100 protein-coding genes (2 of these 100 running past the window's edge) are annotated in these 115,343 nt (G+C 66.7%); 37 read left to right on the top strand and 63 right to left on the bottom strand.

Features of this window, described 5'->3' with window-relative positions; translation table 11 throughout:
- The 9 genes from flgJ to flgB form a co-directional block, all read right to left on the bottom strand.
- A protein-coding gene (gene flgJ / locus QEP15_RS10295; RefSeq protein ID WP_142055718.1) for a flagellar assembly peptidoglycan hydrolase FlgJ crosses the window boundary here: on the bottom strand, window positions 1-724 show its 5' portion. Its footprint begins 254 nt before the window's first position; 724 of the gene's 978 nt are visible here — the first part of the coding sequence; it begins with the start codon at window positions 722-724; the stop codon falls past the left edge of the window.
- A gap of 5 nt (window positions 725-729) precedes the next feature.
- Window positions 730-1,866 carry a flagellar basal body P-ring protein FlgI gene (locus tag QEP15_RS10290; protein ID WP_056316626.1) on the bottom strand — a complete coding sequence of 379 codons (1,137 nt, stop codon included), beginning with the start codon at window positions 1,864-1,866 and terminating at the stop codon, window positions 730-732.
- 3 nt (window positions 1,867-1,869) lie between these two features.
- On the bottom strand, window positions 1,870-2,559 hold the full coding sequence (locus QEP15_RS10285) for a flagellar basal body L-ring protein FlgH (protein WP_056316623.1): 690 nt from the start codon (window positions 2,557-2,559) through the stop codon (window positions 1,870-1,872).
- A complete protein-coding gene (flgG, locus tag QEP15_RS10280; protein WP_056316620.1) occupies window positions 2,559-3,344 on the bottom strand; it encodes a flagellar basal-body rod protein FlgG in 786 nt (261 codons plus the stop codon). The genes QEP15_RS10285 and flgG overlap by 1 nt, the downstream gene beginning before the upstream one ends.
- A gap of 52 nt (window positions 3,345-3,396) precedes the next feature.
- The gene (locus tag QEP15_RS10275) at window positions 3,397-4,161 is read right to left on the bottom strand and encodes a flagellar basal body rod protein FlgF (RefSeq protein WP_056316617.1); all 765 of its coding nucleotides are present in this window, start codon (window positions 4,159-4,161) and stop codon (window positions 3,397-3,399) included.
- 47 nt (window positions 4,162-4,208) lie between these two features.
- Window positions 4,209-5,675 carry a flagellar hook-basal body complex protein gene (locus QEP15_RS10270; protein WP_280148750.1) on the bottom strand — a complete coding sequence of 489 codons (1,467 nt, stop codon included), beginning with the start codon at window positions 5,673-5,675 and terminating at the stop codon, window positions 4,209-4,211.
- 69 nt (window positions 5,676-5,744) lie between these two features.
- Window positions 5,745-6,443 (bottom strand): flagellar hook capping FlgD N-terminal domain-containing protein, encoded by a 699-nt coding sequence (locus QEP15_RS10265; protein WP_056316612.1) that lies wholly within the window; start codon window positions 6,441-6,443, stop codon window positions 5,745-5,747.
- 20 nt (window positions 6,444-6,463) lie between these two features.
- A complete protein-coding gene (gene flgC, locus QEP15_RS10260; protein ID WP_056316609.1) occupies window positions 6,464-6,883 on the bottom strand; it encodes a flagellar basal body rod protein FlgC in 420 nt (139 codons plus the stop codon).
- Between the two features lie 22 nt (window positions 6,884-6,905).
- Entirely contained in the window at window positions 6,906-7,313 is a 408-nt protein-coding gene (gene flgB / locus QEP15_RS10255) for a flagellar basal body rod protein FlgB (protein ID WP_056316606.1), read from the bottom strand.
- 178 nt (window positions 7,314-7,491) lie between these two features.
- Here flgB and flgA point away from each other — a divergent pair, with 178 nt between their 5' ends.
- The 3 genes from flgA to QEP15_RS10240 all read left to right on the top strand — a co-directional run bounded on the left by flgA (window position 7,492) and on the right by QEP15_RS10240 (window position 9,131).
- Entirely contained in the window at window positions 7,492-8,205 is a 714-nt protein-coding gene (gene flgA / locus QEP15_RS10250; protein WP_056318671.1) for a flagellar basal body P-ring formation chaperone FlgA, read from the top strand.
- Between the two features lie 127 nt (window positions 8,206-8,332).
- Window positions 8,333-8,626 carry a flagellar biosynthesis anti-sigma factor FlgM gene (gene flgM / locus QEP15_RS10245; protein WP_056316603.1) on the top strand — a complete coding sequence of 98 codons (294 nt, stop codon included), beginning with the start codon at window positions 8,333-8,335 and terminating at the stop codon, window positions 8,624-8,626.
- 31 nt (window positions 8,627-8,657) lie between these two features.
- The gene (locus QEP15_RS10240) at window positions 8,658-9,131 is read left to right on the top strand and encodes a flagella synthesis protein FlgN (protein ID WP_152384172.1); all 474 of its coding nucleotides are present in this window, start codon (window positions 8,658-8,660) and stop codon (window positions 9,129-9,131) included.
- Between the two features lie 81 nt (window positions 9,132-9,212).
- Here QEP15_RS10240 and flhF read toward each other — a convergent pair whose 3' ends face one another.
- The 16 genes from flhF to flhD form a co-directional block, all read right to left on the bottom strand.
- On the bottom strand, window positions 9,213-12,287 hold the full coding sequence (gene flhF / locus QEP15_RS10235) for a flagellar biosynthesis GTPase FlhF (RefSeq protein WP_152384171.1): 3,075 nt from the start codon (window positions 12,285-12,287) through the stop codon (window positions 9,213-9,215).
- Window positions 12,284-14,404: a flagellar biosynthesis protein FlhA gene (flhA, locus tag QEP15_RS10230; RefSeq protein ID WP_175212083.1), complete on the bottom strand. Its 2,121-nt coding sequence runs from the start codon at window positions 14,402-14,404 to the stop codon at window positions 12,284-12,286. The genes flhF and flhA overlap by 4 nt, the downstream gene beginning before the upstream one ends.
- A 3-nt stretch (window positions 14,405-14,407) precedes the next feature.
- Entirely contained in the window at window positions 14,408-15,562 is a 1,155-nt protein-coding gene (gene flhB, locus QEP15_RS10225) for a flagellar biosynthesis protein FlhB (protein ID WP_056316590.1), read from the bottom strand.
- Between the two features lie 161 nt (window positions 15,563-15,723).
- Window positions 15,724-17,274 carry a methyl-accepting chemotaxis protein gene (locus QEP15_RS10220; protein ID WP_425285981.1) on the bottom strand — a complete coding sequence of 517 codons (1,551 nt, stop codon included), beginning with the start codon at window positions 17,272-17,274 and terminating at the stop codon, window positions 15,724-15,726.
- 237 nt (window positions 17,275-17,511) lie between these two features.
- Window positions 17,512-18,144 (bottom strand): protein phosphatase CheZ, encoded by a 633-nt coding sequence (cheZ, locus tag QEP15_RS10215; protein ID WP_056316587.1) that lies wholly within the window; start codon window positions 18,142-18,144, stop codon window positions 17,512-17,514.
- Window positions 18,145-18,152: 8 nt separating this feature from the next.
- Window positions 18,153-18,542, bottom strand: a complete 390-nt coding sequence (gene cheY, locus QEP15_RS10210; protein WP_056316584.1) for a chemotaxis response regulator CheY — start codon at window positions 18,540-18,542, stop codon at window positions 18,153-18,155.
- Window positions 18,543-18,593: 51 nt separating this feature from the next.
- Window positions 18,594-19,652: a protein-glutamate methylesterase/protein-glutamine glutaminase gene (locus QEP15_RS10205; RefSeq protein ID WP_056316581.1), complete on the bottom strand. Its 1,059-nt coding sequence runs from the start codon at window positions 19,650-19,652 to the stop codon at window positions 18,594-18,596.
- A 22-nt stretch (window positions 19,653-19,674) separates the two neighbouring features.
- On the bottom strand, window positions 19,675-20,529 hold the full coding sequence (locus QEP15_RS10200) for a CheR family methyltransferase (RefSeq protein WP_056316578.1): 855 nt from the start codon (window positions 20,527-20,529) through the stop codon (window positions 19,675-19,677).
- An 8-nt stretch (window positions 20,530-20,537) separates the two neighbouring features.
- Window positions 20,538-22,241, bottom strand: coding sequence for a methyl-accepting chemotaxis protein (locus QEP15_RS10195; protein ID WP_280148749.1), 1,704 nt, complete (start codon window positions 22,239-22,241; stop codon window positions 20,538-20,540).
- A 93-nt stretch (window positions 22,242-22,334) separates the two neighbouring features.
- Complete coding sequence (cheW, locus tag QEP15_RS10190) at window positions 22,335-22,835, bottom strand: chemotaxis protein CheW (RefSeq protein ID WP_056316575.1); 501 nt, start codon at window positions 22,833-22,835, stop codon at window positions 22,335-22,337.
- Window positions 22,836-22,851: 16 nt separating this feature from the next.
- Window positions 22,852-25,014: a chemotaxis protein CheA gene (gene cheA / locus QEP15_RS10185; RefSeq protein WP_280148748.1), complete on the bottom strand. Its 2,163-nt coding sequence runs from the start codon at window positions 25,012-25,014 to the stop codon at window positions 22,852-22,854.
- Between the two features lie 28 nt (window positions 25,015-25,042).
- A complete protein-coding gene (locus tag QEP15_RS10180; RefSeq protein ID WP_056316568.1) occupies window positions 25,043-25,423 on the bottom strand; it encodes a response regulator in 381 nt (126 codons plus the stop codon).
- Window positions 25,420-26,415: a flagellar motor protein MotB gene (gene motB, locus QEP15_RS10175; protein WP_217617918.1), complete on the bottom strand. Its 996-nt coding sequence runs from the start codon at window positions 26,413-26,415 to the stop codon at window positions 25,420-25,422. The genes QEP15_RS10180 and motB overlap by 4 nt, the downstream gene beginning before the upstream one ends.
- Window positions 26,416-26,426: 11 nt before the next feature.
- A complete protein-coding gene (gene motA / locus QEP15_RS10170; protein WP_062840907.1) occupies window positions 26,427-27,296 on the bottom strand; it encodes a flagellar motor stator protein MotA in 870 nt (289 codons plus the stop codon).
- 116 nt (window positions 27,297-27,412) lie between these two features.
- Window positions 27,413-27,991 carry a flagellar transcriptional regulator FlhC gene (gene flhC, locus QEP15_RS10165; protein ID WP_056316560.1) on the bottom strand — a complete coding sequence of 193 codons (579 nt, stop codon included), beginning with the start codon at window positions 27,989-27,991 and terminating at the stop codon, window positions 27,413-27,415.
- A gap of 32 nt (window positions 27,992-28,023) precedes the next feature.
- A complete protein-coding gene (gene flhD / locus QEP15_RS10160; protein ID WP_006219025.1) occupies window positions 28,024-28,347 on the bottom strand; it encodes a flagellar transcriptional regulator FlhD in 324 nt (107 codons plus the stop codon).
- Between the two features lie 426 nt (window positions 28,348-28,773).
- On the opposite strand from flhD, the gene QEP15_RS10155 reads away from it, so the two are divergent.
- The 13 genes from QEP15_RS10155 to QEP15_RS10095 all read left to right on the top strand — a co-directional run bounded on the left by QEP15_RS10155 (window position 28,774) and on the right by QEP15_RS10095 (window position 44,076).
- The gene (locus QEP15_RS10155; protein WP_056316558.1) at window positions 28,774-29,529 is read left to right on the top strand and encodes an RNA polymerase sigma factor FliA; all 756 of its coding nucleotides are present in this window, start codon (window positions 28,774-28,776) and stop codon (window positions 29,527-29,529) included.
- A 181-nt stretch (window positions 29,530-29,710) separates the two neighbouring features.
- Window positions 29,711-31,312, top strand: coding sequence for a methyltransferase regulatory domain-containing protein (locus QEP15_RS10150; RefSeq protein WP_280148747.1), 1,602 nt, complete (start codon window positions 29,711-29,713; stop codon window positions 31,310-31,312).
- A gap of 227 nt (window positions 31,313-31,539) precedes the next feature.
- Complete coding sequence (locus tag QEP15_RS10145) at window positions 31,540-33,228, top strand: flagellin N-terminal helical domain-containing protein (protein WP_280148746.1); 1,689 nt, start codon at window positions 31,540-31,542, stop codon at window positions 33,226-33,228.
- Window positions 33,229-33,485: 257 nt separating this feature from the next.
- Complete coding sequence (locus tag QEP15_RS10140) at window positions 33,486-36,914, top strand: O-linked N-acetylglucosamine transferase family protein (RefSeq protein WP_217617916.1); 3,429 nt, start codon at window positions 33,486-33,488, stop codon at window positions 36,912-36,914.
- Window positions 36,911-37,681: a glucose-1-phosphate cytidylyltransferase gene (gene rfbF / locus QEP15_RS10135; protein ID WP_063953479.1), complete on the top strand. Its 771-nt coding sequence runs from the start codon at window positions 36,911-36,913 to the stop codon at window positions 37,679-37,681. Before QEP15_RS10140 ends, rfbF begins: the two co-directional genes overlap by 4 nt.
- Complete coding sequence (gene rfbG, locus QEP15_RS10130) at window positions 37,666-38,736, top strand: CDP-glucose 4,6-dehydratase (protein WP_279990170.1); 1,071 nt, start codon at window positions 37,666-37,668, stop codon at window positions 38,734-38,736. The genes rfbF and rfbG overlap by 16 nt, the downstream gene beginning before the upstream one ends.
- The gene (locus QEP15_RS10125) at window positions 38,733-39,290 is read left to right on the top strand and encodes a dTDP-4-dehydrorhamnose 3,5-epimerase family protein (RefSeq protein WP_152384164.1); all 558 of its coding nucleotides are present in this window, start codon (window positions 38,733-38,735) and stop codon (window positions 39,288-39,290) included. Before rfbG ends, QEP15_RS10125 begins: the two co-directional genes overlap by 4 nt.
- Entirely contained in the window at window positions 39,287-40,531 is a 1,245-nt protein-coding gene (locus QEP15_RS10120) for a class I SAM-dependent methyltransferase (RefSeq protein WP_152384163.1), read from the top strand. Before QEP15_RS10125 ends, QEP15_RS10120 begins: the two co-directional genes overlap by 4 nt.
- A complete protein-coding gene (locus QEP15_RS10115) occupies window positions 40,528-41,349 on the top strand; it encodes an NAD-dependent epimerase/dehydratase family protein (RefSeq protein ID WP_152384162.1) in 822 nt (273 codons plus the stop codon). Before QEP15_RS10120 ends, QEP15_RS10115 begins: the two co-directional genes overlap by 4 nt.
- Window positions 41,350-42,105: a cephalosporin hydroxylase family protein gene (locus QEP15_RS10110; protein WP_152384161.1), complete on the top strand. Its 756-nt coding sequence runs from the start codon at window positions 41,350-41,352 to the stop codon at window positions 42,103-42,105.
- 20 nt (window positions 42,106-42,125) lie between these two features.
- Entirely contained in the window at window positions 42,126-42,626 is a 501-nt protein-coding gene (locus tag QEP15_RS10105; protein WP_062840896.1) for an acyltransferase, read from the top strand.
- A 127-nt stretch (window positions 42,627-42,753) separates the two neighbouring features.
- A complete protein-coding gene (locus QEP15_RS10100; RefSeq protein ID WP_217617913.1) occupies window positions 42,754-43,683 on the top strand; it encodes a hypothetical protein in 930 nt (309 codons plus the stop codon).
- Between the two features lie 198 nt (window positions 43,684-43,881).
- Entirely contained in the window at window positions 43,882-44,076 is a 195-nt protein-coding gene (locus tag QEP15_RS10095; RefSeq protein ID WP_056316520.1) for a putative motility protein, read from the top strand.
- 163 nt (window positions 44,077-44,239) lie between these two features.
- Here the strand turns inward: QEP15_RS10095 and QEP15_RS10090 are convergent, their stop codons facing one another.
- Window positions 44,240-44,743: a MarR family winged helix-turn-helix transcriptional regulator gene (locus QEP15_RS10090; protein WP_152384159.1), complete on the bottom strand. Its 504-nt coding sequence runs from the start codon at window positions 44,741-44,743 to the stop codon at window positions 44,240-44,242.
- A 109-nt stretch (window positions 44,744-44,852) separates the two neighbouring features.
- Between QEP15_RS10090 and QEP15_RS10085 the strand changes: the two genes are divergently transcribed.
- Window positions 44,853-46,043: an MFS transporter gene (locus QEP15_RS10085; protein ID WP_280148745.1), complete on the top strand. Its 1,191-nt coding sequence runs from the start codon at window positions 44,853-44,855 to the stop codon at window positions 46,041-46,043.
- Between the two features lie 111 nt (window positions 46,044-46,154).
- On the opposite strand, the gene lpdA is transcribed toward QEP15_RS10085, so the two are convergent.
- The 3 genes from lpdA to aceE are packed head-to-tail and all read right to left on the bottom strand — an operon-like array spanning window position 46,155 to window position 52,376.
- Window positions 46,155-47,960, bottom strand: a complete 1,806-nt coding sequence (gene lpdA, locus QEP15_RS10080) for a dihydrolipoyl dehydrogenase (RefSeq protein ID WP_280148744.1) — start codon at window positions 47,958-47,960, stop codon at window positions 46,155-46,157.
- A gap of 12 nt (window positions 47,961-47,972) precedes the next feature.
- The gene (aceF, locus tag QEP15_RS10075; protein WP_280148743.1) at window positions 47,973-49,655 is read right to left on the bottom strand and encodes a dihydrolipoyllysine-residue acetyltransferase; all 1,683 of its coding nucleotides are present in this window, start codon (window positions 49,653-49,655) and stop codon (window positions 47,973-47,975) included.
- A 12-nt stretch (window positions 49,656-49,667) separates the two neighbouring features.
- On the bottom strand, window positions 49,668-52,376 hold the full coding sequence (gene aceE / locus QEP15_RS10070) for a pyruvate dehydrogenase (acetyl-transferring), homodimeric type (protein ID WP_056316508.1): 2,709 nt from the start codon (window positions 52,374-52,376) through the stop codon (window positions 49,668-49,670).
- A 352-nt stretch (window positions 52,377-52,728) separates the two neighbouring features.
- Between aceE and QEP15_RS10065 the strand changes: the two genes are divergently transcribed.
- The 6 genes from QEP15_RS10065 to QEP15_RS10040 all read left to right on the top strand — a co-directional run bounded on the left by QEP15_RS10065 (window position 52,729) and on the right by QEP15_RS10040 (window position 59,453).
- Window positions 52,729-54,483, top strand: a complete 1,755-nt coding sequence (locus QEP15_RS10065) for a PAS domain-containing sensor histidine kinase (protein ID WP_056316505.1) — start codon at window positions 52,729-52,731, stop codon at window positions 54,481-54,483.
- The gene (locus tag QEP15_RS10060) at window positions 54,480-55,106 is read left to right on the top strand and encodes a response regulator transcription factor (protein WP_006219003.1); all 627 of its coding nucleotides are present in this window, start codon (window positions 54,480-54,482) and stop codon (window positions 55,104-55,106) included. Before QEP15_RS10065 ends, QEP15_RS10060 begins: the two co-directional genes overlap by 4 nt.
- On the top strand, window positions 55,103-55,954 hold the full coding sequence (gene folD, locus QEP15_RS10055) for a bifunctional methylenetetrahydrofolate dehydrogenase/methenyltetrahydrofolate cyclohydrolase FolD (protein ID WP_056316504.1): 852 nt from the start codon (window positions 55,103-55,105) through the stop codon (window positions 55,952-55,954). Before QEP15_RS10060 ends, folD begins: the two co-directional genes overlap by 4 nt.
- A gap of 219 nt (window positions 55,955-56,173) precedes the next feature.
- A complete protein-coding gene (locus QEP15_RS10050; RefSeq protein WP_217617909.1) occupies window positions 56,174-58,240 on the top strand; it encodes a M3 family metallopeptidase in 2,067 nt (688 codons plus the stop codon).
- A gap of 233 nt (window positions 58,241-58,473) precedes the next feature.
- Window positions 58,474-59,088 carry an SCO family protein gene (locus tag QEP15_RS10045; RefSeq protein ID WP_056316499.1) on the top strand — a complete coding sequence of 205 codons (615 nt, stop codon included), beginning with the start codon at window positions 58,474-58,476 and terminating at the stop codon, window positions 59,086-59,088.
- A 113-nt stretch (window positions 59,089-59,201) separates the two neighbouring features.
- A complete protein-coding gene (locus tag QEP15_RS10040; RefSeq protein WP_056316497.1) occupies window positions 59,202-59,453 on the top strand; it encodes a GlsB/YeaQ/YmgE family stress response membrane protein in 252 nt (83 codons plus the stop codon).
- Between the two features lie 87 nt (window positions 59,454-59,540).
- Here QEP15_RS10040 and adeC read toward each other — a convergent pair whose 3' ends face one another.
- From adeC to QEP15_RS10025, 3 genes are read right to left on the bottom strand one after another with little or no spacing between them, the layout of a single operon-like run.
- The gene (gene adeC, locus QEP15_RS10035) at window positions 59,541-61,019 is read right to left on the bottom strand and encodes an AdeC/AdeK/OprM family multidrug efflux complex outer membrane factor (RefSeq protein WP_280148742.1); all 1,479 of its coding nucleotides are present in this window, start codon (window positions 61,017-61,019) and stop codon (window positions 59,541-59,543) included.
- On the bottom strand, window positions 61,019-64,198 hold the full coding sequence (locus QEP15_RS10030) for an efflux RND transporter permease subunit (RefSeq protein ID WP_152384155.1): 3,180 nt from the start codon (window positions 64,196-64,198) through the stop codon (window positions 61,019-61,021). Before QEP15_RS10030 ends, adeC begins: the two co-directional genes overlap by 1 nt.
- A 14-nt stretch (window positions 64,199-64,212) precedes the next feature.
- On the bottom strand, window positions 64,213-65,415 hold the full coding sequence (locus tag QEP15_RS10025) for an efflux RND transporter periplasmic adaptor subunit (protein ID WP_062840886.1): 1,203 nt from the start codon (window positions 65,413-65,415) through the stop codon (window positions 64,213-64,215).
- Between the two features lie 332 nt (window positions 65,416-65,747).
- Here QEP15_RS10025 and QEP15_RS10020 point away from each other — a divergent pair, with 332 nt between their 5' ends.
- Window positions 65,748-66,659 (top strand): LysR family transcriptional regulator, encoded by a 912-nt coding sequence (locus QEP15_RS10020; RefSeq protein ID WP_152385477.1) that lies wholly within the window; start codon window positions 65,748-65,750, stop codon window positions 66,657-66,659.
- Window positions 66,660-66,734: 75 nt separating this feature from the next.
- Here the strand turns inward: QEP15_RS10020 and QEP15_RS10015 are convergent, their stop codons facing one another.
- A complete protein-coding gene (locus tag QEP15_RS10015; RefSeq protein WP_062840884.1) occupies window positions 66,735-67,466 on the bottom strand; it encodes a pseudouridine synthase in 732 nt (243 codons plus the stop codon).
- Window positions 67,467-67,559: 93 nt separating this feature from the next.
- Here QEP15_RS10015 and QEP15_RS10010 point away from each other — a divergent pair, with 93 nt between their 5' ends.
- Window positions 67,560-68,180 carry a chorismate--pyruvate lyase family protein gene (locus QEP15_RS10010; protein ID WP_280148741.1) on the top strand — a complete coding sequence of 207 codons (621 nt, stop codon included), beginning with the start codon at window positions 67,560-67,562 and terminating at the stop codon, window positions 68,178-68,180.
- Between the two features lie 114 nt (window positions 68,181-68,294).
- Here QEP15_RS10010 and QEP15_RS10005 read toward each other — a convergent pair whose 3' ends face one another.
- The 18 genes from QEP15_RS10005 to QEP15_RS09920 form a co-directional block, all read right to left on the bottom strand.
- Entirely contained in the window at window positions 68,295-69,158 is an 864-nt protein-coding gene (locus QEP15_RS10005; RefSeq protein WP_279990191.1) for an isocitrate lyase/PEP mutase family protein, read from the bottom strand.
- 9 nt (window positions 69,159-69,167) lie between these two features.
- Complete coding sequence (locus tag QEP15_RS10000) at window positions 69,168-70,565, bottom strand: FAD-dependent oxidoreductase (RefSeq protein ID WP_280148740.1); 1,398 nt, start codon at window positions 70,563-70,565, stop codon at window positions 69,168-69,170.
- Window positions 70,562-71,170 (bottom strand): cysteine hydrolase family protein, encoded by a 609-nt coding sequence (locus QEP15_RS09995; protein WP_152384151.1) that lies wholly within the window; start codon window positions 71,168-71,170, stop codon window positions 70,562-70,564. Before QEP15_RS09995 ends, QEP15_RS10000 begins: the two co-directional genes overlap by 4 nt.
- A gap of 9 nt (window positions 71,171-71,179) precedes the next feature.
- Entirely contained in the window at window positions 71,180-73,228 is a 2,049-nt protein-coding gene (locus QEP15_RS09990) for a hydantoinase/oxoprolinase family protein (protein WP_152384150.1), read from the bottom strand.
- Entirely contained in the window at window positions 73,225-74,895 is a 1,671-nt protein-coding gene (locus QEP15_RS09985; protein ID WP_152384149.1) for a hydantoinase B/oxoprolinase family protein, read from the bottom strand. Before QEP15_RS09985 ends, QEP15_RS09990 begins: the two co-directional genes overlap by 4 nt.
- Before the next feature lie 10 nt (window positions 74,896-74,905).
- Entirely contained in the window at window positions 74,906-75,406 is a 501-nt protein-coding gene (locus QEP15_RS09980; protein ID WP_152384148.1) for a LeuD/DmdB family oxidoreductase small subunit, read from the bottom strand.
- On the bottom strand, window positions 75,403-76,671 hold the full coding sequence (locus QEP15_RS09975; RefSeq protein WP_062840876.1) for a 3-isopropylmalate dehydratase large subunit: 1,269 nt from the start codon (window positions 76,669-76,671) through the stop codon (window positions 75,403-75,405). Before QEP15_RS09975 ends, QEP15_RS09980 begins: the two co-directional genes overlap by 4 nt.
- Before the next feature lie 2 nt (window positions 76,672-76,673).
- Entirely contained in the window at window positions 76,674-77,384 is a 711-nt protein-coding gene (locus QEP15_RS09970) for an ABC transporter ATP-binding protein (protein ID WP_152384147.1), read from the bottom strand.
- A complete protein-coding gene (locus tag QEP15_RS09965; protein WP_062840874.1) occupies window positions 77,381-78,136 on the bottom strand; it encodes an ABC transporter ATP-binding protein in 756 nt (251 codons plus the stop codon). The genes QEP15_RS09970 and QEP15_RS09965 overlap by 4 nt, the downstream gene beginning before the upstream one ends.
- The gene (locus QEP15_RS09960; RefSeq protein ID WP_056316460.1) at window positions 78,129-79,100 is read right to left on the bottom strand and encodes a branched-chain amino acid ABC transporter permease; all 972 of its coding nucleotides are present in this window, start codon (window positions 79,098-79,100) and stop codon (window positions 78,129-78,131) included. Before QEP15_RS09960 ends, QEP15_RS09965 begins: the two co-directional genes overlap by 8 nt.
- A gap of 2 nt (window positions 79,101-79,102) precedes the next feature.
- Window positions 79,103-79,975 (bottom strand): branched-chain amino acid ABC transporter permease, encoded by an 873-nt coding sequence (locus QEP15_RS09955; protein WP_056316458.1) that lies wholly within the window; start codon window positions 79,973-79,975, stop codon window positions 79,103-79,105.
- Between the two features lie 8 nt (window positions 79,976-79,983).
- Window positions 79,984-81,189, bottom strand: coding sequence for an ABC transporter substrate-binding protein (locus QEP15_RS09950; RefSeq protein WP_152384146.1), 1,206 nt, complete (start codon window positions 81,187-81,189; stop codon window positions 79,984-79,986).
- 19 nt (window positions 81,190-81,208) lie between these two features.
- Window positions 81,209-82,006: a GntR family transcriptional regulator gene (locus QEP15_RS09945; RefSeq protein WP_152384145.1), complete on the bottom strand. Its 798-nt coding sequence runs from the start codon at window positions 82,004-82,006 to the stop codon at window positions 81,209-81,211.
- A gap of 62 nt (window positions 82,007-82,068) precedes the next feature.
- Window positions 82,069-83,757, bottom strand: a complete 1,689-nt coding sequence (locus QEP15_RS09940) for a sensor domain-containing diguanylate cyclase (RefSeq protein WP_152384144.1) — start codon at window positions 83,755-83,757, stop codon at window positions 82,069-82,071.
- A 170-nt stretch (window positions 83,758-83,927) separates the two neighbouring features.
- Window positions 83,928-85,433, bottom strand: coding sequence for a DHA2 family efflux MFS transporter permease subunit (locus QEP15_RS09935; RefSeq protein ID WP_254636784.1), 1,506 nt, complete (start codon window positions 85,431-85,433; stop codon window positions 83,928-83,930).
- A gap of 17 nt (window positions 85,434-85,450) precedes the next feature.
- Window positions 85,451-86,143 carry an SDR family oxidoreductase gene (locus QEP15_RS09930; protein ID WP_056318659.1) on the bottom strand — a complete coding sequence of 231 codons (693 nt, stop codon included), beginning with the start codon at window positions 86,141-86,143 and terminating at the stop codon, window positions 85,451-85,453.
- Between the two features lie 119 nt (window positions 86,144-86,262).
- Complete coding sequence (locus QEP15_RS09925; RefSeq protein ID WP_056316442.1) at window positions 86,263-86,856, bottom strand: TetR/AcrR family transcriptional regulator; 594 nt, start codon at window positions 86,854-86,856, stop codon at window positions 86,263-86,265.
- Between the two features lie 75 nt (window positions 86,857-86,931).
- Window positions 86,932-87,468, bottom strand: coding sequence for a YaeQ family protein (locus tag QEP15_RS09920; RefSeq protein ID WP_063952521.1), 537 nt, complete (start codon window positions 87,466-87,468; stop codon window positions 86,932-86,934).
- A 271-nt stretch (window positions 87,469-87,739) separates the two neighbouring features.
- Here QEP15_RS09920 and QEP15_RS09915 point away from each other — a divergent pair, with 271 nt between their 5' ends.
- Window positions 87,740-88,516, top strand: a complete 777-nt coding sequence (locus QEP15_RS09915; RefSeq protein WP_152384143.1) for a LysE family translocator — start codon at window positions 87,740-87,742, stop codon at window positions 88,514-88,516.
- 616 nt (window positions 88,517-89,132) lie between these two features.
- Here the strand turns inward: QEP15_RS09915 and QEP15_RS09910 are convergent.
- The 5 genes from QEP15_RS09910 to ggt form a co-directional block, all read right to left on the bottom strand.
- Window positions 89,133-91,001, bottom strand: a complete 1,869-nt coding sequence (locus QEP15_RS09910; RefSeq protein ID WP_152385475.1) for a dipeptide ABC transporter ATP-binding protein — start codon at window positions 90,999-91,001, stop codon at window positions 89,133-89,135.
- Between the two features lie 14 nt (window positions 91,002-91,015).
- Entirely contained in the window at window positions 91,016-91,894 is an 879-nt protein-coding gene (locus QEP15_RS09905; RefSeq protein ID WP_056316437.1) for an ABC transporter permease, read from the bottom strand.
- Complete coding sequence (locus QEP15_RS09900) at window positions 91,891-92,835, bottom strand: ABC transporter permease (protein WP_253854005.1); 945 nt, start codon at window positions 92,833-92,835, stop codon at window positions 91,891-91,893. Before QEP15_RS09900 ends, QEP15_RS09905 begins: the two co-directional genes overlap by 4 nt.
- 129 nt (window positions 92,836-92,964) lie before the next feature.
- Complete coding sequence (locus tag QEP15_RS09895) at window positions 92,965-94,476, bottom strand: ABC transporter substrate-binding protein (protein WP_062840869.1); 1,512 nt, start codon at window positions 94,474-94,476, stop codon at window positions 92,965-92,967.
- A gap of 47 nt (window positions 94,477-94,523) precedes the next feature.
- Window positions 94,524-96,152, bottom strand: a complete 1,629-nt coding sequence (ggt, locus tag QEP15_RS09890; RefSeq protein ID WP_280148739.1) for a gamma-glutamyltransferase — start codon at window positions 96,150-96,152, stop codon at window positions 94,524-94,526.
- A 92-nt stretch (window positions 96,153-96,244) separates the two neighbouring features.
- Between ggt and QEP15_RS09885 the strand changes: the two genes are divergently transcribed.
- Window positions 96,245-97,147: a LysR family transcriptional regulator gene (locus QEP15_RS09885; RefSeq protein ID WP_280148738.1), complete on the top strand. Its 903-nt coding sequence runs from the start codon at window positions 96,245-96,247 to the stop codon at window positions 97,145-97,147.
- A gap of 3 nt (window positions 97,148-97,150) precedes the next feature.
- Here QEP15_RS09885 and QEP15_RS09880 read toward each other — a convergent pair whose 3' ends face one another.
- The 3 genes from QEP15_RS09880 to QEP15_RS09870 are packed head-to-tail and all read right to left on the bottom strand — an operon-like array spanning window position 97,151 to window position 101,595.
- The gene (locus QEP15_RS09880; protein ID WP_280148737.1) at window positions 97,151-99,322 is read right to left on the bottom strand and encodes a phosphocholine-specific phospholipase C; all 2,172 of its coding nucleotides are present in this window, start codon (window positions 99,320-99,322) and stop codon (window positions 97,151-97,153) included.
- A gap of 35 nt (window positions 99,323-99,357) precedes the next feature.
- Window positions 99,358-99,555 (bottom strand): hypothetical protein, encoded by a 198-nt coding sequence (locus tag QEP15_RS09875; protein ID WP_174245375.1) that lies wholly within the window; start codon window positions 99,553-99,555, stop codon window positions 99,358-99,360.
- 21 nt (window positions 99,556-99,576) lie between these two features.
- Window positions 99,577-101,595: an alkaline phosphatase family protein gene (locus QEP15_RS09870; protein ID WP_280148736.1), complete on the bottom strand. Its 2,019-nt coding sequence runs from the start codon at window positions 101,593-101,595 to the stop codon at window positions 99,577-99,579.
- Window positions 101,596-102,439: 844 nt separating this feature from the next.
- Between QEP15_RS09870 and QEP15_RS09865 the strand changes: the two genes are divergently transcribed.
- The 9 genes from QEP15_RS09865 to gspN all read left to right on the top strand — a co-directional run bounded on the left by QEP15_RS09865 (window position 102,440) and on the right by gspN (window position 108,207).
- Entirely contained in the window at window positions 102,440-102,883 is a 444-nt protein-coding gene (locus QEP15_RS09865) for a general secretion pathway protein GspC (protein ID WP_280148735.1), read from the top strand.
- Between the two features lie 89 nt (window positions 102,884-102,972).
- Entirely contained in the window at window positions 102,973-103,401 is a 429-nt protein-coding gene (gspG, locus tag QEP15_RS09860) for a type II secretion system major pseudopilin GspG (RefSeq protein ID WP_056316420.1), read from the top strand.
- On the top strand, window positions 103,373-103,861 hold the full coding sequence (gspH, locus tag QEP15_RS09855) for a type II secretion system minor pseudopilin GspH (RefSeq protein ID WP_280148734.1): 489 nt from the start codon (window positions 103,373-103,375) through the stop codon (window positions 103,859-103,861). Before gspG ends, gspH begins: the two co-directional genes overlap by 29 nt.
- Window positions 103,848-104,282 carry a type II secretion system minor pseudopilin GspI gene (gene gspI, locus QEP15_RS09850; RefSeq protein WP_280148733.1) on the top strand — a complete coding sequence of 145 codons (435 nt, stop codon included), beginning with the start codon at window positions 103,848-103,850 and terminating at the stop codon, window positions 104,280-104,282. Before gspH ends, gspI begins: the two co-directional genes overlap by 14 nt.
- Entirely contained in the window at window positions 104,279-104,890 is a 612-nt protein-coding gene (locus tag QEP15_RS09845) for a prepilin-type N-terminal cleavage/methylation domain-containing protein (RefSeq protein ID WP_280148732.1), read from the top strand. Before gspI ends, QEP15_RS09845 begins: the two co-directional genes overlap by 4 nt.
- The gene (gene gspK / locus QEP15_RS09840) at window positions 104,887-105,873 is read left to right on the top strand and encodes a type II secretion system minor pseudopilin GspK (protein WP_280148731.1); all 987 of its coding nucleotides are present in this window, start codon (window positions 104,887-104,889) and stop codon (window positions 105,871-105,873) included. The genes QEP15_RS09845 and gspK overlap by 4 nt, the downstream gene beginning before the upstream one ends.
- A complete protein-coding gene (gene gspL, locus QEP15_RS09835) occupies window positions 105,870-106,862 on the top strand; it encodes a type II secretion system protein GspL (protein ID WP_280148730.1) in 993 nt (330 codons plus the stop codon). The genes gspK and gspL overlap by 4 nt, the downstream gene beginning before the upstream one ends.
- On the top strand, window positions 106,859-107,443 hold the full coding sequence (gspM, locus tag QEP15_RS09830; protein WP_280148729.1) for a type II secretion system protein GspM: 585 nt from the start codon (window positions 106,859-106,861) through the stop codon (window positions 107,441-107,443). The genes gspL and gspM overlap by 4 nt, the downstream gene beginning before the upstream one ends.
- Window positions 107,443-108,207: a type II secretion system protein N gene (gene gspN, locus QEP15_RS09825; RefSeq protein WP_280148728.1), complete on the top strand. Its 765-nt coding sequence runs from the start codon at window positions 107,443-107,445 to the stop codon at window positions 108,205-108,207. The genes gspM and gspN overlap by 1 nt, the downstream gene beginning before the upstream one ends.
- A gap of 21 nt (window positions 108,208-108,228) precedes the next feature.
- Here the strand turns inward: gspN and gspE are convergent, their stop codons facing one another.
- Together gspE and gspD are read right to left on the bottom strand one after the other, a co-directional pair.
- Window positions 108,229-109,656: a type II secretion system ATPase GspE gene (gspE, locus tag QEP15_RS09820; RefSeq protein WP_062840860.1), complete on the bottom strand. Its 1,428-nt coding sequence runs from the start codon at window positions 109,654-109,656 to the stop codon at window positions 108,229-108,231.
- Window positions 109,653-112,034 carry a type II secretion system secretin GspD gene (gene gspD / locus QEP15_RS09815; RefSeq protein ID WP_280148901.1) on the bottom strand — a complete coding sequence of 794 codons (2,382 nt, stop codon included), beginning with the start codon at window positions 112,032-112,034 and terminating at the stop codon, window positions 109,653-109,655. The genes gspE and gspD overlap by 4 nt, the downstream gene beginning before the upstream one ends.
- 176 nt (window positions 112,035-112,210) lie before the next feature.
- Between gspD and gspF the strand changes: the two genes are divergently transcribed.
- Window positions 112,211-113,416, top strand: coding sequence for a type II secretion system inner membrane protein GspF (gspF, locus tag QEP15_RS09810; RefSeq protein ID WP_152384132.1), 1,206 nt, complete (start codon window positions 112,211-112,213; stop codon window positions 113,414-113,416).
- 39 nt (window positions 113,417-113,455) lie between these two features.
- Here gspF and QEP15_RS09805 read toward each other — a convergent pair whose 3' ends face one another.
- Both QEP15_RS09805 and QEP15_RS09800 read right to left on the bottom strand, forming a co-directional pair.
- Complete coding sequence (locus tag QEP15_RS09805; RefSeq protein ID WP_006386376.1) at window positions 113,456-113,794, bottom strand: P-II family nitrogen regulator; 339 nt, start codon at window positions 113,792-113,794, stop codon at window positions 113,456-113,458.
- 181 nt (window positions 113,795-113,975) lie between these two features.
- A protein-coding gene (locus tag QEP15_RS09800) for an NAD(+) synthase (protein ID WP_280148727.1) crosses the window boundary here: on the bottom strand, window positions 113,976-115,343 show its 3' portion. The gene runs 699 nt beyond the window's last position; the window shows 1,368 of its 2,067 coding nt (coding positions 700-2,067); the start codon falls outside the window, past its right edge; the stop codon is at window positions 113,976-113,978.

The following is a 115,343-nucleotide window of genomic DNA, read 5'->3' as shown; positions in this document are numbered from 1 at the left end:
TGCGGGCGACGCCGTCTTCGTATTCGGTGGTCAGCACATTGACGACCTTGCCCTTCCAGCTGGGACCGGCCTTGATGCCGAACAGGTTGAAGCTGGTGCTGCCGTCGGCGTGCTTGATCTCTCGCTTGCCCCAGCCGGATTCCAGGGCCGCCTGGCCCATGATGAGGCGGGCCGGCACGCCGCTTTGCTGCGACGCCAGATTGGCCGCGCGCGACATCTTGGACACAAAATCGACCACGTGCCCGGGCGCGCCTTCCGCCGCGGCCAGCGCGCGGTCGGCGGGCCGGTTGTTGCGCATCACGTTCAGCAACGCGGACACTTCACGCGATCCGCCTGTCTGGAAGTCCAGATCGCCGCCCTGCCCGATGCGCTTGATCGCTTCGTCGGACATCTCGCCGGGCGTGCCCTGCTGCATCTGCGCCAGGATGGCCTGCGACAGGCCGATGCCGGGCGAGGCCAGGTGCAGCGCCAGCTGCTCATCCGCCATGGATTGCAGCATCTGCGTCTGCTGGGAGTCGAACAGCCCCTCTTTCGGCGTGGCCTCGCGCATGCGCTTGACCATCATCTGCAGGAACAGCGCCTCGAACTGCTTGGCGACCTGTTTTTGCTGCTCGGTGCCGGCAGGGTCTTTCTTGACGTCGCGCTTCAGGTCCGACAGGCGGCCCATGTCGAAGACCGAGTCCTGCCGGGTGCTGGCGCCTGCCGCGTCGTTGGTGTAAGCCATGTCCGTCAGATGATTTCAAGTTCGGCGCGCAGCGCGCCCGCGCTCTTCATCGCCTGCAGGATGGCCAGCAGGTCCTGCGGCGTGGCGCCCAGGGCGTTCAGGCCCTTGACCACGTCGGCCAGGTTGGCGCTGGTGCTGACGCGCTGCAGCGAACCGTTGTCCTGGCGCACTTCGATCTGCGTATTGGGCACCACCACCGTCTGGCCTTGCGTGAACGGCGTGTCCGGCTGAACCACTTCGTTCTGGCGGTTGATGATGACCGACAGGTTGCCGTGCGCGACGGCGGCCTCTTCGATCATGACCGTGCGGTTCATGACGACCGATCCCGTGCGGGCGTTGATGATGACTTTGGCGACCGTGGGCGCGCGGGTGACCTGCAGGTCTTCCATCTGCGACAGGAAGCGGGCTTGCGAGCCCTGCTCCATGGGCGTGCGCACCTGAATCACGCGGCCGTCCAGCGCGGTGGCCGTGCCCTGCCCGAACCTGCGGTTCAGGGCGGTGGCCACGTTCTGCGCCGTGCCGAAGTCGGTGTTGTTCAGTTCGACATGCACGTAGCCGTCGCGCGTGAACGTGGTGGGCACGCCGCGCTCGACGATGGCGCCCGCGCTGATGCGGCCGCCGTTCAGCTGGTTGATCTGCACGCTGGAGCCGCCCGCGGAGGCGCCCGCGCCGCCGACCAGGATGTTGCCCTGGGCAATGGCGTAGACCTGGCTGTCCGCGCCCTTGAGCGGCGTCATCAGCAGCGTGCCGCCACGCAGGCTCTTGGCGTTGCCCATCGAGGACACCACCACGTCCAGCGTCTGGCCGGGCCGCGCAAACGCCGGCAAGGTGGTCGTGACCATGACGGCCGCCACGTTCTTTAACTGCATGTTGCTGCCGGCGGGCACCGTGATGCCCAGCTGCGACAGCATGTTCGTCAGGCTCTGCTGCGTGAACGGCGTCTGGCGCACCTGATCGCCGCTGCCGTCCAGACCCACGACCAGGCCGTAGCCGATCAGCTGGTTGCCGCGCACGCCCTGGATGCTTGCCAGATCCTTGAGCCGTTCGGCGTGCGCCGCGCCGGCGCCCGCGGCCAGGCCGACGGCCACGCACACCCGCGCCAACAGGGACAGCAAGGTGGATATCGGAGTCGGTTGTTTCATGATTTAGAACGGCGAGGCGATCAGGAAGAAGCGTTGCAGCCAGCCCATGGTCTGAACTTCGTCCATGACGCCCTTGCTGCGGTATTCGATGCGCGCATCGGCCACTTGCGTGGACGACACGGTGTTCGTGCCCGTGATGGAGCGCGGATCGACCACGCCGGCAAAGCGCACGTATTCGCTGCCGCGGTTGATGGCGATCTGCTTTTCGCCGGCAACCTGCAGGTTGCCGTTGGACATCACGCCCACCACCGTGGTGGTGATGGTGCCGGTGAAGGCGTTGTTGGCGCTGCTGTCGCCCTTGCCCTGCGACACGTTGCCGCCGTTGGCTTCCGTGTTCAGGTTGGCGTTCGCCCAGCTGTCCATGAAGGACGGCGCGGCGGCGATGCCCAGGGTGGCCGAGCCGGTGCGGTTGGTGTTCGTCGCCACGTTCTTGGACGCATTGGTGCGCTCGTTCAAGACGATGGTGACGATGTCGCCCACATTGCGCGGCCGGCGGTCTTCGAACAACGGGTAATTGCCGTATGTCGTGGGCTGGTAGATCGAGCCCGTGGGCTGCGCCATCGGCATCGGCGGCGGCGGCGGCGCCGCCGTCGTCGGCCCGGTCACGATGGGCTCGGGCGGGATGATGGCGCAGCCAGCCGCTAGCAGAGCCAGCGCAGACGCAAATACCAGGCGCAGGACAGACATGGGCATCACAGTTGGGTCAGGCGGGCCAGCATTTCGTCCGACGTCTTGACGGCCTTGCTGTTCATTTCGTAGGCGCGTTGAGTCGTGATCATGTTGACCAGTTCCTCGGCGACGTTGACGTTGGAGGTCTCGACATACTTTTGCATGATCGAACCCGCGCCGTCCACACCGGGCTGAAGCAGGTTCGCCGGGCCCGACGAGTCGGTTTCCAGGTACAGGTTTTCGCCAATGCTTTGCAGGCCGGTCGGGTTGATGAAGGTGGCGATCTGCAACTGGCCGATCTGCACGTTCACGCCGGCCGCGCCGGGTTGCGTCACCGACACCATGCCGTCGTTGCCGATGGTGATGGACAGCGCGTTGTCCGGCACGTTGATCGGCGGCTGGATGACGTAGCCGCTGACGGTCACGAGCTGGCCGTTCTGGTCGCGCTGCAGGGCGCCGTCACGGGTGTAGGCCTGCGTGCCGTCGGGCAGTTCCACCGGCAGGAAGCCGCGGCCGTTGATGGCCACGTCCATTTCGCTGCCCGTGTTGTTCAGGTTGCCGGTCGAGTGGATGCGCTCGGTCGCGGCCACGCGTGCACCGGTGCCCAGCTGCAGGCCGGACGGCAGTTGCGTGGCGTCGCCCACCTGGGCGCCGGGCTGGCGCAGCGTCTGGTACATCAGGTCCTGGAACACGGCACGGCCGCGCTTGAACCCATTGGTGGAGACGTTGGCCAAGTTGTTGGAAATCACGTCCATGGAGGTCTGCTGACCTTCCAGGCCCGTCTTGGCGATCCACAGCGAACGCATCATGATGAGAAACTCCGGTGCCGCGGCTTGGCCGCGAACAAAATGTTTATTTAAATCAGGCGCTTACGGACAGAATGCCGTTGGCGCGTTCCGCATTGCGGTCCGACTGCTGAATCACCTGCATCTGCTGCTCGAAGCGGCGGGCGTTTTCGATCATGCCCACCATCGACGCCATCGGATTGGTGTTGCTGCCTTCCAGCACGCCCGACAACAGGCGCAGGCCGGGATCGGCAGGCAGCGGCGGCGCGGGCTGGCCATTGACCGGCGCCATGCGGAAGACACCGTCGTCGCCGTGCACCAGCTGCTTGTTGTCCGGATTGACGAGCTTGAGCCGGCCCAGGTTCAGGATGTTGTTCGGCGCGTCGCCGGCGCCCAGCGCCGTGATCGTGCCGTCGGACGTGATGGTCAGCGCGGCCTGGTCGGGCACGTCGATGGGACCGCCCTGGTCCGACAGGACCGGCTGGCCCAGCGACGTCTGCAACAGGCCGTTGATGCCCACCTGCAGGCTGCCGGCGCGCGTATAGGCTTCGCCCTGCGGGGTCTGCACCGCGATCCAGCCGGCTTCGCTGGACAGCGCCACGTCCAGGTCGCGGCCCGTGGTCTGCATGGTGCCCATCTGAAAGCTGTTGCCGGGCGTGGACGCCACCGTCGAAACACGCGTAGGCAGGCTCACCCCGTCCGTCACCGGAACCGAGCGGTACAGCGCGATCTGCTCGCGAAAGCCCGTCGTGTTCACGTTGGCCATATTGTTGGAGAGCGCGGCCTGATGCTCCGTGATCCGCGCTGCGCCATTCATGGCGGTGTAGATGATTCGATCCATTGCCTATTCCGTGGGTGTCGTCGGTGTCGTCACTTGCCCAGCGGGCATTACTTCAGGTTCATCAGGACTTGCATGATTTCGTCCTGGGTCTTGATGGTCTGCGAATTGGCCTGGTAGGTGCGCTGGGCGATGATCATGTTGACCAGCTCGCGGCTCATGTCCACGTTGGACGCTTCCGTTGCCTGGCCCACCACCGTCGACATGCTGTTGGTGCCGGGCTGGCCCAGGATCGGCTGGCCGGAGGCCGCCGTTTCCTTCCAGGCGTTGTTGCCCACGGGCTGCAGACCCTGCAGGTTCGAGAAGTCGGCCAGAACCAGCGTGCCGACGACCTGGGTTTCGCCGTTGGTGTAGCTGGCAACCAGGCTGCCGTCGCTGCTGATGTTGATGCCGCTGAATTCGCCGGACGTGTAGCCGTCGGGCTTGGCGACCAGCTTGTAGTTGCTGCCGTATTGCGTCGTGCCGGTGTAGTTGACCGCGATGTTCAGCGGATCGGCCGGGGTGGCGGTGCCGCCAGGCTGGGCGAACGTCAGGTTCACGATCGGCGCGCTGGTCAGTGTGCCGGCGTTGTTGAACGTGAATTGCTGGGGGTTGCCCCACACGCCGCCGGCTTCCGTCGTGGGCGCCATGGCCTGGCCGTCCATCGTGTAGTACACGTCGTACACGCTGGTGCCGGCCGTGGCTTCACGCTTGACGAAGTACTGCATGACCTGGTGCGAGTTGCCCAGGGAGTCGAACACCGTCATGGGCGAGGCGTTCGTGTAGGTGCTGGAGATCTTGGGATCGAACGGCTTGCCGATTTCCGTGACGGCGGCGGTGTAGTCCACGAAGCCGGGGATGTCTTCCAGCGCGCCAGCGGTAACCTGACCCGTGCCGTCGATCGTGACGGTGTTCGGCGCCGTGCCGTACGTGGCGGCCGGCGGGTTGCCCGGGGTCCACGTCAGGGCGCCGCCGGCGGCCTTGGTGAACGTGTAGGCGGTGCCGCCCAGCGTGACCGAGCCGGGAACGGCCGGCGACGTCACGGTGTCGACCTGGTAGATGACCTTGGCGTTGGCGTCCAGGTTGGCCACGGTGGTGGCGGTGCTGGTGGCCTGCGGTGCCACGTTGGCGGTCGGCAGTTGCAGTTCGACCGGGTTCGCGCCGATCGCGCCCGCGGGGTAGCCGGTCAGGCGGTAGCCTTGGGCGTTCACGATGAAGTTGTTCTTGTCGACGAGAAACTCGCCGTTGCGCGTGTACATGACAGAGCCGCTCTGGTCGGTCACGCGGAACATGCCCTTGGCGCCATCGATGGCGATGTCGTATTCGCCGCCGCCGCCCGTCACCGCGCCAACCGTGAAGCGCTGGTTGATGGCCGCGACCTTGACGCCCAGGCCCACGCGCGAGCTGGCGTAGACGTCAGCGAACGATGCGGTCGCCGACTTGAAGCCGACGGTGCCCGAGTTGGCGATGTTGTTGCCGATGACGTCCAGGTTCTGCGCAGCGGCGTTCAAGCCGCTCAATCCTTGTCCGAAGCCCATGTTTACTCTCGCTAATCTTTAGTGGAAAAGCCGCCGCCCGTGCGCCGGCACCGATTCATATTCGCCCGTTCAGGCGCCGATCACCTTGCGCACGTCCAGCATGCTGGTCTGGCCGTCCAGGCCAAGATCCAGGCGCAGGCCGTTGGTGGAGTAGGCCACGCTCTTGACGTTGCCGTAGCTCAGCACTTCCGTATTCACCTTCGCGCCTTCCGCGTCGGTGGCCAGCACGGACACGTTGTAGGCGCCCGCTTCCAGCGCCACCCCGGCGTCGTTCTTGCCGTCCCATTCCAGCGTGTACACGCCGGTCTTCTGTTCGCCCAGCTCGATGGTGCGAACCACCGCGCCGTTCGAATCGGAAATGCGAACCTGCACCTTGGCGGCGTCGCCCTGCAGGTCCAGGCCGTAGGGCGTGACCACGCGGTCCGCCGGGTTGGCGCTGTCCACGCCGACCTTGACCTTCGTGCCCGGGATCAGGACGCCCTTGCCGATCATCGACACGGCGTTCATCGACTGGGACACGTCGATCTGGCCGCTGATGGCCAGCATGGTGTTCTTCAGGTTGGTGATGCCTTCCACCGTGGAGATCTGCGCCAGTTGCGACGTCAGCTCCGCGTTCTGCATCGGGTTCAGCGGATCCTGGTTCTTGAGCTGCGTGACCAGCAGCTTCAGGAACTGGTCCTGCAGGCCCTGCGCGGTGCTCGCGCTGTTGGCGCCGGTTTGCGCCAGGCCCATGGCCGTGGTGCTCGTGGTTTGATCGACGGTGGTCATGGATACACTCTGGCTGGAAATTAGGACTGGCCGATGGTGAGCGTCTTCTGCATCAACGCCTTGGCGGTGTTGAGCACTTCGACGTTGGCCTGGTAGGACCGCGATGCCGCGATCATGTTGACCGTTTCGGCCACCGGATCGACGTTGGGCATGCTGACGTAGCCCTGGGCGTCGGCCAGGGGATGCTTCGGGTCGTAGACCTGTTTGAGGGGCGACTGGTCCTGGACCACACCGGCCACGCGCACGCCGCCGATCTCCTGGCCCAGCGCCTGACCCGCGGCGGGGTTGACCTGGAACACGACCTGGCGCGCACGGTACGGCTGGCCGTCCGGGCCCACCACGCTGTCGGCGTTGGCCATGTTGCTGGCCGCCACGTTCATGCGCTGCGACTGCGCGCTCAGCGCCGAGCCGGCGATATCGAAAATGCTCAACAAGGACATTGCCTGTTGCTCCCTTTAAAGATCAATCCTGAATGGCGGTCTGCAGCCCGCGGATGCGGTTGGAGATGAGCTGCATCGTGCTCTGGTAATGCAGCGTGTTGTCGGCGAACTGCACGCGCTCGATGTCCATGTCCACCGTGTTGCCGTCCATGCTGGGCTGGTACGGCAGGCGGTACAGCAGATCCGTCGGGCCCTGCGACACGGCCTTGGCCGGAATGTGGCGGGCGGAGGTCAGCTTGAGCGACGTGTCGGGCAGGCGCATCGTGCCTTCGATGGCGGCTTGCATCGCCGCCTTGAAGTCGATGTCGCGCGCCTTGTAGTTGGGCGTGTCGGCGTTGGCGATGTTCGAGGAAAGCACTTCCTGGCGCTGCGCGCGCAGTGCCAGAGCCTGCTGGTAGAACCGGAAATCTTCGTTGAGCCTGTCGAGCATCGTGGCGCCTTGAATACGTTGCAAATCAGATAAAGCGAGGGACACCGGACACACCGTTATCCCATTGGATGACGGCATGATAGGGGCCGGACTGGTAACACAATCAGCCAAATAACCCGTCATTTCTCATCCAATTCACGTATTGCCGAAAGCCGCCCACTTCTACAATTCATCCATCATGAAAATCTCTGCACGACTCCTTCACGCGCGCGCAGGCCTGGCTGTCCTGCTTCTGGCCTCGGCGGGCGCCGCCCAGGCCCAGGCGGCGGCCACCCAGGCGCCGGAAGCGATCGTCATGGCGGCCCAGACCTATCTGCAGGAGCAGCTGGCCTCCCTGCCCGGCCAGGCGTCCATTGCCATTGATCCGCCGCGCACCGACCGGCTGGCGCCCTGCGACACCTTGTCCCCGTTTCTGCCTTCCGGCATGAAGCTGCGCTCGCGCATGACCGTCGGCGTGCGCTGCAATGCGGCCAAGGGCTGGACCGCCTATGTGCAGGCGACCGTCAGCGTGGCCGGCCACTATTACGTGGCCTCGCGCCTGATTGCCGCCGGCCAGGCCCTGACCCCGGCAGACCTGGACGCCCGCGACGGCGATCTGGTCGCCCTGCCCCCCGGCGCCATCACCGACCCGCAGGCGGTGGCCGGCATGACCGCCGCGTTCCGCATCAACGCCGGCCAGCCCATCCGCAGCTCCTCGCTGCGCAACGCCCAGTCGGTGCAGCGCGGCACCAACGTGCGCATCAACGCGCGAGGCAAGGGATTCACGGTCAGCAGCGAGGGCGAAGCCCTGGAAAACGCCCCGCCCGGCGCGGTGGTCCAGGTCAAGACGGCGGGCGGTCAAGTGGTCAGCGGTATCGTCCGAAACGCCACCCTGGTGGAAATACAGCTCTAGATAATGTTACAAATCGCGTTGCGGCGGGTGTGTATATACCCTAAAGTTCCTTCGCCCCTTGTCGTTACAGAGACATAAGTAGGCGGATCCGTCGCAAACCGACCCAGGACGCCCTGCGGAGAAAACCTTGAAAATCAATTCGACCACCAACCGGCCCCTGGCGGCCGACGCCGTCGGTGCACGCGCCGAGTCCGCGGTCAGCCAGGCCTATGGCGCCGGCAGCGCCACCGGCTCGAGCAGCTCGCAAGTCGCGCTGAGTTCGGCGTCGCGCAAGATGCTGGCCCTGCAAGACGGCTCGAACGACATCAACGTCGAGCGCGTCGCCGCCATCCGCGCCGCGATCGCATCCGGGCAGCTCAAGATCGACACCGGCCGCATCGCCGACAGCCTGATCGCCAGCGCCCGCGACCTTCTGAAATAGCCTGCCCTTTCTTTATATAGAGCCGTCTGTCATGAGCCTCGTCGATTCCCTGCAATCCTGCATGAAGCAGGAAGACACCCTGATCTCCGAGTTCTCCTCGATCCTCGAGGAAGAAACCGAGGTCCTGGTCAGCCAGGGCAGCGTCGAGGCGCTGAACCAGATCACCGAACGCAAGCGCGGCATCGCGCAGCAATTGGTCGACCTGAGCCAGACCCGCGACAACCTGCTCACGGAAATCGGCCTGCCCACCGGCCACGTCGGCACCGAACAGGCCGCGGCGCAGTATCCGCAGCTCTCCGGCGTCTGGCAGGCGCTCCTGTCCAAGTCGGCCTCCGCCAGCGAAATCAACATGCGCAATGGCGCCCTGATCGACGTGCACCTGCGCTATACCCAGCAGTCGCTGGACGCCCTGCGCAACGTCGGCGTCGGCAGCGCCTCGACCTACGACGCGCAAGGCCGCGGCGCCCGCAGCGCGCCGGGCCGCCGGCCGATCGTGGCGGGCTGAACGCTCCAGCCTCCCAATAGAAAACGGCGTGCCTGGCACGCCGTTTTTTTGTTTGCGGCCGCCCGGTCGCCGGGCGCGGCTTCACGCCCCGCCCGTCATCTCCAGCAGCGCAAACATCTTCAGCAGCGCCACCGGCAGCATCTTGCCGGACAGCTTGCGTTCGGTGCCCACGATGCCCGACAGCGGGCCGCGCACGACGTCGGCCGCTGGCGAATGGGCCAGTTGCCAGCAGGCGGCGCCCAGCTGGCCGGCCATCAGCGACTGGCGCGCCAGCGTGTGGGCGCCGTCGACCGCGGGCAGCGCTTGCCACGCATTGGCCATGTAGCGGAACGCGGCCTTGGCCTCGTCTTGCAGGACCAGCCAGCGCGCGATCGTCGCGGCGTCGGCCTGCGAGGCCGGCAGGTTGGTGGCGCCGAACAACTGGCCAGCGACCTCGCCGGTCACGGTGTCGATCAGCCGCGCGCAGATGAGGCGCACGCTGGCGCCCTGCCCCTTGCCCGGCAGCACGACTTCGGTGCCCGATGCCCACAGCGCGAGCGGCACGGTCTTGCCGCCCGCCGCGAGGCGCAGGCCCGGCATGTCGCCGGGCTGGCCCACGGGCAGATAGCCCACGCTCTTGCCGACAGCATTCAGGTTGGTCGGGCACTCGTCCTGGATCACCCGCAGGCCGCCCGGGCAACGAGCCACCCACGACACGCCCTGCTCGGAGAATGGTTGCCACAGCGCAACCGTGCCCGCTTCCAGCATGTGAACCAGCGGCACGGACTGCAGGCGCTCGCCCAGCCACGTCACGCGCGATTGCAGGGCCAGCGCCGGATCCGGCTGGGCCGGCGCGGCAGGCGCAAACGAACTCAGCATGCCGTGCGGCAGCACCAGTTGCTGCGCGGGGGCGGCAAGCGCGGCGCCACGATCGCTCATCAGCAGTGCGCCGAGCAGCGCGCCGCCGGGCAAGGCGTCGCCCTTCATGGCGGTCTTGCCGTGCATCACAAGCAGGTTGCGGGTGCAGGCGGCGGAGAATTCCCGGCGCGCCATCGACAGCGGCTCGTCGCCCAGCGCGGCCAGGCTGGAACCCGCGCCGTCGCTGACGTATTCACGCCAGGCGGTGCGCGCCTGCAGGCACGCCGGGTCGTTGTCCAGCCACGAAATCGTATCGTCCAGGCTTTGCGCCGCGGCAATCGACCCCGCCCCCGCCTGCTGCGGCAGGATCGCCGAGGCCAGCAGTTGGCGGCGGCGCGCCGGATCCACGGCGTCCGGTTCGCGCGACGACGACACCAGCGACGCCAGATCGGCCTCGCTCGGGGTGTACAGCGCACGGGCGCGCTCCACCATCGAGAACGCGCGGTCGATCAGCACGTCTGCGCGCGCCAGCTCCATGTGCTCGGGCACTTTCTGGCCGACGGACATGTAATGGATCGGCAAGCGGTGGCGGATGGCGGTGTCCAGCGCCGCGCCCAAGCGCGTGGCTTCGTCCAGCTTGGTGATGATGCAGCCGGCGACGTCCTCGCCGACGCCATTGCGGTAGGCGTGCGCGACCTCGTCGAGCGTGTCGCCCTGGCTGGCGGCATTGAGCACCAGCAGCCGGCGCACCGGCTTGCCCGCGTTGCACAGCATCGACGCCTGCTCGGCCACCAGGCGGTCGCGCTGGCTGATGCCGGTCGTGTCGATCAGGACGATCTTGCGGTTGCCCAGCTCGGCCAGGATGCGGCGCAACTCGCCGGCATCGCGCACCGAATGCGCGGGCACGCCCATCAGGCGGCCGTAGATCTGCAATTGTTCCAGCGCGCCGATCCGGAACAGGTCGGTCGTCAGCATGGCGACCTGCTCGCGACCCTCGCGGGCCACGCAGCGCGCGGCCAGCTTGGCCAGCGTCGTGGTCTTGCCCACGCCGGTGGGGCCGACCAGCGCGTACACGCCACCGGCCAGAAATTCGTCTTCGGAACGCACCACCGGCAGGTGCGTCACCAGCTCATTGCGCGCCCAGCTCTGCGCCGCCTCGGCGGAGAGACCTTGCGGCAGGCGTTCGACCAGCGTGCGGACCAATTTGGTGCTGAACCCCGCATCCAGCAGGCTGCGGAATAGCGCGGCGGCGGCCGGCTCCCGGCCCGGACCCTGACGTCCGCCCCACAGCAGGCCGTCCATGCGGGTTTCGAGCGCTCCGCGCAACGCGCTGATGGCATCCTGCAGACCGGCGGCGGTATCGGCAGCCAGCGGCGCGGGCGGCAAACCCTGCGGCGGGCGGACCGGCGCGTCCGGCATGCGGCCCATGGAAGGTGCGGCGGACAAGGAGGCCGGTGGCGCGGCGGACAGGGGCGACGCGGCCGGCGGCATGGCGGGCGGCTGCGCAGGTGTGACGGGCGCCGCGGCGTAACCGCGCGGCGCCTGGTAAGCGGTCGCGGGCGCGGCGGCCATTGCGGCAGCCGCCGGCGCGACAGACGCGGCCATGCGCTCGGGCATGGCGTGTTCCGGCGTCATGCGAGCGGCCGGCGCGGGCACGGGGGCTGCGGCGGCCGAAGGACGGATCGGCGCAAGCGGCGGCAACTCGACGCGGATGGGCGCGGCCGGCTCAGGTGCGGCCGGCTGAGGCGTGGCCGGCTGAGGTGCGACGTGCTGCGGCGCGACCTGCTGAGGCGCGGCGTGCTGAGACCCGACCGGCTGAGACCCGACCGGCACGGCGGCGGCGGGCGCAGCCGTTGCCGAACCCGGTATCGCAGAAGCCGGCGCGAAGTCCATCGGCGATGCCAACGTTTCCGACGCAGGCTGCGCGGACGCCGCATAAGCGGACTGGTAGGCGGCAATGGACCGCGCCGGCGCCGCGTAGCTGGCCGGTGACATGGCCGGCGACATGGCTGGCGGCATCCCCGGCGGCATGGCCGGCATGTTGGCCGGCGCCCCTTGCGGCCGCTCCATCCCGGCAGGCGCGCCGAACGACGGTGCCGCGGCTGGGCGCTGCGGCGCGGGCTGCGCATGAGCCGGCGCCTCGCGCGGCGGCGTCTGCGGTGGCGGCGCATCGTCGAACGCGCCATCAACGGTGGCCAGCACCTCGATGCCGCCCTCGACGCTGCGGTTCGACACGATCAACGCGTCCGGCCCGAGGGCCTCGCGCACCTGGCGCATCACGTCACGGGTGTTTGCCCCGTAAAAGCGGCTGATCTTCATTGCCCATTGCTCCCGCCGATCAGCGCCGTCACGCGGACGATGCGCTCATCGGGAATTTCCGTATTCGACAAGACGCCCAACTGCGGCAGATGATGGCGCAGGAAGCGCGACAGCGGCGCGCGCAACACCGGCGACACCAGCAGCACCGGCGCATTGCCCTGCGATTCCTGCCGTTCGACCGCCGCCTGCGCCTCGCGCAGCAGCGTGTCGGCCAGACCCGGCTCCAGGCCGCCGCTGGTCGTCATGGCCTGCGACAGCACGCGTTCCAGCTTCACATCCAGCCCGATCACGCGCAGCTCGCCCTCGCCCGGGAACCACTGCTGCGTGATGGCGCGGCCCAGCGCGCGGCGCGTCAGCGCGATCAATTCGTTGATGTCGGGCTGACCACCCGAACCGGCGGCCAGCGCCGCCAGACGCGGACCGTGCTCGGACAGCGTGTCGATGATGGTGCGCATGTCGCGGATCGGCACTTCTTCGGACAGCAGGCCCTGCAGCACCTTCTGCAGCGCGGTCAGCGACAGCGTCTTGGGCACCAAGTCCTCGACCAGCTTGGGCGCGTCGCGGCCGATGCGATCCAGCAGCTGCTGCACTTCCTGGCGGCCCAGCAGGTTCGACCCGTGGCGGTGCATCAGGTGATTCAGGTGGGTGGCCACGACCGTGCCCGCATCCACCACCGTATAGCCGGCCACCTGGGCCTGGTCGCGCAGCGAACTGTCGATCCACAGCGCCGGCAGGCCGAACGCCGGATCGGTCGTCGGCGTGCCCTTGATCTGCATGGTCACGCCGCCCGGGTCGATGGCCAGCCACTGGCCGGGCATCGCCACGCCGTTGCCCACTTCCACGCCCGACAGCAGGATGCGGTAATCGTTGGGCTTGAGTTCCAGGTTGTCGCGGATGTGCACGACCGGCGGCAGAAAGCCCACGTCCTGCGCAAACTTCTTGCGCAGGCTGCGGATGCGGTGCAGCAGCTCGCCGTTCTGGGCGTGGTCCACCAGCGGGATCAGGCGGTAGCCGACCTCCAGCCCCAGCTGGTCCACCATCGACACGTCTTCCCAGCTTGCCTCGGCGGCCGCGGCCTGCGCCTGGGTGATCGCCTGCGGCGGTATCTCTTCGGCCGCCACCGCGGCGGCCTGCTTGCGTTTGAGCAATGCCCAGCCGCCCCAGCCCAGCGCGCCGGCCAGGGTCAGAAAGGCGATGTGGGGCATGTTGGGGATGAGACCCATGATGCCGATGATGCCGGCGGTCAGGAACAGCACGCTCGGGTTCGAGAACAGCTGGCTGATGATCTGCTGGCCGATGTCCTGGTCCGTCGACACGCGCGACACGACCACGCCGGCAGCGGTGGAGATCACCAGCGCCGGGATCTGGGCCACCAGGCCGTCACCGATGGTCAGCAGCGTGTAGACGCGGCCGGCTTCGCCCATGGACATGTCGTGTTGCGCCACGCCCACGACCAGGCCGCCGATGACGTTGATCGCCATGATGAGCAGGCCGGCGATGGCGTCGCCGCGCACGAACTTGCTGGCGCCGTCCATCGAGCCGAAGAAGTCCGACTCCTGCGACACTTCCGCGCGGCGCTTGCGCGCCTCGTCCTCGCCGATCAGGCCGGCGTTCAGGTCCGCGTCGATCGCCATCTGCTTGCCGGGCATGGCGTCCAGGGTGAAGCGCGCGCCGACTTCGGCGATACGGCCCGCACCCTTGGTGATGACGATGAAGTTGATGATGGTCAGGATGATGAAAACGATGATCCCGACCGCGAAGTTGCCGCCCACGAGGAAGTGGCCGAAGGCCTCGATCACCTTGCCCGCGGCGTCCGGACCCGTGTGACCATGCAGCAGCACGACGCGCGTGGAGGCCACGTTCAGCGACAGGCGCAGCAGCGTCGCAAACAGCAGCACGGCCGGGAACGCGGCAAAATCCAGCGGCTTGCGCGTGAACATGGCCACCAGCAGGATCATCACGGACAACGCGATGTTGAAGGTGAACAGCAGGTCCAGGAGGAACGTGGGCAGGGGCAGCACCATCATGCCCAGCACCATCACGATCAGGATGGGACCCGCCAGCAGCCGCGCGTGCGTGCCGCCGTTACTCTTCAACATGGTGAGCAGTGCGCTCATTCCTTAAACTCCTTGTGCTGCGGTTTTTGCCTGCGGGTCCAGTTCGGCTGGCACGTTCAGTTTCGTGGGGGCCATCGGTTCATGCCCCCAGCCCGAACGCCAGGATCGTAGCTGGAATACCCATGCCAGCACTTCCGCCACCGCGGTATACAGCTCGGCCGGGATTTCTTGTCCCAGCTCGACGTGTTGATGCAATGCGCGCGCCAGCGGCGGCGCTTCCAATGTGGGAATCTTGTTCTCGGCGGCCAGTTCGCGGATCTTCGCGGCGATCAGGCCCGTGCCCTTGGCCAGCACGCGCGGCGCGCCGCCCTTGGACTCGTCGTACTTCAGCGCCACTGCGTAGTGCGTCGGGTTCGTCACGACGACATCGGCCTTGGGCACCTCGGACATCATGCGGCGGCGGGCGGCCTGGCGCTGCTGCTGCCGGATACGCGCCTTGACGTGCGGATCGCCTTCGCTTTCCTTGTGTTCCTGCCGCACGTCCTCCTTGGACATCCGAAGCTTCTTCAAATGGCTCCAGATCTGCCAGGGCACGTCCAGCAAAACGATGATGAGGAGCGAGGCCACGATGAAGGCGCAGCACATCGCCACCAGGCTGAGCGCCTTGGTCAGCGCGGCCGACGGCGCCACGTGCATCAGCCCGAGCATGTCGTCGTGATACCGCCAGATGACCCAGACGGCCACGCCGCCGACCAGCATGGCCTTGGCCAGCGCCTTGATCAGCTCCACCACCGTCTGCGACGAGAACATGCGCTTCAAGCCCGCCAGCGGGCTGAGCTTGGAGAAATTGGGCTGCAAGGGCTTGGTCGAAATGACCAGGCCGCCCAGCACGACGCTGGACAGCACCGCCACCACCGCCAGCAGCCCAAAGATCGGTAACAGCACCATCAGCGCGTGACCGAAGCCGCTCACCGCCTGCTCGACCATCACCCCCGGATCCAGCGCGACACGCTGATCGAACGCCAGCCCGCTGCGCAGCACGCCGGTCAGGCCCTGGTACAGCGATCCTCCGCCCGCCCAGATCGCCGCAACGCCTACCGCCAGCATCATGAACGTGCCCAGTTCCCGGGAACGCGCAATCTGCCCCTCCTCGCGCGCCTTTTCCAGGCGCCTGGGAGAGGCGGCTTCGGTTTTCTCGAGGTCGCTTTCTTCGGACATGCTCTACGGGATTGTTGCGGCTCGCTGACGTGGGAATGCAAGCCGCCCGCCGAGATTCTAGGAGGCGCCGGGGGTTGGCGATATGCCAAGAAAAGGGGGGAAAGCGGCGCTATTCCCAGATGCGCCGCCGGCTGCCGGCCAGCCCCCCGGGAGCAGCCGCCTCAGCCCGCCGCCTGAGCCACCCGGCCGCTGGCGGCGTGGCCGTCCAGGGTGGCCTGAAAGCGCGCGTAATCCAGCCCGATGCGCACGGCGCCCCAGTGTTCCGGCCCCAGATAAATGGGCAGGGAAATGTCGTTGACGATCTCGCCGGTGTCGCGGAAATACGTCTGGAACAACTGCGCGCCGGTGTTGGCGGCCAGCCGGGCGCCCACGGGGTCGTCGAAGATGCGCTTGTTGCGCACCCGCGCGATGTCGACCTTCGGATCGCCGGTCGGCGCCAGCGAGAACCGGCTGTTGTGAGCGGGCGCGTAGCCCCGGTTATCCACCAGAATCGTATAGATGGCGCCCGGCACGGCTTCCAGCACGCTGTCGAGCAGCCGCGTGAGCGGCTCGTCGATCGCGCGGTCGTAAGCCGTGTGATAACGCGGCGGCTCGCTGCCGGCAATGCGCTGGTGATGGCGGTCGAACACGTCCACGCCGCGCCGCCGGGCGTCCTGCAGCAGACCGGCCGCCGCACCGGCAAACGCCTCCAGCGATTCCGACAGGCTGTCGAACGCGGTGCCACCCGTGCGCATGTCGGCCAGCACTTCCTGCACGCTTTCGGTCTGCCGCCGGATGCGATCGATCTCGCCCGACATGCTGCCCACGCGTTCCAGCACGTCTGCGCTCAAGGCCGCGATGCGCCCGACCTCCTCACTCATGCCGTGGTTGGTGGCATCGACCTCGCCGATGGCCTGGACCACGTCGCTCACCTGCCGGTTCATGCTGTCGAAGTCGCGCACGAAGCGCTCGAAGCCGCGGGAGGTCCGGTCCAGCACCGCGCCCGAGGCGTCCACGTCCTCGCGCAGCGTGCCCGTCTGGCGCTGCGTGGCGCCAACCAGGTCGAGCATCTGCGTCGTGTGGCGGCCGATGTCGCTGGTGGCGGTGTTCACGCGCTCAGCCAGCCGGCCGACCTCGCTGGCCACCACCGCGAAACCGCGGCCCGCGTCCCCAGCCCGGGCGGCCTCCACGCCGGCGTTCAAGGCAAGCAGCTGCGTCTGCAGCGCAATGCCCTTGATTGTCTTGCTGATGTCGCCCACCGACTGCGCGCGCGCCGCCAGTTGCCCCACCACTTCGGTGAAGGCGGCCATCTCATGCGTCATCCGGTCCACGCGCGTCTTGACCTCGGTCAGCTCGGCCAGCGCCTGCCGCGCCGCCTGCAGGTTCTGGCCCGACACCGCGGCAATGTCGCGGGCGTGGGTGGAGGTCGACGCAGACAGATCGGCGATCTGCGCCCCGCTGGCCGCCAGGGCCTCGGCCGCCCTCGCCTGCTCGCGCGCCAGCAATGAGCAGCGCCCCGCCTGGAATTGCGTGCGCGCCGCGTTCAGCGCAATCTCGATGCTGGATTGGCGCACGGTCATGATCCGAAGCCGGATCTGCGCCAGGAACCGGTAGAGCGGCCAGGCGGCCGGACTGAAGGACAAGGGGCGCTCGGACAGCACCGCGTCGCCGCGGTTGAGCCGACGCAACAATCCCCACATGCCGCCCAAGCGGAATACGGATCTGGCCATCATGAACCTCCTCTCCCTGACCCGGACCGCCTGCGTTGGGCATCCGTGGTCTGGCGCGCTGGGCGCGCCTTGTCTCGCGCTGCAAGGCCCCGATTATTGTTGGCAGGAGTCTATCGGCCAGCAGGCGTTTGCGCCCTTAGGGAATACGTCATGAGAAGGAGGGACACGCGCACGAGGCTGGCGCATGCGGGCGGAAAGACGCCGTCTTTCCGCCGCCGGCGGACATCGCGGGCAGCGGGCTCAGAAGCCCAGGCTGGCCAGCAGGTCGTCGACCTGATCCTGGCTGGTGACCACGTCGGTCTTGCCCTGCGGGTTGATCTGCGGGCCGTTGAGCAGGCTGTTGGCTTCGTCGCGGCGCTCTTGCGGCACATTGTCCAGCAGCACCTGCAGCAGTTCGCGTTCGATGGCGCCCACCACGTCCATCATGCGCATGATGACCTGGCCCGTAAGGTCCTGGAAATCCTGCGCCATGATGATTTCCATGAGCTTGGACTGCGTCTGCTGGGTCTGCTTGGGCACGTCGGCCAGGAAGGCACGCGTGTCCTTCACCAATTCGCGCGCTTGCGGCATTTCCAGCGGCTGGTCGTACCACTCTTGCCAGCGGCTATCCAGCGCCTGCGCCGAACGGGCCATGTTGTCCTGGATCGGACCGGCCTGTTCCGTGGCGTTGAGCACGCGGTTGGCGGCCTGCTCGGTCATCTGCGCCACGTACCGCAAGCGGTCGCGGGCGTCGGGAATCGCGTTGGCGGCATCCTTGATCGCCTGGTCCAGGCCCAGCTCGCGCATGCTGTCGCGCAACATGCGCGTCAGCGAGGCGATGCGATGGATCAGGTCGGGCGACTCTGTCGGGTCAACTGTTTCCGTTGAGCTCATCGCACACCTCAGCCGCCAATCTTTTCGAAGATCTTGTTCAGCTTTTCCTCCAGCGTCGCCGCGGTGAAAGGCTTGACCACGTAACCGTTGGCGCCCGCCTGAGCGGCGGCAACGATGTTTTCCTTCTTGGCTTCTGCCGTCACCATCAGCACCGGCAGCGATGCCAGCGACGCGTCGGCGCGGATCTGCTTGAGCATCTCCAGGCCGTCCAGGTTCGGCATGTTCCAGTCGGACACCACGAACTGGAAGCCGCCATTGCGCAGCTTCTCCAGGCCAATGGCGCCGTCCTCTGCCTCATCCACGTTTTCGAAACCCAGCTCCTTGAGCAGGTTGCGGATGATCCGCCGCATGGTGGGGAAGTCATCCACCACCAGAATCTTCAGGCCCTTGTCTACCATCTTTCACTCCAGAAAAAATTTGCTTGAGATCGATCGTGGCGTCAGCCCGCGTTAAACGCGGTGCCCACGGTCGCCCAGGCGAGTCAGAATGCGTTCGCTCATCGCCGACAACGGCACCACTTCACTTGCAGCCCCGATAGCGATGGCCTCGCGGGGCATGCCGAAGACCACGCAGCTTGCTTCGTCCTGCGCGATCGTGTGCGCGCCCGCCCGGTGCATGGCCAGCATGCCGGTGGCGCCATCCTTGCCCATGCCCGTCAGGATCACGCCGATGGCGTTCTTGCCCGCCGCGACGGCCGCGGAGTTGAACAGCACGTCCACGGACGGACGGTGGCGGTTGACCGGTTCGCTGGCTTCCAGCTCGATGACGTAGTTGGCGCCGCTGCGGCCCAGGCGCATGTGCATTTCACCGCCCGGGGCCAGGTACACGTGACCGGGCAGCACGCGCTCGCCATGCACGGCCTCGCGGACGGTCACAGCGCACAGGGCGTCCAGGCGCTGCGCGAACGACCGCGTGAAGCCGGCCGGCATGTGCTGCGTGATCAGGATCGCGGGGCTGTCCGGCGGCAACGGCTGCAGGACTTCGCGGATGGCCTCGGTGCCGCCAGTGGATGCGCCGACGATCACGAGCTTTTCCGAGCTGGACAGCGGACGGCGCAGCATGGGCGCCGGCGCGGCCTGCGCCGTATGGGGCGTCGGGGCGCGCAGCTTGGCGCGCGACGCGGCGCGGATCTTGTCGGCGATGAGTTCCGTGTATTCAAGCAGCCCGTCGCGGATGCCCAGCTTGGGCTTGGTCACGAAGTCGATCGCGCCCAATTCCAGCGCGCGCAGCGTGATTTCGCCGCCACGCTCAGTCAGCGACGACACCATCACCACCGGCATGGGGCGAAGGCGCATCAGCTTTTCCAGGAAATCCAGCCCGTCCATGCGGGGCATTTCCACGTCCAGCGTCAGCACGTCAGGGTTGTGGCGCTTGATGAGCTCGCGGGCGACCAGCGGATCGGGCGCGGTCGCAACCACTTCCATATCCGGCTGGCTGTTGATGATCTCGGTCATCAGGCCGCGCACCAGCGCGGAGTCATCCACACACAAAACGCTAATTTTCTTCATCTTGTTTGCTGCCCTGGCCCGGTCAGGCCTTATTTGCGCATTCATAGACCGTCTGCCCGCGCAGACGGAAATCGCGGCTGATGTACGTGAAGTTCTCGGAATGGCCGGCAAACAGCAGGCCGCCCGGCTTCATGAGCGGCACAAACCGCTCCAGGATCTTGGCCTGCGTCGGCTTGTCGAAATAGATCATGATGTTGCGGCAGAAGATCACGTCGAACTTCTCGGTGATTCCCCACGACGGCGACAACAGGTTCAGCGTCTCGTAGCGCACCATCTCGGCGATCTCGGGGCGCACCCGCACGTGCCCTTCGTTCGCGCCGCGGCCCTTCAGGAAAAACCGGCGCAGGCGCTCGGTCTCCATCTTCGCGACACGTTCGTTCGGATAGACGCCCGTGCGCGCGCGCTGCAGCACATTGGTGTCGATGTCGGTCGCCAGCACGGTGGAACCCGCGCCCCGGGGCCCCAGGGCCTCGGTCAGCGTGATGGCGATCGAGTAAGGTTCTTCGCCCGTCGAGGCCGCGCAGCACCAGACCGAAACCGGCCCGCCGCGCTTCTTCGCGAAGTCGGCAAGGATGGGAAAGTGATGCGATTCGCGGAAAAACGCGGTCAGGTTCGTCGTGAGCGCGTTGATGAAATCTTCCCACTCCGCCGAGTCAGGCTCGTTCTCCAGGCTATCCAGATAGCTGGCGAAATCCTGCCCGCCCAGCGCACGCAGGCGGCGCGCAAGGCGGCTGTAGACCATCTCGCGCTTGTGCGTGCCCAGCGAAATGCCGGCCCGCGCGTGGATCATCTTGCGGACGCGGGAAAAGTCCGCGTCCCGGAAATCAAACTGGCGGTCCACCGGAATGGACGGCGCCGTATTCGCCGAAGTTGCCACGCGTATCCTCAGCGTCCCAGTGCAGGCGCATCGGGCGCATGCAGACGGGCGTCGTCATAGGTGGCGTGCACCGAAGACAGCCGATGCGCCGGCACTTCGATGACCTCGCCCGTGTTGATCTTGAATACGGCCACTGCTTCGGCGAGGCGCTGGGCCTGCTCCTGCAGCGAGCCGGCGGCGGCCGCGGCCTCTTCCACCAGCGCCGCGTTCTGCTGCGTCACTTCATCCATCTGCGACACCGCGCGGTTCACCTGGTCGATGCCGCTGGACTGCTCTTCGGACGCCGCCGAGATCTCGCCCATGATGTCCGTCACGCGTTTTACCGACGCCACGATTTCCTGCATCGTGGAACCGGCGCGTTCGACCTGCTGAGAACCGGCGCCCACCTTGGTCACGGAGTCCTCGATCAGGCCCTTGATTTCCTTGGCCGCCTGCGCGCTGCGCTGGGCCAGCGAGCGCACTTCGCCCGCCACCACGGCAAAGCCCTTGCCCTGCTCACCCGCGCGCGCAGCTTCCACCGCGGCATTCAGCGCCAGGATGTTGGTCTGGAACGCGATGCCGTCGATGACCGAGACAATCTCGGAAATCTTGCGCGAGCTGGCAGAGATGCCTTCCATGGTGTGCACCACTTCCGACACCGCCGCGCCACCGCGCTCGGCCACGTCCGACGCGCTGGCCGCCAACTGGTTGGCCTGGCGCGCGTTGTCCGCGTTCTGCTTGACGGTCGAGGCCAGCTCTTCCATCGAGGCGGCGGTCTCTTCCAGCGAGGCCGCCTGCTGCTCTGTGCGGCTGGACAGATCCGTGTTGCCCGCGGCGATCTCGTGCGAGCCCACGTTGATTTCGTCCACGCCACGGCGCACCGAAGCCACCGTGCGCGTCAGGCTTTCCTGCATGCGCTTGAGCGCCGCAAACAGCTGGCCAATTTCATTCGTGTTGCTGACCTCGACGCGGGCGGTCAGGTCGCCGCTGGCGATGCGGTCGAAATGATGGCCGGCTTCCTTGAGCGGCTGCAGCACGCGGCGGCGCAGGAAGACATACGTGGCAAAGACCAGCAGCGCGGCGATGATGCCGCCGGCGCTCACCGCCATCAGCACGAACTGGTAGCGCACCTGTGCAACTTCAAAGGCGTCCATCATCTTGCTGGCGCGCCAGAAATCGAAGCCTTCAACCGCGCGTGCAAAGCTGCCTTCCAGCGCGTCCTGCACTTTCTGGATCTGCGTCTGGTAGGCCGGCATGTCGGCCTTTTCCAGCGCGCCGATCAGCGGCGTGATGCCTTGCTGCAAGAGGGCCGTGTAAGAATCGTCGATTTCCTTGAGCGCCTCGGCCGCCTCGGCGGGACGCGGCAGCGTCTTGTAGAAATCGAACTCGGCCTGGCCCTTGTTCTGCGACGCCTTGGCCCGCTCCAGAAGGCCTGCGGCCTCGCTGGACAGCCCCTGCGCCAACAAGGTCGGCTGGCCGATGCTGCGCACGATGTCCGCATAGTTGGAGGACGCGGCACGGCCCAGGCCGTTCAGGGTGTCCTTGTAGCTGGATACGACGCGGCTGACGGCGTCGTCCAATTCCTGCGATTGCTTGATTTCGGCCAGCGTCCCGTTGCTGATGCGCAACGACAGCACGCCCAGCGCGGCACCGATCACCAACATGAATGAGAAGAACGCCAGCACCCACAACAGGCTGCTGCGTATCGTCATGTTCGCGAAAAACTTGCGCATCACAAGAACCATCCCTTGACTGCAATCGTTAAAGGAAAGCGCCACATCGCGATCAATATGGCGCCTTTACCCCGCATTCCGGCCGAACTCCGATCAGGAGGCGACCTTCTCCACCAGCGCCATTTCGTCGCTGGTCATCAGCTTTTCAATGTCCACCAGGATCAGCATCCGCTCGTCCACGGTACCCAGACCCGTCAGGTACTCGGTCGACAGCGTGGCGCCGAACTCGGGCGCCGGACGAACCTGGCCGGCGTTCAGCATCAGCACGTCCGACACGCCGTCCACCACGATGCCCACGACACGGCGGTCGAGGTTCAGGATGATGACGACGGTCTGCTCGTTGTATTCGACGCGGCCCAGGTTGAACTTGATGCGCAGGTCGACGATCGGCACGATGATGCCGCGCAGGTTCGTCACGCCCTTGATGAAGGGCGGGACATTCGCGATACGGGTGACCGTGTCGGCGTCGTAGCCGCGGATCTCCTGCACCTTCAGGATGTCGATGCCGTATTCTTCGTCGCCCAGCGTGAAGACCAGGAATTCGCTGCCGACATCTTCATTGCGCGCGGCTTGCGCTTGCGGTTTGGCTGCCATGATTTTTAGAGCTCCATCAATTCAGAACGGCTTCGGGCTGCGACCAGCGTTCCCGGTTGGCGCGCGCGAGCGCAAATACGTCGACAATCAGGGCCACGCTGCCATCGCCAAGAATGGTGGCGGCGGAAATGCCCGGGACCTTGCGGTAATTCGATTCCAGATTCTTCACCACGACCTGGTGCTGCCCGATCAGGTGATCGACCAGCAGCGCAAAGCGGCGGTCCTCGGCCTGCATGATGACGGCGATCGCCTGGGTGGGATCGGTCTGGGCTTCGCCCACCGAGAACACCCGGTGCATCTCGACCAGCGGCAGGTATTCGCCACGCACATGCATGACGCGTTCGTTGCCGGCGACCGAGTAGATCTGGTCATTGGTGGGCTGCAGCGATTCGGTAACGTGGTTCAGCGGCAGGATGAAGGTCTCTTCACCCACGCGCACCGACATGCCGTCCAGAATGGCCAGCGTCAGCGGCAGCACGATGCGCGTCGTGGTGCCGTGGCCCGGCTCGCACGACAGCTGCACGTGGCCGCCCATGTCCTGGATGTTCCGGCGCACCACGTCCATGCCCACGCCGCGGCCGGAGATGTCCGTGACCTTCTCGGCGGTGGAGAAGCCGGGCGCGAAAATCAGCTGCCAGATCTCGTCGTCGGGCGAATTCTCGTTGACGGCCAGGCCTTGCGACATGGCCTTCTTCAGGATCTTTTCGCGGCTCAGGCCGCCACCGTCGTCGCTGACTTCGATGACGATGTTGCCGCCGTTGTGTTGCGCGGACAGCACCAGCTGGCCGACCGGATCCTTGCCCGCGGCGATCCGCTTTTCAGGCGTTTCGATGCCGTGGTCCAGGCTGTTGCGCACCAGGTGGGTCAGCGGGTCGATGATGCGTTCGATCAGGCTCTTGTCCAGCTCGGTCGCGCGGCCGTAGGTCTGCAGTTCGATCTGCTTGCCCATCTTGCCGGCAATGTCGCGCACCAGGCGCGGGAAGCGGCTGAACACGTAATCCATCGGCATCATGCGGATCGACATGACGGCTTCCTGCAGATCGCGCGCGTTGCGCTCGAGCTGCTCCATGCCGTTCAGCAGGCGATCGTGCAGCACCGGATCCAGCGTGGAGGCGGTCTGCGCCAGCATGGCCTGCGTGATGACCAGTTCGCCCACCAGGTTGATCACCTGGTCGACCTTCTCAACGCCGACACGGATCGACGTCGATTCCTTGTCCGCGTGCGCGGCAGCGGACGCAGCGGGACGCGCGGCGCGGGCAGCCGGGGCGCCGGCTTCAGCGGCAGCGGGTTCTGCGGCGTGCGCTTCCGGCGCTTCGGCCACGACCGGCGCTGCGGCGGGGGCCGGCTGCGCTACGGGCGCGGCGGGCGCCGCTTCGGCGGCCGCCGGTGCGGCGTCGCCGCCTGCCGGCGCGGCTTCACGAGCGATGCTCAGCTGGTCGCCGTCGACGATGAAGCAGCACACGGCCTCGATGTCTTCCGGCGTGCAGGTGCTGTCCACCCACACCGTCAGCACGCCGTTGGCGCGTTCGCTTGCCTTGACGTTGCCCAGGTTGCCCATCTCTTCGAGCAGGGACGCGGCGTCCTTGTCCGACACCTTGGTGATGCGCACGCGCAGCGGCAGGCCGTCCTGCGAACCGGACGCCGCGGCCGGAGCCGCCGGCTCGGCGGGCGCGGCCGGCGCGGGCTGGGGCGCCTGCTGCACCGGGGCGGGCGCCGGCGCCGGCGCGGCGGCCGGCGCAGCGGGCGCGGGTGCAGCAGCGGCGGCCGCGGCGGGATCCTTATGCTCCAGCGCAAGCTGCCTCAGTACGGCGCAAATACGCTCAAACACGGCGTCATCGGGCTCTTCGGAGGCCCGATAGGCGTCCAGTTGGCTTTTGAGCACGTCTTTCGTTTCCAAGAAAATATCAATCATGTCCGTGCGCAGCGCCATTTCGCCACGCCGGATCGCGTCCAGAAGGTTCTCAAGCAGATGGGTCGTGCCCGCCAGCTGGTTGAAACAGCCGAACGTCGCCGCACCACCCTTGATCGAATGCGCCGCGCGAAAGATGGCGTTGAGCTGCTCGATGTCGGGCGAGCCCACATCGAGCTCGAGCAACAGCTGCTCCATTTGCGCAAGCAGTTCGTCCGCCTCGTCGAAAAAGGTCTCGTAAAACTGACTGAGGTCCAAACCAGAACTCATGACCCGTACGCCTTTCTAAATGAACCTGCTACGCGCCGGCCTGCTCGTCGAGCAGCTCGGTCGCCAATTCCACCAGCACATCGGGATCCACCGGCTTGGAAAGCCAGCCGCAAACGCCCAGATCCCGGGCTGCCATCTTGCTGTCCACGTCGTCCTCGGTGGTCAGCACCAGCACCGGCACATCCATGTACCGGTCCTCTTCGCGCAACCCCTGGATCAACTCCAGACCGCCCTTCACAGGCATGTTCCAGTCGCTGACGACCAGGTCCACCGGGTTGGCCATCGCCACCTCGAGCGCTTCCTGGCCATTGCAGGCCGTCAACACCTTCCAGCCTGCGCCGGTCAGCGTCGCCTGAACGATCATCCGCATGGTCGTGGAATCGTCCGCCACGAGTATCGTCGCCGTCATTGCTGTCGAACCCCTTCAGCGGGCGGGGTGTTCACCGCCTCGCCCTGCTTGGTTGCCGTTGCGGCCTTGCCGGCGGCTTGCACCGCCTGCACGGCCGTTCCCACCTCGCGCGCATCCTTGGCGCTCAAATCCGCGGCTGCGGCGTTCTCGCTCTCGATGCGCTTCTGGGTGCTTTGGTTGAGCACCACCAGGCTGATGCGTCTATTAACGGCTGCATACGGATCATCTTTAACCAGACTCATGCTGGAAGACAGACCCTGGATGCGCATGACCTTGCTTTCGTTCATGCCGCCCGCCACCAGTTCCTGGCGCGAGGCGTTCGCCCGGTCGGCCGAAAGCTCCCAGTTGCTATAGGCTCGCTCGCCGCGCGCATACTGCGACGCGTCGGTATGACCCGAGATGCTGACCTTGTTGGGCAGTTCATTGAGCACCGGCCCCAGCTCGCGCAGGATGTCGCGCATATACGGCTGCACTTCGGCGCGGCCGGTCGCGAACATCGGACGGTTCTGGTTGTCGATGATCTGGATGCGCAGGCCTTCGGTCGTCAGGTCGATGAGCAGCTGCGGCCGGAAGGATTTCAGGACGGGGCTGGTCTCGATGACGTTCTCGAGGCGCTTCTTGAGGTTTTCCAGGCGATGCTGCTCGCGGCGCTCGGCGTCACCCATGGGCTGGGATTCGACCCGGTTGCCCTGGCCGCGGCGGACGTCGCCTTCGCTGCGCAACGGATCCTGCCCGCCGCCCGGCACGGCACTGGTTTCGGCCGAGCTGCTGGGCCCGCCCGTGATGGCGACGCGCAGCGGCATGCGGAAGTATTCCGCAATCCCCTTGAGTTCTTCCTTCGGCACGATGCTGACCAGCCACATCACCAGGAAGAACGCCATCATCGCCGTAATGAAGTCGGCGTACGCGATCTTCCAGCTGCCCCCGTGGTGCCCGCCGCCCTTGACCTTCTTGCGGCGGATCACCACACGGTGATTATTTACCGTGCTCATGGCCCGCTCCGTCAGGCCTTGCCGGTCGACTTGGTCTGGCGCACGTGCTCTTCCAGCTCACCGAAGGTGGGCCGGACCGCCGAGAACAGCACCTTGCGGCCGAATTCCACCGCAAGCTGAGGCGGATAGCCGTTCATGCTGGCCAGCAGCGTCGTCTTGATGCACTCAAGCACCTTCATGGCCTCGTCCGTGCGGCGCTCTACGCGGGAGGCCAGCGGACCGACGAAACCATAAGCCAGCAAAATACCCAGGAACGTGCCGACCATGGCCTTGGAGATCAGGTCGCCCAGGATGGCGGGCGGCTGGTCCACGGCCGCCAGCGCCTTGATCACGCCCAGCACTGCGGCCACGATACCGAACGCAGGCAAGCCGTCGGCCATCTGCTGCAGCGCATGAGCCGGCACTTCGCGCTCGTGGCGGTAGGTTTCGATTTCCTCGTCCATGAGCGTCTCGATTTCAAACGAGCTCATGTTGCCGCTGATCATGATGCGCAGGTAGTCCGTGATGAACTCCATGAGCTTCTCGTCTTTGGCGATACGGGGATATTCGCTGAAGATCGGGCTGGAGCCCGGATCCTCGATGTGCGATTCGATGGCCATCAGGCCTTCGCGGCGCGCCTTGTTCAGCAATACGTACAGGAGCGCCATCAGCTCCATGTAGACGTCCTTGCCGTAGCGCGAACTCTTGAGCGCGTCGGGGAGCGCCTTCTTGACCAGCATCAGCGACTTCTTGCTGTTGCCCGCCAGGAAAGCCCCGAACGCCGCGCCGAAGATCAGCGTCAGCTCGAAGGGCTGGTAGAGCGCGCCCAAGTGTCCGCCCAGCGCCATGAAGCTGCCGACGACCGACACGATCACCACAAGAAAACCGATAACAATCAACACAACGGGCCCCTGCCAACGAAGTCTATAACTTGCGTCAATGATCCCCTGTCCCCCCTGCCCCAAAAAGGCGGGTTAGGGGGTGTTTTCCAGGGCTTTTGATGTATTTGGACGCCCGATCAGGTCGGAGCGGCGGTCGCAATGGGGGCTGCACGGGTGCCGGCACGTGCCTTGGCGGCCGCGCGCGTCTTGCCCGCGCGGGGTGGCGGACGGCAGATGGCACACACAAAATCCGATTGGGGATCATGGGCATGGGCAATGAAATGGCCGCCACACTGCCGGCACGCAGATAGCTGCAGCATGCCGCTGTCGAAGAATCGCACCAGCATCCACGCCCGGGTAAAGCTCAGGACGGGCTCGGCATCCGCGGCTTCCTGGCCCGCGTTTTCGAGATACAGGCGATACGCGTCGATGGTGGCGCGTATGCCTTTGCTGGTGGTGCGCGTATTCAGAAACGAATACACGTTATAGAAGAGAGAGGAATGGATATTCGGCAGCCAGGTCATGAACCAGTCGACCGAAAAAGGCAGCATGCCCTTGGGTGGCGAGCAGCCGCGGATCTCGCGATACAGGCGGGCGAGGCGATCGTGGCTGAGGCTGGTTTCAGCCTCAAGCACCTGAAGGCGCGCGCCCAGCGTAATCATGGAGCTGGCAAGCAGGATGTCGTCCGCTTCCTGGGAAACGCTCTTGGAGGCCATGACAGGTGTGTCCGAGTGGGATTCGCGGGCCGTCAGGCCAGTTCTTCGACAGGCTGCTTGGCGAGCAGGATGGTGGCGTGGGCTTGTTGCAGCGCACCACCCAACACATCATGGGTCAGCGCCGACAGCAGGCTGTAATCATCGAAACGGAAGCGGCAGAGCAGCGAGCTGGAGCTGGCCAGTTTTACCAGTTGCGCCGGCGAAAGGCGCATGAGAATGTCAGCGACTTCATTGCTGAACCCCAGGCGGAACATCGATGCGGCATAGTCATCACGCAACATCCGCTGAGCCAGTAACAAATATGACAGATTCACTTCGCGAATATCTGCCAGCAAAGAATTTTCGACTTGTTGCACGCCGTACTCCCTATCCCTATCCCACCCGAGGGGCTTGATTACTCATAGCGCAGGCAACGTGTGTTGCCTGTCCGCTCGCTGCATCCTGTTTTAATGCGAAATGTATCATTTGTTCGCAATTTAAGTAAAATTTACCACAGGTCATGTCATTTTCTATGACTTATATGACAAATCTTTGTTGATGTTGCGCAACGTGCCTTTCTAGACACACCTTGACATACAAGTTCGTGACAAATTTTGGTCAATTTGCCAAATAAGCATTCAAAACGTTGCGTACTTCCTGAAATGAACGGCCGCCCATTGCCGACAATGCCATCTTGACGATTCCCTAGATTCGCCCGCATCACCGTAGCCGCGCTTGTCGACAATGTCGCAAATTGACAACATCGACCGCGCTTCACGATCGACTCCGCCAGAATTCCCGCAATGCCCCACGCAGATGACAGCCTGGTCGAATATGCGCCGCTAGTTCGGAAGCTGGCCCTGCAATTGCTCGCCCGTTTACCCGCCAGCGTCGAACTCGATGACCTGATACAGGCCGGCATGATCGGCCTGCTCGACGCCGTCCGCCGTTACCAGGAAACCGCGGACGCTCAGTTCGAGACCTACGCCACGACGCGCATTCGCGGCGCGATGCTCGATGAGCTTCGCGGCCAGGATTGGCTGCCGCGCAGCGTGCGCACGAAAGCCCGCAAGATCGAACAGGCGATCCAGTTTCTGGAACAGCGTTTGATGCGCGCGCCGACCGAAGCCGAGATCGCCAAGCAGCTAGAGCTGCCGCTGGATGAATACCAGACGCTGCTGCACGACGCACAAGGCGTGCAGATCGTTCACTACGAAGACTTCACCACCGAGCCCGATTCGGCATCGGGTCAGGCGGACTGGTCCGCCACGCTGAATCACGGCGCGCCCAGCGGCAATCCGCTGGACTCGCTATTGGCCGGCGACTTCCGGCAGGCCTTGGTTCATGCCATCGACGCCCTGCCCGACCGCGAAAAGCTGTTGCTGTCGCTGTGTTACGAGCAGGGGCTGAACCTGAAGGAAATCGGCGCGATCATGAATGTGACCGAGGCGCGGGTGTGCCAATTGAGGTCGCAGGCGACGGCGCGGATACGCGCAAGGCTGAAGGATCAGGCCTGGCAGGAATTGCCGCAGGAAGGGCAGATCGCGCAGATCATCTGATTTTCCCCCGCGGCGGAATCGGGGCTATTTTCAGCCGGCACGGATTCAGGGGGAAAATCGGACCTTGTTCATGCCTTCCGGGTCGCAACGGGGCTGCTAGCCTTGCGGTCTAGCCCACAAACTTGTGCGCCGCGAACCGCGAGAGCCTCGCAGTGCACCACGACCCTCCCGGAATTTCGCCATGAGCGCACCCGACCGCTTGACGCAGGCCATTTCTGACGCCTACGACGAAACCCCCTATCTTTCCCTGCCGTTTTCCTACACGGCGCCCGGCAGCCTGCGCGCCGTGGCGCACCTGTATGGCATTTCCGCACCTGAATTGAATCGCGCGCGCGTGCTGGAACTCGGCTGCGCGGCGGGGGGCAATCTGCTGCCGTTCGCGATAGCGTATCCCGATGCCCGCGCGGTCGGCGTCGACCTGTCGCCCCAGCAGATCGAAGCGGGCCAGCGCGCGGCAGAGGCCGCCGGCGCACGCAATCTCGATCTGCACGCCATGAGCCTGACGGACATCACGCCCGAGTTCGGCACGTTCGACTTCATCATCTGCCACGGCGTCTTCAGCTGGGTGCCGCCGGAAGTGCGCGACGCGATCCTGCGCATCTGCAGGGAGAACCTCGCGCCCGAGGGCATCGCCTATATCAGTTACAACACCTACCCGGGCTGGAAGGCGTCGGATGTCCTTCGCGACGCCATGATGCTCAACAGTTTCGGGGCGCAATCGCCGCAAGAAAAGGTGGCGCGCGCCAAGGAGATGCTGAACCTGATTGAAAACGGCCTTTGGGAAAATAATCCCTTGCAGTCGGCGCTACGGCATTCCGCCCAGCAGTTGCGGGGGCAAAGCGATCACTACCTGCTTCACGAATACCTGGAAGCCGTCAACACGCCCTGCTATTTCCTGGAGTTTGCCGCCGCAGCCCAGCAGGCCGGCTTGGCCTACCTGACGGATGCCGAACCGCAATTATCCTTTCCCTCGACGTATGGCTCTCGGGTTGCGCTGGGCCTGAATGGGCTGGCAGTGAACGCCGGCCGCGAGATGCGCGAACAGTATCTGGACTTCGCCATCGGCCGCTCGTTCCGCAAGAGCCTGCTGATTCACGCCGAGCGGGCCGACGCAATCCTTGAGCAGCCGGAGGGCAGCGCTTTCACAGGCATGCACCTGGCGGCCGACCTGCGCCTGCAGGCCGGCGCCGCGGCGCCTGCGCAGCAACGGCAGTACCTCACGGCGCGGGGCGCGACACTGACGTCGCACGACCCGATTGCGCATACGCTGATGGACCTGCTGGGCCAGTCCTGGCCGCAGTCGGTGTCGTTCGAAGCCATCCGCGAGGCCGCGAGCAAGCATGCACCCGCCGCCACGCAGGACGAGATGACAGCAGCGTTGCTGGCCCATGTCATCGCGCTGGTGCAATCGAATGCGCTGCACTACCGCCTTGAGCCTGCGCAATACCAGGCCCCGCAATCCAAGCCGGCGCTCATCGCGGGCGCCCTTGATCTGCTGCCCGAAGCCACCCGCCAGAACACACAGGTCAGCCTGCACAATCTTTGGCACCAGGGCGTGACGCCGCCGGCCGATCCGCTGAGCCGGCACATCATGACCCTGATGGACGGATCCCGAAGCGCGATCGAACTGCGCAGCGCCGTGCGTGATGCGCTGACGACCGGAAAGCATCCGCATCCGAATGGCCAATCGTATAAGGGCGCCCGCAATCTGGAGCCCGTCGCCCAGGAATTCTTGAATTCCCTGCTGGCTGAACTGCGCCGCAGCGGCCTGTTGCTGAACTGAAAGCCGTGCCCCCTGCCGGCTCGCCCATAGGGCGCCGGCAGGAAAACCAGGCGTCCATCGGCCAAATTTACGATTGCCAAAAAAAAAACCTAAAGATTGATTTTGGACTGCCGTAATCCTGGCAACGGAGAAATTCGAAGACACAAGTCAAAGAATTCTTCCCGTTACAAAGATGGGCGGCCCCGCTGCCCGGTTTGAAGAAGCCTTTCTCTCTTGGGAGCCTAAACATGGCTGCAGTCATCAATACCAACTACTTGTCGCTCGTTGCTCAGAACAACCTGAACAAGTCGCAATCCGCCCTCGGTACCGCCATCGAACGCCTGTCGTCGGGCCTGCGCATCAACAGCGCCAAGGACGACGCCGCCGGTATGGCCATTGCCAACCGCTTCACCGCGAACGTCAAGGGCCTGACCCAAGCCGCTCGTAACGCCAACGACGGCATCTCGCTGGCTCAGACGACCGAAGGCGCCGCCTCGGAAGTCAACACCCACCTGCAACGCGTTCGCGAACTGTCCGTGCAAGCCGCCAACGGCAGCTACTCGCAAGAACAGCTGAACTCGATGCAAGACGAAATCAACCAGCGTCTGTCGGACATCGATCGCATCTCGCAACAAACCGACTTCAACGGCGTGAAGGTTCTGTCGGATTCGGCCAAGCCCCTGACGCTGCAAGTCGGCGCCAACGACGGCGAAACGATCACCCTGAACCTGACCGAAATCAGCGTCAAGACCCTGGGTCTGGACGGCTTCAACGTCAACGGCTCGGGCGTGACCCAGAACCGTTCGGCCACCGTGTCGGATCTGCAAGCTGCTGGCGGCACCGCCGTTGGTAACGACTGGACGGTCACGACGACGCACGCTGCCGCCACCGCCGACCAAACGTTCGCCAAGCTGGAAAACGGCAACACCGTCAGCGTGGGCACCGGCGCCACCGGCGTCACCTACACGTACGACGCTGCCAACAAGAACTTCACGTTCACCGACAAGTCGGCTTCCGACGCTGCTGCCGTTACCGCCCTGGCCACCTCGCTGCGCCCGGCCACCGGCACCGTCTCGGCCACCTACACGCACAGCAACGGCTCGGCTTCGACCTCGTTTGACGTCGACGCGACCGGCAAGGTCACCATCGGCGGCCAAGACGCCTACCTGGACGCCGCTGGCAACCTGACCACCAACAGCTCCAGCGCCACGGCAGCTACGCTCGACTCCGTCATGGCTGCAGCCTCGAACGGCAGCGGCGGCGCCGGCAACTCGTCGGTCTCGATCGGCGGCAAGACGTACCAGAACACCGGCACGGCCAACCAACTGACGTTCACCAACACCATCGCTTCCGATGCGCTGCTGGCCAACGTCAAGGCCGACGCTACCGCCGGCAACGTGATCATCAAGCTGGGCCAAGGCATCACCAGCGCCAACGTCACGTTCACGAGCGGCAAGTCGACGACCACCTGGGTCGACGACAAGGGCACGTTCACGACGACCAAGACGTACGACACGACCTACACCGTTGACCCCAACACGGGCAAGGCCACGGTCAAGAGCGGCACGGGCACCGGCGACTACGAAGCTCAAGTCGGCAAGGAAGCCAAGGTCAACAGCTCCGGCAAGCTGACCACGGAAGACACCAGCAAGGGCACGAAGACGACCGATCCGATGAAGACGCTGGACGCCGCCTTCACGAAGCTGGACAAGCTGACCGGCGAACTGGGTGCTGTGCAGAACCGTCTGGAATCGACGATCGCCAACCTGAACAACGTGGTCAACAACCTCTCCAACGCTCGTTCGCGTATTCAAGACGCCGACTACGCCACGGAAGTGTCGAACATGTCCAAGGCTCAGATCCTGCAACAGGCTGGCACCTCGGTTCTGGCGCAAGCCAACCAAGTGCCGCAAACCGTGCTGTCGCTGCTGCGTTAATTCTCAGCAAGCAGTACGAACAGCCAGGAAAGCCACGGCTTTCCTGGCTGCAGACCGGGCAAGGTCCTTCGCGCCTTGCCCGATCGCCCCAAAAACCCGCCCCTGGCGGGTTTTTTTTCGTCTGCCGCACGCGGGACGCTTTGGGGAAAGTGGCGCTGAATTCCGACGCTGATTCGCGGAATGAACGGAGGTGGCGGTTCGTAGAATTGCCAGATTCCTCGTACTCCGGGCCCCGCGCCTGTCCGTCACCCGCATCCATGTCGACTCCGGCCTACCATCACCGCCAGGCAACCGCCGAACCGGGACTTCTGGCGACCAGCCACTCCCCCTTGAACCTGCAGGCCACCGCCTATCTTTATGGCGTCGAAGCGCCGGCGCTGGACAAGGCGCGGGTGCTCGGCGTGGGCTGCGGCACGGGCAAGGGCCTGTTTCCCTTCGCCCTGGCCTACCCCGAGGCGCGCGTCACGGGCATCCACGCGTCCGAACCGGTCATCGCCCAAGGCAGGGAGATGGCCACCGCGCTGGGCCTGACGAATGTCCAGTTGCTGGCGCAGGACTATGCCGAACTGGATCCGGGGACCGCCCCGTTCGACTACATCATCGTCACCGGCCTCTACAGCTTTTTGCCGCCCGACGCGGCGCAAGCCTTGCTGCAACGCTGCGGCCAGCTTTTGTCGCCCAATGGCATCCTGTACGTGGACTACCACGTCTACCCGGGCGCCAAGGCCCAGGAAGTCGTACGCGACGCCATCCTGCTGCACGCCCATGCCGCGCAGACCGAAGATCAGTTCCGCGCCAGCGCGCTGGCCGCACTGACGCTCTTCAAGGAAGGAATTGCGGGATTCAACCCGATCGGCAATCCCCTGGCGGTGGCTGCCGCACAATTCCAGCGCGCCTTTGACGGCCGGACGCAGGACACGGTGGCCCCCGTTGCCAGCAACCCCTGCTACTTCGTCGAGTTCGCAGGCCGCGCGGCCGAGGCCGGACTGGGCTACGTGGGCGATGCCCAACCCCTGTCCGAAATCGCGCTGCACATGGGTCAGAACGTATCGCTGACCCATAGCCTGCTCACGATGGGCCAACCGGCCAGCGTCAGACAGCAATACCTGGACTTCGCGACCGGTCGGGGATTCCGCCAAAGCCTGTTCACCACCCAGGCCGCCGCCGAACAGCTGCAGCCGCGCGCGGACCTGAGCCGGTTCAAGGACCTGCGTTGGGCGTGCGGGGCGCAACGGCTCGCCGCCAACGGACAGGAAGTCGGCGCAACCTATGTGAACCACCTGGGCCGCGGCCTGGTGACCACGGACGCGCACATGGTCAAGCTGATGGACACGCTTGCCCATGCCTGGCCGGGTTCCCTGCCCTATACGACGTTGGTGGCCGTGCTCATGCACGCGGAAGGGCTGGACGACGGCGCCGCGCGCAAGCTGCTGGACAAATCCCTGACCACACTGATCGAGCACGATCTGGCGCATTTCTGCCTGGATGCGGGCCCCTACGACCGTGAAGACAATGCACAGGTCCGTCCGGTTGCCTGCGTGAACGTGGCGCTCTCCGAAACGTTTGCGGACGGGGTTCCGCTGCGCTTTAACCTGTGGCACGAACCGGTCAGGCTGATCCTGACGCCCGACTTCCAGACCATGGCGGACCGGCTGGCCCAAGGCCTGCCGCTGCTTGAGGTCAGCACCGCCCCCGAATCCGCGGATGAAGGCATTCCGCGCGACACCTCCGGCCTGCTGGAACTGCTGGGATTGCTCAAGCGCTACGGGCTGCTGCAGGGTTCGGCGACCGCGTGGGCCGCGCGCCTGAACGAGGCGCTGACGGCAAGCCAGGGCGACGCGCAGCTCTTTGGGCTGTACGCCGGCGCCCTCGCACGCGTCAGCCTCAATCAGCGCATTCTGGCCGCCGGCTCGATGGCGGGCGGCCTGCCGCCCGCGGCCGCGTCGCTTGCGATGCGCATCCAGGACCTGCTGACGGAACGCCAATTTGACAAGGCCGAAGGCTTGGCGAGGCAGCTCGCCAAGACCGTGCCGGGCGCTTCGGCCGCGTGGGAGCCCCTGGCCGTGACCCTGTGCAATTCCGGCCGGTTCCGCCAGGCGCTTGCACCTGCGCTGAAGATGCTTGAACTGGCGCCTGCGCGGGCACAGAGTTACATCGTCCTGTCGTCCTGCCTGACAGCGCTGACCCGGACGTCCGAAGCCATCGGCGTCGCACGCCGGGCCGTGGAACTTGCGCCTCGGGATGCGTCCACGCATGGTGTGCTGGGCGATGCGCTGTGCTCGGAACTTCGCTACAAGGAAGCGCAGGCTAGCTGCCTGACCGCGCTGTCGCTGGATCCCTATCAGGAAAAGGCCCGGACGAACCTGGGCAAGATCCTCCTGGACCGGGGCGATGCCGAAGGCGCCGTGGCGGCGGCGAAGGCCGCGGTGTCGCTGGCCCCCAAAGCACTCATCGCGCACAACAACCTGCTGTTCTCGCTGAATTATTCGCCCTCCGCGAGCGCGGAAGAAGTATTCGAGGCCTATCGCCAATTCAATCAGGTCCATTGCGAGGGCCTGCGCTCGACGTGGCGTCCGCATGCCAATCCCCGCGATGCGCGGCGCCGCATCCGCGTAGGCTACGTGTCTCCGGACTTCCGCCAGCATTCGGGCAACAATTTCATCGAGCCGCTGCTGTCCAATCACGACCGCGAGAACCTGGAATTGCACGCCTATGCGGAATTCGTCGCGGAAGATCCCGTCACGACCCGCTTCAAGACCTATTTCGACGCCTGGACGCCCACCGCGGGCATGAGCGATGCGGCGCTCGCCGACCGCATCCGAGCGGACGGCATCGACATCCTGATCGACGTCGCGGGCCACACGGGCGGCAACAGGCTGGGCGTCTTCGCCCGCAAGCCGGCTCCCATCTCGTTGACCTGGCTGGGCTTTGGCTACACCACGGGCCTCACCGCCATCGACTACATCATGAGCGATGAAGTGATGGCGCCCACAGGCAGCGAAGCCCTGTTCTCCGAAAAGCCATGGCGGCTGCCCGACAGCAATTTCGTCTATCGCGCAGGCGCGGGCATGGGCGATTGCAACGACCTGCCGGCAAAGAAGAACGGATTCATCACCTTCGGCAGCCTGACCCGCGCGATCCGCATGAACGACAAGGTGGTCGGCGTGTGGGCCGAGATCCTGCGCCGCGTGCCGCAGTCGCGCCTGATCGTCAATAGCAGAAGCTACAAGGACGGCCCGATGCGCGAAGAGCTGGCAAGCCGCTTTGGCGCGCACGGCATCGCGCGCGACCGTCTGCTGATCGGCTGGGACAGCCCTCCGTGGGACATCCTGCGCAGCATGGACATTGGCCTGGACTGCTTCCCCCACAACTCAGGCGTGACGCTGGTCGAGACGCTGTACATGGGGGTGCCTTACATCACGCTCGCCAGCCGCCCCAGCGTCGGACGGATCGGCAGTTCGATCCTGCATGGCATCCAACGGCCCGAATGGGTCGCGCAGTCCGAAGTGGAGTACGTGGAGAAAGTCGTCGCGCTGGCCAGCGACCTGCCCGCCCTGGCAAGCATCCGCGCCGGCCTGCGCGACGAAATGCATGCCAGCCCGCTGATGGACGAACCCGCCTTCGCGCGCAAGTTCGAAGGCGCGCTGCGCGAAATGTTCAAGAACTGGTGCGAAACCCAAGCATGAAAGCAATCATCCTGGCCGGCGGCCTTGGCACCCGGATTTCCGAAGAGACCCACACGCGTCCCAAGCCGATGATCGAAATCGGCGGGCGGCCCATCCTGTGGCACATCATGAAGACCTATTCCGCCCACGGCGTGAACGACTTCGTGATCTGCTGCGGATACAAGGGCTACATGATCAAGGAGTACTTCGCCAACTACTTCCTGCACATGTCCGACGTCACGTTCGACATGGCCGACAACCGCATGGAAGTGCATCAGCGCAAGGCCGAACCGTGGCGCGTGACCCTGGTGGACACCGGCGAGAGCACGATGACGGGCGGCCGCTTAAAGCGCGTGGCCGACTATGTGAAGGAAGACGAGGCGTTCTGCTTCACGTACGGCGACGGCGTGGCCGATATCGACATCACCGCCCTGCTCGCGTTTCACCGCAAGCATGGCAAGGCCGCGACGGTCACGGCCGTGCAGCCGCCGGGGCGCTATGGCGCGTTGCGCCGCGAAGGCGATCAGGTCACGGGCTTTGCGGAGAAACCGCGCGGCGACGGCGGTCTGATCAACGGCGGCTTCTTCGTGCTGTCGCCCAGCGTCCTCAAGCTGATCGAGGATGACGACTGCACGTGGGAACTGGGTCCGCTGGAAACGCTGAGCCGCGAAGGCCAGCTGCACGCCTACGAACACCTGGGCTTCTGGCAGCCCATGGACACGCTGCGCGAAAAGAACCTGCTGGAATCCCTCTGGAGCACGGGCAAGGCGCCATGGAAAGTCTGGTAACGCCCAGCGCAGGATTCTGGCGCGGCAAACGCGTGCTGGTGACCGGTCACACCGGCTTCAAAGGCGGCTGGTTGGCGATCTGGCTGCAGCGGCTGGGCGCGCAGGTGACAGGCATTGCCCTGCCGCCGTGCACGCAACCCAGCTTGTACGAGGCCGCCCGTGTCGGCGACCTGATCGACAGCCGCCATTGCGACATCCGCGACGCCGCCGCACTGCGCGAGCAGGTGCTCGCCGCCCGTCCGGAGATCGTGCTGCATCTGGCCGCGCAGGCGCTGGTGCGCCCAAGCTATGCGCAGCCTGTAGAGACGTTTTCCGCCAACATCATGGGCACCGCCCATCTGCTGGATGCCCTGCGCGCCACGCCCTCGGCCCGGGTCGCGGTCATGGTCACGACCGACAAGGTCTACCGCAACAACGAATGGCCCTACCCGTACCGCGAGAACGACGCATTGGGCGGACACGACCCTTACAGCGCCAGCAAGGCGGCCAGCGAGCTGGTCATTGCGTCCTATCGCGACGCCTTCCTGCGCGAGCAGGGCCTGGCCGTGGCCAGCGCGCGCGCGGGCAACGTGATCGGCGGCGGCGACTGGTCGGCTGACCGCCTGCTGCCCGATGCCGTGCGCGCCTGGCAAGGCGGCGGCGATCTTCATGTGCGGCGGCCCCAATCGGTGCGCCCGTGGCAGCACGTGCTGGAACCGCTTGCCGGCTACCTGACCCTGGCGGAATCCTTGTGGAACGCGCCTGACCTCGCGGATGCCTATAACTTCGGGCCCGATGCGGCCGAGGCAGCGTCCGTGCGCACCGTGGTGGATCTGGCCCAGGCCGCGTATGGCAAGGGCCGCGTGGTCTATGCCGAGCAGATCGAAGGCCCCCATGAAGCGGGGCTGCTGACGCTGGACACGTCCAAGGCGCGCGCCGTGCTGAAAGTGGCGCCCCGATGGCCGCTGGCGCAGGCGGTCTCGCGCAGCATGGACTGGTACCGGCGCTTTGACGCGGGCGAGGACGCGCTACCGCTCTGCCATGCTGATATCGACCAGTACGAGGCGCATCCATGAGCCTGGGCGTTCTCGACACCCCGATTTCGGGCCTGAAGGTCGTGCAGCGCCATCCGCGCGGCGATACCCGCGGATTTCTGGCGCGGCTCTTCGATGCATCCGATCTGGCCGCGTGCGGCTGGACGGGGCCGGTCGCCCAGGTCAACCACACCTACACCGCGCAGGCCGGCACCCTCCGTGGCATGCACTACCAGTTGCCGCCCTTTGCAGAGATGAAGCTCGTGAGCTGCATCCGGGGCGTGGTCTGGGACGTCGCCATCGATCTGCGGCAGGGTTCACCCACGTTCCTGCAGTGGCATGCGGAACGCCTGTCAGCGGACAACGGCCGCGCGCTGCTGATTCCCGAAGGCTTCGCTCACGGCTTTCAGACGCTGAGCGACGACGTGGAAATGCTGTACTGCCACTCTGCACCCTATGCCCCGCAGGCCGAGGCCGGCCTGCATTTCCAGGAGGCCCGCGTCGGCATCTCCTGGCCCGCCCCCCCTACCCTCGTGTCCGAGCGCGATCAGCAACACCCGCGCCTGGACGCTGCTTACTCTGGAGTCGCACTGTGAAGTGCCGCCATTGCCAGGCCGAACTGCGCCTGCCCTTTCTCGATCTGGGCCACGCCCCGCCGTCCAATGCCTACCTGAGCGAAGCGGCGCTGCGTGGTCCGGAGACCTGGTTTCCCCTGCGCATTCTCGTGTGCGAATCCTGCTGGCTGGTCCAGACGGAAGACCACGCGGGCCGCGAAGCCCTGTTCACCGACGACTACGCCTACTTCAGCTCGTTCTCGTCGTCGTGGCTGGCGCATTCGCGCCGCTACGTGGACGCGATGATCGGCCGCTTCGGCCTGGGCAAGGACAGCATGGTCGCCGAGATCGCGGCCAACGACGGCTATCTGCTGCAGTACGTCAAGGACGCCGGCATCGCCTGCTATGGCGTGGAGCCCACAGCCAGCACCGCGCAAGCGGCACGCGACCGCGGCATCGACATCGTGCAGCGTTTCTTTGGCGTGGAGCTGGGCGACGAGCTCACCGAATCGGGACGCGCCGCGGACCTGATCGCCGCCAATAACGTATTGGCGCATGTCCCGGACATCAACGACTTCGTGTCGGGCTTTGCCGCGCTGCTCAAGCCGCAAGGCGTGGCGACGTTCGAATTTCCGCACTTGCTGCGCATGGTGCAGGAAGGCCAGTTCGATACGGTCTATCACGAACACTATTCCTACCTGTCGCTCACGGCGGTATCGCGCATCTTCACGGCCAACGGCCTGTCTGTGTTCGACGTGGAGCACCTGAGCACGCACGGCGGCAGCCTGCGTGTCTTTGCGCAGCGGCTGGACACGGGCAAACACGAGACTCGCGCCGAAGTCGCGCGCACCCTGGACGAAGAGCAGCGGGCTGGCGTCGCCACACCGGAGTTCTACGCGTGCTTCCAGCAGCAGGCCGAGCGGGTCAAGAACGACCTTCTGGCGTTCCTGGTCGAACTGCGCCGCGGCGGCAAGCGCATCGCCGCCTACGGCGCGGCGGCCAAGGGCAACACGCTGCTGAACTTTGCCGGCGTGCGCCCCGACCTCTTGCCGTACGTGGTGGACCTGAACCCCGCCAAGCAGGGCAAGTACCTGCCCGGCAGCCATATTCCCATCGTCGCCGAAGCCCGGCTGCGCGAGGACCGGCCCGAGTACATCCTCATCCTGCCCTGGAACCTGAAGACCGAGGTGTCGGAGCAGCTTGCCTACGCCCGCCATGATTGGAACGCCAAGCTGGTCACGGCGATCCCGTCGCTCTCCATCGACAGCGGTCCGCACGCATGAATCACCGGCCGGTCACCGTTCTGGGCGCCTCGGGCTTCATCGGCCGCCACCTGGTCGCGCGCCTGCGCGCCGATGGCGTCGCCTGCGACGCGCCGCCGCGCCAGGATGCGGGCCTTTTCAGCCGGCCGCTGGGACACGTGATCTACGCCATCGGCCTCACGTCGGACTTTCGCAGCCGTCCGCTGGATACCGTGGAGGCCCACGTCTGCCTGTTGCGCAGCCTGCTCGCGCACGGGGATTTCGACAGCCTGACCTACCTGTCCAGCACGCGCGTGTATTCGGGCGCCGTCAGCACGCGCGAAGACGCGGCGCTGCGCGTCAATCCGAACGACCCGAGCGACCTGTACAACCTGTCCAAGCTGATGGGCGAATCGCTTTGCCTGCATGGCGGACGGCCGGCCAAGGTGGCGCGCCTGTCCAACATCGTCGGCCTGCGCGATACGCCGGACAGCTTCATCGACCAACTGCTGGAGGAAGGGGCGCGCGACGGCCGCATCACGCTGCGCACCGCGCTGGAATCCCGCAAGGACTATCTGCACATCGACGACGCCGTGTCGCAGATCATGGCCATCGCCCTGTCCGACGCGGCCGGCATCTTCAACGTCGCGCACGGCGCCGGCGTGGAGAACCGCGAGGTCGCCGCCTGCGTGCGGGAGGTGCTGGGCTACCCGTTCTCGGTGGCTCCCGATGCGCCGGCGTGGGCGTTCGACGACATCGACGTGCAACGCACGCAAGCGCTTGTCCGCCGGCCCCCGCGTCCGTTTTCCGAATTTTTCTCGAATTTTCTAGCGCAGTACCGCCTGCACAAAGGAATCTGAATGTCCTACCTTGAAACCACGCCCGACGCGCACCCGGAATACCGCCAGGAGAAGGAAGCCCGTATCGCCGGCTTCGCCAAAGACCAGGAGTTCCGCGAGCTGTCCATCGCCTGGCGCCAGATGGCGCTGGAACGCAAGTACATGAACAACTTCTCGTGGGCTGGCCGGCCGCTCATCCAGCTGCCGATGGACGCCATGGCGATGCAGGAACTAATCTGGGCCGTGAAGCCGGACCTCATCATCGAGACGGGCATTGCCCACGGCGGTTCGCTGATGCTGTCGGCATCCATGCTGCAACTGCTGGGCGCCGGCGACGTGGTCGGCGTGGATATCGAAATCCGCGAGCACAACCGCAAGGCCATCGAGGCCCATCCGCTGGCCAAGCGCATTCATCTCATCGAGGGCTCCAGCATCGACCCGGCAACGATTGCGCAAGTGCGCGCGCATGCCGAAGGCAAGAAGAACATCATGGTGTGCCTGGACTCGAACCACACCCACGACCACGTGCTGGCTGAATTGAACGCGTACGCGGATCTCGTCAGCGTGGGAAGCTACTGCGTCGTGTTCGACACCTTCGTGGAAGACATGCCGGCCGACTACGAATGGCCGGGCCGCCACTGGGGCAAGGGCAACAACCCAAAGACCGCCGTTTGGGAATGGATCAAGCAGCACCCCGAGTTCGAGATCGACCGCTCGGTCGAAGACCGCCTGCTCGTCACGTCGGCGCCGGACGGCTTCCTGCGCCGCGTGGCCTGATCGCGCCACGGTCTGACAGCATGATCCACATCGATCCCACCGCGCGCGTGTCCAAGCTTGCGGATATCGAGGATTCGACCCGCGGCACCCGCATCGCGGTAGGACCGCGGGCGGTGATCGACGCCTTCGTGAAAATCAAGCCCGCTGGCGGCTCGGGCGATGTCGAGATCGGGCCGGAATGCGTCATCAATTCTGGCTGCGTGCTCTACACCGGCAACGGCATCCGCATGGGCGCGCGCGTGGCCGTGGCCGCCAACTGCACCTTTGCGCCAGCCAACCACGAGTTCCGCCGCCGGGACCTGCCCATTCGCGAACAAGGCTTCCGGCCCAGCAAGGGCGGCATCGTGATCGAGGACGACGTCTGGATCGGCGCCAACTGCGTGCTGCTCGATGGCGCAATCCTTCGCCAGGGGTGCGTCATCGCAGCCGGCAGCGTCGTGCGCGGCGAGGTCGAAGCCTATTCGATACAAGGCGGCAATCCGCTCAAGCTATTGGGACGACGCGAAGCAACGGGCGGCTGACGCCGGCGACCCGCCCCCCCGCGCATATTTTCTCGAAGCGCCCCATTTTCCGTCCTATTCCCCGGTTGCCCCCTGCGGACTTGCTTCATAATTGCCACCGCAGCTTTGTATCAATATTTTTCACCCGATGACCGCCACGCCTCCAGATCCACTCGCTACGCAGCACGACGGCACTCCGGATCCAGACGGCCAGGGGCCGGCGGACACGCGGACCCAGCGCCTGCAGGAAGAAAACCGCGCCTTGCGCGAACTGCTGGCCGCGCAGGTGCACGCGTCGCTGCCGCGGCAGGACCCGGGCTGGGTCCGGCGCCTGGGCTGGTGGCTGATCTCGGCGCCCGGCGCGGCGCTGGTCGGGTGGCGCAGCCTCTTCGGGCGCGACGATGGTGAACCCATCACGCGCCGCAGCGTGGGATGTGCGGCGGTGACCGTGATCTATACGCTGGCCATTTATGGCGCACTGGTGCTGCTCGTCGTCTCTTGGAATTCGCCCAACACGGCAACGTCGGGCTCGACGGCCGCCAGTCCGGTGCGCGTGCCCCTGACTCCCCAGCCGACCCAGCCGCCTGAATCGGATGCGGCCAACAAGCGCGCCGCGCCGGCGCCGGAGGGACGCCAAGAGGAAAAGGCGACTGATTCCGCGTCGGATCGGCCAGCGCCGGACGCCTCCTCTTCCGCGGCAGACCAGCCTGAGACGGACGCTGCTGCTTCCCCGTCGAATCAGGCCGCGCCGGCTTCTTCAGCGCCAGATCGTGCCGACGCGGCTCCTTCGGCGGCGGATCGTGCTGCCCCGGCGGCCGCTTCCGCCGAGCCGGCTCGCGCCGCGGCCTCCCCATCATCTTCGGAACGCACGCCCACCGGTCCGCAGCCGTCGCTGCGCATCACTGTGATCCCCGCGCCGGACCCGATGGCGTGGGTCGCCGCGCTGGATGGCGAACTGGAACGGTGCGCGGAACTGGGTTTCTTCGAGCGTCCCGAATGCGCATGGGCAGCGCGCAAGCAATTCTGCGAACCCAATCAAGGCTGGGGTAACGTGAAGGAATGTCCGGCGCAGCCTTAGTGCGCCAAGGCCGTTCATGGCACGGCGCGCCCATAACCCGCAGAGGCCGGCATGTCACATGCCCGCCACGTCCTCGCGCCACAATGCAACACGGCCCGCGATCATTGCGAAATGTTTTGCATCATTCGAACGGCGTGCCCCATAATGCGACTTGCTTCGGCCGTTGACCCGGCCTCACATCACCAGGACACCTAGACCATGGATGCTTCCGTCAACAACACCGTCAATTCCGCCCTGGCCCTGCGCGACGCGAATCTCATGATGGAAGTGCAGGCATCGGTCACGAAAAAAGCGATCAACGCGCAAGCCGACTCGGTCGCCACGCTGCTCCAATCGCTGCCGGTGCTGGCCATCGACGGCACGCTGGGTTCGCGCATCAACACCCACGCCTGAATCCCTGCCGCGCGGCAATCAGCCGCAACGCACTGAACGAAGATCAGCCGCCCACGGGCGGCTTTTTCGTGGCCCGACTGGACGGGCCGGAGATTCAGACATCTGCGCCAAAGCTCGTTTTTCGTAGCCGTGGACGCTACGTCGCTTACCCCACGGTGCCCCTTCAATCCCCCGGCTTGCGCCCCAACCCCACAAGCAGCTTCGCCAGCAACCCGTCCAGCTGCGCTTGCTCCTTCTGCGTCAACGATGCCAGTGCCTGCTGCTCATTCGCCACGTGCAGCGGCAGCAGCTTGTCGATGAGCGCCAGGCCGGCCGGGGTAAGCCGCACGAGCGTGCTGCGCCGGTCGTTGGGTGATGGCACGCGTTCGATGAGGCCCTTGCGCTCCAGGCGGTCCAGGCGGCTGGTCATGGCGCCTGACGACAGCATCAGACCTTCATGCAGGTCGGTGGGCGTCATGGCGTAGGGGCTACCCGACCGCCGCAGCGTGGCGATGACGTCAAATTCGCCTTGATGCAGTTCGAATTGCGCGGCCAGGGGCAAGAACCAGTTGCGCTCCAGCAGATGCGTGGCTTGCAGCAGACGCCCCACCAGCGCCATCACGTTGGCGTCGATGTCGGGCCGCTCGCGCTGCCATTCTTCCTGCGCGCGCCTTGCACGGTCGTTCATGGTTGTCTCGGCGTAAAGCTATTTGCGTTGGCAGCAATGATATCCCGTTGCCGGACGCACGATGTCGTCTATATACTTCGACACCAAATAACTTGATGTCGAGATATCCATGACGCGCGTAAGGTTACGCCCCTTGTTTGCCATCGTCGCCATCGTGGCCGTGGCGCTGAACCTGCGGCCGGCCCTGGCCGCCATCGGGCCGTTGCTGGACATGATCCAGGCGGCCACCGGCGCAACCAATACGCAGGCCAGCCTATTGACCACCTTGCCCGTATTCGTGGTGGGCGTCTGCGCGCTGGCGGGTGCACGCATTTCGGGGTGGTTGAATGAGCGGATCGGGATCGCGCTGGGCGTGGCGCTGGTGGCCGTTGCTTGCGCGGCGCGCTTCGTCGGGACGCAGACCTACGGGCTGCTGCTGACGGCGGTGCTGGCGGGGGTCGGCATTGCGCTGGTGCAGACCTTGCTGCCTGCCTTCATCAAGCGCAATTTTGCGCATGACATGGGACGCGTGTTTGGCTTGTACACCACCGGCATCATGGCGGGCGCGGCCGTGGCGGCGGCCAGCGCTGCGGGGCTTGCAGACAGCTTCGGGTGGCCCGTCGCATTGGCCTTCTGGAGCGTACCCGCCCTGCTCGCACTGCCGCTGTGGCTCAAGGCCGCGCAAGGTCGAGCCGACGCGACATCGCCCCTTCACCGCACGGCACGCGTGGCGCCCCGCAGCTTCTGGCGCAATCTGCGGGCGTGGGAGCTGATGCTGTTCTTTGGCATCGGCACCGGGGCCTACACGCTGGTGCTGGCGTGGCTGCCACCGTTCTATACCAGTCTCGGCTGGGAACCTTCCGCCGCGGGCTTTCTGCTGGGCGGCCTGACGCTGGCCGAAGTGATGGCGGGTCTGGCCGTGTCGGCATGGATCGGCAGGTTTGCGGATCGCCGCAAGCCGCTGGCCGCCGTGTTGACCCTTCTGATCTGCGGACTGATAGGCCTGATCCTGGCCCCCCTCAAGCTGGCGCTGCTGGCGTGCCTGCTCCTGGGCATGGGCATCGGCGCGCTCTTTCCGTTGTCGCTGATCGTGGCGATGGACCACCTGGACGATCCCGCGCAAGCGGGAATGCTGGCGGCTTTCGTGCAAGGCGGAGGCTACTTGATTGCGAGCTTCATGCCATTGCTGGCGGGCATCCTGCGCGATCGGTTTGCGAGTTGGACCGAGGCATGGATCGTGATGCTGGCCGGCGCGGTCGTGCTGCTGGCGCTGGCTATGCGGTTTTCGCCCGCCTCGTATCGGCGGATCGACGCCGGATAAACAACGCACGTATCCACAGCGCACGCATCCACAACGAACATACGAAAAAAAGCGCCGTCCCCTCAAAAAGGGGCGGCGCTTTTTGTTGCGATCGCGGCAAGCCGCGGCGCGTTACTTCTTTTTCATCGGCGGCAGGTCGGTGCAGACGCCTTCGGCGACTTCCGCGGCCATGCCCACCGATTCGCCCAGGGTCGGGTGCGGGTGGATGGTCTTGGCGATGTCGACGACGTCGGCGCCCATTTCCACGGCCAGGGCCAGTTCGCTGATCAGGTCACCCGCGTGGGTGCCCACGATGCTGCCGCCCAGGATGCGATGCGTCTCGGCGTCGAAGATGAGCTTGGTGAAGCCCTCGTCGCGGCCGTTGGCGATGGCGCGGCCGGAGGCGGCCCACGGGAACACACCCTTCTCGATCTTGATGCCCTGCTTCTTGGCTTCGTCTTCGGTCAGGCCGACCCACGCCACTTCCGGATCGGTGTAGGCCACCGACGGGATGACGCGGGCGTCGAAGAAGGACTTCTGGCCGGCGGCGGCTTCGGCGGCGACGTGCCCTTCATGCACGGCCTTGTGGGCGAGCATGGGTTGGCCGACGACGTCGCCGATGGCGAAGATGTGCGGCACGTTGGTGCGCATCTGGCGATCGACCTCGATGAAACCGCGGTCGGTCACGGCGATGCCCGCCTTGTCGGCGCCGATCTTCTTGCCGTTGGGGCTGCGGCCCACGGCCTGGAGCACCAGGTCGTAGCGCTGCGGCTCCTTGGGCGCGCCCTCGCCTTCGAAGGTGACGTAGATGCCGTCCTTCTTGGCCTCGGCGCCCACCGTCTTGGTCTTCAACATGATGTTGTCGAAGCGGTAGGCGTTCTTCTTCTGCCACACCTTGACCAGGTCGCGGTCGGCGCCCTGCATCAGGCCGTCCAGCATTTCCACGACATCCAGGCGCGCGCCCAGCGTGGAGTACACCGTGCCCATTTCCAGGCCGATGATGCCGCCGCCGATGATGAGCATCTTCTTGGGCACTTCACGCAGCAGCAAGGCGCCGGTGGAGTCCACAATGCGCTCGTCCTGCGGCAGGAACGGCAGCTTCACCGACTGGCTGCCGGCGGCAATGATGGCCTGCTTGAAGCGCAGCGTCTGGGTCTTGCCGTCGGCGCCCTTGACCGTCAGGTGGTTGGCGTCGGCGAACTCGCCCACGCCCGTCACCACGGTGACCTTGCGGGCCTTGGCCATGCCGGCCAGGCCGCCGGTCAGCTTGGCGACCACGCTGTCCTTGTAGCCGCGCAGCTTGTCCAGGTCGATCTTGGGCTCGCCGAAGCTGATGCCGTGGGCAGCCAGTTCGCGCGCTTCGTCGATGATGGCGGCGTTGTGCAGCAGCGCCTTGGACGGGATGCAGCCCACGTTCAGGCAGACGCCGCCCAGCGTGCTGTAGCGTTCGACCAGGACCACGGACAGGCCCAGATCGGCGGCGCGGAAGGCGGCGGAATAGCCGCCAGGGCCCGCGCCCAGCACCAGCATGTCGTATTCGCCGTCAGCCGAACCGCTGTAGGTGGCGGCGGCGGGCGCTGCAGCCTTGGCGGCAGGCGCGTCGGCCTCGGGGGCTTCCGGCTTGGAAGCGTCCTTGGCGGCCGGCTTGGATTCAGCCTTGGGAGCCTCTTCCTTGGCGGCGCCGGCGTCAGCACCCGAGGCCGCTTCCACTTCCAGCACGACCGCGCCTTCGGCGACCTTGTCGCCGACCTTGACGGCGATGGACTTGACCACGCCGCCTTGCGACGCCGGGATTTCCATCGAGGCCTTGTCGGACTCAACCGTGATCAGGCTCTGTTCCGCCTTGATCGTGTCGCCCACGGCCACCAGCACCTCGATGACTTCAACTTCCTTGAAGTCGCCGATGTCCGGCACTTTGATTTGAACGGTATTGCTCATAGGGCTCCCCGTTTACAGCGCGATGCGGCGGAAGTCGGCCAGCAACGCACCCAGATAGGCGTTGAAGCGCGCGGCCGAGGCGCCGTCGATGACGCGGTGGTCGTAGGACAGCGACAGCGGCACCATCAGGCGCGGCACGAACTGCTTGCCGTCCCAGACGGGCTTGTGCGAAGAACGCGACACGCCCAGGATCGCCACTTCCGGCGCGTTGATGATGGGCGTGAACGAGGTGCCGCCGATGCCGCCCAGCGACGAGATCGAGAAGCAGCCGCCCTGCATTTCGGCGGGCGAGATCTTGCCGTCACGCGCCTTCTTGGACAGGTCGGTCATTTCCTGGGCGATCTGCAGGATGCCCTTCTTGTCGGCATCGCGGATCACCGGCACCACCAGCCCGTTGGGCGTGTCGGCCGCAAAACCGATGTGGTAGTACTGCTTGAGCACCAGGTTGTCGCCGTCCAGCGAGGCGTTGAACTCGGGGAATTTCTTCAGGGCCGCAACCACGGCCTTGATCAGGAAGGCCAGCATCGTGACCTTGATGCCGGACTTCTCGTTTTCCTTGTTCAGCGTGACGCGCAGCGCTTCCAGGTCGGTGATGTCCGCTTCGTCGTTGTTGGTGACGTGCGGGATCATGACCCAGTTGCGGTGCAGGTTTGCGCCCGAGATCTTCTTGATGCGCGACAGCGGCTTGGCTTCGATCGGGCCGAACTTGGTGAAGTCGACCTTCGGCCACGGCAAGAGGCCCAGCGCGGCGCCATCGGCGGAACCGCCGGCAGCGGCGGCCGCCGGCGCAGCCGACAGGGCCTGCTTGACGAAACCGCGCACGTCGTCGGCGGTGATGCGTTCCTTGGGACCGGTGCCCTTGACCTTGGAGAGGTTCACGCCCAGTTCGCGCGCGAACTTGCGCACGGACGGCGAGGCGTGCGGCAGCTGGCCGGGCTTGAGGTTGGCGTCTTCCAGGGCGGCAGCCGGGGCCGGGCGCGCGGCCGGGGCGGACGACGCGGCGGCCTCGGGCTTGGCCTCGGCCTTCGCTTCCGACTTGGCGGCCGGAGCCGCGGCTTCGGACTTGGCGGCCGGCGCGGCAGCGGCTTGCGCACCGCCTTCCACCACCACCACGACCGAACCCTTGGCGACCTTGTCGCCAACCTTGACCTTCACTTCCTTGACCACGCCGCCTTGCGAGGCCGGGATCTCCATCGAGGCCTTGTCGGACTCGACGGTGATCAGGCTTTGCTCGGCCTTGATGGTGTCGCCGACCGCGACCATGACTTCGATGACTTCAACTTCCTTGAAGTCGCCGATGTCCGGCACTTCGATCTCGACCGGGCCGCTGGCGGCAGCCGGGGCCGAGGCCTCGGCCTTGGACGCGGCAGCGGCGGCCTGCTTGGGTTCTTCCTTGGCAGCCGGCTTGGACTCGGCCTTGGGGGCCTCTTCCTTGGCGGCGCCAGCGTCCGCCTCGGCCGCTTCCACTTCCAGCACGACCGCGCCTTCGGCGACCTTGTCGCCGACCTTCACGGAAATGGACTTCACCACGCCGCCCTGCGACGCGGGGATCTCCATCGAGGCCTTGTCGGATTCGACCGTGATCAGGCTTTGTTCCGCCTTGATCGTGTCGCCCACGGCAACCAGCACTTCAGTGACTTCCACTTCCTTGAAGTCGCCGATGTCGGGAACCTTGATTTGCACGATGTTGCTCATGTCTCTTTACCCTCAGGCGTATTGCGGGTTGGCTTTGTTCGGATTGATGCCGTACTTCTTGATGGCTTCGGCCACCTTGGCGACCGGCACCTTGCCTTCGTCGGCCAGCGCGCGCAGGGCGGCCACGACGACGAAGTGGCGATCCACCTCGAAGTGTTCGCGCAGCTTGGCGCGGAAATCCGAGCGGCCGAAACCATCGGTGCCCAGCACCTTGTATTCGCGGCCCTTGGGCACGAACGGACGGATCTGGTCCGCAAAGAGCTTCATGTAGTCGGTCGACGCGATGATCGGGCCTTCCGTCTTGGCCAGCTGTTCCGTGACGTAAGCGACCTGCGGCTTCTTCTCGTCGGGGTGCAGCATGTTGTGGCGTTCGGCGTCCAGACCATTGCGGCGCAGCTCGGTGAAGCTGGTGACGCTCCAGAGGTCCGAGGCGACGTCCCAATCGGCGGCCAGGAGTTCCTGCGCGGCCATGACTTCGCGCAGGATCGTGCCCGAACCCATGAGCTGCACGCGGTTCTTGCCCTTGCCGTGCGACTTGAGCTTGTACATGCCCTTGATGATGCCTTCCTCGTCGCCCTTGGTCAGACCGGGCTGCGGGTAGTTTTCGTTCATCACCGTCAGGTAGTAGTAGACGTTTTCCTGGTCTTCCACCATGCGCTTCAAGCCATGCTGGATGATCACGGCCAGCTCGTGGCCGAACGTCGGGTCGTACGAGACGCAGTTCGGGATGGTCGAGGCCAGGATGTGGCTGTGACCGTCTTCGTGCTGCAGGCCTTCGCCGTTCAGCGTCGTGCGGCCGGCGGTGCCGCCCAGGAGGAAGCCGCGCGCCTGCATGTCGCCGGCGGCCCAGGCCAGGTCGCCGATGCGCTGGAACCCGAACATCGAGTAGTAGATGAAGAACGGGATCATGATGCGGTTGTTCGAGGAGTACGACGTGGCCGCCGCAATCCACGAGCTCATCGCGCCCGCTTCGTTGATGCCTTCCTGCAGGAGCTGGCCGTCGGCCGATTCCTTGTAGTACATGACCTGGTCCTTGTCGACCGGGGTGTACTTCTGGCCTTCCGGCGCGTAAATACCGATTTGGCGGAACAGGCCCTCCATGCCGAAGGTGCGCGATTCGTCGGCCAGGATCGGCACGACGCGCGGGCCCAGTTCCTTGTCGCGCAGGACCTGGTTCAGGATGCGCACGAAGGCCTGGGTGGTCGAGATTTCACGGCCTTCCGCGGTGGGCTCCAGCACGGCCTTGAACGCATCCAGCGCGGGGGCCTTGAGCTGTTCGTCGGCCTTGGCGCGGCGGCGGGGCAGGTAGCCGCCCAGCGCGGCACGGCGCTCGTGCAGGTACTTCATTTCGGGCGAGTCTTCGGCCGGCTTGAAGTACGGCAGGTCCGCCAGCTTGTCGTCCGGGATGGGGATGCCGAAGCGGTCGCGGAATTCGCGGATGGAGTCGAGTTCCAGCTTCTTTTGCTGGTGGGTCGGGTTCTTGGCCTGGCCGACGTGGCCCATGCCGTAGCCCTTGATGGTCTTGGCCAGGATGACGGTGGGCTGGCCGGTGTGGTCGCTGGCCGACTTGAAGGCCGCGTACACCTTGTGGGGATCATGGCCGCCACGGTTCAGGCGCCAGATGTCCTCGTCGCTCATGCGCGACACGGCTTCCAGCAGCTTGGGGTGCTTGCCAAAGAAGTGTTCGCGCACGAACTTGCCGTCGTTGGCCTTGTACGCCTGGTACTCGCCGTCAACGGTTTCTTCCATGATCTGGCGCAGGATGCCTTCCTTGTCGTGCGCAAGCAGCGGATCCCAGTAGCCGCCCCAGATCAGCTTGATGACGTTCCAGCCCGAACCGCGGAAGTCGCCTTCCAGTTCCTGGATGATCTTGCCGTTGCCGCGCACCGGGCCGTCCAGACGCTGCAGGTTGCAGTTGATGACGAAGATCAGGTTGTCCAGCTTTTCGCGAGCCGCCAGGGCGATGGCGCCCAGCGATTCGGGTTCGTCCATTTCGCCGTCGCCGCAGAACACCCAGACCTTGCGGTTGCTGGTGTCGGCAATGCCGCGGGCGTGCAGGTACTTCAGGAAACGGGCCTGGTAGATGGCCATCAGCGGGCCCAGGCCCATCGACACCGTCGGGAACTGCCAGAAGTCCGGCATCAGCTTGGGATGCGGGTACGAGGACAGGCCCTTGCCGTCCACTTCCTGGCGGAAATGGTTCAGCTGGTCTTCGGTCAGGCGGCCTTCGAGGTAGGCGCGGCCATACATGCCGGGCGAGGTGTGGCCCTGGAAGTAGACCAGGTCGCCGCCGTGGCCTTCGTCTTCAGCGTGCCAGAAGTGGTTCTGGCCGCAGCCGATCATGGTGGCCAGCGAGGCGAACGACGCGATGTGGCCGCCCAGGTCGCCGCCGTCGGGCGGGTTGTGCTTGTTGGCCTTGACCACCATGGCCATGGCGTTCCAGCGCACGTACGAACGGATGCGCGATTCCAGTTCCAGGTTGCCCGGGTGCGCCGGCTCCAGGCCGGGGGGAATCGTGTTGACGTAAGCGGTATTGGGGGAGAACGGAATGTGAGCGCCGGAGCGACGGGCTTCGTCGATCAGGCGTTCCAGCAGGTAATGGGCGCGCTGCGGTCCTTCGCGATCAAGGACGGCTGCCAGGGCTTCGAGCCACTCCTGGGTTTCAAGGGTGTCTTCGTCGTTGGCGGCCTGCACGGCGCCAGCCTGGGCGTTAGAGGACATCGTGTGTCTCCTGTTGGGGTTCGTTCGTGACCACAAACCGCTTATTGATCTGCTCGCGGACATTGCATGGTAGCCGGGATCATCCGGGCTACCATGTGATGAATGGGGTCGGGGCGTTCTAAGGACCTGCCAGGGGCGGTTTCCCTGTCAGGCGGCATTCTAAGAAAGAAGATTAACCGGTCGCAAGGAAAATTTCATGTTGCGGTACGGCATTTCATAATGCGGAAACTTGAACAGAACCTGAATTGCTGAACACCCTCGTTTTTATGGGCTAGGACGAATGGTGGACTTGATTCCCGGCAATTCCGTTCCAACACGCACTAAAATGCGCGGTCTACCGGCCCCGAATTCCATGTCCAGCGCGCCCAAGTCAAACATACCTACGCCTTTCCACGATCACGCCCGCACCCGGCGGCGCGGGGTGTACTGGGTCACGCCCGCCATGGTGCTGATCCTCTATATCTGTGTGATGGGGGTGTTCTTCTGGTTGCAGCGCATCCATGACGACAGCGTCATGTTTGTCACCATTGACCAGGAACTACGCCAGCAACGCCTGATCTGGGTCGTGCTTGCCCTGTCCTGCGTCATCGTCATCAGCCTGCTGATGCTGTGGCGCTATACGCGCTTCCGGTCCACCGCCGAAGCCGCGCTCATTGCCGAGACCGGGTTCCGGCGCGCCATGGAAAACTCCATGTCCACGGGCATGCGCGTGCTCGACATGGAGGGCCGCATCGCCTATGTGAACCCGGCCTTCTGCCGGATGATCGGCTGGAACGAGGCCGACCTGATCGGCCGCAGCCCGCCCTTCCCCTATTGGGTGCCGGGCCGCCACGAACAGCACCAGCACACGCTGGACGTGCTGATGTCGGGCAAGACGCCCAGCAGCGGCCTGGAGGTCGAGGCCCAGCGGCGCGACGGATCGCGCTTCACGGCGCGCATGTACGTGTCGCCCTTGCTGGACCCCAACGGCAACCAGATCGGCTGGATGACGTCCATGACGGACATCACCGAGCCCAAGCGCATCCGCGAGGCCCTGACGGCCGCCCACGAACGATTCATGACCGTGCTGGAAGGCCTGGACGACGCCATCTCGGTCACTGCCGACACGCATGACGGGCTGGAGCTGCTGTTTGCCAACCGCACCTATCGCCGCGTGTTCGGCGCGCAGACGGGCGGACACGACGAACTGCTGGCCGGCCGCCGCGGCCGCTTCACCGACGAATCGGTCGAAGTCTTCGCGCCGTCCGTGCAGCGCTGGTTTGAAGTGCACCACCGCATGCTGGCCTGGACCGACGGGCGCCGCGTGCGCATGCAGGTGGCGCGCGACATCACCGAGCGCCGCGGGCACGAGGAAGCGTCGCGCGTGCAGCAGGAAAAGATCCAGCTCACCAGCCGCCTGACCACCATGGGCGAAATGGCTTCGTCGCTGGCGCACGAACTGAACCAGCCGCTGACGGCCATTGCCAACTACAGCATGGGTGCGGTGGCTTTGGTCAAGGCCGGCCACACCAGCCCCAACATGCTGCTGCCCGCGCTGGAAAAAGCCGCTTCGCAGGCCGAGCGCGCGGGCAAGATCATCAGCCGCATCCGCGAATTCGTGAAGCGCAGCGAGCCGCGCCGCCAGCGCGTGGCGATCGGCCGCATTGTCGACAACGCCATCGGTTTTGCCGAGATCGACGCCCGCAAGCGCCGCATCCGCATCGACAGCTTCGTGCCGTCCAACGCGCCCGACGTCCTGGCCGACCCCATCCTTATTGAGCAGGTACTGCTGAACCTGCTCAAGAACGGGCTGGAAGCCATGGAAAAGAGCGAGTCAGACGAGCTTAAGGTTGCCGTAATTCTTCACGATCAGCATATCGAGGTGGCCGTGGTGGACCGCGGCCACGGCTTGGCCGAACCCGAGCGCCTGTTCGAACCGTTCTTCAGCACCAAGTCCCAGGGCCTGGGCATGGGGCTGAATATCTGCCGTACCATTATCGAATCGCATCACGGCCGCCTGTGGGCTGACCCCAACCCGGCCGGCGGTACTATCTTCCGCTTCACCCTGCCCTGCGCTGCGACCCAGACGCAGGCCCAGAACGATCAGTCCGAGGAGTTGCACGCATGAACACGCCCCACCTGTCGAGCACGGTATTCATTGTCGACGACGACGAAGCGGTCCGCGATTCGCTGCGTTGGCTGCTTGAAGCCAATGGATACCGCGTTCGCGCCTACGCCAGCGGCGAATCGTTCCTGGAAGACTACGACGCCAGCCAGATCGGCGTGCTGATCGCCGACGTGCGGATGCCCGGCATGAGCGGCCTGGAACTTCAGGAACAGCTGATCGCGCGCAATGCCCCGCTGCCCATCGTGTTCATCACCGGCCACGGCGACGTGCCCATGGCGGTGTCCACCATGAAGAAAGGCGCCGTCGACTTCCTGGAAAAACCGTTCAACGAATCCGACCTGCGCGAGATCGTGGCGCGCATGCTGGAGCAGGCCACGCAGCGCGTGAGCAAGCACCAGGCTCAGAAGGACCACGAAGCCATGCTGGCGCGCCTGACCGCGCGCGAGCAACAGGTGCTGGAGCGCATCGTTGCGGGCCGCTTGAACAAGCAGATCGCCGACGACCTGGGCATCAGCATCAAGACCGTCGAGGCGCACCGCGCCAACATCATGGAAAAACTTGAAGTGACCACCGTTGCAGATTTGATGAAAGTGGCTCTGGCCAAACCCGAGGCACACGCATGACCGCAAGGATTATTGACGGCGCCGCGCTCTCGCAGCGCATTCGCGAAGAAGTCGCCGAGCGTGTCTCGGCCCTGGCCGCCAAGGGCACCCGCCCCGGCCTGGCCGTTGTGCTTGTCGGCGCGGATCCCGCGTCGCAGGTGTATGTGCGCAACAAGGTCGCGGCCTGCGAAAAGGCCGGACTGCATTCCGTGAAAGAGCAATACCCGGCCGAGATGACCGAGGCCGAACTGCTGGCCCGCATCCAGGTCCTGAACCAGGATCCCAGCATCCACGGCATCCTGGTGCAGCTGCCCCTGCCCAAGCACATGGACGCCCACAAGGTCATCGAGGCCATCGCGGCCGAAAAGGACGTGGACGGCTTCCATATCAGCAACGCGGGCCTGCTCATGACCGGCCAGCCGCTGTTCCGTCCCTGCACGCCGTATGGCGTGATGAAGATGCTGGAATCGGAAGGCGTGAACCTGCGCGGTGCCGAGGCCGTCATCGTGGGCGCCAGCAACATCGTGGGCAAGCCGATGGCCATGCTGCTGCTGCAGGCCGGCGCCACCATCACGATCTGCAACTCCAAAACGCGCGACCTGGCGGCCCAGACCCGCCGCGCCGACGTGCTGGTCGTGGCCACCGGCAAGCCGGGCATGATCGACGGCTCGATGATCAAGCCGGGCGCCGTCGTCATCGACGTGGGCATCAATCGCGGCGCCGACGGCAAGCTGTGCGGCGACGTGGATTTCGCGTCCGCCAAGGAAGTGGCCGGCGCCATCACGCCGGTCCCCGGCGGCGTCGGCCCCATGACCATCGCCATGCTGCTGGTCAACACGGTCGAAGCGGCGGAACGCGCTGCAGGCTGACTGCGTAGACCTCGGTGTCTGACACCCGTGTGAGAGGCGCTTCAGCTTGAGCAGGCGTCTCTGGGGTGTCAGACATCTGCCGCACACCAGCCGCAACTTGGGGGGCAGACACCCTCCCCGTCCGCCGGCGGGCCTTGCGTTCGGGACGATCGCCCTTACCTGATCCTTATCGCCGGCGCGCCGCGCGCGTCGTCCGCCACTCAATAAGCCGGTAACACCATGACTCAGAACCCCCTGCTTGCTCCCGTGTCCGAACTGGTCGATTACGCGGCCGTCAAACCCGCGCATATCGTGCCTGCCGTCGAGGAGCTGCTGGGCATCGCCCGCAAGGCCGTCGACCAGGCTGCCGATCCCGCGCTCGCGCCCACCTGGGAGGCCGTGGTCGAGCCCTTGGACACTGCGTCCGAGCGCCTGTGGCGCGCCTGGTCGGTGGCCGGCCATCTGAATGCAGTCGTCAATACGCCGGAGCTGCGCGAGGCCTATAACGCCGCGCTGCCGCTGGTCACCGAGTTTTCGACCTGGGTGGGCCTGCACGAAGGCCTGTACAAGCAATATCAGCGGCTGGCCGCCGCGCCCGACTTCGCGTCCTGGACGCCGGTGCGCCGCCGCATCGTGGAAATGGCCCTGCGCGATTTCCGCCTGAGCGGGGTCGAACTGCAAGGCGCGGACCGTGAACGCTATGCCCAGATCTCCGATCGCGAGGCGCAGGCCTCGCAGAAGTTCTCGGAAAACGTGCTCGATTCCATCGACGCGTGGTCGCTGATCGTGGAAGACGAAAGCCGCCTGGCCGGCATTCCGGCGGACGTGATCGCCGCCGCGCGCGCCGCCGCCCACGAAGACGGCAAGGCCGGCTGGAAGCTCACGCTGAAGATGCCCTGCTACCTGCCCGTCATGCAGTACGCCAAGGATCGCTCGCTGCGCGAGGCGCTGTACCGCGGCTACGGCACGGTGGCGTCCGAGCAGGGCGACGCCAAGTTCGACAACTCGCCGCTGATCGAAGAACTGCTGGCGCTGCGCGCCGAAGAATCGGGCCTGCTGGGCCTGGGCACGTTTGCCGCGCTGCGCTTGCAGACGCGCATGGCCCGCGACGCCAAGGAAGTGACCGCGTTCCTGCGCGACCTGGCCGCGCGCGCCAAGCCTTTCGCGCAGCGTGACCTGGCCGAACTCACGGCCTATGCCACCGGCGAACTGGGCCTGGACAGCCTGCAACCGTGGGACGTGCCCTACGCCTCGGAACGCCTGCGCGAATCGCGCTATGCGTACTCCGAAGACGAGGTCAAACAGTACTTCACCGAACCGCGCGTGCTGGCTGGCCTGTTCGACGTGATCCAGACCCTGTTCGGCGTGCGCCTGACCGAAACGCCCGTGTCGTCGTGGCACGGCGACGTGCGCGGCGTGCGCGTCGAAAGCCCCGAAGGCGCGCTGATCGGCCATCTGTATCTGGACCTGTACGCCCGCGCCGGCAAGCAGAATGGCGCCTGGGTCGACAGCGAGCGCACGCGCCGCGTCGTGGCCGGCACGGTGCAGACGCCCATTGCCTACCTGACGTGCAATTTCTCGCGCCCCAACGGCGATCGTCCCGCCGTGCTGACGCACGACGACGTCATCACCCTCTTCCATGAAACCGGCCACGCGCTGCACGCGCTGTTGTCCGAAGTCGACGAGCCCGGCGCCGCGGCGTTCGCCAGCGTCGAATGGGACGCCATCGAGCTGCCTTCGCAGTTCATGGAGAACTTCTGCTGGGAATGGGCCGTGGTGCAGAAGCTGTCGGCGCATGTGGACACGGGCGAGCCCCTGCCGCGCGCGCTCTACGACCGCCTGGTCGCCGCCCGCAACTACCAGAGCGGCATGCAGACGGTGCGCCAGATCGAATTTGCGCTCTTCGACATGCTGATGCACGACCGCAGCAAGGGCGCGTCGATTTCCGAGGTGCTGGCGTTGCTGCAGGAAGTGCGCCAGGAAGTGGCGGTGCTGTTCCCGCCGCAATGGCATCGCCTGCCGCACGCCTTCTCGCACCTGTTCGCGGGCGGTTACGGCGCGGGCTATTACAGCTACAAGTGGGCCGAAGTGCTGTCGGCGGACGCGTACGAAGCCTTCGAGGAAGCGGCTGCCAAACAGGCGGGCAATGCGCTGGGCACGCTGGATCCGGAAACCGGCGCGCGCTTTCGCCGCGAAGTGCTGGCCGTGGGCGGCTCGCGCCCGGCGGCCGATTCTTTTGCCGCGTTCCGCGGCCGCGCGCCGCGTATCGATGCGCTGCTGCGCCATAGCGGTATGACGGTCAGTTGATGACGGTGTCTGACACCCCTGATGCACCGCCGCACCTTGCGGCGGCCTTCATCGGGTGTCTGACACCTTGAGCGCCTGCAGCACATTTCGCCTCTCCGGAAGATGGCCGCCATCGAGCGGGCCATTTTTTTGATTTCAGCCTGCGCCGGCACAAGGCATTGCGGCCGCGCAAACTCTTCACGGATCCAGCAGGTAGAATCCGAAAGGTTTACCCCCTTCCGGCTACTGGACCCATGCGACACTCGATTACCGGCCGCTTCTTTGGCGGACTGCTGATGGCTTTGTGTGTGTTTCTTGCCGCCTGCGGCGACAGGAACGTGGACTGGACGCTTTACAACGTCAAGGGGCACCTGCCGGACCTGAAGTTCTCGCTACCGGGCGCGGGCGGCAAGACGGTCAGCAGCGACGACCTGAAGGGCAAGACGGTGCTGCTGTTTTTCGGGTACGCCAGCTGCCCGGACATCTGCCCCACCACCATGGCGCAGTTGACCGCGGTGTTGCAGAACCTGGGCGACAAGGCCAAGGACGTGCGGATTCTCTTTGTCAGCGTGGACCCGCACCGCGACACGCCAGACATCCTGCAGGCCTACGTCAACGCCTTCAACAACAACGCCATCGGCGTGACGGGCGACGAAAAGCAGATCGCGGACCTGGCCCGCCGCTACCGCGTGGCCTACCAGATCGAAAAGCCCCGTCCTGGCGACGACGCCGACATGTACGAAGTGACGCACAGCCGCGGCGTCTACATTTTCGACAAGGACGGAAAGGCGCGCCTGCTGGCATCTGACACCGACAGCATCGAGGCGCTGACCAAGGATGTGCGCCAGCTCATCGACTTGACCTCCTGACCCGACGGGCGGGGTCCGCACACCAGTTGTTACAACGGTGGCGCGCGGGGCGCGGGTATCCGTGGGTATCATCAGTCCACATTGCCCCCTTTTCCCTAGTAAGGAGTACGCGCATGAGCATCATCATCATGATCATCGTCGGGTTCATCGTGGGCCTGATCGCCCGCGCCATCATGCCCGGGGACCAGAACATGGGGATCATCATGACCACCATTCTGGGCATCATCGGCGCCGTCGTGGCCGGCTTCCTGGGCCAATCGCTGGGCTGGTACGCCCCCGGCGAACCCGCGGGATGGATCGGATCCGTCGTCGGCGCGATCATCGTGCTGTTCGTGGTGGGCCTGATCGCCAGAAAGCGCACCTGACGTCCGCGCGTTCGACAGGCAAAAAAAACGGGCCGATCGCAAGATCGGCCCGTTTTGCATGGCAAACCGCAAACGCGCGCCAGGCAATCAGCCCGCAGTCGCGGCCGGAGCGGCAGGCGCGGCCACCGTGCGTTCCGTCCAGCCGCCGCCCAGCACCTTGTACAGCGTGACCAGATTGGTCAGCCGCGCCAGGCGCGTGTCGACCAGCGCCTGCTGCGAGGTGTACAGCGAGCGCTGCGAATCGAGCACGCTCAGGTAATCGTCGATCCCCTGCCGGAAACGTTGCTCGGACGCGTCATACGCGCGCTGGTTGGCGTCCACCAGCAACCGTTGCGCCTGGATCTGCTCGTCCAGCGTGCCGCGGCCGGCCAACGCATCGGCCACTTCGCGGAATCCCGTCTGGATGGATTTCTCGTACTGCGCCACCTGGATGTTCTTCTGCACCTTCGCCAGATCCAGCCCCGCCAGCAGCGAGCCGCCCGCGAAGATCGGCACCGTGATCTGGGGCGCGAAGCTCCAGGCCCCGGAACCGCCGTCGAACAGGCCGCCCAGGCTGGCGCTGGCGGTGCCGGCCGAGCCCGTCAGGCTGATGGTCGGGAAGAACGCGGCGCGCGCCGCGCCGATATTGGCGTTGGCGCCCTTTAGCTGATGCTCGGCCGCACGGATGTCCGGGCGGCGGGTCAACAGATCGGACGGCAGGCCGGCGGGCAGCGTGGTCGGCAGCATGCTGTCGTCCAGCTTGACCGCGTTGTCCAGCGCCGCCGCCATCTCGGGCGACAACGGCTGGCCCATCAGCAGCACCAGCGCATTGCGGTCCTGCGCGGCCTGGCGCGTGTATTGCGACAGGTTGCGCTCCGCCGTGCGCAGCGACACTTCGGCCTGGCTCAGGTCCAGCGCGGTGGACAGGCCCTGGTCGTAGCTCTGCTTGGTCAGGTTGAAGGAGTCTTGCTGGCTCTTGAGCGTGTCGCGCGTCAGGCTGAGCAGTTCCTGGTCCGCGCGCAGCGTAAGGTAAGCGTTCGCAACTTCGGCGATCAGCGTGAGCTGCGTGGCGGTGCGGGTTTCATCCAGCGCCAGATACGACTCCAGCGCCTTGTCGCTCAGGCTGCGAATGCGGCCAAAGAGGTCCAGCTCCCAGGCGGACATGGCGGCGCCGACCTGGTAGCTGTGGCTGGTGGTGGCCCGGCCGCTGGGCGACAGGTCGGCCGGCGTGCGCTGGGCCGAGCCCTGGCCCGCCACGCCGATGCTGGGCGCCAAATCGGCGCGCTGGATGCGGTACTGCGCGCGCGCCGCCTCGACGTTCAGCGCGGCCACGCGCAGGTCGCGGTTGTTGGTCAGCGACTGTTCGATCAGCTGTTGCAACAGCGGATCGCCGAAGAAGTCGCGCCAGCCGATGTCGGCCACGGCCATGCCGGCCGGTGCGGCCGTCTGCGCGGCGTTGTACGCAGGCCCCGTGGGGTAAGCCGCGTCGACGGGCGCATCGGGACGCTCGTAGGTGGGGGCCAGCGAGCAGCCCGCCAGGGCCGCCGCCAGGGATACAGACAGCAAGGTTCTCATCGGGAATGTCATTACGGTTGACCCTCCGCCGGCACGTCCTGCGGCCCCTTGGCGCTGGTGTCGTGCTTGTCGACGTTTTCGCTCATGCGCTTGACCTTGAACACGCGCAGCATGATGACGAAGAAAGCCGGTACGAAGAAGATGGCCAGGAACGTGCCGGTCAGCATGCCGCCGATCACGCCCGTGCCGATGGCGTTCTGGCTGCCCGAGCCCGCGCCGCTGGAAATCGCCAGCGGGGTCACGCCCAGGATGAACGCCAGGGACGTCATCAGGATGGGACGCAGACGCTGGCGGGCGGCGTGGATGGCCGATTCCGTCAGGCTGGCGCCCGATTCATAGTGCTCCTTGGCGAACTCCACGATCAGGATGGCGTTTTTGGCCGCCAGCCCGATGGTCGTAAGCAGACCCACCTGGAAGTACACGTCGTTGGACAGGCCGCGCATCAGCGTGGCCAGCAGCGCGCCGATGATCCCCAGCGGCACCACCAGCATGACCGCGGACGGAATGGTCCAGCTTTCATAGAGCGCCGCCAAACACAGGAACACCACGATGAGCGAGATCGCGTACAGCGCGGGCGCCTGGGCGCCGGACAGGCGTTCTTCGAACGACAGGCCGGTCCATTCAAAGCCGACACCCACCGGCAGCTTGGCCGCCAGGCGCTCCATTTCTTCCATGGCTGCGCCCGAGCTGTAGCCCGGCGCCGCCTGGCCCTGGATGTTGTACGACGGCACGCCGTTGTAGCGGTTCAGCTTCTGCGGGCCGAAGCTCCACGTCGCGCTGGAGAACGCCGAGAACGGCACCATGTCGCCATCCTTGTTGCGCACGTACCACTTGTTCAGGTCTTCCGGCAGCATGCGCGAGGACGCCTCGCCCTGCGCGAACACCTTCTTCACGCGGCCGCGGTCGATGAAGTCGTTGACGTACGACGAGCCCCACGCGGTAGCCAGCGTGCTGTTGATGTCCGACACGGCCACGCCCAGGGCGCGGGCCTTTTCGCGGTCGATATCCAGCTGGTACTGCGGCGCGTCCTCGATGCCATTGGGACGCACGCCCACCAGCACCGGGCTCTGAGCGGCCTCGCCCAGCAGCTGGTTGCGCGCGGCAAGCAGCTTCTCGTGGCCCACGCCGGCGCGGTCCATGAGCTGGAAGTCAAAGCCGGTGACGTTGCCCAGTTCCATCACGGACGGCGGCGGCACGACGAACAATTTCGCACGGCGTTCCGTCTGGGCGAAATGCGCGTTGGCGCGCCCGGCCACGGCGGCGGCCTTCAGGCTGGCGTCGCCGCGCTCTTCCCAGTCGCGCAGCTTGATGAACAGGATGGACGCGTTCTGGCCGCGGCCGCCGAAGTTAAAGCCGTTGACCGCGAACACCGAGGTGACGGCGTCCTTTTCTTCGGTCAGCAGGTACTTGGTGGCGTCGTCGATGACGGCCTTGGTGGCCTCGGCGGTGGCGCCGGCGGGCGTCTGGATCTGGGCGAACAGGATGCCCTGATCCTCGGCCGGCAGGAACGCGGTCGGGATGCGGGTGAACAGCCAGCCCATCGCGATGACCAGCGCCAGATACACGACCATCAGGCGCTTGGTGCGGTTCAGGCCGCGCGCGACGGTGTTGGCGTAGCCGTTGCTGCTGCGTTCGAACGTGCGGTTGAACCACCCGAAAAAGCCCCTCTTGGCGCCATGATGGCCCTTGGGAATGGGCTTGAGCAGCGTCGCGCACAAGGCCGGGGTGAAGACGATGGCCACGATCACGGACAGCACCATCGAGGACACGATCGTGATCGAGAACTGCCGGTAGATGACGCCCGTGGAGCCACCGAAGAACGCCATCGGGATGAACACGGCGGCCAGCACCATCGCAATGCCGATCAGCGCGCCGGTGATCTGGCTCATGGACTTGCGCGTGGCCTGCTTGGGCGTGAGGCCCTCTTCGGCCATCACCCGCTCGACGTTTTCCACGACCACGATGGCGTCGTCGACCAGCAGGCCAATGGCCAGCACCATGCCGAACATGGTCAAGGTGTTGATGGAATAACCGAAGGCGGCCAGCACGCCGAACGTGCCCAGCAGCACCACCGGCACGGCAAGCGTGGGAATGATGGTGGCGCGGAAGTTCTGCAGGAAGAGATACATCACCAGGAACACCAGGATGATGGCCTCGACCAGCGTCTTGAACACTTCATGGATCGACAGGCTGACGAACGGCGTCGTGTCGTACGGATAGACGACGTCCATGCCCGGCGGGAAATACGGCTTGAGGTTGTTGATGGTGTCGCGCACCGCCTGCGCCGTGTCCAGCGCGTTGGCGCCCGGCGCCAGCTTGATGGCCAGGCCCGAAGCCGGATTGCCGTTGTAGAAGCTGTCGATGGCGTACGTCTGGCCGCCCAGTTCGATGCGCGAGACATCGCGCAGGCGCACCTGCGAACCGTCGGCATTGACCTTGAGCAGGATCTCGCCGAAGTCCTCGGGCGTCTGCAGGCGCGACGGGCCGATGATGGTGGCGTTAAGTTGCTGGCCGCGCACGGACGGCAGGCCGCCCAGCTGGCCGGACGACACCTGGACGTTCTGTTCCTTGATCGCGGTGGTGATGTCGACCGTGGTCAGTCCGTAATTGACGAGCTTGGCCGGGTCCAGCCATATCCGCATCGCATACTGCGAGCCGAAGAGCTGGAAGTCGCCCACGCCCTGCGTGCGGCTGATGGGATCCTGCACGTACGAGGCGACGTAGTCGGCCAGGTCGTCCTTGGTCATCGAGCCGTCGGTGGACACGAAGCCCGCCACGATCAGGAAGTTCTTGGTGGCCTTGGTGACACGGATGCCCTGCTGCTGCACTTCCTGCGGCAGAAGCGGCTGCGCCAGCGCGAGCTTGTTCTGGACCTGCACCTGCGCGGTGTCGGGGTTGGTGCCCTGCTTGAAGGTCAGCGTGATGGACATGCTGCCGTCGGAGTTGCTTTCCGAGGAGATGTACTGCAGGCCGTCAAGACCGTTCATCTGCTGCTCGATCACCTGCACGACGGTGTCCTGCACGGTCTGCGCGGACGCGCCCGGGTAGGTCACCGCGATGCCGATGGCGGGCGGCGCGATGTTGGGATACTGGGCAACCGGCAATTGCAGGATAGACAGCGCGCCGGCCATCATCAGCACGATCGCGATCACCCAGGCAAATACCGGCCTGTCGATAAAAAACTTTGCCATGCGTGGCTCCCTGATTACTGCTTGGCCGGCGCGGCGCCGGCAGCTTGCGGCTGCTGCGGCTGCGGCGCCTTGGCGCTGGCCTCGGTGGCGACGACTTCAACGCCGGGGCGCACCATCTGCAGGCCTTCCACGATCACGCGGTCGCCGGCGGACAGGCCGTCCGTCACGAGCCACTTGTCGCCGATGGCGCGGTCGGTCTTCAGGTCACGCAATTCGACCTGGTTCTTGGCGTTGACGACCAGCGCGGTCGGCTGGCCGCGCTGGTTGCGCGTCACGCCGCGCTGCGGCACCAGCAGGCCGTCGGCCGCGACGCCGTCAGCCAGGCGCGCGCGCACGAACATGCCGGGCAACAGGCGCCGGTCGGGATTGGGGAACACCGCGCGCAGCGTGATCGAGCCCGTGCCCGGGTCCACGGTCACTTCCGAAAACTGGAGCTTGCCGGTCTCTTTGTATTGCGAGCCGTCTTCCAGCGTCAGCGTGACCAGCGCGGCCTGCTCGCCGTCGGCCTTTTGCAGCTGGCCGCTGGCCAGGGCGTCCTGCAGGCGCAGCAATTGCACGCTGGACTGCGTGAGGTCGACGTAGATGGGGTCGATTTGCTGCACTGCGGCGAGCGCGCTGGTCTGGTTGGCCGTCACGAGCGCGCCTTCGGTGACCGCGGAGCGGCCGATGATGCCGTCGATGGGCGACAGCACCTTGGTGTATACGAGGTTGATGCGGGCCGTGTCCAGCGCCGCCTTGGCCGACAGCACGTCGGCGGCGGCCTGATCGCGCGAGGCGACGGCGTTGTCGTAGGTCTGCTGGCTGACCGCGCGGGTGGCGACCAGCGGCTTGTAGCGTTCGGCCAGCAGCGCGGCCGTCTTCTGCTGCGCCTGGGCGCGGGCCAGCGCAGCCTTCTGGCTGTCGACGTTGGCCTGGTAGAGGGCGGGATCGATCTGATAGAGCTGTTCGCCGGCCTTGACCTCGCCGCCCTCGGTGAAGAGGCGCTTCTGGACGATGCCGTTGACCTGCGGGCGGACTTCGGCCACGCGGAACGGGGACGTGCGGCCAGGCAGTTCGGTGGTAAGGGAAACGGGCTGCGTCGCCAAGGTGACGACCGTGACCTGCGGCTTGCCCGCCTGGGGCGCCTCTTGCTTCTTGCCGCAAGCGGCCAGGGTGAGAGCCGATGCCGTCAGCGCGAAAACCGCCGCGCCGCGCCACATAGCGCTTTTCTTATTCATAGATTGCATTCCCGATTTCAATAAAGGTAGCCCCGCGCCGCGCAAACGCCGCGTGCCGGTTGGCCCTGAAGGAGCCGGTTTGCCTGGGGCGATTCTGCGAAGAACATCAGCCCGTCAGACCGTCTTGGCGCGGTCCGCGGCGTTCGACCTGGGTGGATTCGCGTGGAACACGCAAGGCTGGACGTTTATCGCATTGCTGCATTGCAGAACTCGCATTCTGAGTTATCCCGCTTTAGAAACAAAGGGGCATGAAGAGAAAACATCATTCCATTTATGGGACAATTGTCCGATCCGCACTGTGACAAAATTCGGTCATGAAACGCCTACAGGGAATGGAACTCTTCGTCGAGGTCGCCAAGACAAACAGTTTTAGCCGCGCCGCGGCTTCGCTGGGCGTGCCAAAGTCGACCTTGTCTCGCCAGGTGGCCGAATTGGAGCGGTCCGTGGGGCTGCGGCTGCTGAGCCGCACCACGCGCAAGGTGGAACTGACCGACGCCGGGCGGTTGTATTTCGAACGCTGCCAGCGCATCGTGGCCGAGGCGCAGATCGCCCATGAAGAACTGCAGAAGCTGGTGGACACGCCGGCCGGGCCGCTGCGGGTGAACATGCCCGCGGACTTCGGCACGGACTTCCTGGCTGAATCGTTCATGGAGTTTTCCCGGCGCTATCCCGATGTGACGTTTTTCCTGGACCTCGCGAACCCGGACCACGCATCGCGCGTGTTCCAGACCTGCGACGTGTCGATCGAAATCGGCGACCTGCCCGACTCGACCCAGATTGCAAGATTGCTGGGCATGCTGCCTGCCTACCTGTATGCCTCGCGCGAATACCTGGAGAAGCACGGCGAACCGAAGCATCCCAGCGACTTGACCCGGCACGAGTGCATTGAGTTCCGCGCGGAAGGCGCCGGCCGCGTGACGCGCTGGCCGCTCACCAACGGCGAACAGCACATCGAGTTCACGCCGGGCAACCGGTTTTCCGTCAACGGCGTCGCCATGGCCCGCCGCCTGGCCATGCTGGGCGCGGGCATTGCGGTGCTGGTGGGAGGTCAGTTGGCGGAACAGCAGTCCGGCCAGTTGCAGCGCGTGCTGCCCGACTGGCAGCTTGGCCCGTTTCCGGTCCACGCCGTCACCGAGACGCGCCTGCTGCCCGCCAAGACCCGGATCTTCATCGAGTTCCTGATGGAGCGGCTGGGCAGCCACTGGCAAGCGAAGGATACGCCTGCTTTCATGAAACGCGGCTAAGGCCGAAACAGACTGAAAAATCCTTAGTACGCCGACAGCAGATGTCGGGACGGGTGACTAATCAGGGAGCGAGTGTCAGAAGGACTCGTCGTCGCGCAAATAGCGCCATTGGCCCAGCGGCAGGTCGCCCAGCGCAACACGGCCGATGCGCACGCGTTTGAGGCCGATCACTTTCAAGCCCACCATTTCGCACATGCGGCGGATCTGGCGTTTCTTGCCTTCCCGCAGCACGAAACGCAGTTGGTCGTGGTTCTGCCAGCGCACCTGGGCGCGCTTGAGCGGCTTGCCGTCCAGCGACAGGCCGTGGTTCAGCAAGGCCAACCCGTTGTCGGAGAGCTCGCCCTGCACACGCACCAGATATTCCTTGTCGATGGTGGAGTCTTCGCCAATCAGTTGCTTGGCGACGCGGCCGTCCTGCGTCAGGACGAGCAGCCCTTGCGAATCGATGTCCAGGCGGCCAGCGACGGCCAGGCCGTCGAGGTGGGCGCGTTCGAAGCGCTGCGGGGCGCGGTCGCCGGCAAAGCGCGAGCGTGAATCGATCAGCGCCACGGCGGGCGTGTAGCCTTTTTCGGCCTGGCCGGACACATAGCCCACGGGCTTGTTGATCAGGATGGTGACGCGGGAGGTCTGGCGCGCGTGCGCGGCGCGTTCCAGCGTGATGACCTGGTCGGGATAGGCGCGCGCGCCCAATTCGGACACGACGACGCCGTCGACGCGGACCCAGCCGCGCTCGATATAGCTGTCCGCCTCGCGGCGGGAACAGAGTCCGCGCTCGGACATGAGCTTGGAGATACGTACTTTTTCCATGGGCGGTATTGTATGCGGACGGCCGGTGCCCCCCTGCCCTGCGGCATTGCGACGCAGACGGCCTTCGGGCGGGGCTTGGCATAATACGCAGCCATGACGAAACCCGCAGCCCATTGCCCCCCTCTCGCCGCCGGCTGGCTGGCGCAAGCCCCGGCCCTTCTGTCCCCCGCCCAACGCCACTGGCTGTTCCGGCCCGGCGCACTTACCGCTGGTTTGCGCCAGGTCGGGCAGGTGCGTCTGCGGGTGTTGGCCGAGTATGCCGATGGCGCGCCGGCCGACGAGGCGCGTGCGATGCGCATTGCGCCGGGCGCACCGGTGTGGATCCGCGAGGTATTGATGTCCGTGAACGGTGTGGACAGCGTCCCGGCGCGCAGCCTGACGCCGCTGACGGCCTCGCACGGGGCCTGGCAAGGCATGCGGCGCCTGCTGACCCGGCCGCTGGCCGACATGCTGTATCACGACAGCACGGTGATCCGGTCACCCTTTGCGTGCCGCCGCCTGGCCTCGCCCGTACCGTTCCATGCCACCGCCGCGAACGTGCTGCCGCCTGAAGCCCGCGCGCTGCAGGCCGGCCGCATCTGGGCGCGCCGTTCGGTATTCTGGCGCCAAGGCCAGCCGTTGCTGGTGGCCGAGTGCTTTCTGCCGGACTTCTGGGAACTGATCGCCGGCCAGCCCGTGCCGCCGCTCGTGCCGCACCAGCGCACGCCGCGCTGAGGCGGCGGAGTGCGGGCCGCAGCGAAAACGTTCAGCCCACGCGGCGCCCCCGCTGCTGTCGCAACCGCGCACACCGCCCCGATTCAGGAACCCTGCCCCCCGCTGTAAGCGGGTTCAGCCTTCGTACCGCCGCCCTTGCTCCAGCAGTTCCGGCGTGCCGATCACGTCATTGAGCCCGTCGAAATCCAGCATGCTGTCCTTCCACGGCCCCGTCGTGCCGTGCTGGCGCAGGCTGCCGTAGTAACCCTGCAGCGTATGCGCGACGGCGCGCGCGGTGCCGCCCGGGAAGATCACGATGCGAAACCCCACGGCGGCGAGCGCGCCGGCGTCCTGCACTGGCGTCTTGCCGCCCTCCACCATGTTGGCCAAGAGCGGCACGCGCGCCGCAAAGCGGTCGCAGGCCGCGCGCATCTGTTCCGGCGTGCGCAGCGCTTCGATGAAGAGCGCGTCCGCGCCAGCTTCCAGATAGGATTCTGCGCGGTCCAGCGCCGAATCCAGGCCCTCGGACGCCAGCGCGTCGGTGCGCGCCAGGATCAGCGTCGACGCATTGACGCGTGCGTCCACGGCGGCGCGCAGCTTGCCGCACATCTCGGCAGCGGGAATCACGCTCTTGCCGTCCAGGTGGCCGCAGCGCTTGGGAAAGGTCTGGTCTTCGAGCTGGATCATGGCCGCGCCCGCGCGCTCGAAGCCGCGCACGGTGCGCTGGGTGTTCAGCGCGTTGCCGAATCCCGTGTCGGCATCCACGATCACGGCCGCCGACACGCGCTCGGCGATGCGCGCCAGCGTGTCCTCGACCTCGGTGTACGTGGTCAGGCCAATGTCCGAGCGGCCCAGCCGCGAGTAAGCGATGGACGCGCCCGACAGGTACAGCGCGGAAAAGCCCGCCTGCTCGGCGATCAGCGCCGACAAGGCGTCGTAGACGCCGGGAGCCAGCACGGTGCCGGCCGCCAATTGCGCTTTCAGATTCTGTGTTTGCATCTTGGGTTCCTAATCCAGGCGGCGCCCGAGCAGCGCCGCCGCCGTGGCCGCGGCGATATGGCCGCCCGCAACCGCGCTGAGCAAGCCGTTGCCGGACAGATAGCCCGACACGTCGTTGCCCGAAACGCCCCGGGCGGCGCCGCCCGCGGCCAAGAGGTTGGGCAGCGCCTGGCCGGCGTTGTCCAGGACGCGGCATTGCGCGTCGATGTCCAGTCCGCCTTGTGTGTGAAAGAGTGCGCCCGTCACCTTGACCGCGTGGTACGGCGCCTGCAGGGTCCGTTCAAAGCGGCGTCCCAGCGGATCCAGCGCGCCGGGGCGGACCGCATCCAGCGTCTGGCCCAGCACGAGCGGATCGCAGCCGATCAGCGCGGCCAGCTCGGGCACGCCGGCGCACGTCTTGAGCGCCTGGCCTTGCTCGGCCTGCACAAAGTCGGGAAACCCGCGCGCCAGCGCAAGCGTGCGGTCGTCGAAGACGTTCCAGGCGACCGAGTCCGGCTGCGCCAGCACGTGGACCGCGGCCTCGGAATAGCCGTGCGTCTCGTCGTGAAAGCGCCGGCCCTCGCGGTTGATCTGCACGCCGCCGTCCATCATCACGGCCCAGGAAATCAGCGCGCCTTGTGGGGTGGCCCAGGAGCCGTGGCCCTGGTAGCCGCCCAGGTCCGCCAGGCGCGCGCCCAGTTGCGTGCCCCACTGGATGGCGCTGCCGTCGTTGCCCGCGTGGCCGCCGTAGACGGCCTCGCGCATGGCGGGCAGGTACTCGCCCACCATTGCGGCGTTGCCGCCAAAGCCGTTGCAGGCCAGGATCAGGACATCGCAGCCGATCACGTCGACCGAGCCGTCCGGGCGTTCGCAGCCCACGGCCGAGACTCGGCCTTCGTCGTCCGTCCAGATTTCGCGAGCCAGCGCGCGCGTCAGCAGGTAGGCGCCAGCCCCGGTGGCGGCGCGTTCCAGGGCGGCGACCAGCGCGGCGCCGGTGCGCTCGGGCAGCGTGTGCATGCGCCGCGCCGTGTGTCCCGGATACAGGAAGCCGTCCAGCACCTCGAAGCGCAGCCCGTGCGCGGCCAATGCGTCCATGGCAGCGGCGGCCGCGCCGGTGTAGGCAGCCACCAGGGCCGGCGAGGCCGCGCCGTTGGCCTTGGCCTGGATGTCGGCAGCAAAGCGCTGCGCGTCGTCCTCGATGCCTGCGGCGCGCTGCACGGCAGAGCCTGCCGCGGGAATGAAACCGGAAGACAGCGCCGTGGATCCGGTGGGCACGGCATCGCGTTCGATCAGCACCGTCTCGATGCCGGCGCTGGCCAGACGCAGCGCAGCAGTCAGGCCGCAGGCGCCCGCGCCGATGATGGCCACCGGCACGTGCATCGCGTCCGCGCCGGGCGCCTCGCCCCTTCTGACGACGGGTGCGCTCACGATGCCAGCCTGTCCAGCAGGTCCTGGCACGACACCACTTCGGCCACCGTGCGCAGGTCCGCCAGCGCGGCCTCGTGCATGGCGGGTGTCGGCGCGGCGCAGCCATCGGCCAGCACCGTCACGTGATAGTCGCGCATGTGGGCGTCGCGCACCGTGCTGGCGACCCCGCCATTGGTGACGATGCCGGCCACGACCACGCTGGAGATGCCCGCGCGCCGCAGCACCCAATCGAGCTGCGTGTTGAAGAAGGCGGAGTACGCGACCTTCCAGACCGATACGTCGACCAGCCCGTCCAGCTCGGCCACGTTGGCCTGCCCGGGGGAGCCGGCCACGAAATCGCCACGGCGCAGGAACGGGCGCAGTTGCTTGAGATGCGGCGAGATCATGGGTTCGCCATGCGCATCGGGCCACAGCGTGAACTGGCTGGCGGCCACGAAACCGCCCTGCCCCTTGAGCGCGCGGGCCACGGGCGCGACCCGCGCGGGCAAGGCCCTGGCCTGCGGGCTGACCGCGCCGCCGCGGTCGTAGGCGCCGCCCGGCGCCAGGAAGTCGTTCTGCAAGTCGATGATGACCAGCGCGGTCGTGCGGGGATCAAAGGCGTGCATTTCGGGCTCCTACGATGCAGTCCGGGCGATCAGCAGATTACCCAGGGAATCGACCCGGCCCGCAAAGCCGGGCTCGATCCAGATGGTGGTGTCGGGCTGTTCAAGGATGGCGGGGCCCGCCACCTCGGCGCCGACCGGCAGGTCCAGACGCGCGTAGCGCACCGCATCGTGCCATTGCCCGGCATGAAAGACGGCCTGCGTGCCCAGCGCGGCGGGCATGGCTGTGCTGGTGGGCGCCAAGAGGGCCAGATCGAACTTGGGACGCTGGCCGATCCGCGCGTAGCGCAGGTTCAGGATGCGGACCGCAATGCCGGTGAGGCTGCGGCCAAAGGCGGCCTGGTAGGCGCGGTCGAATGCGGCGGCAATGCCTTCGCGGCTGAGGTCCGCGCGGCCCACCTCGACACGCACGGTGTGGCTCTGGCCCACGTACAGCATGTCCAGTTCGATGCTTTCGCGGATGCCCTCGAACGACACACCCGCCGAATCCAGGCGCTGCTGGCAGGCGCCTGCCAGCCCGTCGATGCGGGCCAGCAGGTCGGCCGCGTCCAGCGCATCCAGCGCCACGTTCAGGGTCTGCACGCCGTCATGGCGCATGTCGGCCATGACACAGCCCAGCGCCGACGTCACGCCCGGATAGCGCGGCACAATGCCGTGGGCGGCGTCCACCTCGTTCATCATGGCGCAGACGTGCAGCGCGCCGCCGCCGCCGAACGGCATGTAGGCAAACTTGCGCGGATCGTGGCCGCGCTCGATGGACACGACGCGGATCGCGCCCGCCATCTTGGCGTTGGCAACCGTCAGGATGGCTTCCGCGGCCGCATGGACGTCCAGGCCCAGCGGACGCGCCACGTGTTCCTCGATGGCGGCGCGCGACAGATTGACGTCCATCTTGGCCAAAAGACCGCCGCCCAACGGGCGGTCCGCGGCAATGCGGCCCAGCAGCACGTTGGCGTCCGTGACGGTGGGCCGGGTATTGCCGCGGCCATAGCAGGCCGGGCCGGGGATGCTGCCCGCGGATTCAGGGCCGACTTGCAGCAGCCCGCCGGCGTCGACGCTGGCGATCGAGCCGCCGCCCGCGCCAATGGTTTCGATCTGGATCATCGGCGCGCGCACGACCATGCCGAAGTCGATGGCGGTCTGCGCCGACAGCGAGGCCTCGCCCTCGGCCACCAGCGACACGTCGAACGAGGTGCCGCCCATGTCGCCCGTGACCACATTGGGAAAGCCTGCGGCGCGTGCGATGGCCGCGCAGGCGATCACGCCGGCCGCCGGCCCCGACAAGGCGGTGCGCACGGGCACGTCGCACGCCGTCTGGCGCGACATCACGCCGCCATTGCTCTGCACCACCAGCAGTTCGCCCTGGAAGCCGTGCTGCTGCAGATCGGATTCCAGGCGCGTCAGGTAGCTGCCCACCACGGGCTGCAGCGCAGCGTTCAGCACCGCCGTCGAGCACCGCTCGAACTCGCGGATCTCGGGCAGCACCTCGGTGGCGGCGGTGACGTTGCCGTTGGGCCAGATGGCGCGCACGCGGGCGGCAGCCTGAGCCTCGTTGACGGGATTGGCGTAGGCGTTCACGAAGAACACGCAGACCGCCTCGCAGCCTTGCGCCAGCAGCGTGCGCGCCGCGGCCTCCACCTGGTCCAGGTCCACGGGCGTGTGCAGCGCGCCATCGGCCAGCACGCGCTCGCGCACTTCCAGGCGCAGATCGCGCGGCACGACGGGTTCATAGTTGCCGCGCAGCCCCCAGGTCTGCGGCCGGTCGCGGCGGCGCATTTCCAGCACGTCGCGAAAGCCCTCGGTCGTGATGATGCCGGTGCGCGCGACCTTGCGCTCCAGTAGTGCGTTGGTGCCCACGGTGGTGCCGTGCACGATCGTCGCGATGTCGCCGGCGCCGTCAGCTACGCGGGCGATGCCGTTCATGAAGCCGCGCGCTTCCTCGCCGCGGGTCGACGGCACCTTGACCACGCGGGCGCTGCCGCCCGCCTCGTCCAGCACGAACAGATCCGTGAACGTGCCGCCCACGTCCACGCCCACCACCAAACCTTGCGCCGCGCTCATGCCGACTGCTCCTTCTGAATGTCGCTCACATAGCCCATCTTGCGGTCGTGCTCGCGCGCCGCGGGGTCACGCCGCGCGGGATCGCCATAGCCGCCTCCGCCCGGGGTTTCCAGGCGCACGCGGTCGCCGCGCTGCAGCCGGATGCCCAGCATCTTCGAACTCATGGGCGGGGACAGCCACTGGCCGTCCTGCTGATAGCGAAAGACGTTGAGCGCGGCCTGGCCGCCGCCCGCGATGCCCTTGGGCGCGCTGCGGCCGCGCTCGCCGAAGATGAAGGCCTCGGCGCTGTCTTCCAGTAATTCAATTTCATAGATGGCGCCCAGGCCACCGCGATGCGCGCCATCGCCCGCCGAATCCGGACGCAGCGCCCATTGCGTGAAGCGCACCGGATACGCCGCTTCCAGGATTTCCAGCGGCGGAATGGTGGCGGTGGAGATCGGCGCGTTGCCGTGGCTCAGGCCGTCGCCGTCCGAATGCCCGCCGTGGCCGCCGCCAAAGAAGCTGAACATCACCCAGCGCTGGCCCTTGCGGGCGGCGTCGCTGCGGTAGCCGGCGATCGACAGCGCGTTGATGGTGCCGTAGGCCTGCGCCATGGCGCGGTCCGGCGCGGCCTGGGCCATCGCGCAGAAGATCACGTCGATCATGCGCAGGATGGTCTCGGTGTAGCCGCCCACCGGACGCGGACGGTCGGCCGAGATCACCAGGCCGTCCGGCAGCGTCACCTCCACCGCGTCCAGCACGCCCGCGTTGGCTGGGACATCCGGGAACAGGTGCTTGAGCGCCACATAGCAGGCCGCGATGGCGGTGGCGCGCGAGATGTTGACCGGACCCGCGCAGGCCGGCGACGTGCCGGTGAAGTCCAGCCCCAGGCGGTCACCGGCGATGGTGAGCTTGAGCGCGATGCGCAGCGGCGCGTCGCGCACACCGTCGTTGTCCAGCATGTCTTCAAAGGCGTACTCGCCATCCGGCAGGCGGGCGATGTGATCGCGCATCAGGCGGCGCGCCCGTTCGCGCAGGGTGTCCAGGGACTCCAGCACCGTGGCGTCGCCGTATTCGTCCAGCAGACCGTCCAGCCGGCGCGCGCCCAGTTCCAGCGCCGCGAGCTGGCCGTTCAGATCGCCCCACAGGCTGTCGGGCAGACGGGTGTTGGCCTTCAGGATGGCCAGCACGTCCTGGTCCAGCACGCCCGCGCGCACGATGCGCACGGGCGGGATCTGCACCGCTTCCTGCCAGCATTCGGTGGCGGCCGGGTTGTAGTTGCCGGGCACCGCGCCGCCCACGTCATGCCAGTGGGCCGCCGACGCCAGAAAGCAGAACAGCTTGCCGCCGCGGAACACCGGCTTGACCAGCTTGAAGTCGTTGGCGTGCGTGCCGCCTTCGTACGGATCGTTGAACAGCCACACGTCGCCATCCACCATGCCGCCACGGTCGGCCGCCGCCTTGGCGGCCGCCTTCACCGCGAACGCCATCGCGCCCACGAAGACGGGCAGGCCCGACTTGCCCTGGATCAGCGTGGCGCCGGTGGCGGCGTCGTACATGCCGTGGCAGGCGTCATGGGCCTCGGCGATGATGGGATTGAACGCGCTGCGGTACAGCGTCGCGTCCATTTCGTCGGCGATCTGTTCCAGGCGGCCCTTCAGGACCGCCAGGGTAACGGGGTCAAGCATGATGTTGTTCCTAAGAGGTTTGACGCTGTTTCAGCAGATTCAGCAGTCCGCCGGCCTGCACCATGTCAAGCAGGAAGCCGGGCACGGGCTCGCAGTGCAATTCGGCGGGCGTACCGCCGGGACGGCCGATGCGGCCGGCGGCCGGGTCGAACGTGATGCCTTCGCCCTCGGCAAGGGTGTCGGCCTGGCTGCACGTCAGGAGCAGCAGCCCCACGTTGAACGCGTTGCGGAAATACAGGCCGTTGAAGGACGGCGCGATCACGGCGGCCACGCCCAGGCGCACGAGCGCCGCGGCCGCCTGCTCGCGCGACGAGCCGATGCCGAAGTTGGGGCCGGCCACCAGCACGTCGCCGGGCTGGACCTGGCCGGCGAATTCGGGACGGACCCGCTGCAGGCAGTGGCGAGCGATCTCGTCGATGCCGAATTTCATGTAGGCGCCCGGCGCCAGCGCATCGGTGTCGATGTCCGCGCCCACGCGCCAGACGCGGTGCGTCGTGGTGTCTGCGTTCATGCCAGGAACTCCCGGGGATCGGCCACGCGGCCCGCCACGGCCGACGCCGCGACGGTGTAGGGCGACGCCAGGTAGACCTGCGCGGTCTCCGAGCCCATGCGCCCCTTGAAATTGCGCGCGGTGGTGGAAATGACGCTGGCGCCGTCCGGAATGGACCCGCCATAGCCCGCACAGGCGCCGCAAGACGTGGCCAGCACCTGGGCCCCGGCGTCGCGCAGCACCTGCATGACGCCTTCGCGGTCGGCCTGTTCCTGATCCACGCGGCTGGCCGGCGCCACCATCAGTTGCATGCCGTCCGCCAGCCGGCGGCCGCGCAGCACGCTGGCCGCGGCGCGCAGGTCGTCCAGCTTGGCGCCGGTGCAGGCGCCGATGTAGGCCACCTGCACCGGTACGTCGTTGTATTGGTCCACGCCGCGCGCGTTGGCCGGGCTGTGCGGCGCGGCGACCTGCGGGGCCAGCGCCGCGGCATCGAACTCGTGCCATTCGGCGTCGGCCTGCGGGTCGCTCTGCCAACGCGCCAGGTCCAGGTCCGCCGTCACGCCCGCCTCGCGCAGATAGGCCGCGGTGGTCTCGTCCGGGGCGATCAGGCCCACCTGCGAGCCCAGCTCGGCGCTCATGTTCGACAGCGTCATGCGCTCTTGCATGGACAGCGCGCGCACGGCCTCGCCGCAGAATTCCACCGCCTGGTAGCGCCCGCCGTTCATGCCGTAGCGGCCGATCATGTGCAGCATCATGTCCTTGGCGGTGACGCCGGCCGCCAGCTGGCCGCGCCAGTGCATCATCAGCGTCTTGGGCACCTTGACCCAGATCTGGCCGGTGACCGCCACGCCCAGCATTTCGGTGCTGCCGATGCCGAACATATACGCGCCAAACGCGCCGCCGGTCGGCGAATGCGAATCGCCACCCACACAGAACATGCCGGGGCGGATGTGGCCGTGCTGCGGCACCACCACGTGACAGATGCCGACCGAGTCATACACGTTGGGCAGTTGCTGCTCCGCGGCCCAATCGCGCGCGATGCGCACGATGCGGCGCGATTCGTCGTCCGATTCCGGCACGTAGTGGTCGATGACCAGCACGATGCGGGACGGGTCCCACAACGTGGCGCCCAGCTCTTGCAACATGGGCTGCAGGCGCCGGGGGCCGCTGGAATCGTGGAACATCGCCAGGTCGACCGCACAGGTCACGATTTCGCCTTCGGCCACCGTCTCCCGCCCGCAGGCGGCGGCGATCAGCTTCTGGGCCAGGGTTTGAGGCTGGGCCATGATTACATCCCCAGATAGGCGCGGCGCACGTCGTCGCTGGCCAAAAGGTCGGGACAGCTGCCGCTGTAGCGCACGGCGCCGTTTTCCAGCACATAGGCCCGCTGCCCGGTTTCGAGAGACTGGCCCACGTTCTGCTCGACCAGCAAGATCGCCAGTCCGTCGCCATGCAACCGCTTGATGAGGCCGAACAGTTCCTCGACCATCAGCGGCGACAGGCCAAGCGAGGGTTCGTCCAGGATCAGGAGGCGCGGCTCGGCCATGAGGCCGCGGCCGATGGCCAGCATCTGCTGCTCCCCGCCCGACATCGTGCCGGCCAGCTGATCCAGGCGTTCGCGCAGCCGCGGAAAAATGTCCAGCACCTTGTCCAGGTTCTGCGCGCGGCGCGCGCGCGCCCGGGTGAACGAGCCCAGTTCCAGGTTCTCGCGCACGCTCAGGTTCGGGAACACGCGGCGCCCCTCGGGCACCTGGATCAGGCCCGCCTGCACCACCTGACGGTAGTGGCGGCCAGTCAGGTCCTGGCCTTCGAAGCGCACCGTGCCGCCCCACGGCCGGCACAGGCCGCACACCGTGTTGTTCAGGGTGGATTTGCCCGCGCCGTTGCTGCCCAGCAGCACCACGATCTCGCCCGCGCCCACGTCCAGGTCCACGCCGCGCAGCACTTCCATGCGCCCGTAGCCCGCCCGCAAGCCTTTGACCTCCAGCAACGCGCTCATGCCGGCGCTCCCTGCGCGGCAAGCCGCGCCGCCGCGCCGTGGCCCAGATAGGCCTCCACGACCTTCGGGTCGCGCGTGACCTCGCCGGGCGTGCCCGAGGCGATCAGGCGGCCCTGCGCCAGCACCCACACATGCTCGGCCAGGCTCATCACCGCCCGCATCACGTGTTCGATCATCAGCACGGTGACGCCATCGTCCACCAGCTTTTTCACCACCGGAATCATCTCGTCGATCTCACTGGGGTTCAGGCCCGCCAGCACCTCGTCCAGCAGCAGGAGGCGCGGCCGTGTGGCCAGCGCGCGCGCCAGCTCCAGGCGCTTGCGTCCGGCCACCGTCAGATCCGCGGCGGGCTTATCCAGCGAGGCCTGCAGGTTGACGCGCGCGGCCACGGCCTCGGCCGCGGCAAGCGCCTCGTCGCGGTCCGCCAGGCGCAGATGCGCCCCCACGGCGATGTTCTGGCGCACGGTCTGCGCGCCGAATGGCTGCACGATCTGGAAAGTGCGGGTCAGACCGAGCCGCGCGGATTCGTGCGGCGCCTGCCCGGTGATGTCCTGGCCGGCGAAGTGCACCGAACCCGACCCGGGCTTCAGAAAACCCGACAGCAGGCCGAACAGCGTGGTCTTGCCCGCGCCGTTGGGGCCGACCAGCGCGGTCAGCGAGCCTTCCCGCACATCCAGGCTCACGTCCTGCACGGCCTTCAGGCCGCCGAACGTGATGGACAAATTGCGCGCTTGAAGCAGGATGTCAGACACGGGCGCGCTCCTTCATTCCAAACAGGCGGCCAAGCGACTGCCCGCCGCCGGTGATGCCGCGCGGCATGAACATCACGATCAGGATCAGCACCACGCCGTAGATCACCATGCTGATGCCCGGCAGCTCGCCGAAGAGGTTGCGGGTCAGGTCGGCCAGCGCATGCAGCGTCACCGCGCCCAGCAGCGGTCCCCACAGGGTCCCCATGCCGCCCACGATGGCGCCCACCAGCGCCTCCACCGATACGGCCGAGCCAAAGGCGATGCCGGGGTCGATGTACTGGAAGACCTGCACGTAGAAGGCGCCGGCCACGCTCATGAAGGCGGCCGACAGCGCAATGCCGCCCAGCTTGACGCGCAGCGGATTCACGCCGATGGCGCGCGCCGCGTCCTCGTTGTCGCGCACGGCCTGCAGGTAGGCGCCGAAGCGCGAATGGCGCAGCCACGCGGTCACCAGCAGGGCCAGCAGCACGAACGCAAGCAGCAGGTAGATGTAGCCGCGGCGCGAGCCGAACTGCATGTTGGCCACGCCTTCCTGCAGCGGCACCATCAGCCCGACGCCGCCGCCGGTAAACGAGGCCGACAGCGCCAGGATGCGAAAGACTTCAGCGAATGCCAGCGTCACCAGCGCAAAATACGAGCCCTTGAGCCCGTAGCGGAACGTCAGCCCGCCCACCGCCACGCCGACCAGCGCGCCTAGCGCAATCGCCATGGGCAGCACCAGCCACGGGTTCAGGCCCAGGTTCAACTGGCCCAGCGCCTGCGCGTACGCGCCCACGCCAAAAAAGAGCGCATGCCCGAACGACAGCTGGCCGCCGTATCCACCCAGGATGTTCCAGGCCTGCGACAGCAGCGCCGCGTAGAGCGACATCATCACGAACGTCAGCAGCACGCCCGACTGGGCCAGCGCGGCCACGGCCACGAGCACCACCCCGAATAGCGCGATAGCGAAAAGATCCCGTTTCATGCTCAGCCCCTCGCCCCGAACAGCCCCTGCGGGCGAAACAGCAGCACCGCGATGAAGATCGCGAAGATGCCCATCTGTCCCAGCGAGTCGCCCAGGAACAGGCCGCCGATGGACTCCACCACGCCAATGAGCAGTCCGCCCACCAGCGCCCCCACGAAACTGCCCATGCCGCCCAGCACCACGATGGTGAAGGCGACCAGCACGAAGCCGCTGCCCACCTGCGGATTGACGTAGTAGGCCGGCAGCAGAAAGCACGCCGCCGCGCCCAGGCAGGCCATGCCGATGCCGAACGACACCGCGTAGACCTTTTCCACGTCGATGCCCATCAGCTTGGCGCCCTGCTTTTCGCGGGCGACGGCGCGGATGGCGCGGCCCAGGTCGGTGCTGCGGATGATCCAGAACAGCACCGCCGCCACCGCCAGCGCGCCGCAGAAGGCGATGACCTTGGGCAGCGCGATCATGGCCGGGCCGATCTCGACCGTGGACAGCGTGTACGCGGTGTCGATGCTGCGCGTGTCGGACTTGAACCAGACCAGCGCCAGGTTCTCCAGCACGATCGCCAGGCCCAGCGTCACGAGCAGGATGTTCTCGTCCTTGCCGTGGCTGGCGCGGTTGATGACGACGCGCTGCAAGGCGTAGCCCAGCACGAACATGCCGGGCACGACCAGCGGCAAGGCGGCATAGGGGTCGATGCCCAGCCGGTCCTTGAGCAGGTAGACGGCGTACAGCGCCACCATGAGCGCCGCGCCGTGGGCAAAGTTGATGATGTGCAGCACCCCGTAGATCAGGGTCAGGCCCAGGGCGATGAGCGCGTACACCGCGCCCGTCGTCAGGCCGTTCAGCACCGAGGAAAAGAGGATGGCGGGATCGAGCATGGATCTTGTCAGGCCTTCAGCGGGAACACGGCATCGGCCTGGCGGTATTCGGCCGGAAAGATCACCTTGATGTCGCCGCCGATCACCTGCGTGAGCAGCGGCTGCGCCCCGGTGTTCTGGCCATTGACGAACTTGGTCGGGCCATAGGGCATCAGGTTGTCCTGGAAGGTGCTGGACGCCAGTGCCTCGATGATCGCGGCGCGGTCGGCGGACTTGGCACGCTCCAGCGCATCGGCCAGCAGCAGCATCGCGGTGTAGGTCATGAAGACCTCGTAACTGAAGTACGCGCCCTTCTCTTCCACCCGGGCCTTCAGCGGCGCGACGCGCGCATCCTTCGGGTTGAACCAGTGGTTGCAGTCGATGATGCCGTTGGCGATGTCCGGAAATTCCTTCAGGAACTTGTAGCTGGAGGCCGCGCCGCCCAGCACCGAGTAGATGGCCTTGGGCTGCACCTTCTGCTGCTTCATGGCGCGCAGCAGCAAGGCGTATTCGTTGTAGTAGTTGGCCGGGATCACGATGTCGGGATTCACCGACCGCATGCGCAGCACGATGTTGTTGAAGTCGCGCGTCGGGTTCGGGTGCTTGACGACTTCCTTGACCTCGAAGCCGTGCTCCGGCAGCGCCTTGGACAGGAGCGCGGCGGTGCCCGTGCCGAACAACGAGTCCTCGTGCACGATCATCACGGTCTTGGCCGGCTTGCCGGCGGAGTCGTTCAGCGCGGCCAGGTCCAGGATGGCGCGTTCGCTACAGGCACGGTAGCCCGGACCGAAACGGAAGGTGTTCTTCAAGCCACGCTCGACGATCTGGTCGGCCACGCCCACGTCCACGACGTGCGGCAGGTTGTACTTGGCGGCCGTCTGCGTCGTGGCCAGGCAGATCGCCGACGCATACGCGCCCACGATCGCCGATACCCCCGCCTCGTTCATCTTCTCGACTTCGGCCGAGCCCGCCTCGGGACGCGATTGCGCATCGCCCAGCACCGCCTGCAGCGGCGCGCCGCCCAGCGACTTGATGCCGCCCGCCTTGTTGATGTCCTCGATGGCCAACAGCGCGCCCAGGCGGCATTGCTGGCCCGAATACGCCAGCGCGCCCGTCACCGGGTGCAGCACCCCGACTTTGATGGGCGCGGCGCCCTGCGACCGGGCCACCCACGGGGCGGACACGAGTGCCGCCGCGGCGGCGGATTGATAGAGGAAAGTGCGGCGCGAATTCATGGGCGGATCTCCGAGGGGTTCAATGAAATTGGGCCGACAGCTCTTCGCTGACCCAGACCTTGGCGTCGATGCTGCCGACGCGCGATAGCTGCAACTGATATTGGTAGCGGTCGGGCCGGTACAGGCCCTGCAGCAATTGCACCGGCCGGTCGCCCACGTCGCGCACCAGGCGCGTGACGGCCAGCAACGCCGAACCGACCGCAACGTCCAGCAGGCGCGCGACCTGCGCATCGGCCAGGCGCGCGGAAATCGTCTGCGTGGCGCCGCCGAACTCCACCCCCGCGGCTTCCAGCAGCATCAGGAGGGGTTCGCGTTCCAGGTCTTCGCGCGTGAAATCGGCCACGGACTGCGGCACGTAAGTGGTGATATGCGAGAGCGGCCCGGCATCGGTGCTGCGCACGCGCAGGCTTTTGTGCACGGGGGTGCCGGGCGGGATATGCAAGGCGTCGGCCACGGACGGCGGCGCATAGACGAGCGTGCTGTCCAGCACCTGCACCGACGTGCGCAAGCCCATGTTGACGATGTTCTCCAGCAGGCCGGTCAGGTGCGCCTTCTGCTGCGAATCGGGCGCCGGCGCACTGTGCGCGGTGGTTGCGCCGCGCAGGGGCCAGGTGCCCAGGCCGGGGCGCCGCGACACCAGGCCGTCGGCGACCAGCATTTCCATTGCCTTGCGAATGGTGATGCGCGCGACGTCGAACTGGTCCGCCAGCGCATGCTCGCCGGGCACGCCGTCCTGGTCGAACCGCCCCTCCTGCAGTTGTTCGCGCAGGACGAGATAGATCTGGTGGTATTTCGGAAGTGGCAATGAGGTTCCCATGACGGGAACTCTAGGGGTGTCCTAATGTACGGTCAATGGAACAAAGGGTCCCGGCGGTTGTTCTATCGGGAAAACACCGACTCGATCCGATTCCGTCCCCGCTGCTTGGCGTAATACAGCGCGCGATCGCTGCGGCTGAGCGCCAGCCCCGCATCGTCGTCGTTATTGTGCAGCGCGGAAATCCCGATGCTGACCGTCAGCGGGATGGGGCACCCGCCCGTGGAATACGGCGTGTCGGCGATCCGCCGCTGCACGTTGCGGGCAAAGACGTGCGCGCGTTCGAAGTCGGTGTCTGGAAGGACGACGGCGAACTCCTCGCCCCCGATGCGGCCCACCAGGTCGATTTCGCGCAATTGGGCGCGCAGCATGTTCGCGAAATGCTGCAACACACCATCGCCGATGGCGTGGCCCCAGGTGTCGTTGATGTGCTTGAAGTGGTCCAGGTCGCACATCAGCACGGCCGCCCCCTGACCGCCCTGCCCCTTTATCCGCGTCAGCTCCGCAGCGATGCGCGACATGAAGTGGCGGCGGTTGGGCAAGGTGGTCAGCGCGTCGGTCGCGGCCAGTTCGCGCAATTCAAGTTCCGCCCGCTTGCGGTCGGTGATGTCGGTGACAAAGCCGTGCCAGACCACGCCATTGTCGGCGTCGCGGCGCGGGCTGGCATCGCCCTGCCGCCAGCGCACGCCCTGAAGCGGCAGGCAGACGCGAAATTCCAGATGCCAAGGCATCTGCGCCGCGGCCGCTGCCTGCAGCGACGCGCGGTAGGCAGGCAGGTCGTCGGGATGGATGCGCTGTTCGATGGCGGTGGTGCTCGCGCGCACGTCGTCGGCGGTCAGTTCGAACATGTCCCAGATGCCCGCGCTGACATACGAGAACCACGATCCGCCCTCCGGCACCGGCCGGCATTGGAACACCAGCCCGGGCACGGCGTCGGTCAGGTTCACGACCAGATCCGCGGTGCGCTTGAGCCTTTCGGACATGGCGCGCAGGGTGCTGATGTCGGTGGTCGTGCCCATCATGCGCAGCGCGCGGCCCGTTTCGTCGCGGCTGACCACCTTGCCGCGGCTGCAGATCCACTTATAGCTGCCGTCCTTGCAGCGGATGCGGTGCTCGACTTCGTAGCTGTCGGTCTTGCCATCGAAGTGCGCCTGCATGGCGGCCCGGACATAGTCCAGGTCGTCCGGGTGCAGGCGGGTGTAGGCGTCTTCGATGCGCGTCGTCAGCTCGGCTTCGCTATAACCGAGCAACGCTTTCCAGCCCGGCGAATAGGTGATCTCGCCGGTCACCACGTTGCGGTCCCACACGCCGGTGCCGCTGCCGGCAATGGCCAGCGACAGTTTGCGGGCTTCGTCGCGCCAGGTGTCTTCGTCGGCACGCTCGCAGGCCAGCGCGTGGCGCTTTTCAATGGCCGTGGCCGCCAGGCCCGTCAGATCCTGCAAGGTTTGCTGATCGTCGGGGGATAGATTGCGTGTCTGGCTGTGCAGCAGGCGCAGCGTGCCGAGCAGGCGTCCATCGGCGGCGCGCACCGGATGGTCGAGGGACCAGGGACATGGCGCGGGCCCCGGCGCGGCGCCGGCCACTGCCCGCCACGCGCCGTCGGCGTCGGTGCACGCGATGATGACCGTGTCCACGCCTATCGTGCGCCGGGCCAGCCGCGCCAACCTGTCCAGCGGACCGTCCGGTTCGCGTGGCGCGCCGGCCTCGTTAGGGCCAGGCGGAGGGATGGGGGACGCATCTCCGGAAGCGGGCATTTCGAAACCTGATCAATACGGAATTCACCGGTACAGCCGGCCAGCGCGTGGTGGCTGACATTCTGTCACGTTCCGCACCAAAATTGCATCATTTCGGCGGGTTGATCAGGCAGATCGCGTCCCCGTTTTCCGTACTGCGGCGTCGTCCCCCCGCCCTTGCGCCCACCCGCTCAGGCCGCTTTCGGCCGGGTGTCCACCGGCAGGCACAGCAAGGCGGTCAGCAGGGCCAGACCCACATGCGCCACGTAGATGGGCGAGAAATCCGCGTGGCTGGCGGCGCCATGCCCCAGCAGCACCACGGTGACCGCCACACCCAGCACGCCGCCGATCTGGCGCGTCGCCTGGTTGACCGCGCTGCCCACCGCGTAATGCTGCGCCGGCAGCCGGTTCACCGCCGCGCCGGACAGCGACGGCAGCACCATGCCCACCCCGATGCCGCTCAGCAGCAGTCCGGGCAACCATTCGCGCACATAGGCCGGTTCCGCGCCCGGCACCAACAGAAACCACAACCCGCTGGCCGCATACACCAGCGCGCCGCCCACGAGGAAGGGCCGGTGCCCCATCCGCGCCGCCAGCCGGCCGGTGATGATCGCCGTCGGCATCACCAGCAGCGGACCGGGCGTGACCGCCAGCCCCGCGCGCGGCAGGCTGTAGTGCCACACACCCGTCATGTAGAAAAAGAACGCAAAGAACATCATGGCAAAGGCAATGCCAAAGCTGAGCGTCGCCAGATTCACGTAGCGATACGTCCGGTGCTTGAAGAGCGCCAGATCGACAAGCGGGTGCGGCGTCACGCGCGCCCAGACCACGAACGCGATCAGCGCCATCACGCCCACGGCGGCCGCAACCGTCAATTCGCCGCGCTGCCACGTTGGCGACTCCGACTGCACGATGGCCAGGGCCACCGCGCCCACGCCCACCATCAGCAACGCCATGCCTACCCCATCCACGCGCCGCCGCGCGTCGGGCCTGACCGACTCCTTGAGCATCCCCGCGCCGAACCACAGCGACACCGCGCCCAACGGCAGGTTGATGTAGAACGCCCACGGCCAGCCGGCCACGTCCACCACAAAAGCGCCCAGGCTCGGCCCGACGGCCGCCGCCAGTCCGCCCACCGCGCCCCACAGGCTCACCGCCACGGACCGCTGCGACGCCGGAAAGGCCGCCAGCACGATCGACAGCGATGCCGGCGTCAAAAGCGCCGCGCCGACCGCCTGCAGCACGCGCGCGGCGATGAGCCACTGTTCCGTGGCGGCCAGCCCACAGGCCGCCGACGCCGCCAGAAACAGCAGCACCCCGCCCATGAACATGCGCTTGCGGCCATGCGTGTCGGCCAGTCCGCCCGAGGGGATCAGCATGGCGGCAAAGACCACCGTATAGGCGTTCAGGACCCAGGACATGTCCGCGGCCGAGGCCGTCGGGAATCCTTCGCGCAGCGCGCCGAAGGCGGCATACAGCATCGTGCTGTCCAGCGACACCAGGAAGACCGCGATACTGGCGATCCAGAAGACGGGCCAGGGCGAGGCTTGCGGCGCGGCGGGCTGCGACGGGGCGACGCCGGTTGCGGTCAGGCTGACCGCCGCAGCCTTGTCGCCGGCGGTATCCGCCGCGACGTAGGCCGGGTCGTTGGCGCCCAGGCCGGCCGCGGACCCGGCGGAAGTTGTGGGGATACGCATGGCTGTCCGGTCCCCGCTTACAGATAGACGGCCGGGCTGGCGGTCAGGCCCTGCTTGACCTGGCGCGTCAGCTCGTCGGCCAGCACTTCGCGCTCGCCTGCCTCCAGCGCGTCCAGCGCCTGGGCCACGATGGCCTGCGGCGACGACTTGGGCGCATCGATGTCTTTGGTCAGATCGGTGTCCACGAAGCCCATGTGCAGGCCCAGCACCTGCGTGTTCTGGGCCTGCAGCTCTTGGCGCAGCCCGTTCGTCAGCGCCCACGCGGCGGATTTGCTCATCGCGTACACGCCCAGCATCGGCCTGTTGAGCCAGCTGGCGATCGACAGGACATTCAGGATCGCGCCGCCGCCGTTGGCGGCCAGCACCGGCGCGAAGGCCTGCGACACCAGTAGCGGCCCGAAGAGATTGACGTCCAGATGGCGGCGCGCCGACTCCACGCTACCCGGCGCGAGAAAACCGCCGAAGTCCGCAATGCCAGCATTGTTGATGACCAGCGTCACGTCGCCCGCCAGTTCGGCGGCGGCGGCCACATCTTCGGCGCGCGTCACGTCCAGCTTGACAGGCACGACGCCCTCCAGCGTGATGGCCGACGGATCGCGCGCGGCAGCGTAGACCTTGCGGGCGCCCCGGGCCAGCGCCTCGCGGGCAAAAGTCAGACCAAGGCCGCGATTGGCGCCCGTGATGAAAACAACGGCGTTTTTCAGTTCCATGATGCGCATTCCTGAGGATGAATTGATGTGGATGTAGGGACTTCGGCAAATCAAAATATGATGATCATCATATTTAAGGGCGGCAAAACGGCCGCGCAGTGCGGCCGGGGAAAATCGAATCAGTGAGACGTTGCGGCAGCCTCGTGGTCGTACTGGTCCAGCACCGCTTGGCGGGCGGAGGCCAGCACCGCGCGTCCGCGCGGGTTGTCGCCCAACGCCCGCGCCAGTTGCAACGCGCCGACCAGCGTGCTGAGCACGGCCGCGGCCGCGTGTTCGCCCGCCTGGGCGGGCAGCACCTGCTGCACGGCTTCCATCAGCCGCTGCACCCGGCTGGCCGCCACCTCGCGCACATCGTCCGACTGGCGGGGAATTTCCGAGGCCAACGCCGCCACGGGGCAACCCCGCTCGCAGCCGGCCAGATGCGCGTCGCTGAGATAGGCTTCGACCCAGGCGCGCAACGGGCTGGCGCCTTCGGCGCGGCGGCGTGCCATGTTCTGGGACAGGCGCGCCGCGCCGTCCTGCCCGGCGCGCTCCATCGCCGCCGCCAGCAACGCGTCGCGCGAAGGGAAATGCGCGTAGAAGCCGCCGTGCGTCAGACCGGCTTCCTTCATGACGTCCGCGACGCCTACCCCGGAATACCCGGCGCGGCGGATCGCGCGCGCCGCCGCATCGACAATGCGTTCGTGGGATTGTTCCTTGCGGGAGGCAGACATGACCGGGACGCCCGAAATATGATGATCGTCATATTAAGCCCGCCCTGTTCCAAAGGGCAAGCCCCGGCCCCTATTTCAGCGCCACGCCTCGGGTTCGAGGGTGACTTCGCCCTTGGCCGCCGAAAAATACACCACGCCGTCCGAGATATTGGCGTTCAGCTGCATCGTGCGCTCGGCCAGTTGGCCCAGCGCCCGGCTCTGCTCGGCCGGCAGGTTGATCACCTTCAGGTTGCGCGTGCGTTCCAGCTTGTTGCGCACGCCGTCCCACCAGATCTTGCTGGCCGAACCGCCATAGCAGTACACGATCACCTCGTCGGCACGGCCACAGGCGCGCAGGATGCGGCGCTCTTCGGGCTGGCCCACTTCGATCCACAGCTTGATCTCGCCCGTCAGGTCCTTCACCCACAGGTCCGGCTCATCGGTATCGCTCAGCCCCTTCGTGAACGAGAGCTCCTCCTGCGCATGCAACGCAAACGCCGCCAGCCGCACCATCATCCGCTCGTCCGTTTCCGAGGGATGACGCGCCACGGTAAGCCCGTGACTGCCGTAATAATGGCGATCGGTATCGGCGACGTTCAGGTCGGCCTTGTAGATAGTGGCGCGCAGGGCCATGGCGAAAGTCCGTTCAAAAGCGAATTGCGGGAAGGCCGCCATGATAACCGCCCGCTGCGGGGCGCCACGCACCTCGGCACTCGTGAATCGCCCATGCCAGCGGGCATTGCAGCCGCCCTAAGCTGCGTGCCAAGCCACAGGCCACGGCTCAGGGGTCGAGGGTCAGGGGTCAAGGCTCAAGGATCAAGCCCAACGGCTGGACCCGGCGTTACACTTGCCGGGCCTGCGCCGCGCCACCCCTGCCGGCAGCGCCACTCAACATTCCCGCGCCATGACAGCCACCGCCGCCCTCCTAGCCTTCACCCTGGCCGCCGCCATCCTGACCATCACCCCCGGCCTGGACAACGCCCTGGTGCTGCGCACCGCCGCCGTCGAAGGCAGCCGCCGCGCCCTCATGGCCGGCCTGGGCATCAGCGCAGGCTGCCTGCTGTGGGGCGCGATTGCGGCCTTCGGACTCGGATCGCTGCTGGCCGTGTCCACGCTTGCCTACGACACCCTGCGCATCTGCGCCGCGATCTACCTGTTCTATCTGGGCATCAAGCTGCTGTGGAGCACCCGCGCCGTGCGCAAGAACTCGGGCCGGGCCGCCAAGCAGATCAGTGGTACGGGCACGGAGGCTGACATTGGCACTGGCACCCGCACCGGCACCAGCATCGGCACTGGCATCGGCGCCGGCACCGGCATCGGCACCGGCAACGGTACGGTGCCCCCCGCCTCCAGAATCGCCGCCGCCACGCGCCCCGGCAGCACCGCCACCGCCTGGTTCGTCCGCGGCTGCCTCACCAACGCCCTGAACCCCAAGGTCGGCGTCTTCTACATCACCTTCCTGCCCCAGTTCATCCCCGCCGGCGCCGACGTCCTTCGCTTCAGCCTGCTGCTAGCCACGGTCCACGCGATCGTCGGCATGCTCTGGTTCGTCCTGCTGGTAGCCGCCACCCGCCCCCTGGCCCGCTGGCTTTCCCGGCCCGCAGTCACCCGCGGCCTGGACCGTGTGACCGGGGCGGTGTTTATTGCATTTGGATTGAGGTTGGCGCTGGAAAAGCGCTGATGAATGGCGGGTTGTTTGAACACCCGCGCTTGGATGGGTGTCAGACACCCGGGAAGGCCGGCCACACTATCACGCGCATCTCGTAAGGGTGTCAGACACCTGGCGGGGGAGCACCGCGTCACCAGCGCGCAGCGTCATCACCACGACGCAAGACACCCAAACGCCAAAGAAGGCCGCCCGCGCGGCCGATTTTGGCGGCCCCGCAAGATCTTCCGCCCCACCCCACCCGCGACAAAAACGCAAGAACCCAACTCGCCCCGCCGCCCCGCGCCAGCAACTGACGGAGCGGCTGGTGACGGGACGGGTGCGAGCGCGGGGCGTCGATGCGCCCAAGGGAATCCGAAGGCAGGCGCCGAAGGGCGCCCACGAGGATGACGCAGGGGCAAGTCCGGAGCGAAGGCTCCGGACCGCAATCGTGGCCCCGCGCTCGCACCCGGCCCGGCGCCGGCCGCGTCTCAAGAACCCCGCCCGACGCCAGCACCGCCAGCACCGCCGGCATCGACAGCACCACCGGCATCGACAGCACCGCCAGCCAATACAGCGAATCCAGCAAACAAAAAACAAAGCCAGAGGCAACCCAGCAAACCAGCAAACCAGCAAACCAGCCCACACCGCCTCAATAAACCCCAATAGCATGCCGCGCCACAAAATGCCCCTCACCCACGGCAACCAACGGCTCAACCAGCGGCTCATCCCCCACCCGACGCATCGGGCTGGGAATCTCATCCACCAGCAGCGACCGCTCCCGATGCCGCCGCTGCGGATCCGCGATCGGCACCGCCGCCATCAGCTTCTTCGTATAAGGATGCTGCGGATTTTCAAAGATCGCCCGCCGAGGCCCGATCTCCACGATCTGCCCCAGATACATCACGGCCACCCGATGGCTCACCCGCTCCACCACCGCCATATCGTGCGAGATAAACAAAAACGACACACCCAGCTCACGCTGCAGATCCAGCAGCAGATTCACGATCTGCGCCTGAATCGACACGTCCAGCGCCGACACCGACTCATCCGCGATCACCACCTTGGGATTGAGCGCCAGCGCCCGCGCGATGCAGATCCGCTGACGCTGCCCGCCTGAAAACTCATGCGGATAGCGGTCGATCATTTCCGGCAGCAACCCGCACTTGTCCATCAGCCAGCGCACGCGATCCTGCGCCGCTTTACCGCGCGCCACCTTGTGGATCAAGAGCGGCTCCATGATCGAATAGCCCACCGTCATCCGCGGATCCAGCGACGCGAACGGATCCTGGAAAATGAACTGGATATGCTGGCGCAGCGTCTGCATGGCGCTGCCGCGCAGGGCACCGATATTCTTGCCGTCGAATTCAATCGACCCGCTCTTGCTCTTGACCAGTTGCAGCAGCGAACGGCCAGTCGTCGTCTTTCCGCACCCCGACTCGCCCACCAGCGACAGCGTCTCGCCCGGATACAGGTCAAAGCTGACCTTCTCGACCGCATGCACGCGCTTCTGCACCCGGCCCAGAATGCCACCGGTAATGTCAAAGCTGGTCGTCAGATCCCGCACCTTCAGCACCGGCCCGTTCTCGCGCCGCACCGTCGATGGCGCGGCCACCGGCGTATCCACCAGCTTGGCCGGATCCGGCACGCGCGCGGCCTCGTCCACCTTCAACAGCGGAAACGGCGCCGGCTCGTCCGTGCCCTGCATCGCGCCCAGACGCGGCACCGCCGACAGCAGCGCCCGCGTGTAGGCATGCTGCGGACGCGCAAAGATCTCGTCCGAACCGCCCTCTTCGACCTTGTCGCCCCGGTACATCACCAGCACGCGGTCGGCCACTTCCGCCACCACCCCCATGTCGTGCGTGATGAAGATCACGCCCATGTCCATCTCTTCCTGGAGCTGGCGGATGAGTTGCAGGATCTGCGCCTGGATCGTGACATCCAGCGCCGTCGTCGGCTCGTCGGCGATCAAGAGTTGCGGCTTGCATGACAGCGCCATCGCGATCATCACGCGCTGGCGCATGCCGCCCGACAGCTGGTGCGGATAGCGGTCCAGAATGGCGCGCGCCTCAGGAATGCGCACGCGCTCCAGCATGCGCAGCGTCTCGGCGCGGGCAGCAGCGGCGTCAAGCCCCTGATGCAGCTGCAGGGCCTCGGCGATCTGGTTGCCGGCCGTGAAGCTGGGGTTCAGCGAGGTCATCGGCTCCTGGAAGATCATGGCGACATCCGCGCCGCGCACGCGTTGCAGCGTGGAATCGGGTGCATTGACCAGATCCAGCACGTCGCCGCTGCGCCGGCGCAGCAGCATCCCGCCGTTGGCAATATGTCCGCCGCCGTACTCGACCAGCCGCATCAGCGCCAGCGAGGTCACGGACTTGCCGGACCCCGACTCGCCCACGATGGCCAGCGTCTCGCCGCGGTTCACGTGAAAGGAAACATTGCGCACCGCTTCCACGGTGCGTTCGGGCGTTTTGAACCGCACCGTCAGGTCATTGACCTGCACGACGCGGTTGGAATCCATGGTTGCCATATCGATTACTTTTCCTGACGCGGATCGAGCGCGTCGCGCAGCCCGTCACCCAGCAGATTGAAGCCCAGCACCACCAGGAAAATGGCCGATCCGGGGAAGATCGACATCCAGGGCGCCTGGGTCATGAAGTTCTTGGCCGTGTTCAGCATCGAGCCCCACGACGGCGTCGGCGGTTGCAGGCCCAGGCCCAGGAAGGACAGGCTGGCCTCGGCGATGATGGCCGTGGCGATGGTGATCGTGGCCTGTACGATCAGCGGCGGCATGACGTTGGGAAACACGTGGCGGCCGATGATGCGCAGGTCGGAAGCGCCCAGCGCGCGGGCGCTCTGCACGTAGTCTTCATTTTTGACCGCCAGCACCTGCCCCCGGGTCAACCGGATGAACTTGGGCGCCGCCGATACACCGATGGCGATCATTGCGTTCGTCAGGCTGGGCCCCAGGAAGGCGGCCAGCGCAATGGCCAAGATGAGGAACGGGATCGCCAGCAGCGCCTCGGTGGCGCGCGAGATGACGCTGTCCGTCCAGCCGCCGAAGTAGCCGGCCGCCAGGCCAAAGGGCACGCCCACGACCAGCGCGATCAACACCGACACCAGGCCCGCCATCAGCGAGGCGCGCGCGCCGTAGACCATGCGGCTGTAGATGTCCCGGCCCAACTCGTCCGTGCCCAGCCAATGCGCCGCCGACGGCGCCTTGCGGATGGTGGTGAAGCTGGTTTGCAGGGGATCCTGGCTGACGATGAACGGGGCCAGGATGGCCACCAGCACGAAGAACAGCACGATGCCCAGGCCGAGCATCGCGATGCGGTTGCGTTTGAACTTGGCCCACGCGCGATTGCGGCTGCGGGGCGGCGTGACGGCTGCGGCCGTTGCAGGAATTGCGCTCATGAGTGCCTCAGGCGGGGATTGACCAGGATGTACAGGATGTCGGCCAGCAGGTTCATCAGGATGAAGCCCACCGCCACGCAGAGCACCACGCCCTGCACCACCGCGTAGTCGCGGGTGAACACCGCGTCGACCACCAGCTTGCCGAAGCCCGGGATCGTGAAGACCTGTTCGGTCAGCACGGCGCCGGCCAGCAGTTCGCCAAACAGCAGCGTGACCAGCGTGACGATCGGCATGAGCGCATTGCGCAGCGCGTGGCGCAGCACCACGCTGCGCGGCGACACGCCCTTGGCGCGGGCGGTGCGCACGTAATCCGCGGACAGCGCCTCCAGCATGGAAGACCGGGTGTGCCGCATCAGGTACGCGGCAATCGCGGTGGACAGCACCAGCGACGGCATCAGCATGGTCTTGATGGACAGCCAGAAGTCCTCGGACGGCGACACGTAGCCCGAGGCCGGCAGCAGCTTCCACTGCACCGACACCACCATGATGAGGATGATGCCCAGCCAGAAATTGGGAATGGACATGCCGGAGAGGGCCGCGATGTTGGCGCCCATCTCGACGGGCTTGCCCTTGCGCACCGCTGCGAGGATGCCCATGGGAATGCCGATCAGCAATGCAAAGAACATCGCCATGGCCGCCAGCTGCAGGGTGACGGGCAGCTTTTGCGCGATCAGCGTCGTGACGGGCACGTCGGTGCGCAGGGACTTGCCCAGGTCGCCTTGCAGCACCTGCCCGGCCCAGGCCGCGTACTGCATCGGCAACGGGTCGTTCAGGCGGTATTTGTCGCGCAGGTAGTCCAGCACGGCCGGGTCGCGCTCTTCGCCGGCCAGGGTCAGCACCGGATCGCCGGGCAGGATTTTCTGCAGCATGAACACGATCATCGACACCAATATCAGTGTCGGGATCGCGACGATCACGCGGCGCAAGATGAGTTTAAGCATGAGGAAAACCGTAAGACAGGAACGACGGACGGCGCCGGCCGGACAAGGGACGATGCGCGTCCGCCGCAAACGACAACCGGACGCGCAAGGCGCGTCCGGCGGGTGCGGCGGTCGATTGCCGCCCCAACATTACTTCTGCGCGAACGTCACGCCCTTGAGCCGGATCATACCGTCCGGGTAGGGAGTGAAACCCTGGACCTTCTTGCTCATGACGAAGGGCCACGGCTGGTAGTAGTTGTACACGCCGGGCAGTTCGTCCTGGATGATGGTCTGCGCCTGGTCGTAGATGGCCTTGCGCTTGGCCTCGTCCGGCACCGTGCGCGCCTGGTTGAGCAGCTTGTCGACTTCAGGGTTGCAGTAGTGGCCGTCGTTCAGCGCGCCCTTGCAGGTGACGAAGGCGTGGATGTTGCCGTCGGGATCGACCCGGCCGGACCAGCCCAGCATCACGATCTGGAAGTTGCCGCCCGAGGCTTCCTTTTGCAGCGCCGCGTATTCGGTCGGGCGCAGCGACAGGTCAAAGCCCGCCTCGGCCGCCATCGCCTGGACGATTTCGGCGATGGACGAGGTGGTGGTGTTGTTGCCAAACACCAGCTCGGCCTTCACGCGGTCAAAGCCTGCCTGCTTGAGCAGGCTCTTGGACTTGGCCACGTCGCGCTGGGTGACGGGGAACTTGTCGCTGTGATAGGGGCTGGCGGGCGGGAACGGCTGCTGGGCCGGTTCAAAGATGCCGCCGCCGGCCACTTCATTGATGGCGTTGCGGTCGATGGCGTACTGGAATGCCTGGCGCACCAGCTTGTTCTTGAAGGGGTTGTCTTCGGCGCGCTTGCCGTTGCCCACGTTGAACATGAACTGCTGGAAGCCCAGCCCCGCGACCGGTGCGAACGTCAGGTTGGCGTCGGTCTTGACCTGCGGGGCGTCGGACGGATTCAGGCGCTCAAGCATGTCCAGGTCGCCGGCGCGCAGGTTGGACAGGCGCACGGTGGTGTCCGGGATGGGCAGGAACGTCAGGCGCTTGAACGCGTAGTCCTTGGCGCCGTAGTACTGGTCGAATTTTTCGAGAACGATGCGGTCGTTCTGGATGCGTTCGACGAACTTGTACGGACCCGAGCAGATGGGCTTGCGGCCCACGGCGGCGACGTCGTCCGAGAAGGTCTTGGGCGACAGCATCATGCCGGCTCGGTCGGACAGCTGCGCGAGCAGCGTGGCGTCCGGTTCCTTCAGGGTGAGCACCAGCGTGGTGGCGTCCGGCGCGTCGACCTTGGCGACCGAACGGAGCTCGCCCTTGCGCAGGCTGTCCGGCAGGCTCATGGCGCGTTCCAGGTTGGCCTTGGCCGCGGCCGCGTCGAACTTGGTGCCGTCGTGGAACGACGCGTCGTCGCGCAGCTTGAAGGTCAGCACCTTGTTGTCGTCGCTGAACGACCACGAGGTGGCCAGTTGCGGCACGAAGTGCAGTTTGGGATCGATGTCCACCAGCTTGTCGCACAGCGACGTGAACACGATGCGGCCCACGTAGGTGCGGGCGCGGTGCGGATCCAGAACATCGGGATCTTCCTGCAGGCCGATGCGGATGTTCTGGGCGCTGGCGGCGCCGGCGGCCAGCGCCAGCAGGCTGGCGCCGAAGGTCATGGTCAAGCGTTTCATTGTGTTTATTCCCCTTGTTGCTGCATTTGCCGGTTTAAGGAAGCGCTTTAGAAGCCCACCGCCTGGCCGTCACGACGGCTGTCGCTAGCGGCGACGTAACCCAGTTCGTTGTCGTTTTCGGACATGCGCCAGATGAATTGGCCGGCGCCGAAATCCATGTACGGATCGTCAACGGATTTCAAAGCATGCCCCAGGTCCTTCAGTCCCGCAATCGTAGAAGCCTTCATATTGGTCTCGATGTCGAGCGTGAAGTCGCGGTTGACCTTCCAGCGCGGGGCGCAGCATGCGGCCTGCGGGTTCTGGTGGTAGTCGATCATGCGGACCACGGTCTGCATGTGGCCCTGGGGCTGCATGTCGCCGCCCATGACGCCAAAGCTCATGACCGGCTTGCCGCCGCGCGTGAGGAAACCCGGGATGATGGTGTGGAACGGACGCTTGCCGCCTTCGACCACGTTGGCCGACTTGGGATCCATCGAAAAACCCACGCCGCGGTTCTGCATGCTGATGCCCGTGCCCGGCACGACCACGCCCGACCCGAAGCCCATGTAGTTGGACTGGATGAACGAGATCATCATGCCGTTTTCGTCGGCGGCGGTCAGGTAGATGGTGCCGCCCGCGTGCGGACGGCCGGCCTCGAAGCGGGTGGCCTGGTCCAGGCGGATCAGCTTGGCGCGGCTGTCCAGGTAAGCGTCCGACAGCATCTGCTCGGGCGTGACCTGCATGGCGCGCGGGTCGGCGACGTACTTGTAGAGGTCGGCGAACGCCAGCTTCATGGCTTCGATCTGGATGTGCTGCGATTGCACCGAATCCACGGGAATGTCGGCCATGTCGAAGCGTTCGACGATACCCAGCGCGATCAGCGCGGCGATGCCCTGCCCGTTCGGCGGGATTTCGTGCAGCTCGTAGCCGCGATAGGACTTGGAGATGGGCTTGACCCATTCCGGACGGTAGCCGCGCAGGTCTTCCAGCGTCATCGCGCCGCCGCATTCCTTGCTGAAGGCGGCGATGCGCTCGGCCAGTTCGCCTTCGTAGAAGTCGCGGCCCTTGGATTCGGCGATGCGGCGCAGCGTGTTGGCGGCGTCGGGGAAGCGGAAGTGCTCGCCGACCTTGGGCGCGCGGCCTTCGGGCAGGAAGGCCTGGGCGTAGCCAGGCTGCGACTTCAGTTCCTCGGCGGCGGCGGCCCACTTGTGCGCCACGACGGGCGGCACGGCGTAGCCGCGTTCGGCGATCTCGATGGCGGGTTCGAACAGTTGTTCGAACGGCAGCTTGCCCAGCTTTTCATGCAACGCGGCCCAGCCGGCCACCACGCCGGGAACCGTGACCGCGTCCCAGCCGCGCTTGGGCTGGATGGCCAGGCCATTGGCGTCGGTGCCGTACTTGCGCTTGAAGTATTCGGTGTTCCAGGCGGCGGGCGCGACGCCCGACGAGTTCAGGCCGTGCAGCTCCTTGCCGTCCCAGACGATGGCAAAGCAGTCGCCGCCCAGGCCGCAGGAAACCGGTTCGACCAGGACGATCGTGGCCGCGGCCGCGATGGCGGCGTCCACGGCGTTGCCGCCCTTGAGCAGCATGCGCAGCCCCGCCTGGGCAGCCAGCGGGTGCGACGTGGAAACCACGTTGCGGGCAAACAGCGGAATGCGGACGGAAGGATACGGGTTGGCCCAGTCGAAGGTTTTCATGTGGCGGGTCTCATAAGGTTAAGCGGGCGAAGTTACTCTCGTGCTTTAATTAAATCAATTTGATTTTTTGTTCCGTCATAAAAGAATTTTTTATGAATACGATCCGGTTCATGCGCACGTTTCTGGCTGTCGCGCACCATGGTTCCTTCTCGGAAGCGGCCGAGCAAGTGGCCCTGACGCAGGCGGCCGTCAGCTTTCAGATGCGCTCGCTGGAAGCCGAGCTGGGGCGAGAACTTTTCGACCGCAGCGGGCGCCTGGCCATCCTGAACGCGGCCGGGCGCGAATTGCTTCCTGAAATCAAGCACTTGCTTGATTTATACGACAGACTGCGGCGGCCGAACACCGCGCCCGGCGAATTGGCCGGGTCCGTGTCGGTGGGCAGCATCGTGTCCTGCATGGGGACGTTATCGAAGGTCATCTCGGGATTGAAAAAGGCCCACCCCAAGCTGGACGTGCGCATCCTGTCGGGCAAGGCCAGCGAGCTGGCGGGCAAGGTCGAGGACGGCGAGCTGGACGCGGCGTTTCTGGTGGAAGCCGGGCGCAAGATGGCCAGCACGCGCTGGACCGCACTCTATGAAGAACAGATGGTGGTGATCGCCCCGCGCTCGGCGGCCGGCAAGGACGCCCGCGAAGTGCTGGCGGGCAATCCGTTCCTGCGCTTTGACCGCACCCAGCGCACCGGGCTGCAGATCGACCGGCTGCTGCGCCGGATGGCGGTGCCGGTCAATGACTTCCTGGAACTGAACGCGATCGAGACGCTGGTGGAACTGGTGCGCCAGGAAGTCGGCGTGACGCTGCTGCCGCTGATCAACGGCGCGAACTGGCAGCACAGTCCGGAGTTGCGGATCTTTCACCTGCCCGACGACCTGGGGCCGCTGTCCCGTTCCATTGGCATGCTGGAACGCCGCGAACACGCCCGCCAGGGCATCACTGCGGCGATCTGCGAGGCGTGCGCGCAGGCTTTCCGCGCACGCGAACCGCAGACCGCCGCGTGACGTTTACATCGCCATGGCCGGATCGGTCACGGACGCCTTGCCGGTTTCGACGCGGCCGGCAAAGCGGCGCAGCCACGACGGATCCTCGGCCAGCCGCACCGTGAAGTCGTACCACGCGTGGCTGCCCGCCAGCGCCCAATGCTGCTCGACCTGCGCGCCGCCTGCGACCGTGAAGGTCCAGCGCTCGTGGTTGGCGTAATAGGCGTTGGGCGTGACTTCAAAGGTGCACGGGGTCTTGCCGGCGTTGATGAAGCTGACGTAGACGTCGCCATTGGCGATGTCGTAGCAGACGCGGATCTCGGCATCCTGCTGCGCCGTGCGGTCATGCGCCACGTCGCCGGCGAAATGGCGGTGCCAGCCGTTGGGGCCCAGGACCCACAGGTCATATTTGCCGCCGTCGGCCGCCGTGTCCCAGCTGCCTTCGAGCTGCTTGCCCGGTTCCACGGTGTAGCGGCGCGGCAGGCGGTCCAGATGCAGGCGGTCATACACATGGAACACCGCGGCCTGTTTACCGGTGTTTGAAAACACCAGCCACATGTTGCCGGTGCCCGGCTGGCTGCGGCCGCTCGCGTGCAGCTCGTACGGCAAGGCGCGGGAATAACGCACGCCGGGCTCCTGCACGCCCTTGGCCTGCGTGGAGGGATCGGGCAGCGGCACGGCGGTCAGCGCTTCCTGCGCGGCGCGTTCCTGGTCCGATCCGCTGCGGGTCAGGATGTTCAGGTCGGGCAGTTTTTCGTCGTTGGGCGTGGCGAAGTTGAAGGCCGAGGTCAGGTCGCCCAGCACGGCGCGGCGCCACGGGCTGATGTTCTCTTCCTTCACGCCGAAGCGGGCTTCCAGGAATTGCAGCACGGAGGTGTGGTCGAAGGCCTGGGAATTGACCCAGCCGCCACGGCTCCAGGGCGACACGACGTACATCGGCACGCGAGGGCCGGGGCCGTAGACGCGGTTGTCGGCCGCGTCCTGGGCGGACGCGTGCGTGTGGCGCTCCAGGTCGGTGTTGACGGTGGAGGCGCCGGCCATCGAGCCATCGGCATTCAGCGAGGGCGCGGCGGGCGGCGGCACGTGGTCGAAGTAGCCGTCGTTCTCGTCGAAGTTGATGAGCAGGACGGTCTTGCTCCAGACGTCCGGATTGGCGGTCAGCGCGTCCAGCGTTTCCTGGATGTACCAGGCGCCCTGCACGGGGCTGGAGGGGCCGGGGTGCTCGGAGTAGGTTGCCGGCGCCACGATCCATGACACCTGCGGCAGCGTGCCGTTCATCGCGTCGTCGCGCAGCGCCTGCAGGAAGCCGCCGTCCGGCATCGTGTTGGCGGTGCCCTTGTAGAGCGGATTGGCCGCGTCCATGCTGGGCGTCCAGGCCGGGTAAGGCGCGCCATTGCTGCCGTTGCCCGCCAGTTCGTTGGCGCGGCGGTACTGCTGGAAGCCGGCCAGCGGGTTGTCGCCGAAGTTCTCGGGCAGGTTCTGGTAGACCTTCCACGTCACACCGTTTTCCTGCAGGCGCTCCGGATACGTCTTCCAGGTCCAGCCGATGTTCGAGGCGCCCAGGCTGTCCCATTGGTTGCGGGTCGAGGGGCCGTTGCCCTGCGCCAGCGGATCGTTGGTGCCGGTCCAGTGAAAGAGGCGGTTGGTGTTGGTGCCACCGTGGGTGGAACAGTGGTAGGCGTCGCACAGGGTGAAGGCATCGGCCAGCGCGAACTGGAACTCGACTTCCTTCTGGCGGTAGTAGCCCATCGACTGGTTCTGCTTGTAGCGGGGCCATTGATACATGCGGCCGCCGTCCCAGGCCATCTGCGCATCCACGTAGTCGTGGGGCGTGCCGGCCACGCGCTGGGCGTTGCCCTGCGTGCTGTCCAGGTGATACGGCATGACGACGCGCGTGCCGTTGGTCTGTTCCCAGACCGAGCGGTCCTGCGGCAGCGGGATGGTCATGCGGTCGCCAAAGCCGCGCACGCCCTTGAACGTGCCGAAGTACATGTCGAACGAGCGGTTCTCCTGCATCAGGATGACCACGTGCTCGACGTCGTTGATGGTGCCGGTGCGGTTATTGGCGGGAATGGCGAGCGCGCGGCGGATCGCGGGCGGGAACATCGACAGCGCAGTCAGGCCCGCCGTGGAGGCAGCGGCGTTGCGCAGGAACCGGCGCTTGCCGGCGTGGATCGTGTCTTTATCGGACTTCACGGAGGATTTTCCTATGTGTCTGGAATAGGCGCGGCTCAGGGCGCGCAACGCAGTTCGGGCTTGGCCGGCGGCGGCGTGGTGGGCGTTTCGGGCTGGGTGGGCGTTCCGGGATTGCCAGGCGTGGCGGCGTCGTCGTCGCCGCCATCGTCGCCACCGCAGGCGGCCAGGGTGGCGGTCAGCATCAGCACCGCGCCGGCGCGCAGGAAACCGCGCAAAATCATGGACTTGCTCATGGGGTATTTATCCTTGGGACATCAGGGAAACAGTTCGTGGACGGACTTGCCGGACAGGGCGAGGGACTTCACTTCTTCCTCGGTCAACGCCCGCGACCAGAACGCCAGGTCATCGAAAATCATCGTGTACGGGCCCTTGGTGCCGGCGCAGCAGATGCCGTAGGTGCCGCGGCCGTCTTCGTTCAGGCCGATGTGCGGACCGAAGATGCCGGCGACCTGGGCCAGGTTGACGCCGGGCGTGGCGGTGGAGGTCACGCTGCGCACAAAGCCCAGTTCGCTGTCGTAGCGGTAGGCGGTCATGGTGCGGGCCGTCTTGTCGATGGTCATGGCGATGTAGACGGGCTTGTTGGGCGTGAACTTCACGCCGTTGATGTCCGCGCGCTTGCCGCCGCCAGCGATGTTGAAGCGCAGTTCGGGCCCTGCCCATTGGGCGATGGTGATGCCAGGGTTGCCGCCGGAGTTGTAGTCTTTATTGCCGATGATCGAGCGGTCATTGGCGGTGCCGTCGGACTGGAACCAGAAGCCGATGGTGAACGCCTGCACGCTGTCCAGGAGGCCCGCCGGATAGTCCAGCTTGAATGCGCCCAGGGCCGCCGAGCCGCGCTCGTTCCGGAAGCTCTTGCCGTACACGCCGGGGTCGGCATAGGCGGGCGCCTGGGTGCCGTCGAAGGGCGTGATCGCGCCGCCGCCGGCGGCCTTGTCGGCCACGTCGCCCTCGAAGGGGAAGAACATGGTCAGGCCGGTGCGCAGCGAGGCCAAGAGGGGCACGGGCTTGACGTAGACGACCGTGGCGCGCGCGGCGCTGACCGCGTGGCCGGTGGAGACGCTGTAGGCCACTTCATGCACGCCCTCTGCAGTGAAGGTGAAGCCGGTGTCGACGTATTCGGTGGCGGTGCCGGGCAGGCGCGCGACTTCCTTGCCGTCGCGGCTGACGACGATGTCGCCGGCGGGCTCCCCAACGCGGACCCAGGTGACGGTGACGCTCTTGTTGTCCATGGAGGTGCGGGTGGCGACGCGGCGCAGCGCCAGCGGCTCGCTAAGCGCGGTGCCGGCCATGTCGTAGGCGGCGGCGTCGGGCAAGGCATCCAGGTGCGACAGGACGGTGGGCGCCACGTCGGCCGCGCTGGGCAGCGCGTACCAGTTGGTGTCCCATACGCCGTCGAACGAGGCGTCGTCGGCGCTGCCGCCGAGCAGCGCGGGCTGATTGGCGGCGAGCAGAATGGTCTTGTTGGAGGAGAACGGCAGGCCGTCGCTGCCGCCGGTCTTGTCCAGGCCGTGGCTTGTGGCGACGACCATGAGCCAGTTTTCGTTGGGATGCGCGGCGCGGCGGTCGGCCAGCTGTTTGGCCAGGACGCCAAGGGCGGCGTCGGTCTGGCGGATGACGGCGTCGTAGGTGGTGCCGAAGCCGTTTTCGGCAGCGGCGCGTTCGGGCGCGCCGAATTGCGCGACGACGAGGTCGTAGCCTTCGGCGATGCGGTCGCGGGCTTGAGAGGCGACGCAGTCGTCCTGGCCTGCGCAGTCGGTTAGCGTCTGGACGTAGCCGGCGTCGCGGTCGATGTTTAAAAGGCTGGCCAGCAGCGGAGAGTTGAAGGCGCCGGCGGTGCGCGCTTCAGGCTGTGCGGTCTTGATGCGTTGGAACAGGCTGGGGGCTTTCATGCCCTGGCTCTGTGCATTGGAGCGCACGCCGTGGACGTCGGCCCATTGCCCGGTGAGCAAGGTGGCCCAGCCAGGTGCGGTGAGCGTGGGCTGTTGGGTCACGGTGCCGGTCACGCCGCCGGTCCAGGCGCGGGTGGCGGTCAGCTGGCTCAGGTTGGGCAGCGTGTTGTCCGCCACGCCGCGCCGCAGCGCGTCATACGTCAGGCCGTCCACGCCGACAAACAGCACCTTGCTGGCGCTCGCCTCGCCCGGCGTTGTCACGGGCGGCTGGGTCGGCGGGGCCACGGGGGCTTCGTCGTCATCGTCATCGCCGCCTCCACAGCCGGCCAACACGCTGGTCGCCAGCAACATGGCGCACCATCTTCTCCAATTCAATGTCTGCATTGCTTCTCTTCTCTTTTTCATGAAGGGGGTCTTACGCTGGCCGACATGGTGGCGACCAAACGTGAAAGACCCGTGAAGCAAAGGCGAGAAACCTTGATTGCTGAATCAGGATTCTTTTGCGGATGAGGCAATGCAGGTGTGCAGTTCGGTGGGTTCGTTTGCCTGCGAGGCAAGGGAGCGGGTGGGTTTTCGGCGGCTGGGAATGTGGTGATGGCGGGTGTTTGACACTCGGAAATTCGACACGACATGCCGGTGAGCTTCTCCCCGAGCTGCCTGACGGCTTGTTCGCTTTTTGCGTTTTGGCTTGCCTGGGGTTGAGTTCTTGAGACGTCCGGCACGGCGACGGCCCGGGGCGCGCGGGGCCACGATTGCGGTCCGGAGCCTTCGCTCCGGACTTGCCTAGGCGGCCCCCCCCGTCGTCATCTTCGTCCGCCTTCGGCTCCCTTCAGATTCCCTCGGGCTTATCGACGCCCCGCGCACCCCGGGCCGCCACCGCACCGGACTCGAGCAGTTGAAGTTTTCCGGGCGGCGGGACGGTCAGCGTGCTTGGCGTTCTGTTGGAGACGTGCCCGGGGTTGAAGCGGCTTGCGGTGCCCGTCCCCGTTCGGCCGCGCGGGCGGCCTCCGGGGACTTACGCGGTGTCTTGCGTCGTGGCGATGACGCTTCGCGTGTGGCGGGGTTTGGGTCGGAATTCTTTGGGGGGAGATGATCGTGTCGAGTGTCTGACACCCAGAGAGACATTGCGGCAGACCAGCATTCACTTCCATGGGTGTGAGACACCCAACATTGCTGTCATGAATCGCCGCTATAGTCGGCCGCGTTGCTTCATCTGCCGTTCAATCCCATGCCTTTAATCCTGCGCCTGCCCCTGCCCTCCGCGCCCGCTTTGCTGCGTGTCCTTGCCGTGCTGGTTTTTGCCGCGGGGCTTGGCGTGTGGGCGTCTATCCTGTTTGCGCCACAGCCCGGGCCCCTGCCCCCGGCGGTCTCGGCCGCTGCGCCGCGTGCGGCCGACAATACGCCGGTCGCGTTGTGGTTCGGCAAGGACGAAGCCATGCGCACGCAGATAACGGTGCTGGGGGTGATCGCGGCTGGGCCCGATGGTGCGGCCGTGCTGAGCGTGGACGGCGGACCGCCGCTGGCTTGGCGCGCGGGGGCTGAAGTGGCGCCGGGCATCGTGCTTCGCGACATCGCGGCGGACGCCGTGACGGTCGAGCAGTCGGGCCGCGCGAGCCGCCTGGCCGCGCCGGCTGCCCAGGACGCGCCGGGTGGGATCACGCGCTTGAAGTGAATGCCGGCGGGTGACCTGCCGGCGTGCGCATTACTGTCATATTTCATGTCCACAATCCCGGGCTTCTACTGAAAGACCGGAGTTGCAAAGTGCGTCAGTTACCGCGCGGGCTTGCCCGCCAGCAGGGCTTCACCCTCATCGAGATCATGGTGGTGATTGTGATCATGGGGATTCTGGCCGCGCTGGTGGTGCCGCGCGTGCTCGATCGCCCGGATCAGGCGCGTCAGGCGGCCGCCCGGCAGGACATTGCGGGCATCATGCAGGCGCTCAAGCTGTACCGGCTGGACAATGGCCGTTATCCGACCACGGCGCAGGGCCTGCGCGCGCTGGCGCAGAAGCCGGAGGGCGTTGCCAACTGGCGTGGCTACCTGGACAAGCTGCCCAACGATCCGTGGGGACACCCCTACCAATATCTGAGCCCCGGCGTCAAAGGCGACGTCGATGTCTTCTCGTTCGGCGCGGACAACAAGCCCGGCGGAGAAAGCGGCGATGCCGACATCGGTTCCTGGGAACTCTGAACGCGGCTTCACGCTGGTCGAAGTCCTGGTGGTGCTGGTGATCGTGGCCATCGCGGCCAGCATGGTGAGCCTATCGGTCGGCCGTGGCGACAATCGTCTGCGCGCCGACGCCGAGCGGCTGGCGGACGCGTTCACCGTGGCGCAGAGCGAAGCGCGCAGCGACGGGCGCCCGATCCGCTGGCTGGCAAACGGCCAGGGGTGGTCGTTCGAGCGCAACGGCCGCGCGGCGGGCCCTACCGCGCAAGACGACATCCCGGTGCCTCCCGACCGTCTCGACACGGACGAGGTGTTGCGTCCGCAGGCCTGGTCGGCCAGCCCGGTGCAATGGCGGCTCGATCCGGACCGGCCGCTGATCTTCAATACGGAATGGGTGGCCGCGCCCATGACGTTGACGTTGAGCGCGGCAGAGGTGCGCGTGACACTGCAACGCGATGCCGCGGGACGCTATGAGATCCGCTGACGTATCCGCCCAAACCGCCCTCGATGGCGCGGCATTGCCGCGTTCGCGCAACCGCGAACGCGGTTTCACGCTGATTGAAGTGCTGGTCGCGCTGGCGATCATCGCCGTGGCGATGGGCGCGGCGTTGCGCGCCACGGGCGTCATGGCCGCGAACAACCGCGCGCTGCAGGACAAGACCCTGGCGTTGCTGGCGGCGCAGAACGCGCTTACGCAGCTGCGACTGGAACAGACGCTGCCGCGCGCCGGCTCGCAGACGGTGCCGTGTCCGCAAGGCGGCCTGGCGCTGCAGTGCGAACTGGTCTTCACCAATTCGATGAACCGCAGCTTTCGGCAGGTGTCGGTGAAGGTCCACGACGCCGCGTCTTCGCGCGATGGCGCGATCCTGCTGCAGCTCGACGGACTGCTGTCCAGCCTGCGATGACTGTGCGCCGCCCACCGCAATCCCAGGCTGGCTTCACGCTGATCGAGGTGCTGGTCGCCCTGGCGCTGATGGCGCTTGTCAGCCTGATGGCCTGGCGCGGCCTGGCCAGCGTGTCGGGTGCGCGCGATCTTATCGCCGCGCAGGCCGAGGACACGGACGCCATCGTACGCACGTTGGGTCAGATGGCGCGCGATGTGGAGCTGTCGTACGCGGGCCCTGCGTTCGATTCACCGGGTCTGGACGCGGTGTCGTTCACGACGGGCCTGCGGCTGTTGCCGCGCGCCGCCGGCGGGCAGACGCTGGAAGTCCTGCGTCCCGATCCCGATGGCAACGGCCTGTGGCAGCGTGTTCAATGGCAGGTCCGCAAAGACGGCCTGTGGCGCACGAGTGGCCCGTCCGCGCCGCGCAGTCCGTTGCCGGCGGCCGTTGACGGCGTGCTGCTTTTGCCGGGCGTGCGCAATCTTGCACTGCGCGCCTGGGTGCCGGGCGTGGGCTGGGTGGATGCGAACGCGGCGTTCGCGGCGGCGCCCAGCGGGCTGGAGATTGTTTTTGATCGTGGCGTGCCGGGCGATCTGCGGCGCTACTCGCGCATCCTGGAGCTGCCATGAGCCGCAGGGCTGTTCACACACAGGCCTCATGCAGCGGTCATGGGAGAGGCGGCGGGAACCGCCAACGCGGCGCGGCGGTCGTCAGCGCGCTCATCGTGGTTGCGATCGTGGCCGCGCTGACCACCAGCCTGTTCCAGCGGCAGACCGCCAGCACGCGGCGCGTGGAGAACGAACTGGCGCGCGTGCAGGCGCGCGCGATGCTTGCGGGCGGCATCGACTGGGCGCGGCTGGTGGTGCGCGACCATGGCCGGCGCGAGCCCACCACCCGCGGCGACCAGATTTGGGCGACCCCGGTGCTGGACACCCGTATCGAGCGCCCCGGGGACGACCGCGTGGCGGTGTTCTCGGGCGGGGTCCAGGACGAACAGGGCAAGTACAACCTCTACAACCTGGCGCGCAATGGCGTGGCGCAGCCCGAGCAGGAAGAGATTCTGCGGCGCCTGCTCGGCACGCTGGAATTGCCCGACACGCTGGCCGCGCGCATCGTCGACATCGTTGCGGCCGCGCAGCCGCCCGCGCTGGCGGCGGACGCGCCCAACACCGCGGCGCAGCCCGGCCCGCTGGCGCGCGCGCCGTTGCCGCGCGGCGTGGACGAAGTCGCGGCGCTGCTGGACCTTGAACCGCCCATGCGAAACGCGTTGCGGCGCACGATGACGCTGCTGCCGTCGGCCACCCAGGTCAACGTCAACACCGCGCCCGCGGAGGTGATCGCCGCGCTGGTGCCGGGGCTGTCGCTGGCGCAGGCCCGTGCCCTGGCGGGCGAGCGCGACCGCGGCAACTGGTTCAACAACACCGGCGACTTCGCCAACCGGCTGGCGGGCACGGGCATGAAGACGCCCGCACCCGCCGTCTCCACCAATAGCAGCTGGTTCCTGGCCAGCGGCACCGTGGTCTATGAACGGGCGCGCGTCTCCATGCAGGCGCTGATGCGCAGCGCCCCGCCGGCCGCTCCCGAAACCCTCTGGACGAGAGAAACACCTTGAAGAACACCCTGCGCATCGCCCTGCCCGCGCTGGAGGAATTTGGCGCCGATTCGCCGCTGCCCTACGCCTGGTTCGACCGGCGCGGCCGCTGCGTGCGGCAAGGCGAGCTGGCGCTACGCGCTCTTGGACACGCCTGGCCCCAGGCCGCGTGCGAAGCGGTTCTGCACCCGGCCGACGTCATTTCGGCCACGGTGCAGATTCCCGCCGTGGCGCGCGCGCACTTCGGGGCAGCCGTGCGCGGCGCGCTGGAACCGCTGGTCCTGAGCGACCTGGATGGCCTTGCCATCGGTCACGGCGCACGCGCCGCTGACGGGTCCGTTGCGCTGGCCTGGTCCCCGCGCGAACCGGTGCGCCGCGCGTGGGGCCTGCTGAGCGAGCAAGGCCTGCGCGTGCGCGCGCTGATCGCCCCGCAAGCGCTGGCGCCAGCCACCGATGCGCCGCTGCGCGACCCTGCCGATCCGCGCTGGCACGCGCCCTCGCCCGCCTGGTCGCTGGCCATGCCGCATCTTGCGCCGGTCAGCGTGTCACGCTGGCGGCCGGTGTGGCGATGGGGCGCGCTGGCGGCCGTGGTGTGGATTGCGGGTTTGAACCTGTATGCCGCGCAACTGCGCGGCGAAGCGGACACCTTGCGGCGTGGCATGCACGACCAGGTGCTGGCGGCATTTCCGAACGTGCCCGTCGTGCTGGACCCGGCACGCCAGGCGCAGCAGGGGCTGGACGCGTTGCAGGCCAATCGCGGCGCCACCAGCGCCGGCGACTTCCTGCCGCTGGCCCGCGCCGCCGCGCAGGCGCTGCCCTTTGCCGCCGACAAGGTCGCTCACCTGACATATGCCGACCAGGCGCTCACGCTGCAACTGGCGGACGCCGGCCCGCAAGCGCAACGCGTCGCTGAAACGCCGGCGCTGATCCAGCAAGCCGCCGCCCTGGGGCTGAAGCTGGAGCGCGGCGACACCGACAACACCTGGCGCATCGTGCGCAGCCAACCATGACACCGCTACATCGACTTCAAGCCGCGTGGCAGGCCGCCCGCAAACCCGTGGACCCCGCGCTGGCGCGCGCCCGAGCGCGCTACCAGGCGTTGGCCCCGCGCGAACGCCGCCTCGTCGCCGGCGCCGCGTTGCTTCTGGGCGCGGCGATTGGCTTTGTGACGCTGATCGAGCCCGCCCTGAACACTGTGCGCAAACTGCACGCCGAGCTGCCAGGCCTGCGCACGCAGGCCGCCACCGTCGCCGACCTGACGGCGCAAGCCCCCTCCCTGCGTCAGCGCAACGCGGTGCCCGCGGGGGCCATGCCCAGCACGCAGGAACTGTCGGCCAGCCTGGAACGCGCCGGCCTGCCCGCCGGGCAATGGACGCTGGCCGATGCCGACGCGGGCGGCGTCGCGCTGTCGTTGGCGCAGGCGCCGTCATCGGCGCTGATGCGCTGGCTGGACGGCGCGGGGCGCGATTGGGGACTGGCCATCTCGCAGGTGGACCTGACGCGCGCCGCAAACGCCAACGGACGGCCGCTGCCGGGCCTGGTCAACGGCAAGGTCGTGCTGCTGCCGCCGCAGGCGGCCGGGAGCCGCTGATGCCGCTGAAACTTCCTTCACGCCGCGTGGCGGGCCTGTGGCTGGCTGGCGTGTTGTGCGCCGCAGCTGCGGGTGCCGCCGTACTGCCTGCGCGATGGGTGCTGGCGCTCTTGCCCGCCGACGCGCCGGTCACGTTGGCCGACGCGAGCGGCACGCTGTGGCACGGCAGCGCGTGGATCGCCCTTGGCTCCGAAGGCGCGCGCCGCGTGCTGCCGCAAGCGGTGCAATGGCAATGGCGCTGGGACACGATGGCGCTCGACATTTCGCATCCCTGGCTGCAAGGCACGTTGCGCGCGCGCCCGGGGTGGAACGGTCTGGCGCTGCCCGCAGCGTCCCTGCGCGTGCCCGCAACGGTTCTGCCTGCGATCGGCGCGCCTTGGAATACGTTGTCGCCGCAAGGCATGCTCGAAATCAACTGGCAGCCCTTGCGCCTGGGCGCCCCGCTTCCCCCCGGCCCGGTCGTGGACGTGCGCTGGCGCAACGCCGCGACTGCGCTCTCGCCCATCTCGCCAGTGGGGACTTATTTGCTGCGCGTGCAGGGCGGTAAAACCGGCGCGACGCTGGTCCTCAGCACGGAAAGCGGCCTGCTCGACGTCAGGGGCCAGGGCGGTAGCGGCTCCCAAGGCATCAGCTTCCAGGGCGAAGCCACGTTCGCCCGATCGGCCAACGAGGCCGATCGCGCCGCGCTGGACGGTCTGCTGTCGACCCTGGGCCGCCGTTCGGGCGATACGGTGACGTTCAGCGTGGGGAAATCCGGGCGATAGGAGCGGCGTCGGGCGCGGCTGCTACGCGTCGCGCGTGACGCGCAGGATTTCCTCTGGCGACGTCTGCCCCGCGTCCACCCACCGCTGGCCGTCTTCGCGCATGCTGCGCATGCCGGCGGCCGCCGCGGCGCGGCGCAGTTCGCGTTCGTCGCGGCCTTCGTGGATCAGGCGGCGGGCCTCGTCGTCCACCGTGAAGAGCTCGTGGATGCCAGAGCGGCCGCTGTAGCCGGTGTGGTTGCAGGCCTCGCAGCCCACGGGGTGAAAGACCTGCACGCCATCCAGCATCGACGGCGACTTGCACGCCGGGCATAGCTTGCGCACGAGCCGCTGCGCCAGCACGCCCAGCAGCGACGACGCCAGCAGGAAGGGTTCGACGCCCATGTCGGTCAGGCGAGTGACGGCGGACACGGCATCGTTGGTGTGCAACGTGGCCAGCACCAGGTGGCCGGTCAGCGAGGCCTGCACCGCGATCTGCGCGGTTTCCAGGTCGCGGATTTCGCCGATCATGATGACGTCCGGGTCCTGGCGCAGGATGGCGCGCAGGGCGAGCGCAAAGCTCATGTCGATCTTGGCATTGACCTGCGTCTGGCTGATGCCGGCCAGGTCGTATTCGATGGGATCTTCCACCGTCAGGATGTTGCTGGTGGAGGCGTCCAGACGGCTCAGCGCCGCATATAGCGTGGTGGTCTTGCCGCTGCCGGTCGGGCCGGTCACCAGGACGATGCCGTGCGGCTGGCGGATCAGACGGTCCAGCTGCGACAGAACGCCCGGGCTCATGCCGAGCTTTTCCAGTTGCAGCCGGCCGGCCTCCTTGTCCAGCAAGCGCAGCACGGCGCGCTCGCCGTGCCCGGTCGGTAACGTGGACACGCGCACGTCGATGGGTCGCCCGCCCACGCGCAGCGCGATGCGCCCATCCTGCGGCAGGCGCTTCTCGGCGATGTCCAGGTGCGCCATGATCTTGATGCGCGAAATCAGCGCGGCATGCAGCGCCTTGCGCGGCGACACCACGTCGCGCAGCGTGCCGTCCACGCGGTAACGCACCACGGAATGCGTTTCGAAGGGTTCGATATGGATATCGCTGGCGCCGTCGCGCGCAGCCTGCGCGAACAGCGCATTGATCATGCGGATCACCGGCGCATCGTCCTGCGCTTCCAGCAGGTCCGCCACCTCGGGCATGTCCTGCATCAGCCGGTCCAGGTCGATCTCGTTCTCCGCCACGCCCATCACCGAGGCCGCATCTTCCGAGTGGCTGTAGGCCGCGGTCAGCAGCGTCTCCAAAGCCTCGTCGTCGATTCGCGTCAGGCCGATATCGCCGTGACAGCGCCGGATCTCGCGCACGGCCCATTCCGGCGTGCGCGGACTGACCGTCAACTGCGCCTGCCCCCCGCGTAGCGACAGCACCGCGCGCTGCGCGCGGGCCCAGGCGTACGGTAAAGGGTGCGCGCTCATAGCAGCTTCTCGGGGTCCACCGCCACCGTCATCATGACCGGCCGCGGCGCGCGGATGGGTTGCTGGGCGGGCGCGGGCGGCGTGCCGGGATACTGGCGCACCGCAAAGGTCTCGACCGTGGCCGGCGGCGGACGGCGCAGCGTGGCCGCCTGCTGCTCGGGCCGCAGATCGTAGGCGTTGTTCGACACCGACGGCGCCGAGCCCGGCAGCGGCAGCATCGGCGCCTGCATGTCCGGCAGCGCCCAGTGGTCGCGCGGCTGAACCGCGCCCTGCGCGCGCCGCATGTAGTCGTAGCGGTCCATCGTGACGCTGGCGCTGCGGTTGGCGTCGCGCACCACGTACGGGCGCAGGAACACCATCAGGTTGGTCTTGGTGCGCTTGCGCGTGTCGTAGCGGAACAGCGACCCGATCACCGGCAGCGAACTCAATCCCGGTACCGCGTTGGACGTGAGCGTCACGTTGTCTTCCAGCAGGCCGCCCAGCACGATGATCTGGCCGTCGTCGATCAGCACGCTGGTGTCGATGGCGCGCTTGTTGGTGACGATGCCGGTGGTGGCGTTCGAGCGGCTTTCGTCGATGCTGCTGACTTCCTGGTAGATGTCCAGCTTGACCGAGCCGCCTTCGGAAATCTGCGGCCGGATGTTCAGTTTCAGGCCCACGTCCTCGCGTTCGATGGTCTGGAACGGATTGGAGCTGCCATTGCTGCCCGAGGTCACGTACTGGCCCGTCACGAACGGCACCGTCTTGCCGACCAGGATGCTGGCCGACTGGTTGTCCAGCGTCAGCAGGTTGGGCGTGGACAGGATGTTGGCCTCGCCCGTGTTCTGCATGGCGCGCGCCAGCACGCCCAGGTTGATGACCTCGTTGCCCAGCACGTCGACCGTGCCCTTGACCACGCCCAGGCTCAAGCCGCTGCCCAGCGCGTCGATCGAGGTCGGTCCGTTGCCGGTGATGCCGCTGCCGCCCAGGTTCGTGCCGCCGATGAAGCTGGTGCCGTTGCCGTTGATGTTGCCCGCGCCGGTCATCCACTGGATGCCGAATTCGGCGGCCTTCTCTTCACTGACTTCCACGATCAGGCTTTCCACCAGCACCTGCGCGCGGCGCTGGTCAAGCTGGTCGATCACTTCACGCAAGCTGCGGTACAACGGCTCGGGCGCGGAGATGATGAGCGAGTTGGTTGCGGGGTCCGCCTGGATGGTGGCGCCGCCCGCGGAATACGACACCGCCTGCGTCGAATTGTCTTCGCGCGCGATGCGCTCCTGTTCGCCCGACAGGCCACTGCGCGACGAGCCCGACTGGCTGGACATGCCCATGCCTGCCTGCGTCCCCGAGCTGCTGGCCATGGTCTGCGCGCGCGCGCCGCCCTGCGCGCCGCCGGTGCTGCTGCTGGCGCCCGGGGCCACGCCCGGCGCCGAATTTGCCTGGCCCGTCAGCAGCCCGCCCAGCACCTCGGCGATGCGCGTGGCCTGCGCGTTGCGCATGTACACCACGTGCAGATTGCCCGCGCGGTTCTGCTGCGCGTCCAGCTTCTGGATCAGTTCGCGCGCCAGGCGCGTGCGCGCCGGGCTGCCCGAACGCACCAGCACGCTGTTGCTGCGCGGATCCGCCACGACCGCGATGCGCTGCGTGGGGTCGCTGCTTTGCGTGTCGAGCAGCTGCGAGGCCAGGATGGCGATGTCCGTCGCGATGGCCGATTGCACAGGCACCACGTCCGTGTCCATCGAACTGGGCACGTCGATGCGCGCGATGACCGCGGCGATGCGCTCCAGGTTGTCCGCGTAATCCGTCACGACCAGCGTGTTGTTGCCGGGGTACGCGTTGATCGGGTTGTTCGGCGGCACCATCGGGCGCAGCACCGGCACCAGGTTCGCGGCGTTCTCGTACTTCAGCGGGAACACCCGCGTCAGCATTTCGCCGCTGTTGCCCCCGCCTTTGGCAAAGGCCGACACGGGCACGGGCGCCCTGCCCGCCGCGGCCGGCGCGCCAGCCGCAGGCTTGGCGCCTGCCGGTCCCGCTCCGCCCACAACGGCGCTGCCTTGCAGCTTGGCGTCGGCCTCGGGCACGACGCGCGTCACGCCGTCCACGTCGACGATGGCAAACCCTTGCAGCCGCAATGCACCGGTCAGCATGGACAGCGCCTGCGCGCTATCGACGGGGCGATCCGAAACCAGGGTGAGCTTGCCCTTGACGCGGGGGTCCACCAGGAAGTTGCGCTGCGTGAACAGGGACAGCGCGCGCAACACGGCGGGGATGTCCGTGTCGACGAAGTTCAGGCTGACGCGGTTGTCCGCCTGTTGTGCGTGAGCCGTGCCGGCGGCGGGTCCGAGTTGACTTGCGGCAAGCAGGAATGCAAGGCTGAATTGCGCGATGTGACGCATGACGAGATAGGTGCCCGAGACGTGAAATCGTTTGGAAAAACGGGAAAGCGCGTCGGAGTATACGGGGTGTGACTGCAACATCCCGGTCATATTTCATAGGCAAGGTGACGGGCTGGAAACCCTTTAAATTCGGGGCTCTTGGCGATTTCGGCAGGTGCTTCCGCTTTATTACAGCCATGCCTTCCTATCGCTATGAAGCCACCGACGCGCTCGGAAAAATCGTGCGCGGCACGATCGATGCCGACTCCGAACGCGGCGCCCGGAACCAGTTGCGCGGCCGCGGTTTGCTGCCCTTGTCGACCGCGCTGGCGGCGCGCGCCGAAGGCATGGGCGCGGCGCTGCGCGCGCGTCTGTCGGACGCCGATCTGGCGTGGCTGACGCGCCAGCTCGCCAGCCTCCTGGCCGCACGCCTGCCATTGGATGCGGCGCTTAGCGCCACGCTGGAGCAGGCCGAGAAAAAACACATTGCCGCCACGCTGGGCGGCGTGCGCGACGACGTGCGCGCCGGCCATCGCCTGTCGGCGGCGCTGGCCTCGCGGCCGCGCGACTTTCCCGAAATCTATCGTGCGCTGATCGGCGCGGGCGAGGAATCGGGCGACCTGGCGCAGGTGATGGAAAAGCTGGCCGACTACATCGAGGAACGCAACACCTTGCGCAGCAAGGTCATGACGGCCTTCATCTACCCGGCGGTGGTGGCCAGCGTATCGGTGGTCATCGTGATCTTCCTGCTGGGCTATGTGGTGCCGCAGGTGGTGTCCGCCTTCAGCCAGGCCAAGCAGGAATTGCCGATGCTCACGCGCGTGATGCTGGGGCTGTCGGACTACGTGCGCGAATGGGGCGCGGTCACGGGCATTGCAGTCGTGGCGGCCATCGCCTTGTGGCGCTACGCGCTGCGCGCACCGGCCGCGCGGCGGGCCTGGCACGCGCGCGTGCTGCGGCTGCCGCTGGCCGGCCGCTTCGTGCTGGGCGTGAACGCCGCGCGCTTTGCGTCCACCCTCGCGATCCTGAGCGGCAGCGGCGTGGCCCTGCTGACCGCGCTGGAAGCCGCGCGGCGCACGCTCAGCAACGACGTGCTGCGGCTGGCGGTCGACGAGGCCGCGGCGCGCGTGCGCGAGGGCGCGGCGCTGTCATCGTCGCTGGGCGCGCAAAAGGTCTTTCCGTCGCTGCTGGTGCACCTGATCGCCAGCGGCGAGAAGACCGGGCGGTTGCCCGAACTGCTGGACCGGGGCGCGCAGAACCTGTCGCGCGACCTGGAGCGGCGCGCGATGGCGATGACGGCCCTGCTGGAGCCGGCGCTGATACTGCTGATGGGGGGATTCGTCCTCTTGATCGTGCTGGCGGTGATGATGCCGATTCTGGAGATGAACCAGTTGATCAGGTAGGAACGCGGGCCGCGAGTGCGGCCCGGTACAGACAAAGGCTCAGAGCGCCTCTTCGTCGCTCTCGCCGGTGCGGATGCGGATGGCCTGTTCCACCGGCGTCACGAAGATCTTGCCGTCGCCGATCTTGCCGGTGCGGGCGGCCTTGACGACGGCTTCGATGGCGGCTTCGACCTGGTCGTCGGGCAGCACGACTTCGACGCGGATCTTGGGCAGGAAATCCACCACGTATTCGGCGCCGCGATAGAGTTCGGTGTGGCCCTTCTGGCGGCCGAAACCCTTGACTTCGGTAACCGTCAGGCCGCTGACGCCGACTTCCGCCAGCGCCTCGCGGACTTCGTCGAGCTTGAAGGGTTTGATGATGGCGGTGACTTGTTTCACGTTGGTCGTCCTGGGTTTTTGATGTGGTGCGTCGCCCTGCCGCGCGGCCCGCTGTCTTGTGACACAGGCGGGCGCCGGGCGCAATGGACAGAGAATAACACCGCGCGGTCGCCACGCGGCGCCCGCGAATTTTCTGCCGCCGCCCCAATGTGGTGCGCGGCGCCGCCGTCAGCAGCCGCCCTCAGCTTTCAGGCGCCTCGTCGGGAATCTGGTCGGCCTCGCGCATCCAGACCACGGACTCGGAGTCGCTGGGCGCGCGCCAGTCGCCGCGCGGCGACAGCGAGCCGCCGGAACCCACCTTGGGCGCGTTCGGGATGCAGGTGCGCTTGAACTGGCTGGTCCGGAAGAACTTGTCCAGGAAGATCTTCAGGTTGCGCTTGATGGCGGCCAGATCGTATTCGTTGCGCACGACGTGGCCGGCCTCGGGCCACGCGCCCGCCTCGCGGTCGCGCCAGGCTGTCCACGACAGGAAGGCCACCTTGGTCGGCGCAAAGCCGTAGCGCAGCGTGTAGTACAGGTTGAAGTCCTGCAGCTCGTAAGGGCCGATCGAGGCCTCGCTCTTTTGCTCGGGCTTGTCGTCCGCGCCGCCCGGCACCAGCTCGGGGCTGACGTCGGTGCCCAGCACGTCCAGCAGCACCTGCGCGCCCTCGTCGCCCAGCCGGCCCGATTCGGCCACCCAGCGCACCAGGTGCGTGATCAACGTCTTGGGCACGCTGGCGTTGACGCTGTAATGCGACATATGGTCGCCCACGCCGTACGTGCACCAGCCCAGTGCAAGTTCGCTCAGGTCGCCCGTGCCGATGACGATGGCATTGCTGAAATTGGCCAGCCGAAACAGGTGGTTGGTGCGCTCGCCTGCCTGGACGTTCTCGAAGGTGATGTCATAGACCGGCTCGCCATTGGCGTAGGGATGGCCCAGGTCCTTGAGCATCTGCAGGCAGCTGGGGCGGATGTCGATTTCAGAAGCCGTGCAGCCCACCACCGCCATCAGGCGGCGCGCCTGCTGCAGCGTGCGGGTGCTGGTGGCAAAACCCGGCATCGTGACCGCCAGGATGTTCGAGCGCGGCAGGTCCAGGGCGTCCATGGCCTTGGCGCACACAAGCAGCGCATGCGTGGAGTCCAGCCCGCCCGAAATGCCGATGACCACCTTCTTCATGCCGCTGGCCGACAAGCGCTGCGCCAGCGCCTGTACCTGGATGTTGTAGACCTCCTTGCAGCGCGCGTCGCGGCGCTGCGGGTCGGCCGGCACATAGGGAAAGCGCGCCACGCGCCGTTCCAGCGCCAGTTCGGCGTCCTCCAGCGGCGGATTGACCGGCACCGCCACGCGGCGGAACCGGCGGACTTCGTCCGCGTGGCGGCGCACGGACTGGCCGAAGGTGCTCTGGCGCATGCGTTCGCGCGACAGGCGGTCCAGGTCGACATCCGAGAACAGCAGGTGGGAATGGTTCAGGAAGCGCTCGGATTCGGCCAGCAGCTCGCCGTTTTCGTAGATGAGCGCCTGCCCGTCCCAGGCCAGGTCCGTCGACGATTCGCCCCGGCCGGCCGAGGT

The sequence above is a fragment of the Achromobacter mucicolens genome (genome assembly GCF_029866465.1).
Classification (GTDB): Bacteria; Pseudomonadota; Gammaproteobacteria; order Burkholderiales; family Burkholderiaceae_B; genus Achromobacter; species Achromobacter mucicolens.
The sequence above is the reverse complement of the archived record's forward strand: the minus strand, read 5'-3'. Positions and strand labels throughout refer to the sequence as shown.

Coding starts and splice junctions, on each gene's coding strand:
- QEP15_RS10290 (WP_056316626.1), bottom strand. CDS start 1,866: ATGAAACAACCGACTCCGATATCCACCTTGCTGTCCCTGTTGGCGCGG.
- QEP15_RS10285 (WP_056316623.1), bottom strand. CDS start 2,559: ATGCCCATGTCTGTCCTGCGCCTGGTATTTGCGTCTGCGCTGGCTCTG.
- flgG (WP_056316620.1), bottom strand. CDS start 3,344: ATGATGCGTTCGCTGTGGATCGCCAAGACGGGCCTGGAAGGTCAGCAG.
- QEP15_RS10275 (WP_056316617.1), bottom strand. CDS start 4,161: ATGGATCGAATCATCTACACCGCCATGAATGGCGCAGCGCGGATCACG.
- QEP15_RS10270 (WP_280148750.1), bottom strand. CDS start 5,675: ATGGGCTTCGGACAAGGATTGAGCGGCTTGAACGCCGCTGCGCAGAAC.
- QEP15_RS10265 (WP_056316612.1), bottom strand. CDS start 6,443: ATGACCACCGTCGATCAAACCACGAGCACCACGGCCATGGGCCTGGCG.
- flgC (WP_056316609.1), bottom strand. CDS start 6,883: ATGTCCTTGTTGAGCATTTTCGATATCGCCGGCTCGGCGCTGAGCGCG.
- flgB (WP_056316606.1), bottom strand. CDS start 7,313: ATGCTCGACAGGCTCAACGAAGATTTCCGGTTCTACCAGCAGGCTCTG.
- flgA (WP_056318671.1), top strand. CDS start 7,492: ATGAAAATCTCTGCACGACTCCTTCACGCGCGCGCAGGCCTGGCTGTC.
- QEP15_RS10240 (WP_152384172.1), top strand. CDS start 8,658: ATGAGCCTCGTCGATTCCCTGCAATCCTGCATGAAGCAGGAAGACACC.
- flhF (WP_152384171.1), bottom strand. CDS start 12,287: ATGAAGATCAGCCGCTTTTACGGGGCAAACACCCGTGACGTGATGCGC.
- flhA (WP_175212083.1), bottom strand. CDS start 14,404: ATGAGCGCACTGCTCACCATGTTGAAGAGTAACGGCGGCACGCACGCG.
- flhB (WP_056316590.1), bottom strand. CDS start 15,562: ATGTCCGAAGAAAGCGACCTCGAGAAAACCGAAGCCGCCTCTCCCAGG.
- QEP15_RS10220 (WP_425285981.1), bottom strand. CDS start 17,274: ATGATGGCCAGATCCGTATTCCGCTTGGGCGGCATGTGGGGATTGTTG.
- cheZ (WP_056316587.1), bottom strand. CDS start 18,144: ATGAGCTCAACGGAAACAGTTGACCCGACAGAGTCGCCCGACCTGATC.
- cheY (WP_056316584.1), bottom strand. CDS start 18,542: ATGGTAGACAAGGGCCTGAAGATTCTGGTGGTGGATGACTTCCCCACC.
- QEP15_RS10205 (WP_056316581.1), bottom strand. CDS start 19,652: ATGAAGAAAATTAGCGTTTTGTGTGTGGATGACTCCGCGCTGGTGCGC.
- QEP15_RS10195 (WP_280148749.1), bottom strand. CDS start 22,241: ATGCGCAAGTTTTTCGCGAACATGACGATACGCAGCAGCCTGTTGTGG.
- cheW (WP_056316575.1), bottom strand. CDS start 22,835: ATGGCAGCCAAACCGCAAGCGCAAGCCGCGCGCAATGAAGATGTCGGC.
- cheA (WP_280148748.1), bottom strand. CDS start 25,014: ATGAGTTCTGGTTTGGACCTCAGTCAGTTTTACGAGACCTTTTTCGAC.
- QEP15_RS10180 (WP_056316568.1), bottom strand. CDS start 25,423: ATGACGGCGACGATACTCGTGGCGGACGATTCCACGACCATGCGGATG.
- motB (WP_217617918.1), bottom strand. CDS start 26,415: ATGAGCACGGTAAATAATCACCGTGTGGTGATCCGCCGCAAGAAGGTC.
- flhC (WP_056316560.1), bottom strand. CDS start 27,991: ATGGCCTCCAAGAGCGTTTCCCAGGAAGCGGACGACATCCTGCTTGCC.
- QEP15_RS10155 (WP_056316558.1), top strand. CDS start 28,774: ATGCCCCACGCAGATGACAGCCTGGTCGAATATGCGCCGCTAGTTCGG.
- QEP15_RS10150 (WP_280148747.1), top strand. CDS start 29,711: ATGAGCGCACCCGACCGCTTGACGCAGGCCATTTCTGACGCCTACGAC.
- QEP15_RS10145 (WP_280148746.1), top strand. CDS start 31,540: ATGGCTGCAGTCATCAATACCAACTACTTGTCGCTCGTTGCTCAGAAC.
- QEP15_RS10140 (WP_217617916.1), top strand. CDS start 33,486: ATGTCGACTCCGGCCTACCATCACCGCCAGGCAACCGCCGAACCGGGA.
- rfbF (WP_063953479.1), top strand. CDS start 36,911: ATGAAAGCAATCATCCTGGCCGGCGGCCTTGGCACCCGGATTTCCGAA.
- rfbG (WP_279990170.1), top strand. CDS start 37,666: ATGGAAAGTCTGGTAACGCCCAGCGCAGGATTCTGGCGCGGCAAACGC.
- QEP15_RS10125 (WP_152384164.1), top strand. CDS start 38,733: ATGAGCCTGGGCGTTCTCGACACCCCGATTTCGGGCCTGAAGGTCGTG.
- QEP15_RS10115 (WP_152384162.1), top strand. CDS start 40,528: ATGAATCACCGGCCGGTCACCGTTCTGGGCGCCTCGGGCTTCATCGGC.
- QEP15_RS10110 (WP_152384161.1), top strand. CDS start 41,350: ATGTCCTACCTTGAAACCACGCCCGACGCGCACCCGGAATACCGCCAG.
- QEP15_RS10105 (WP_062840896.1), top strand. CDS start 42,126: ATGATCCACATCGATCCCACCGCGCGCGTGTCCAAGCTTGCGGATATC.
- QEP15_RS10100 (WP_217617913.1), top strand. CDS start 42,754: ATGACCGCCACGCCTCCAGATCCACTCGCTACGCAGCACGACGGCACT.
- QEP15_RS10095 (WP_056316520.1), top strand. CDS start 43,882: ATGGATGCTTCCGTCAACAACACCGTCAATTCCGCCCTGGCCCTGCGC.
- QEP15_RS10090 (WP_152384159.1), bottom strand. CDS start 44,743: ATGAACGACCGTGCAAGGCGCGCGCAGGAAGAATGGCAGCGCGAGCGG.
- QEP15_RS10085 (WP_280148745.1), top strand. CDS start 44,853: ATGACGCGCGTAAGGTTACGCCCCTTGTTTGCCATCGTCGCCATCGTG.
- lpdA (WP_280148744.1), bottom strand. CDS start 47,960: ATGAGCAATACCGTTCAAATCAAAGTGCCGGACATCGGCGACTTCAAG.
- aceF (WP_280148743.1), bottom strand. CDS start 49,655: ATGAGCAACATCGTGCAAATCAAGGTTCCCGACATCGGCGACTTCAAG.
- aceE (WP_056316508.1), bottom strand. CDS start 52,376: ATGTCCTCTAACGCCCAGGCTGGCGCCGTGCAGGCCGCCAACGACGAA.
- QEP15_RS10065 (WP_056316505.1), top strand. CDS start 52,729: ATGTCCAGCGCGCCCAAGTCAAACATACCTACGCCTTTCCACGATCAC.
- QEP15_RS10060 (WP_006219003.1), top strand. CDS start 54,480: ATGAACACGCCCCACCTGTCGAGCACGGTATTCATTGTCGACGACGAC.
- folD (WP_056316504.1), top strand. CDS start 55,103: ATGACCGCAAGGATTATTGACGGCGCCGCGCTCTCGCAGCGCATTCGC.
- QEP15_RS10050 (WP_217617909.1), top strand. CDS start 56,174: ATGACTCAGAACCCCCTGCTTGCTCCCGTGTCCGAACTGGTCGATTAC.
- QEP15_RS10045 (WP_056316499.1), top strand. CDS start 58,474: ATGCGACACTCGATTACCGGCCGCTTCTTTGGCGGACTGCTGATGGCT.
- QEP15_RS10040 (WP_056316497.1), top strand. CDS start 59,202: ATGAGCATCATCATCATGATCATCGTCGGGTTCATCGTGGGCCTGATC.
- adeC (WP_280148742.1), bottom strand. CDS start 61,019: ATGACATTCCCGATGAGAACCTTGCTGTCTGTATCCCTGGCGGCGGCC.
- QEP15_RS10030 (WP_152384155.1), bottom strand. CDS start 64,198: ATGGCAAAGTTTTTTATCGACAGGCCGGTATTTGCCTGGGTGATCGCG.
- QEP15_RS10025 (WP_062840886.1), bottom strand. CDS start 65,415: ATGAATAAGAAAAGCGCTATGTGGCGCGGCGCGGCGGTTTTCGCGCTG.
- QEP15_RS10020 (WP_152385477.1), top strand. CDS start 65,748: ATGGAACTCTTCGTCGAGGTCGCCAAGACAAACAGTTTTAGCCGCGCC.
- QEP15_RS10015 (WP_062840884.1), bottom strand. CDS start 67,466: ATGGAAAAAGTACGTATCTCCAAGCTCATGTCCGAGCGCGGACTCTGT.
- QEP15_RS10010 (WP_280148741.1), top strand. CDS start 67,560: ATGACGAAACCCGCAGCCCATTGCCCCCCTCTCGCCGCCGGCTGGCTG.
- QEP15_RS10005 (WP_279990191.1), bottom strand. CDS start 69,158: ATGCAAACACAGAATCTGAAAGCGCAATTGGCGGCCGGCACCGTGCTG.
- QEP15_RS09995 (WP_152384151.1), bottom strand. CDS start 71,170: ATGCACGCCTTTGATCCCCGCACGACCGCGCTGGTCATCATCGACTTG.
- QEP15_RS09990 (WP_152384150.1), bottom strand. CDS start 73,228: ATGAGCGCGGCGCAAGGTTTGGTGGTGGGCGTGGACGTGGGCGGCACG.
- QEP15_RS09985 (WP_152384149.1), bottom strand. CDS start 74,895: ATGCTTGACCCCGTTACCCTGGCGGTCCTGAAGGGCCGCCTGGAACAG.
- QEP15_RS09980 (WP_152384148.1), bottom strand. CDS start 75,406: ATGAACGCAGACACCACGACGCACCGCGTCTGGCGCGTGGGCGCGGAC.
- QEP15_RS09975 (WP_062840876.1), bottom strand. CDS start 76,671: ATGGCCCAGCCTCAAACCCTGGCCCAGAAGCTGATCGCCGCCGCCTGC.
- QEP15_RS09970 (WP_152384147.1), bottom strand. CDS start 77,384: ATGAGCGCGTTGCTGGAGGTCAAAGGCTTGCGGGCGGGCTACGGGCGC.
- QEP15_RS09960 (WP_056316460.1), bottom strand. CDS start 79,100: ATGAAACGGGATCTTTTCGCTATCGCGCTATTCGGGGTGGTGCTCGTG.
- QEP15_RS09955 (WP_056316458.1), bottom strand. CDS start 79,975: ATGCTCGATCCCGCCATCCTCTTTTCCTCGGTGCTGAACGGCCTGACG.
- QEP15_RS09950 (WP_152384146.1), bottom strand. CDS start 81,189: ATGAATTCGCGCCGCACTTTCCTCTATCAATCCGCCGCCGCGGCGGCA.
- QEP15_RS09945 (WP_152384145.1), bottom strand. CDS start 82,006: ATGGGAACCTCATTGCCACTTCCGAAATACCACCAGATCTATCTCGTC.
- QEP15_RS09940 (WP_152384144.1), bottom strand. CDS start 83,757: ATGCCCGCTTCCGGAGATGCGTCCCCCATCCCTCCGCCTGGCCCTAAC.
- QEP15_RS09935 (WP_254636784.1), bottom strand. CDS start 85,433: ATGCGTATCCCCACAACTTCCGCCGGGTCCGCGGCCGGCCTGGGCGCC.
- QEP15_RS09930 (WP_056318659.1), bottom strand. CDS start 86,143: ATGGAACTGAAAAACGCCGTTGTTTTCATCACGGGCGCCAATCGCGGC.
- QEP15_RS09925 (WP_056316442.1), bottom strand. CDS start 86,856: ATGTCTGCCTCCCGCAAGGAACAATCCCACGAACGCATTGTCGATGCG.
- QEP15_RS09920 (WP_063952521.1), bottom strand. CDS start 87,468: ATGGCCCTGCGCGCCACTATCTACAAGGCCGACCTGAACGTCGCCGAT.
- QEP15_RS09915 (WP_152384143.1), top strand. CDS start 87,740: ATGACAGCCACCGCCGCCCTCCTAGCCTTCACCCTGGCCGCCGCCATC.
- QEP15_RS09910 (WP_152385475.1), bottom strand. CDS start 91,001: ATGGATTCCAACCGCGTCGTGCAGGTCAATGACCTGACGGTGCGGTTC.
- QEP15_RS09905 (WP_056316437.1), bottom strand. CDS start 91,894: ATGAGCGCAATTCCTGCAACGGCCGCAGCCGTCACGCCGCCCCGCAGC.
- QEP15_RS09900 (WP_253854005.1), bottom strand. CDS start 92,835: ATGCTTAAACTCATCTTGCGCCGCGTGATCGTCGCGATCCCGACACTG.
- QEP15_RS09895 (WP_062840869.1), bottom strand. CDS start 94,476: ATGAAACGCTTGACCATGACCTTCGGCGCCAGCCTGCTGGCGCTGGCC.
- ggt (WP_280148739.1), bottom strand. CDS start 96,152: ATGAAAACCTTCGACTGGGCCAACCCGTATCCTTCCGTCCGCATTCCG.
- QEP15_RS09885 (WP_280148738.1), top strand. CDS start 96,245: ATGAATACGATCCGGTTCATGCGCACGTTTCTGGCTGTCGCGCACCAT.
- QEP15_RS09875 (WP_174245375.1), bottom strand. CDS start 99,555: ATGAGCAAGTCCATGATTTTGCGCGGTTTCCTGCGCGCCGGCGCGGTG.
- QEP15_RS09870 (WP_280148736.1), bottom strand. CDS start 101,595: ATGCAGACATTGAATTGGAGAAGATGGTGCGCCATGTTGCTGGCGACC.
- QEP15_RS09865 (WP_280148735.1), top strand. CDS start 102,440: ATGCCTTTAATCCTGCGCCTGCCCCTGCCCTCCGCGCCCGCTTTGCTG.
- gspH (WP_280148734.1), top strand. CDS start 103,373: ATGCCGACATCGGTTCCTGGGAACTCTGAACGCGGCTTCACGCTGGTC.
- gspI (WP_280148733.1), top strand. CDS start 103,848: ATGAGATCCGCTGACGTATCCGCCCAAACCGCCCTCGATGGCGCGGCA.
- QEP15_RS09845 (WP_280148732.1), top strand. CDS start 104,279: ATGACTGTGCGCCGCCCACCGCAATCCCAGGCTGGCTTCACGCTGATC.
- gspK (WP_280148731.1), top strand. CDS start 104,887: ATGAGCCGCAGGGCTGTTCACACACAGGCCTCATGCAGCGGTCATGGG.
- gspM (WP_280148729.1), top strand. CDS start 106,859: ATGACACCGCTACATCGACTTCAAGCCGCGTGGCAGGCCGCCCGCAAA.
- gspN (WP_280148728.1), top strand. CDS start 107,443: ATGCCGCTGAAACTTCCTTCACGCCGCGTGGCGGGCCTGTGGCTGGCT.
- gspE (WP_062840860.1), bottom strand. CDS start 109,656: ATGAGCGCGCACCCTTTACCGTACGCCTGGGCCCGCGCGCAGCGCGCG.
- gspD (WP_280148901.1), bottom strand. CDS start 112,034: ATGCGTCACATCGCGCAATTCAGCCTTGCATTCCTGCTTGCCGCAAGT.
- gspF (WP_152384132.1), top strand. CDS start 112,211: ATGCCTTCCTATCGCTATGAAGCCACCGACGCGCTCGGAAAAATCGTG.